Source organism: Bradyrhizobium sp. USDA 4354 (assembly GCF_054060315.1).
This window is the reverse complement of the sequence record NZ_JBSSDC010000001.1, coordinates 2455001-2566842: the sequence shown is the minus strand read 5'-3', so window position 1 is coordinate 2566842 and position 111842 is coordinate 2455001. Positions and strand designations below refer to the sequence as shown.

Annotated in this window: 106 protein-coding genes, 1 tRNA gene and 3 pseudogenes (2 of these 110 running past the window's edge); 45 read left to right on the top strand and 65 right to left on the bottom strand. The window is 64.6% G+C overall.

Going from position 1 to position 111842, the window contains the following annotated elements; genetic code table 11:
* The 3 genes from ACVIIV_RS12015 to ACVIIV_RS12005 form a co-directional block, all read right to left on the bottom strand.
* Nucleotides 1–462 carry the 5' portion of a GFA family protein gene (locus tag ACVIIV_RS12015; protein ID WP_456744371.1) on the bottom strand. The gene continues 42 nt to the left of window position 1, outside the view, so 462 of the gene's 504 nt are visible here — the first part of the coding sequence; it begins with the start codon at nucleotides 460–462; its stop codon lies beyond the left edge, outside the window.
* 147 nt (nucleotides 463–609) lie between these two features.
* Nucleotides 610–1737 carry an alkene reductase gene (locus ACVIIV_RS12010; RefSeq protein ID WP_456744370.1) on the bottom strand — a complete coding sequence of 376 codons (1128 nt, stop codon included), beginning with the start codon at nucleotides 1735–1737 and terminating at the stop codon, nucleotides 610–612.
* A 120-nt stretch (nucleotides 1738–1857) separates the two neighbouring features.
* A complete protein-coding gene (locus ACVIIV_RS12005; RefSeq protein WP_456744369.1) occupies nucleotides 1858–3354 on the bottom strand; it encodes an aldehyde dehydrogenase family protein in 1497 nt (498 codons plus the stop codon).
* A gap of 182 nt (nucleotides 3355–3536) precedes the next feature.
* On the opposite strand from ACVIIV_RS12005, the gene ACVIIV_RS12000 reads away from it, so the two are divergent.
* A complete protein-coding gene (locus ACVIIV_RS12000) occupies nucleotides 3537–4382 on the top strand; it encodes an SDR family NAD(P)-dependent oxidoreductase (RefSeq protein ID WP_456744368.1) in 846 nt (281 codons plus the stop codon).
* 156 nt (nucleotides 4383–4538) lie between these two features.
* Here the strand turns inward: ACVIIV_RS12000 and ACVIIV_RS11995 are convergent, their stop codons facing one another.
* From ACVIIV_RS11995 to ACVIIV_RS11985, 3 genes are all read right to left on the bottom strand, one after another.
* Nucleotides 4539–4745 carry a hypothetical protein gene (locus ACVIIV_RS11995; protein WP_018648496.1) on the bottom strand — a complete coding sequence of 69 codons (207 nt, stop codon included), beginning with the start codon at nucleotides 4743–4745 and terminating at the stop codon, nucleotides 4539–4541.
* Nucleotides 4746–4941: 196 nt separating this feature from the next.
* On the bottom strand, nucleotides 4942–5217 hold the full coding sequence (locus tag ACVIIV_RS11990; protein WP_456744367.1) for a YiaA/YiaB family inner membrane protein: 276 nt from the start codon (nucleotides 5215–5217) through the stop codon (nucleotides 4942–4944).
* A gap of 40 nt (nucleotides 5218–5257) precedes the next feature.
* The gene (locus ACVIIV_RS11985; protein WP_456744366.1) at nucleotides 5258–5953 is read right to left on the bottom strand and encodes a PspA/IM30 family protein; all 696 of its coding nucleotides are present in this window, start codon (nucleotides 5951–5953) and stop codon (nucleotides 5258–5260) included.
* A gap of 103 nt (nucleotides 5954–6056) precedes the next feature.
* On the opposite strand from ACVIIV_RS11985, the gene ACVIIV_RS11980 reads away from it, so the two are divergent.
* Nucleotides 6057–6671, top strand: coding sequence for a TetR/AcrR family transcriptional regulator (locus tag ACVIIV_RS11980; protein WP_456744365.1), 615 nt, complete (start codon nucleotides 6057–6059; stop codon nucleotides 6669–6671).
* A 129-nt stretch (nucleotides 6672–6800) separates the two neighbouring features.
* Nucleotides 6801–8072 carry a DUF892 family protein gene (locus tag ACVIIV_RS11975; RefSeq protein ID WP_456744364.1) on the top strand — a complete coding sequence of 424 codons (1272 nt, stop codon included), beginning with the start codon at nucleotides 6801–6803 and terminating at the stop codon, nucleotides 8070–8072.
* 90 nt (nucleotides 8073–8162) lie between these two features.
* Here the strand turns inward: ACVIIV_RS11975 and ACVIIV_RS11970 are convergent, their stop codons facing one another.
* Nucleotides 8163–9506 (bottom strand): glycoside hydrolase family 3 N-terminal domain-containing protein, encoded by a 1344-nt coding sequence (locus tag ACVIIV_RS11970; protein ID WP_456748710.1) that lies wholly within the window; start codon nucleotides 9504–9506, stop codon nucleotides 8163–8165.
* 188 nt (nucleotides 9507–9694) lie between these two features.
* Between ACVIIV_RS11970 and ACVIIV_RS11965 the strand changes: the two genes are divergently transcribed.
* From ACVIIV_RS11965 to ACVIIV_RS11955, 3 genes are read left to right on the top strand one after another with little or no spacing between them, the layout of a single operon-like run.
* Nucleotides 9695–11203 (top strand): DUF4153 domain-containing protein, encoded by a 1509-nt coding sequence (locus ACVIIV_RS11965; RefSeq protein WP_456744363.1) that lies wholly within the window; start codon nucleotides 9695–9697, stop codon nucleotides 11201–11203.
* A 12-nt stretch (nucleotides 11204–11215) separates the two neighbouring features.
* On the top strand, nucleotides 11216–11920 hold the full coding sequence (locus ACVIIV_RS11960; RefSeq protein ID WP_456744362.1) for a response regulator: 705 nt from the start codon (nucleotides 11216–11218) through the stop codon (nucleotides 11918–11920).
* A complete protein-coding gene (locus ACVIIV_RS11955; protein WP_456744361.1) occupies nucleotides 11917–13503 on the top strand; it encodes an ATP-binding protein in 1587 nt (528 codons plus the stop codon). Before ACVIIV_RS11960 ends, ACVIIV_RS11955 begins: the two co-directional genes overlap by 4 nt.
* Here the strand turns inward: ACVIIV_RS11955 and ACVIIV_RS11950 are convergent.
* Nucleotides 13500–13640, bottom strand: coding sequence for a hypothetical protein (locus ACVIIV_RS11950; RefSeq protein WP_167361649.1), 141 nt, complete (start codon nucleotides 13638–13640; stop codon nucleotides 13500–13502). The genes ACVIIV_RS11955 and ACVIIV_RS11950 overlap by 4 nt on opposite strands.
* Nucleotides 13641–13719: 79 nt before the next feature.
* On the opposite strand from ACVIIV_RS11950, the gene ACVIIV_RS11945 reads away from it, so the two are divergent.
* The 3 genes from ACVIIV_RS11945 to ACVIIV_RS11935 all read left to right on the top strand — a co-directional run bounded on the left by ACVIIV_RS11945 (nucleotide 13720) and on the right by ACVIIV_RS11935 (nucleotide 16932).
* The gene (locus tag ACVIIV_RS11945) at nucleotides 13720–14289 is read left to right on the top strand and encodes an alpha-ketoglutarate-dependent dioxygenase AlkB (protein ID WP_456744360.1); all 570 of its coding nucleotides are present in this window, start codon (nucleotides 13720–13722) and stop codon (nucleotides 14287–14289) included.
* A 310-nt stretch (nucleotides 14290–14599) separates the two neighbouring features.
* Complete coding sequence (locus ACVIIV_RS11940; protein ID WP_456744359.1) at nucleotides 14600–15529, top strand: alpha/beta hydrolase; 930 nt, start codon at nucleotides 14600–14602, stop codon at nucleotides 15527–15529.
* 179 nt (nucleotides 15530–15708) lie between these two features.
* On the top strand, nucleotides 15709–16932 hold the full coding sequence (locus tag ACVIIV_RS11935; protein ID WP_456744358.1) for an ABC transporter substrate-binding protein: 1224 nt from the start codon (nucleotides 15709–15711) through the stop codon (nucleotides 16930–16932).
* A 62-nt stretch (nucleotides 16933–16994) separates the two neighbouring features.
* Here ACVIIV_RS11935 and ACVIIV_RS11930 read toward each other — a convergent pair whose 3' ends face one another.
* The gene (locus ACVIIV_RS11930; RefSeq protein WP_456744357.1) at nucleotides 16995–18557 is read right to left on the bottom strand and encodes an adenylate/guanylate cyclase domain-containing protein; all 1563 of its coding nucleotides are present in this window, start codon (nucleotides 18555–18557) and stop codon (nucleotides 16995–16997) included.
* A gap of 191 nt (nucleotides 18558–18748) precedes the next feature.
* On the opposite strand from ACVIIV_RS11930, the gene ACVIIV_RS11925 reads away from it, so the two are divergent.
* The gene (locus ACVIIV_RS11925; RefSeq protein WP_456744356.1) at nucleotides 18749–19840 is read left to right on the top strand and encodes an enolase C-terminal domain-like protein; all 1092 of its coding nucleotides are present in this window, start codon (nucleotides 18749–18751) and stop codon (nucleotides 19838–19840) included.
* A gap of 37 nt (nucleotides 19841–19877) precedes the next feature.
* On the opposite strand, the gene ACVIIV_RS11920 is transcribed toward ACVIIV_RS11925, so the two are convergent.
* The gene (locus tag ACVIIV_RS11920) at nucleotides 19878–20300 is read right to left on the bottom strand and encodes a RidA family protein (RefSeq protein ID WP_456744355.1); all 423 of its coding nucleotides are present in this window, start codon (nucleotides 20298–20300) and stop codon (nucleotides 19878–19880) included.
* 119 nt (nucleotides 20301–20419) lie between these two features.
* On the opposite strand from ACVIIV_RS11920, the gene ACVIIV_RS11915 reads away from it, so the two are divergent.
* Nucleotides 20420–20890 carry an NUDIX hydrolase gene (locus ACVIIV_RS11915; protein ID WP_456744354.1) on the top strand — a complete coding sequence of 157 codons (471 nt, stop codon included), beginning with the start codon at nucleotides 20420–20422 and terminating at the stop codon, nucleotides 20888–20890.
* A gap of 333 nt (nucleotides 20891–21223) precedes the next feature.
* Here ACVIIV_RS11915 and ACVIIV_RS11910 read toward each other — a convergent pair whose 3' ends face one another.
* The 5 genes from ACVIIV_RS11910 to cpdR all read right to left on the bottom strand — a co-directional run bounded on the left by ACVIIV_RS11910 (nucleotide 21224) and on the right by cpdR (nucleotide 23269).
* A complete protein-coding gene (locus ACVIIV_RS11910; RefSeq protein WP_456744353.1) occupies nucleotides 21224–21697 on the bottom strand; it encodes an L-2-amino-thiazoline-4-carboxylic acid hydrolase in 474 nt (157 codons plus the stop codon).
* A gap of 72 nt (nucleotides 21698–21769) precedes the next feature.
* Nucleotides 21770–22306 carry a DUF488 domain-containing protein gene (locus ACVIIV_RS11905; protein ID WP_456744352.1) on the bottom strand — a complete coding sequence of 179 codons (537 nt, stop codon included), beginning with the start codon at nucleotides 22304–22306 and terminating at the stop codon, nucleotides 21770–21772.
* A 29-nt stretch (nucleotides 22307–22335) separates the two neighbouring features.
* The gene (locus tag ACVIIV_RS11900) at nucleotides 22336–22563 is read right to left on the bottom strand and encodes a DUF2945 domain-containing protein (RefSeq protein ID WP_456744351.1); all 228 of its coding nucleotides are present in this window, start codon (nucleotides 22561–22563) and stop codon (nucleotides 22336–22338) included.
* Nucleotides 22564–22762: 199 nt separating this feature from the next.
* A tRNA-Val gene (locus ACVIIV_RS11895) sits at nucleotides 22763–22837 on the bottom strand.
* Between the two features lie 72 nt (nucleotides 22838–22909).
* Nucleotides 22910–23269 carry a cell cycle two-component system response regulator CpdR gene (gene cpdR / locus ACVIIV_RS11890; protein ID WP_007597092.1) on the bottom strand — a complete coding sequence of 120 codons (360 nt, stop codon included), beginning with the start codon at nucleotides 23267–23269 and terminating at the stop codon, nucleotides 22910–22912.
* A gap of 330 nt (nucleotides 23270–23599) precedes the next feature.
* On the opposite strand from cpdR, the gene ACVIIV_RS11885 reads away from it, so the two are divergent.
* Together ACVIIV_RS11885 and hisN are read left to right on the top strand one after the other, a co-directional pair.
* Complete coding sequence (locus ACVIIV_RS11885; protein ID WP_456744350.1) at nucleotides 23600–24490, top strand: N-formylglutamate amidohydrolase; 891 nt, start codon at nucleotides 23600–23602, stop codon at nucleotides 24488–24490.
* 521 nt (nucleotides 24491–25011) lie between these two features.
* The gene (hisN, locus tag ACVIIV_RS11880) at nucleotides 25012–25794 is read left to right on the top strand and encodes a histidinol-phosphatase (protein WP_456744349.1); all 783 of its coding nucleotides are present in this window, start codon (nucleotides 25012–25014) and stop codon (nucleotides 25792–25794) included.
* Nucleotides 25795–25868: 74 nt separating this feature from the next.
* Here the strand turns inward: hisN and ACVIIV_RS11875 are convergent, their stop codons facing one another.
* The gene (locus ACVIIV_RS11875; RefSeq protein ID WP_456744348.1) at nucleotides 25869–26759 is read right to left on the bottom strand and encodes a LysR substrate-binding domain-containing protein; all 891 of its coding nucleotides are present in this window, start codon (nucleotides 26757–26759) and stop codon (nucleotides 25869–25871) included.
* Nucleotides 26760–26850: 91 nt separating this feature from the next.
* On the opposite strand from ACVIIV_RS11875, the gene ACVIIV_RS11870 reads away from it, so the two are divergent.
* Nucleotides 26851–27603, top strand: coding sequence for a sulfite exporter TauE/SafE family protein (locus tag ACVIIV_RS11870; RefSeq protein ID WP_456744347.1), 753 nt, complete (start codon nucleotides 26851–26853; stop codon nucleotides 27601–27603).
* Nucleotides 27604–27608: 5 nt separating this feature from the next.
* Here ACVIIV_RS11870 and ACVIIV_RS11865 read toward each other — a convergent pair.
* Nucleotides 27609–28242 (bottom strand): annotated as a pseudogene (locus ACVIIV_RS11865) (LysE family translocator).
* 237 nt (nucleotides 28243–28479) lie between these two features.
* Between ACVIIV_RS11865 and ACVIIV_RS11860 the strand changes: the two are divergent.
* The gene (locus ACVIIV_RS11860; RefSeq protein ID WP_456748709.1) at nucleotides 28480–30276 is read left to right on the top strand and encodes an adenylate/guanylate cyclase domain-containing protein; all 1797 of its coding nucleotides are present in this window, start codon (nucleotides 28480–28482) and stop codon (nucleotides 30274–30276) included.
* Nucleotides 30277–30455: 179 nt separating this feature from the next.
* Nucleotides 30456–33263, top strand: coding sequence for a di-heme-cytochrome C peroxidase (locus ACVIIV_RS11855; protein ID WP_456744346.1), 2808 nt, complete (start codon nucleotides 30456–30458; stop codon nucleotides 33261–33263).
* 306 nt (nucleotides 33264–33569) lie between these two features.
* On the opposite strand, the gene ACVIIV_RS11850 is transcribed toward ACVIIV_RS11855, so the two are convergent.
* A complete protein-coding gene (locus tag ACVIIV_RS11850; RefSeq protein WP_456748708.1) occupies nucleotides 33570–34517 on the bottom strand; it encodes an alpha/beta fold hydrolase in 948 nt (315 codons plus the stop codon).
* Nucleotides 34518–34722: 205 nt separating this feature from the next.
* Between ACVIIV_RS11850 and ACVIIV_RS11845 the strand changes: the two genes are divergently transcribed.
* Together ACVIIV_RS11845 and ACVIIV_RS11840 are read left to right on the top strand one after the other, a co-directional pair.
* Nucleotides 34723–35187: an Hsp20 family protein gene (locus tag ACVIIV_RS11845; protein ID WP_035997846.1), complete on the top strand. Its 465-nt coding sequence runs from the start codon at nucleotides 34723–34725 to the stop codon at nucleotides 35185–35187.
* A 178-nt stretch (nucleotides 35188–35365) separates the two neighbouring features.
* On the top strand, nucleotides 35366–36136 hold the full coding sequence (locus tag ACVIIV_RS11840) for an alpha/beta fold hydrolase (protein WP_456744345.1): 771 nt from the start codon (nucleotides 35366–35368) through the stop codon (nucleotides 36134–36136).
* A 153-nt stretch (nucleotides 36137–36289) separates the two neighbouring features.
* Here the strand turns inward: ACVIIV_RS11840 and ACVIIV_RS11835 are convergent, their stop codons facing one another.
* Entirely contained in the window at nucleotides 36290–37051 is a 762-nt protein-coding gene (locus ACVIIV_RS11835; RefSeq protein WP_456744344.1) for a hypothetical protein, read from the bottom strand.
* A 490-nt stretch (nucleotides 37052–37541) separates the two neighbouring features.
* Here ACVIIV_RS11835 and gltB point away from each other — a divergent pair, with 490 nt between their 5' ends.
* Together gltB and ACVIIV_RS11825 are read left to right on the top strand one after the other, a co-directional pair.
* On the top strand, nucleotides 37542–42287 hold the full coding sequence (gene gltB, locus ACVIIV_RS11830) for a glutamate synthase large subunit (RefSeq protein ID WP_456744343.1): 4746 nt from the start codon (nucleotides 37542–37544) through the stop codon (nucleotides 42285–42287).
* A gap of 156 nt (nucleotides 42288–42443) precedes the next feature.
* The gene (locus ACVIIV_RS11825) at nucleotides 42444–43895 is read left to right on the top strand and encodes a glutamate synthase subunit beta (protein ID WP_456744342.1); all 1452 of its coding nucleotides are present in this window, start codon (nucleotides 42444–42446) and stop codon (nucleotides 43893–43895) included.
* A gap of 158 nt (nucleotides 43896–44053) precedes the next feature.
* Here ACVIIV_RS11825 and ACVIIV_RS11820 read toward each other — a convergent pair whose 3' ends face one another.
* Nucleotides 44054–44320, bottom strand: a complete 267-nt coding sequence (locus tag ACVIIV_RS11820) for a hypothetical protein (protein ID WP_456744341.1) — start codon at nucleotides 44318–44320, stop codon at nucleotides 44054–44056.
* Nucleotides 44321–44332: 12 nt separating this feature from the next.
* Nucleotides 44333–46076 (bottom strand): annotated as a pseudogene (locus tag ACVIIV_RS11815) (outer membrane beta-barrel protein).
* Between the two features lie 191 nt (nucleotides 46077–46267).
* Here ACVIIV_RS11815 and ACVIIV_RS11810 point away from each other — a divergent pair.
* Nucleotides 46268–47275, top strand: coding sequence for a KpsF/GutQ family sugar-phosphate isomerase (locus ACVIIV_RS11810; protein WP_456744340.1), 1008 nt, complete (start codon nucleotides 46268–46270; stop codon nucleotides 47273–47275).
* 236 nt (nucleotides 47276–47511) lie between these two features.
* Here ACVIIV_RS11810 and ACVIIV_RS11805 read toward each other — a convergent pair whose 3' ends face one another.
* On the bottom strand, nucleotides 47512–48063 hold the full coding sequence (locus tag ACVIIV_RS11805) for a carboxymuconolactone decarboxylase family protein (protein ID WP_456744339.1): 552 nt from the start codon (nucleotides 48061–48063) through the stop codon (nucleotides 47512–47514).
* A 119-nt stretch (nucleotides 48064–48182) separates the two neighbouring features.
* On the opposite strand from ACVIIV_RS11805, the gene ACVIIV_RS11800 reads away from it, so the two are divergent.
* Nucleotides 48183–48509 carry a winged helix-turn-helix transcriptional regulator gene (locus ACVIIV_RS11800; RefSeq protein ID WP_456744338.1) on the top strand — a complete coding sequence of 109 codons (327 nt, stop codon included), beginning with the start codon at nucleotides 48183–48185 and terminating at the stop codon, nucleotides 48507–48509.
* Between the two features lie 231 nt (nucleotides 48510–48740).
* Here ACVIIV_RS11800 and ACVIIV_RS11795 read toward each other — a convergent pair whose 3' ends face one another.
* The 4 genes from ACVIIV_RS11795 to hemH all read right to left on the bottom strand — a co-directional run bounded on the left by ACVIIV_RS11795 (nucleotide 48741) and on the right by hemH (nucleotide 52575).
* Complete coding sequence (locus ACVIIV_RS11795) at nucleotides 48741–49184, bottom strand: NfeD family protein (RefSeq protein WP_456744337.1); 444 nt, start codon at nucleotides 49182–49184, stop codon at nucleotides 48741–48743.
* 25 nt (nucleotides 49185–49209) lie between these two features.
* Nucleotides 49210–50208 carry an SPFH domain-containing protein gene (locus ACVIIV_RS11790; RefSeq protein ID WP_456744336.1) on the bottom strand — a complete coding sequence of 333 codons (999 nt, stop codon included), beginning with the start codon at nucleotides 50206–50208 and terminating at the stop codon, nucleotides 49210–49212.
* A 341-nt stretch (nucleotides 50209–50549) separates the two neighbouring features.
* Nucleotides 50550–51527, bottom strand: coding sequence for an ABC transporter substrate-binding protein (locus ACVIIV_RS11785; protein ID WP_456744335.1), 978 nt, complete (start codon nucleotides 51525–51527; stop codon nucleotides 50550–50552).
* Nucleotides 51528–51537: 10 nt separating this feature from the next.
* Nucleotides 51538–52575, bottom strand: a complete 1038-nt coding sequence (gene hemH / locus ACVIIV_RS11780) for a ferrochelatase (protein ID WP_456744334.1) — start codon at nucleotides 52573–52575, stop codon at nucleotides 51538–51540.
* Between the two features lie 83 nt (nucleotides 52576–52658).
* Between hemH and ACVIIV_RS11775 the strand changes: the two genes are divergently transcribed.
* A complete protein-coding gene (locus ACVIIV_RS11775) occupies nucleotides 52659–53057 on the top strand; it encodes an MAPEG family protein (protein ID WP_183242541.1) in 399 nt (132 codons plus the stop codon).
* Nucleotides 53058–53063: 6 nt separating this feature from the next.
* On the opposite strand, the gene ACVIIV_RS11770 is transcribed toward ACVIIV_RS11775, so the two are convergent.
* The 4 genes from ACVIIV_RS11770 to ACVIIV_RS11755 form a co-directional block, all read right to left on the bottom strand.
* Nucleotides 53064–53501, bottom strand: coding sequence for an acyl-CoA thioesterase (locus tag ACVIIV_RS11770; RefSeq protein ID WP_456744333.1), 438 nt, complete (start codon nucleotides 53499–53501; stop codon nucleotides 53064–53066).
* 224 nt (nucleotides 53502–53725) lie between these two features.
* A complete protein-coding gene (locus ACVIIV_RS11765) occupies nucleotides 53726–54796 on the bottom strand; it encodes a nickel/cobalt transporter (RefSeq protein ID WP_456744332.1) in 1071 nt (356 codons plus the stop codon).
* Nucleotides 54793–55431, bottom strand: coding sequence for a DUF1007 family protein (locus tag ACVIIV_RS11760; RefSeq protein WP_456744331.1), 639 nt, complete (start codon nucleotides 55429–55431; stop codon nucleotides 54793–54795). Before ACVIIV_RS11760 ends, ACVIIV_RS11765 begins: the two co-directional genes overlap by 4 nt.
* Nucleotides 55431–57512, bottom strand: a complete 2082-nt coding sequence (locus ACVIIV_RS11755) for a M3 family metallopeptidase (protein WP_456744330.1) — start codon at nucleotides 57510–57512, stop codon at nucleotides 55431–55433. Before ACVIIV_RS11755 ends, ACVIIV_RS11760 begins: the two co-directional genes overlap by 1 nt.
* Nucleotides 57513–57648: 136 nt before the next feature.
* Here ACVIIV_RS11755 and ACVIIV_RS11750 point away from each other — a divergent pair, with 136 nt between their 5' ends.
* From ACVIIV_RS11750 to ACVIIV_RS11730, 5 genes are all read left to right on the top strand, one after another.
* Nucleotides 57649–57903, top strand: a complete 255-nt coding sequence (locus tag ACVIIV_RS11750) for a hypothetical protein (protein ID WP_018648548.1) — start codon at nucleotides 57649–57651, stop codon at nucleotides 57901–57903.
* Between the two features lie 673 nt (nucleotides 57904–58576).
* On the top strand, nucleotides 58577–59719 hold the full coding sequence (locus tag ACVIIV_RS11745; protein ID WP_027573484.1) for a type III PLP-dependent enzyme: 1143 nt from the start codon (nucleotides 58577–58579) through the stop codon (nucleotides 59717–59719).
* A gap of 132 nt (nucleotides 59720–59851) precedes the next feature.
* Nucleotides 59852–60439 (top strand): GNAT family N-acetyltransferase, encoded by a 588-nt coding sequence (locus ACVIIV_RS11740; RefSeq protein ID WP_456744329.1) that lies wholly within the window; start codon nucleotides 59852–59854, stop codon nucleotides 60437–60439.
* A 143-nt stretch (nucleotides 60440–60582) separates the two neighbouring features.
* Nucleotides 60583–60972, top strand: coding sequence for a RidA family protein (locus ACVIIV_RS11735; protein WP_283083775.1), 390 nt, complete (start codon nucleotides 60583–60585; stop codon nucleotides 60970–60972).
* Nucleotides 60973–61039: 67 nt separating this feature from the next.
* Complete coding sequence (locus ACVIIV_RS11730; RefSeq protein ID WP_456744328.1) at nucleotides 61040–62482, top strand: homospermidine synthase; 1443 nt, start codon at nucleotides 61040–61042, stop codon at nucleotides 62480–62482.
* A gap of 194 nt (nucleotides 62483–62676) precedes the next feature.
* Here the strand turns inward: ACVIIV_RS11730 and ACVIIV_RS11725 are convergent, their stop codons facing one another.
* The 11 genes from ACVIIV_RS11725 to ACVIIV_RS11675 form a co-directional block, all read right to left on the bottom strand.
* A complete protein-coding gene (locus tag ACVIIV_RS11725) occupies nucleotides 62677–63015 on the bottom strand; it encodes a hypothetical protein (protein WP_456744327.1) in 339 nt (112 codons plus the stop codon).
* A 102-nt stretch (nucleotides 63016–63117) separates the two neighbouring features.
* A complete protein-coding gene (locus ACVIIV_RS11720; RefSeq protein WP_456744326.1) occupies nucleotides 63118–63834 on the bottom strand; it encodes an MgtC/SapB family protein in 717 nt (238 codons plus the stop codon).
* 30 nt (nucleotides 63835–63864) lie between these two features.
* Nucleotides 63865–64884: a WD40 repeat domain-containing protein gene (locus ACVIIV_RS11715; RefSeq protein ID WP_456744325.1), complete on the bottom strand. Its 1020-nt coding sequence runs from the start codon at nucleotides 64882–64884 to the stop codon at nucleotides 63865–63867.
* Complete coding sequence (locus ACVIIV_RS11710; protein WP_456744324.1) at nucleotides 64884–65927, bottom strand: CobW family GTP-binding protein; 1044 nt, start codon at nucleotides 65925–65927, stop codon at nucleotides 64884–64886. Before ACVIIV_RS11710 ends, ACVIIV_RS11715 begins: the two co-directional genes overlap by 1 nt.
* A gap of 56 nt (nucleotides 65928–65983) precedes the next feature.
* Nucleotides 65984–66847, bottom strand: a complete 864-nt coding sequence (locus tag ACVIIV_RS11705) for a metal ABC transporter solute-binding protein, Zn/Mn family (RefSeq protein ID WP_456744323.1) — start codon at nucleotides 66845–66847, stop codon at nucleotides 65984–65986.
* A gap of 3 nt (nucleotides 66848–66850) precedes the next feature.
* A complete protein-coding gene (locus ACVIIV_RS11700) occupies nucleotides 66851–67720 on the bottom strand; it encodes a metal ABC transporter permease (protein ID WP_456744322.1) in 870 nt (289 codons plus the stop codon).
* Nucleotides 67721–67726: 6 nt separating this feature from the next.
* The gene (locus tag ACVIIV_RS11695; protein WP_456744321.1) at nucleotides 67727–68482 is read right to left on the bottom strand and encodes a metal ABC transporter ATP-binding protein; all 756 of its coding nucleotides are present in this window, start codon (nucleotides 68480–68482) and stop codon (nucleotides 67727–67729) included.
* A 2-nt stretch (nucleotides 68483–68484) separates the two neighbouring features.
* Nucleotides 68485–68721, bottom strand: a complete 237-nt coding sequence (locus tag ACVIIV_RS11690) for a hypothetical protein (protein ID WP_456744320.1) — start codon at nucleotides 68719–68721, stop codon at nucleotides 68485–68487.
* Between the two features lie 93 nt (nucleotides 68722–68814).
* Nucleotides 68815–69315, bottom strand: a complete 501-nt coding sequence (locus ACVIIV_RS11685; protein ID WP_456744319.1) for a hypothetical protein — start codon at nucleotides 69313–69315, stop codon at nucleotides 68815–68817.
* Nucleotides 69312–69923, bottom strand: coding sequence for a permease (locus tag ACVIIV_RS11680; protein WP_456744318.1), 612 nt, complete (start codon nucleotides 69921–69923; stop codon nucleotides 69312–69314). Before ACVIIV_RS11680 ends, ACVIIV_RS11685 begins: the two co-directional genes overlap by 4 nt.
* Nucleotides 69924–70182: 259 nt before the next feature.
* Nucleotides 70183–70779, bottom strand: coding sequence for a superoxide dismutase (locus ACVIIV_RS11675; protein WP_027573470.1), 597 nt, complete (start codon nucleotides 70777–70779; stop codon nucleotides 70183–70185).
* Between the two features lie 244 nt (nucleotides 70780–71023).
* Between ACVIIV_RS11675 and ACVIIV_RS11670 the strand changes: the two genes are divergently transcribed.
* From ACVIIV_RS11670 to ACVIIV_RS11660, 3 genes are all read left to right on the top strand, one after another.
* A complete protein-coding gene (locus ACVIIV_RS11670; RefSeq protein ID WP_456744317.1) occupies nucleotides 71024–71551 on the top strand; it encodes a GNAT family N-acetyltransferase in 528 nt (175 codons plus the stop codon).
* Between the two features lie 82 nt (nucleotides 71552–71633).
* Complete coding sequence (locus ACVIIV_RS11665) at nucleotides 71634–73019, top strand: MATE family efflux transporter (RefSeq protein ID WP_456744316.1); 1386 nt, start codon at nucleotides 71634–71636, stop codon at nucleotides 73017–73019.
* Nucleotides 73020–73127: 108 nt separating this feature from the next.
* The gene (locus tag ACVIIV_RS11660; protein WP_456744315.1) at nucleotides 73128–73562 is read left to right on the top strand and encodes a DUF2147 domain-containing protein; all 435 of its coding nucleotides are present in this window, start codon (nucleotides 73128–73130) and stop codon (nucleotides 73560–73562) included.
* A 140-nt stretch (nucleotides 73563–73702) separates the two neighbouring features.
* Here ACVIIV_RS11660 and ACVIIV_RS11655 read toward each other — a convergent pair whose 3' ends face one another.
* Nucleotides 73703–74848: a DUF3095 domain-containing protein gene (locus ACVIIV_RS11655; RefSeq protein WP_456744314.1), complete on the bottom strand. Its 1146-nt coding sequence runs from the start codon at nucleotides 74846–74848 to the stop codon at nucleotides 73703–73705.
* Nucleotides 74849–75059: 211 nt separating this feature from the next.
* On the opposite strand from ACVIIV_RS11655, the gene ACVIIV_RS11650 reads away from it, so the two are divergent.
* On the top strand, nucleotides 75060–75458 hold the full coding sequence (locus tag ACVIIV_RS11650) for a hypothetical protein (RefSeq protein ID WP_456744313.1): 399 nt from the start codon (nucleotides 75060–75062) through the stop codon (nucleotides 75456–75458).
* A gap of 8 nt (nucleotides 75459–75466) precedes the next feature.
* Here ACVIIV_RS11650 and ACVIIV_RS11645 read toward each other — a convergent pair whose 3' ends face one another.
* From ACVIIV_RS11645 to ACVIIV_RS11595, 11 genes are all read right to left on the bottom strand, one after another.
* Nucleotides 75467–75676 (bottom strand): hypothetical protein, encoded by a 210-nt coding sequence (locus tag ACVIIV_RS11645; protein WP_456744312.1) that lies wholly within the window; start codon nucleotides 75674–75676, stop codon nucleotides 75467–75469.
* 126 nt (nucleotides 75677–75802) lie between these two features.
* Nucleotides 75803–76525 carry an SDR family NAD(P)-dependent oxidoreductase gene (locus ACVIIV_RS11640; RefSeq protein WP_456744311.1) on the bottom strand — a complete coding sequence of 241 codons (723 nt, stop codon included), beginning with the start codon at nucleotides 76523–76525 and terminating at the stop codon, nucleotides 75803–75805.
* Nucleotides 76518–77900, bottom strand: coding sequence for a class I adenylate-forming enzyme family protein (locus ACVIIV_RS11635; RefSeq protein WP_456744310.1), 1383 nt, complete (start codon nucleotides 77898–77900; stop codon nucleotides 76518–76520). The genes ACVIIV_RS11640 and ACVIIV_RS11635 overlap by 8 nt, the downstream gene beginning before the upstream one ends.
* The gene (locus tag ACVIIV_RS11630) at nucleotides 77887–78132 is read right to left on the bottom strand and encodes an acyl carrier protein (protein WP_456744309.1); all 246 of its coding nucleotides are present in this window, start codon (nucleotides 78130–78132) and stop codon (nucleotides 77887–77889) included. Before ACVIIV_RS11630 ends, ACVIIV_RS11635 begins: the two co-directional genes overlap by 14 nt.
* A 142-nt stretch (nucleotides 78133–78274) precedes the next feature.
* Nucleotides 78275–80089, bottom strand: coding sequence for a long-chain-acyl-CoA synthetase (locus tag ACVIIV_RS11625; RefSeq protein WP_456744308.1), 1815 nt, complete (start codon nucleotides 80087–80089; stop codon nucleotides 78275–78277).
* Between the two features lie 211 nt (nucleotides 80090–80300).
* Nucleotides 80301–80546, bottom strand: coding sequence for a DUF3551 domain-containing protein (locus tag ACVIIV_RS11620; protein ID WP_456744307.1), 246 nt, complete (start codon nucleotides 80544–80546; stop codon nucleotides 80301–80303).
* 57 nt (nucleotides 80547–80603) lie between these two features.
* The gene (locus tag ACVIIV_RS11615; RefSeq protein ID WP_456744306.1) at nucleotides 80604–80885 is read right to left on the bottom strand and encodes a DUF3551 domain-containing protein; all 282 of its coding nucleotides are present in this window, start codon (nucleotides 80883–80885) and stop codon (nucleotides 80604–80606) included.
* A gap of 117 nt (nucleotides 80886–81002) precedes the next feature.
* On the bottom strand, nucleotides 81003–82880 hold the full coding sequence (gene htpG, locus ACVIIV_RS11610; RefSeq protein WP_456744305.1) for a molecular chaperone HtpG: 1878 nt from the start codon (nucleotides 82878–82880) through the stop codon (nucleotides 81003–81005).
* Nucleotides 82881–82993: 113 nt separating this feature from the next.
* On the bottom strand, nucleotides 82994–83401 hold the full coding sequence (locus ACVIIV_RS11605; protein WP_456744304.1) for a hypothetical protein: 408 nt from the start codon (nucleotides 83399–83401) through the stop codon (nucleotides 82994–82996).
* 292 nt (nucleotides 83402–83693) lie between these two features.
* Complete coding sequence (locus tag ACVIIV_RS11600) at nucleotides 83694–85772, bottom strand: tetratricopeptide repeat-containing protein (protein ID WP_456744303.1); 2079 nt, start codon at nucleotides 85770–85772, stop codon at nucleotides 83694–83696.
* A gap of 58 nt (nucleotides 85773–85830) precedes the next feature.
* Nucleotides 85831–86970 carry a patatin-like phospholipase family protein gene (locus ACVIIV_RS11595; protein WP_456744302.1) on the bottom strand — a complete coding sequence of 380 codons (1140 nt, stop codon included), beginning with the start codon at nucleotides 86968–86970 and terminating at the stop codon, nucleotides 85831–85833.
* 410 nt (nucleotides 86971–87380) lie between these two features.
* On the opposite strand from ACVIIV_RS11595, the pseudogene ACVIIV_RS11590 reads away from it, so the two are divergent.
* Both ACVIIV_RS11590 and ACVIIV_RS11585 read left to right on the top strand, forming a co-directional pair.
* Nucleotides 87381–87722 (top strand): annotated as a pseudogene (locus ACVIIV_RS11590) (toll/interleukin-1 receptor domain-containing protein); the annotation flags it as partial.
* Nucleotides 87723–87846: 124 nt separating this feature from the next.
* Nucleotides 87847–88539: a DNA/RNA non-specific endonuclease gene (locus ACVIIV_RS11585; RefSeq protein WP_456744301.1), complete on the top strand. Its 693-nt coding sequence runs from the start codon at nucleotides 87847–87849 to the stop codon at nucleotides 88537–88539.
* A 63-nt stretch (nucleotides 88540–88602) separates the two neighbouring features.
* Here the strand turns inward: ACVIIV_RS11585 and ACVIIV_RS11580 are convergent, their stop codons facing one another.
* Nucleotides 88603–89217, bottom strand: a complete 615-nt coding sequence (locus ACVIIV_RS11580; protein WP_456744300.1) for a nuclear transport factor 2 family protein — start codon at nucleotides 89215–89217, stop codon at nucleotides 88603–88605.
* A 140-nt stretch (nucleotides 89218–89357) separates the two neighbouring features.
* Nucleotides 89358–90164, bottom strand: a complete 807-nt coding sequence (locus ACVIIV_RS11575) for a response regulator (protein ID WP_024337326.1) — start codon at nucleotides 90162–90164, stop codon at nucleotides 89358–89360.
* 218 nt (nucleotides 90165–90382) lie between these two features.
* Here ACVIIV_RS11575 and ACVIIV_RS11570 point away from each other — a divergent pair, with 218 nt between their 5' ends.
* Together ACVIIV_RS11570 and ACVIIV_RS11565 are read left to right on the top strand one after the other, a co-directional pair.
* Nucleotides 90383–90616, top strand: coding sequence for a NepR family anti-sigma factor (locus tag ACVIIV_RS11570; RefSeq protein WP_024337325.1), 234 nt, complete (start codon nucleotides 90383–90385; stop codon nucleotides 90614–90616).
* Nucleotides 90616–91164: a sigma-70 family RNA polymerase sigma factor gene (locus tag ACVIIV_RS11565; protein WP_018316216.1), complete on the top strand. Its 549-nt coding sequence runs from the start codon at nucleotides 90616–90618 to the stop codon at nucleotides 91162–91164. Before ACVIIV_RS11570 ends, ACVIIV_RS11565 begins: the two co-directional genes overlap by 1 nt.
* Before the next feature lie 101 nt (nucleotides 91165–91265).
* On the opposite strand, the gene ACVIIV_RS11560 is transcribed toward ACVIIV_RS11565, so the two are convergent.
* The 8 genes from ACVIIV_RS11560 to ACVIIV_RS11525 form a co-directional block, all read right to left on the bottom strand.
* The gene (locus ACVIIV_RS11560; protein WP_456744299.1) at nucleotides 91266–91964 is read right to left on the bottom strand and encodes a nitroreductase; all 699 of its coding nucleotides are present in this window, start codon (nucleotides 91962–91964) and stop codon (nucleotides 91266–91268) included.
* 164 nt (nucleotides 91965–92128) lie between these two features.
* On the bottom strand, nucleotides 92129–93373 hold the full coding sequence (locus tag ACVIIV_RS11555) for an acyl-CoA dehydrogenase (protein WP_456744298.1): 1245 nt from the start codon (nucleotides 93371–93373) through the stop codon (nucleotides 92129–92131).
* A 133-nt stretch (nucleotides 93374–93506) separates the two neighbouring features.
* The gene (locus tag ACVIIV_RS11550) at nucleotides 93507–94754 is read right to left on the bottom strand and encodes an acyl-CoA dehydrogenase (protein ID WP_456744297.1); all 1248 of its coding nucleotides are present in this window, start codon (nucleotides 94752–94754) and stop codon (nucleotides 93507–93509) included.
* A gap of 164 nt (nucleotides 94755–94918) precedes the next feature.
* A complete protein-coding gene (locus ACVIIV_RS11545) occupies nucleotides 94919–96046 on the bottom strand; it encodes an acyl-CoA dehydrogenase family protein (protein ID WP_456744296.1) in 1128 nt (375 codons plus the stop codon).
* 174 nt (nucleotides 96047–96220) lie between these two features.
* Nucleotides 96221–98089: an AMP-binding protein gene (locus ACVIIV_RS11540; protein ID WP_456744295.1), complete on the bottom strand. Its 1869-nt coding sequence runs from the start codon at nucleotides 98087–98089 to the stop codon at nucleotides 96221–96223.
* A gap of 43 nt (nucleotides 98090–98132) precedes the next feature.
* A complete protein-coding gene (locus tag ACVIIV_RS11535) occupies nucleotides 98133–98939 on the bottom strand; it encodes an enoyl-CoA hydratase/isomerase family protein (protein WP_456744294.1) in 807 nt (268 codons plus the stop codon).
* A 213-nt stretch (nucleotides 98940–99152) separates the two neighbouring features.
* On the bottom strand, nucleotides 99153–99911 hold the full coding sequence (locus tag ACVIIV_RS11530) for an SDR family NAD(P)-dependent oxidoreductase (RefSeq protein ID WP_456744293.1): 759 nt from the start codon (nucleotides 99909–99911) through the stop codon (nucleotides 99153–99155).
* 73 nt (nucleotides 99912–99984) lie between these two features.
* Entirely contained in the window at nucleotides 99985–100551 is a 567-nt protein-coding gene (locus ACVIIV_RS11525) for a TetR family transcriptional regulator (protein ID WP_456744292.1), read from the bottom strand.
* Between the two features lie 232 nt (nucleotides 100552–100783).
* Here ACVIIV_RS11525 and ACVIIV_RS11520 point away from each other — a divergent pair, with 232 nt between their 5' ends.
* Complete coding sequence (locus ACVIIV_RS11520) at nucleotides 100784–101956, top strand: acetyl-CoA C-acetyltransferase (protein WP_456744291.1); 1173 nt, start codon at nucleotides 100784–100786, stop codon at nucleotides 101954–101956.
* A gap of 114 nt (nucleotides 101957–102070) precedes the next feature.
* Complete coding sequence (locus tag ACVIIV_RS11515) at nucleotides 102071–103615, top strand: acyl-CoA synthetase (protein WP_456744290.1); 1545 nt, start codon at nucleotides 102071–102073, stop codon at nucleotides 103613–103615.
* Between the two features lie 142 nt (nucleotides 103616–103757).
* Here ACVIIV_RS11515 and ACVIIV_RS11510 read toward each other — a convergent pair whose 3' ends face one another.
* Entirely contained in the window at nucleotides 103758–104300 is a 543-nt protein-coding gene (locus ACVIIV_RS11510; RefSeq protein ID WP_456744289.1) for a methylated-DNA--[protein]-cysteine S-methyltransferase, read from the bottom strand.
* Nucleotides 104301–104434: 134 nt separating this feature from the next.
* On the opposite strand from ACVIIV_RS11510, the gene ACVIIV_RS11505 reads away from it, so the two are divergent.
* Nucleotides 104435–105253, top strand: a complete 819-nt coding sequence (locus ACVIIV_RS11505) for an alpha/beta fold hydrolase (protein ID WP_456744288.1) — start codon at nucleotides 104435–104437, stop codon at nucleotides 105251–105253.
* 2 nt (nucleotides 105254–105255) lie between these two features.
* Nucleotides 105256–106068 carry an alpha/beta fold hydrolase gene (locus ACVIIV_RS11500; protein ID WP_456744287.1) on the top strand — a complete coding sequence of 271 codons (813 nt, stop codon included), beginning with the start codon at nucleotides 105256–105258 and terminating at the stop codon, nucleotides 106066–106068.
* Nucleotides 106069–106132: 64 nt separating this feature from the next.
* Here the strand turns inward: ACVIIV_RS11500 and ACVIIV_RS11495 are convergent, their stop codons facing one another.
* Complete coding sequence (locus tag ACVIIV_RS11495) at nucleotides 106133–106591, bottom strand: carboxymuconolactone decarboxylase family protein (RefSeq protein ID WP_456748707.1); 459 nt, start codon at nucleotides 106589–106591, stop codon at nucleotides 106133–106135.
* 99 nt (nucleotides 106592–106690) lie between these two features.
* Between ACVIIV_RS11495 and ACVIIV_RS11490 the strand changes: the two genes are divergently transcribed.
* The 5 genes from ACVIIV_RS11490 to ACVIIV_RS11470 form a co-directional block, all read left to right on the top strand.
* A complete protein-coding gene (locus ACVIIV_RS11490; protein ID WP_456744286.1) occupies nucleotides 106691–107548 on the top strand; it encodes a sigma-70 family RNA polymerase sigma factor in 858 nt (285 codons plus the stop codon).
* A gap of 183 nt (nucleotides 107549–107731) precedes the next feature.
* Nucleotides 107732–108409 carry a GntR family transcriptional regulator gene (locus ACVIIV_RS11485; RefSeq protein ID WP_456744285.1) on the top strand — a complete coding sequence of 226 codons (678 nt, stop codon included), beginning with the start codon at nucleotides 107732–107734 and terminating at the stop codon, nucleotides 108407–108409.
* Nucleotides 108410–108539: 130 nt separating this feature from the next.
* Complete coding sequence (locus tag ACVIIV_RS11480) at nucleotides 108540–109340, top strand: phytanoyl-CoA dioxygenase family protein (RefSeq protein WP_456744284.1); 801 nt, start codon at nucleotides 108540–108542, stop codon at nucleotides 109338–109340.
* Nucleotides 109341–109501: 161 nt separating this feature from the next.
* Entirely contained in the window at nucleotides 109502–110815 is a 1314-nt protein-coding gene (locus ACVIIV_RS11475) for an NAD(P)H-dependent oxidoreductase (protein ID WP_456744283.1), read from the top strand.
* Between the two features lie 181 nt (nucleotides 110816–110996).
* Nucleotides 110997–111842 carry the 5' portion of a TRAP transporter substrate-binding protein gene (locus ACVIIV_RS11470; protein WP_456744282.1) on the top strand. 243 nt of this gene lie beyond the right edge of the window, so only the first 846 of its 1089 coding nucleotides appear in the window; it begins with the start codon at nucleotides 110997–110999; the stop codon falls past the right edge of the window.

The window sequence follows — 111842 nt, the reverse complement described above, 5'->3', positions numbered from 1 at the left end:
GGCGCGCTTCTTCTTTTTCGATCGCTGCCACACCACGCCGGGAAAGCCTTTCAGCGGCACCAAAGGTTCGCCGGTATAAGCCCATTCCTGCAGCTCTTCGATCGCGATGTGATAGAGAGGCTGACGGCCGGTGCGCTCGCTAAACAGCGCGCGGGGGATGTTGACCATGTGCGGCCCGCGCGGACGTTCGTACATGACCGGCGTGCCGCAATGCGAGCAGAAGCTGCGGGCGGTCTTCGTGGCCTTGTCCTCGTAGCGGGTCAGCGCGGTCTTGCCTGAGGTGATGCGAAAGCGCTTCTTCCAGCTGCCGATATAGGTCGCGTAGGCCGCACCATGGGCGCGGCGGCTGGCGGCAGAGTGATCGTGCCAGGCCCAGCGCGCAGGCACGTCGATCTCGAAGGTGACCTTGCCGCAGAGGCATTGGCCGGTGGCTATCCCTGCGGCGGCTGCGGCTTTGGCCATGGAAGTCTCTCCGTCGTCATTGCGGACAATACGATCGTTCCGGGGCGCGACAAAGTCGCGAGCCCAGAATCCATCAGGCGGCTTGTTCAGGCGGAGAGATGGATTCCGGGTTCGATGCTACGCATCGCCCCGGAATGACAGCCGAGGTCACGCCGGCGTCAGCTCGTCATAAACCGGATAATCCGTGTACCCCTTCTCCTCGCCGCCATAGAACGTCGCGCGGTTGTACGGCGTGATCGGATAGCCGTGCTCCAGGCGCCGCGGCAGATCCGGATTGGAGATGAAGATGCGGCCGAAGGCGATGATGTCGGCGTGGCGCTCGGCGATCGCTGCGTTCGCGGTCTCGCCGGTAAAGCCGCCGGCGGTCATCAGCACGCCGCTGTAAAGCGGGCGAAACAGCACCATTGCGGACGGCACGTTCTCCCAGTGGACATCCGCGCGGCCCGCGCCGCTGGAGCGCGGCTCGATGAAATGCAGATAGGCGAGACCGAGCTTGTCGAGTGCCTTCACGACGTAGGTGTAGAGCGGCATCGGATCGGGCTCGCCGGAATCATTGGCGATGCCGTGGGGCGACAGCCGGACGGCGACGCGGTTCGCGCCCCAGACATCGATCGCGGCCTGCGTGACCTCCAGCAGCAGTCGTGCGCGGTTCTCGATGGAGCCGCCATATCGATCGGTGCGGTGATTGCTGCGCGATTGCAGGAACTGCTCGAGCAGATAGCCGTTGGCGCCGTGAATCTCGACGCCGTCGAAGCCCGCGGCGAGCGCGTTCTTGGCACCTTGCCGGAACGCCTCGACGATGTCCTTGACCTCCTCGATCTCCAGCGCGCGTGGGGTCTCGTAATCGGCGATCTTGCCGTCAGCCGTCATCGCCTTCATGCCTTCGGCCTTGATCGGGATCGCCGAAGCCGAAACCGGCAGCGCACCGTCGTGGAAAGAAGAGTGAGAGACGCGGCCGACATGCCAGAGCTGGAGGAAGATGATGCCGCCCTTGGCATGGACGGCATCAACCACCTTGCGCCAGCCGGCGATCTGCGCCTCCGAATAGATGCCTGGTGTCGCCGGGTTGCCGCGGCCATGCGAGAGCACCGGCGAGGCTTCGGCAATGATCAGGCCGCCTTTCGTCGCGCGCTGGCCGTAATATTCAGCATTGAGCGGACGCGGCGAAAAGCTCTCACGTTCGGCCCGCATCCGCGTGAGCGGCGCCATCGCGACGCGATGTGCAAGCTTGTACGGACCGACTTGCAACGGCTTGAACAACGCTTCGAATTTCATGTGGGCCCCGAACGACTATGAAAGGACGCGGATCATATAGCGAGGGGCGGCCACCGGAAAAGGTGCCGCCCCCCCGCTGGGGAATATTCCCTTCTGCGGAACACGGAAGGGATATGGATGTTAGGCGGTCTTGATCCAGACGGCCTTCACGTTGAGATATTCCTCGACATGCTGCTTGCCGGACTCGCGGCCGTAGCCGCTCATCTTGTAACCGCCGAACGGCACCGCCGGGTCCATCGCCTGGTAGCAATTGACCCACACCGAGCCGGCACGCAGGCTCTTCGCCACCGCGTGCGCCTTGCTGACATCGCGCGTCCACAGGCCGGAGCCCAGGCCGAACGTGGTGGCGTTGGCGCGCTTGACCAGCTCGTCCATGTCCTTGAATGCGATCGCGGAGATGACGGGACCAAAGATCTCCTCCTGCGCGATGCGCATGTTGTCCTCGACACCCGCAAACACCGTCGGTGAGACGAAGAAGCCCTTCGAGAGCGCGCCTTCGGTAACGCGGCCACCGCCGGCGAGCGCCTTCGCGCCTTCCTTCTGGCCGATGTCGAGATAGCCGGTGACGCGCTCGAGCTGCTGCTCGGAGACGAGCGGGCCGATCTGCACGTTGGGATCGAGGCCGTTGCCGACCTGCAGCTTCTTGCCGAACTCGGCGACGCGCCCGACGAACTCCTCATAGATCGACTGTTCGACGAACAGGCGGGTGCCGGCGCTGCAGATCTGCCCCGAATTGGCGAACACCGCCATCGCCGCGCCCGGCACGGCCGCGTCGAGATCGGCATCCGCGAACACGATGTCCGGCGACTTGCCGCCGAGCTCGAGCGAGACGCGCTTGAGGTTGCCGGCGGAGGCACGGATGATCGATTGGCCCGTGACATGCGAGCCGGTGAAGGCGACCTTGTCGACGTCAGGATGTGAGGCGAGCGCGGCGCCCGCGGTTTCGCCATAACCGGGCACGACGTTGACGACGCCCGGCGGAATGCCCGCCTCCATCGCCAGCTCGGCGATGCGCAGCGAGGTCAGCGGCGCTTCTTCCGCGGGCTTGAGCACCACGGTGCAGCCGGTCGCGATCGCCGGACCGATCTTCCAGATCGTCGCGGTGAGCGGGCCGTTCCAGGGAATGATGGCACCGACGACGCCGATCGGCTCCTTCAGCGTGTAGGAGAAAATCTCGCCGGGCAGCGAGTTCTCGATTGTCTCGCCGTGGATCGCCGTGGTCTGGCCGGCGTAATAGCGCAGCATGCCAATGGCGCGAAGGCGATAGGCGCGGGTGCGGCTGAGAGGCGCGCCCATGTCGAGCGTGTCGAGCTGCGACAATTCGTCGAAATTCTTCTCGACGAGGTCGGCGAGCTTCAAGAGCAGGTTCTGCCGCTCGAACGGCTTGACCTTGCTCCACGGACTTTCGAACGCGCGGCGGGCGGCCGCGACTGCGCGGTCGATGTCCTCCTTGTCGCCTTCGGCGACAGTTGCAAGCAGTTCGCCGGTTGCGGGATTGCGGGTCTCGAAGCGTTTGCCTGAGGCTGCATCAACCCACTTCCCGTCGATCAGCATCTGCTTGTAGGACCCGTTTGCGAACGGATGGCGCGTTATCGGAATAGCCTGCGACACAGCCATGGCTGCACTCCCTGTCAGGTGATTGATTGGTTCGATCTGGGCGGGATCGTTCGATCGAGGATACAGCCGTGCCGGATAGGCGTAAAGGCAGCGCAGAACGAAGACCTCCTATGCCGACTTGTGCAGGGTCGGACTGCTGCCATGTTATAGCTCGACCGAGAGCCCACCAATGGAGACGATCCATGCCGCATCCCGCCATCGTCAAAGACAATGTTGCCGTGATCACAGGTGGCGCATCCGGCATCGGATTGGCCGCTGCCATCGCCTTTGCGCGCGCTGGAATGAAGGTGTGTATCGCGGATGTCGACGAGACACGGTTGGCACAAGCTGCAACAAAACTGTCATCCGTCACGGCCGCCGCAAACGTGATGACCCACGCCGTCGATGTCAGCAAGATCGAGAGCGTGACGGAACTGGAGCGCGCGGTGCGCGCACGGTTCGGCGGCACCGACGTCCTCATGAACAATGCCGGCATCCAGCCCGGCAGCACGCTGTTCGGCGCGCCCGACAATTGGCAGCGCATCATCGCCGTCAACATGTGGGGCGTCATCAACGGCTCGCGTATCTTCGCGCCGGCCATGATCGCCCGCGGCAAACCCGGTCTCATCATCAATACCGGTTCGAAGCAGGGCATCACGACGCCGCCCGGAGATCCCGCCTACAACGTCTCCAAGGCTGGCGTGAAGGCATTCACCGAAGCGCTCCAGCATGAGCTGCGCAACACGAAAGACTGTCGCATTGCGGCACACCTGCTGATCCCCGGCTTCGTCTTCACCGGCCTCACCGCGAAAGGACGCACGGAAAAGCCGGCCGGGGCCTGGACGCCGGAGCAAACGGTCGATTTCATGCTGGCCCGGTTGGAAGCCGGCGATTTCTATATCCTGTGTCCGGACAACGACGTGCCGCGCGCGCTCGACGAGAAGCGCATGCTGTGGGCGGCCGGCGACATCATCGAGAACCGCCCGCCATTGTCGCGCTGGCACCCGGATTATGCGGATGCGTTCAAGAAGTTCGTGGAGGCGGAGTAGCAATCAGACCCCTCATGGTGAGGAGCGCACCCTTGCGCGCGTCTCGAACCATGCAGGCCCGGCTGGGACCTCCATCCTTCGCGACGCCCGCTTTCAGCGGGCTCGTCAGGATGAGGGGTTGGAGTGTTCGCCCCGCGGCAAGTTCGCGCAAACGCCCTACAGCGTCTCCTGCTTGTGCCCGCAATTCTTGCACGCAAACTTGACCCGGGTCTGGCCCTTCTCCGCCTGCACCCGGTTCGGGGCGCCGCACTTGCCGCAGACGGCCTCGATGCGGGTCGAGCCCTGCTTGACGACGATGGTCTTCTTTTCCATCGATTCGCGGATCAGGCGCTCGGCCTCCTCGCGCAGGGATTGTTTCGACAAAGCTCGTCTCCGCCTCTGGAAAGCGCGAGAGCCATATCGCACCTGCAGTCGAAGCACAATGCGTGATGGGGATCGCGGGCCCATCAAGGCGTCATTCCGGATGATCACAACGCGAGAGCGGCGGAGCGTGTTGCTCCGCGGCTCTCTTGCTCGTGTTTGGACCGATGCAAGCCGCCTTTCTTCAAGCCGCCTTTTTTCAAGCGGCCTTGGAAACCTCCATCAGCAGCCGTTCGGCCTTGGCATCCTCGATGCGGTTCACCAGCCGGCTGCTCTCGTGATTGTCGCGCACTGTTTTGGTCAGTGTGATGCAAGTCTGAATCAGCATAACGACTCCCATGGTGAGATAGCCCTTCATCCAGAGATCGATTGGCAGGAAGAAGATGCCGACCGCGAGGAGGAAGGCCGAAGCTGCGAAGGACACGTAAGTGAAAGTCACCCAGGCGCTGCTGTGGGGCTGACCGTTTTGGTTCATGGTGGTCTCCTGTTGGTTCGAATGATGATCGGATGTGAGATCAGACCGTCGGCGTATGCTTGGACTTCAACCGTGCCAGCACGTCGTCCGCAGTCGTCTTGAGCCGGGGGCCAAAACCCTGCTCGGCGAGTCTCTCGGCGGTGGCGAGCGGACCGGTGGCCGCATCGAGCTCGACCAGCGCGTCATCGGCGGCCTGGGCCTCCATCTGCCGCTCACGCAGCCGCCGCAAGGTGCTCTCCGCCTCCGGCAGCGTGGATTCGTGGGGACGTGCTGCCTCGATGCCGCTGCGACGAAGCGAACGCACCGCCTCCGAGGCTCGGGCGACGCGACGGCCGCGATCGAGCTCGGTGATGCGGGCCTGCGCGTTGGTCACGTGCCGCTTCAGCCGGGCGATCTCGGTTGCGAACAGCGCGCGTGCCGTCATCGCCGCATCACGATCGGCCTCGAGGGCCGCAATGGCTTCGGCGGCCTCCTTGGCAAGGTCCTCGCGGCCGCCATCGAGCGCGGCAACGGCGCGCGTCTCGAGATCGGCGATGCGCGCGATGGTCGCCTCGAGCTTACGGCCTTCCTGCTGGTCCTGCGCAATCGCCAGCGCCAGCGTTCGCTTGCTGCGCTCGAGGGCGGCGGCTGCATCGCGCATCTGTTGGTCGAGGATCAGTAGGGCCGTACGGTCCTCCAGCTCCTCTCCCGCGGCGGCCACGCTGCCGCGGAAAAGTGTCACGACGGTCTTGAACATTGTCTGCTCCCTGTTTATGAGCGTTGCTCACACATGCTTTGTAGCAGAGATCGTGAACATCGTTCAATAAATATTTGAGCGACGCTCAAGAATTTGGTTAGGAATGGCTAAAGCCCTGGAACGTCGAGAGAAGTTGCGGGTCAACCTGATCCAGGCGGCCGAGCAGATGATCGCCGAGCGGGGTTTGGCGGGTCTGAAAACCCGCGATTTGGCCCGCGAGATCGGCTGCGCCAATGGCGCGGTCTATAATCTCGTGACCGACGTCGACGAACTCGTCCTGCGCGTCGGCTCGCGCACGCTGCTTCGCCTCGATGAGGCGCTCAGCGCGGCGGAAAGCGCGGGCGACCCGTCGCCACAGGAGACGCTGATCCGCATCGCGATCGCCTATTGTGATTTCGCGGCCGACAACCTCCAGCTCTGGCGCGCGCTGTTCGAACACCGCATGGCGGCTGACAAGCTCGTCCCCGATTGGTCCGTTCACGACCAGATGCAACTGTTCCGCCACATCTACCAGCCGCTGGCCGCGCTGTTTCCAGAACGCAGCCCGGAGGAACTCGGCATCACGGCGCGCAGCCTGTTCTCGGCCGTGCATGGCATGGTGGCGCTGGGACTGGAGCAGAAGCTGGTCGCCGTGCCGCTGCCGGCGCTGCGCAAGGAAATCGCGACCCTCGTGCGCGCGATGATCGACGGACTGATCGCGCAGGCAATAGCCCGCTGACGACAGACGCGGTCCCGAACATCACGTCGGGTCGCGCGGCATCGTAACCTGAATCTCGAGGATGACGAGGAACGAACATTCCAAGGGCTCGTTGTCGCGCGTAGTTTTCCTCACAGCGCGAGCCGTCCCATGTATCACCACGTCAAGAAGCTGATGTTCACCGTGCGCGTCGACGAACCCGATCCGCGCTTCGGCAGTATGCTCCTCGAACAGTTCGGCGGCGCCAACGGCGAACTTGCGGCTGCAATGCAATATTCGATTCAGGGGCTGAATTGCGAGGATCCCGACCGCAAGGACCTGTTGATGGATATCGGCACCGAGGAGCTCAGCCATCTCGAAGTCGTCGGTTGCCTTGCCCGGATGCATCTCGCACCTTCGCGGAACGACCGCCAGGCGGCCGAAGCCGATCCGCTGATTGCGATTGCCGGCGGAGGCGGCGTCAATCTGTTCAACTCGCAAGGCAATCCCTGGACGGCCGACTACCTCAAGATCACCGGCGAGCTCGACGTCGATCTCCGCAGCAACATCGCGGCCGAGGCGCGTGCGAAGATCGTCTACGAACGCCTGATCAATTTCTGCGACGACGCCGGCAGCAAGGACGCGCTGCAGTTCCTGATGACGCGCGAGATCACGCATATGAAGGCGTTCGCGCGAGCGCTCGAAAGCCTGTCGAAGCCGGCCTTCAGTGTCGGCAGGATTGCTCCGACACCCGGCCTGGTGAACCAGTACTTCAACGACTCCACCGGCAGCGGCGACCACGGCGAAATCGACACCCGCGGTCCCTGGAACGAGGGAGAGGACTGGGTGTTCACGGAGTCGCCTGCGCTGCAGTCCGCAGATCCCGGCGCTGCCACCCCGATCGTCACGGAGAGCTCGCCGCCTGTCGACGAGGCCGGCCTGACCGATCTCCTGCTTCATGAGCTGCGCGACATTCTCCATGCCGAGAAGCAGCTGACGAAGGCGCTTCCCAAGATGGCGCAGTCCGCCCGCTTCGACCAGCTGCGGGAACTGTTCGAGCAGCATCTGGCCGAGACCGAGAATCAGATCGAACGCATCAACGAATGCTTCGAGCTGCTCGGCGAGAACGCTCGCGCCAAGCCGTGCAAGGGCATGATGGGCCTGATCGAGGAAGGGCAGGAAGTCATGAAGGAAAGCCAGGAGAAGGAGGATGCAGCCGCCGACCTCGCGCTGATCGGAGCGGCTCAACGCGTCGAACATTACGAGATGGCCGGCTACACCACCGCACGCAATCTCGCGCAGCAGCTCCGCCACAGCGCCCTCGTCGCCCTGCTCTCCAAATCGCTCGCGGAGGAAGAGAACGCCGATCTCCTGCTCAATCAGGTCGCGCGGTCGCTAATGTCTGTGGCGAAGATGCCCGCCGCGCTGGAGCAGGCCGAATAAGGAGCGCCCGAGGCGACGCACGGACGAGCCGAATCGAACCGCCTCGCGCCGTCGCGTGGGGCGGTTCTGCACGATCAAATCAGTATGTGACTAGTTCTGACGGGCGACGCTGATCGCGCGCGAAACAGTCTGCGCCTGCGCGGTCGGAAAGCCCCGCTCCAGCCGCGCCGCGCTCGCGCGCAGCATCGCCGCGTCGAGCTCGCCCTGCCGCAATCCGTCGATAGCGCAGGCGAAGACGCGGTAGAACTGCGCGCCGTCATAGGCGACCAGCAACAGATCGACACCGGCGTTGATCGCTTCCACCACGGCCTTGCAGACGTCGTTCTGGTAGATCGCGCCCATCACGAGGTCGTCGGTCATCACCACGCCCTGATAACCCCACTTCTCGCGAATGATTCCTTCGACGACGCGCTTCGAATGCGAGGCGGCGCGGTCGGGATCGACGGCGGTGAGCGTGACATGGCCGACCATGAGCGCGCTGCGCGAATGCGACAGCACCTCACGGAACGGAAGCCAGTCGGTTGCTTCCAGCTCCTTCACCGGCGTATCGAGATTGGCGCTGAAATGATGCGTGTCGGTGCGCACGCGGCCGATGCCCGGAAAATGCTTGAGCGTGGCGCCGACGCCTGACTCTTCCAGCCCGCGCACATAGGCGCTCGCGATGGTGCTGACCACGGCGGGATCGCTCGCGATCGCGCGTTGGCCGATCAGCGTGTGGAAATCGAGACGGTTGCGCCGCGCCGGCGGCTTGAGATCTAGCACCGGCGCGAGGTTGAGGTTGACGCCGAGCCCGGCGAGCTCGCGGCCGTGGATGCGGCCGAACTCTTCGGCCTTGGCCTGCTGATCGTCGGGGGCAAGCTCCGTGAGCGTTGCCAGCGCAGGCACTTTCGTCAGCGGCGGCGCAAGATGCCCGACGATGCCGCCTTCCTGATCGGCGGCGATGATCAGCGGCGGCAGGCCGGCTGCGCGCCGCTTCTCCTGCAGCGCCGCGATCTCGGCCCGCAGCGCCTCGATGGTGCGGCCGCGGATATTGTGCCGGGTGACATAGACGCCACCGATCAGGCCCTTCTCGGCGAGACGCGCGACCTCGGGAAAGGAGGAATAGCCGACCATGAAGTGAGGCCCGAGCTGGCGCGCCTCGGCGGCGCTCGCGCTGAGAACGCCATGCTTGCGCAGCTCGTACTTGAGATGCGCGGCGGACATCAGGACAGGCGGCAGGCACCAGAGCATGACGAGCGCCTTGCCGGCGATGGTGCGCCAGCGCCCCGTCCGCAGCAGGACGATGACGACGACAATGCTCGCGACGACAAGCGCGGCGTTTCCGGCGCCGCGCAACATGAGCAGATAGGGATCGTTCTTGTTTGCGGCAACGAATGCGACGACAGGCGCAGCCAGCCAGAGCAGGAAGAGACCGATACGGCAAAGGAATTGCATGATGCGCCACATGGGATGGGTGATGACTGCTTTGCACCTAACAAAGCGAGTCATGCTGCGCGAGAGCCAAACGCGCACCTGCACGAAATCTGCAAAAGACTCCTGAAACCGTGCAGACGATGATCCCGCCTTCTGCACAAGTGCCGTTCAGAGTTCGTGATGCCACCATTCACGGAGACTCTCTGGACATGACGAGCCTGGCTTCGACGTCGACGACGGACACCCAACCGATCAGGCCTTCTGCGCTGTCGGCCAAGCTCGCAATGGCGCTGCTGCTGGCCGCGCTCGCCGACTGGCTGCTCTACGGCCAGCGGATCGGGCTGTCGCTGACGCTCTTTGCGATCGCGACCGCCTGCGTGTCGGTGCTGTTCAATCACGCAGCCCTGGACTTCCGGCGTGCGGCGATCGGCGGCGCGATCCTGACGCTCGGCGTTGTCCCGGCCATCGAGGAGCTCAACACGCTGTCGTTCCTGATCCTCGTCGCGTCACTCGCCATTGCGCTGCTGGTCGCGACCAATATGGAGACGACGGAGCTCACCGAGCGCGCCCGCGCGCTGCGCAACTTCGTCCTGTTTGGACCGTTCAGGTTCTTCCCCGAGGCGCTTCAGATCTTCAACATCTCCGCGTTCACCCGCGGCATCGCACTCTGGCTGTTGCCGGCGGCGCTTGGCACGGTGTTCGTCGCATTGTTTGCGGCGGCGAATCCGGTGATCGAGCAATGGGTGTCCCTGCTCAATCCCAAGGTCATCTTCGAATATGTCAATATGTGGCGCGTTCTGTTCTGGACCTCGATGCTGGCGCTGGTCTGGCCCTTCATTCATGTGCGCTGGCGGCGCAGGAAGATTGTCACCATGGCCGTCGCCGATGGTCCCACGCCGCCTCCGCTTCCGCCTCTTGTCTCGCCTGAATTCTTGGGCCCCTCCACCATCCTGCGCTCGCTGATCCTGTTCAACCTGCTGTTCGCGGCGCAGTCCATTCTCGACGGCATCTATCTCTGGGGGCATGTGGCGCTGCCGGACAATCTGACCTATGCGGGCTATGCGCATCGCGGTGCCTACCCGCTGATCGTGACCGCCCTGCTCGCCGCGGCCTTTGTGCTGGTGGCGATGCGCCCGGGCGGGCCGGCCGAGAACTCGAAGGTGATCCGGCCGCTGGTCTATCTCTGGGTTGGGCAGAACGTGCTTCTCGTCGCCTCCTCCATCCTTCGCCTCGACCTCTACGTCGACATCTACATGCTGACTTACTGGCGGATCGCAGCCTTCATCTGGATGGGGCTGGTGGCGCTGGGGCTGATCCTGATCGTTGCCCGCATCGCCCTCAACCGGTCCAACCAATGGCTCGTGGGCGTCAATCTGATCGCGCTCGCGATCGTGCTCTATGGCTGCTCGCTCGTGAACTTCGATGCCTTCATCGCCGACTCCAATGTCGCCCACAGCCGGGAGGCATCGGGCAAGGGCGCGCAGATCGACATCAACTATCTCCTGACGCTCGGACCGCAGGCGCTACCCGCCATCGACAAAGCCATCTTGCTGCGGTGGGGCAACCCCGAGGGCTGCCTTGTGTCGCGACGTGACCGCCTTGTAGAACAGCAGCGTCAGGAACTGGCCTGGCGGAGCTGGGGCTTTCGGAGCTGGCGGCTCCAGCGCAGGCTGGACGCGCTGGCGAAAGATCAGTCCGGCAGCCGGCCGGCAGAGTGAGCGGAGAGTTTCTTGGCGCATCGCATTCTCATCGTCGACGACGAAGGCCACATCCGCGAGGTCATCCGCGTCGCCCTGAAGAAGGCCGGCATGGACGTGATCGAGGCCCGCGACGGCAAGGAGGCGCTCAGCCGATTTGCGGCCGACAGGCCCGATCTCATCGTGCTCGACATCGGCATGCCCGAGTTCGACGGCCTCGACGTCTGCCGCGAGATCCGCAAGACGTCCGACGTGCCGATCCTGTTCCTGTCGGCCCGCGACGAGGAGATCGACCGCATCCTCGGCCTCGAGATCGGCGGCGACGACTACGTGACCAAGCCGTTCAGCCCGCGCGAGCTGGTGGCGCGGGTCAACGTCATCCTGCGCCGCCTCAGTCCGCGCAATGGCGAGATCATGGCCGGACCCACCGCGCTGGCGCAAGGCGGCCTGCTGATCGATCCCGAGCAGCACCTGGCGTCCTTCGCCGGCACGCCGCTGAAGCTGACCGCGATCGAGTTCGGCATTCTGCGCGCGTTCCTGACCCGGCCGACATCGGTGTTCAACCGCGAGCAGCTGATGCGCGCGGCCTACCAGCTCAACATCCAGGTCTCCGACCGCACCATCGACAGCCACATCCGCAACATCCGCGCCAAGCTGGCCGCGCTGAATTGCGAGAGCGTCATCGAGACCATTCACGGCGTCGGCTTCAAGCTCGGCCGCTGCGAGAAAGAGGCATGAGCGCGGCGCCAGACAAATGGCGGCCGTCGCTTGGGCTCGTCATCTTCACGGTGCTGGCCACTGTCGCCATCCTGCCGCTGGTTGGCCTGTTCTTCTTTCGTCTCTACGACAACCAGCTCATCCGCCAGACCCAGGCTGAGCTGATCGCACAGAGCCGCGTGCTGGCGACGATCTATGCACAGGAAGTCGCGGCAAGGCTCGACAGCGGCCTCATGCTCGGCGCCGAGGTGCCGCCGGGCGTGCTGCCCGATCCCGGCGACCAGGTCACCCCGATCCGTCCCGCGCTTGATCTGACCGCAAACGACCTCTTGCGGCGGCGGCCGGATGCGCTGCCCGCGCCCCAGCCGGCGCAAGCAGCCTATGTCGAGATCGGCGCGAAGCTGACGCCGATCATCCGCGAGACCCAGAAGGTGACGCTGGCAGGCTTCCGCATCCTCGATCCGCAAGGGGTGGTGATCGCCGGGCGGCAGGAGGTCGGACAGTCGCTCGCTCATATCGAGGAGGTCGCGGACGCCCTGCACGGGCAATACCGCGCCACCTTGCGCAACCGCGTGCCTGACAAGCCGCCGCCGCCGATCTACTCCTTCAGCCGCGGCCTCGGCGTGCATGTGTTCTCGGCGATGCCGGTCATCGTCAACAACCGCGTCGCCGGGGTGATCTACACCACGCGGACGCCAAGCAACATCTTCGATCATCTTTACCAGGAGCGGGCCAAGTTCGTGCTGGCGGGGCTCGCCGTGATCCTCGGCACGATCGCGATCGGCCTCGTGTTCTCGCGTACCATCACGCTGCCTATGCGCGAGTTGGTCGAGCGCGCAGCGAGAATCGGCCGCGGCGACCGCGAGGCATTCCAGCCGCTAAAGCACTACGGCACGCGCGAGTTCGCCCAGCTCTCGCACAGTTTCCTCGGCATGGCCGAGCAGCTGGCGCGGCGTTCCGACTATATCGCGACGTTCTCGGCCCATCTCACCCACGAGCTGAAATCGCCACTGACCTCGATCAAGGGCGCAGCCGAGCTGTTGCAGGATTCACTTCAGGGCAAGGCCGAGGGCCTGACGCCGGCCGAGCAGAAGACCTTCATCGCCAACATCCTGTCGGATACCCAGCGGCTCGAGGCGATGGCGCAGCGGCTGCGGGAGCTGGCTCGCGCAGAGAGCCTGCCGCAGAACGAGCGCACCGAGCTTGCGCCCGTGATCGCCGATCTCAGGAACCGGTTTCCGGCAAGCTCGATCGAAGCCAGCGGCAGCCTCGACCGGACAATCGGCATGTCCTCGGAGAAGGCGCTGATCGTGCTGTCGCATCTCGCCGACAACGCGATGCGGCACAAGGCGCGGACGATCAGGCTGGAGGCGGTGGACGAGCGTACGACCCTGCGGCTGACCGCAAGCAACGACGGCGAACCGATCTCGGCCCCGAACCGCGACAGAATCTTTGACGCATTCTTCACCACCCGCCGCGACCAGGGCGGCACCGGGATGGGACTGGCGATTGCGCGTGCGGTGATGGCGAGCCATGGCGGCTCGATCAGGCTGAAGCCGACCGACGAGGGCGCGGCCTTCGAGCTCCAATTCCCTCTAGCCTAGATCGCGAACACCCAGACGGCGACGATGGTGCCGATGGTTGCGAGACCGGCGATGGTCCAGCCGGCGGCGTATTCCAGCTCAGGATGACCGGTCGCCCGCATGATCTCTACCGGATCGGCGGTATGCTTCTCTGCCATGACAGCCTCGCACGTTTCTTCCCGCGTTATATGTAAGTCGCAGCAGCCGCCAATAGGTTCCATCACGGACGTGCGAGGAATGACACAGCTTGGCTTGTTCGCAGAACCGCAGGCGGAGCCCGCTGGGCTCCGCTACACGGACAATTTTATCGAGTCCGCCACCGAGCAGGACTTGATCGGCCGCATCGCAGCATTGCCGCTCCAGCGCTTTCAGTTCGGCGCGTTCGAGGGTAACCGCCGCGTGGCATCGTTCGGCTATCGCTACGACTATGCGCTGCAGCGGCTCGCCGAGGCCGAGCCGATCCCGGACTGGGTGCGGCCGGTCGCGCGCCAGGCCGAGGCCTGGGCGGGGTTGCCAGAGGGCAGCGTCCGGCAGGTGCTCTGCACCGAGTACGAGGTCGGCGTCGGCATCGGCTGGCACCGCGACAAGCCGCATTTCGACAAGGTCTTCGGCCTGTCACTGGGCTCGCCCTGCAACTTCCGCTTCCGCCGCCGCAGGGGCGAGACGTGGGAGCGCCATACGCTCGAAGCCCTGCCGCGCTCGCTCTACATGATGGACGGCGAGGCGCGATCGCAATGGGCGCACAGCATCCCGCCGGTCGCGGCGCGGCGCTACTCCATCACCTTGCGGACAATGAAGCGGGCCTGACGGGTCGTCCAAAACAAAAACTGCGAAAACAACCCCATGCACAGTAGAAAGCCGTTTCCGGCTCAAGGCCGGGCGGCGCCGGCCAACAGCCTGACGGATCGAGACAAAACCGTCGCTCCGCACAATCCTTCCGGGCCCTGCGAACGTGTGTACCAAATTCGGCCGCATGCGAGGGGGCGCCTGTTCCGCGCCGGCCGCGTGCTGGCCAGGATGCCGCGAATTCGCCTCAAGGCCGGCTGACTAATGAGGCGAATTGAAAAGACAGGCCAGATCAGCGCGCCAATATGGGCCCCGCAAGGCCGCCATCACCATGAAGAATTATCTGACATTTTTCCTGCTTCTGACCATGACCACGGCCTCCGCGCACGGACCTTTGCCGGGCCGGCTCTCGCCGCCGTCCGATCTCGTGCAAGTGGGCCTCACCGATTCCGACACCACCGCCGGCGGCACCGCGCGGCTGTGCGAGCAGGTCACCTTCTCGCGCGGCCTGCGCTATGGCGAGAGCGAGGCCAACGTGCTCGATGTCGCGACCAGCGCGACCAAGGCGGACACACCGCGGCCGGTGCTGCTGTTCGTGGCGGGCGACACCTTCACCGGCGACCGCGCCGCGCCTGAGCTGTCGCGGCAGATCCAGGACCAAGCCATGTGCTTTGCCGCGCGCAACGGCATGATCGGGGTTCGCGTCAACTATCGCTTGGCGCCCGCGGCGACCTGGCCGGCCGGCGCCTCCGACGTGGCGGCCGCGCTATCGTGGGTCCACGGCAATATCGACCTGTTCAACGGCGATGCCCGCGAAATCGTCGCGGTCGGCTACGGTGCCGGCGCCTTCCATGTCGCGACCCTGCTGGCGCATCCCGAGCTGCAGACCGACGGCGCCGACGTCGCCGGCGTCGTGCTGGTGTCCGGGATCTACCGCGCCGGCAAGGACGCCAGCGACAGCGAGAAGGCCTATCTCGGCCTGGATGCCACCCAGTACGACAAGCGCTCGGTCTTCCCCGGCATCCTCAATGTCGATGTGCCGATCGTGCTGGCCTGGGCCGCGGACGATTCCGCCGGCCTCGTGGCGCAGGGCGAAACACTGAAGAAGACGCTCTGCGGCGCCGGCCATTGCCCGCGCAGCGCATTGCTGCGCAGCCGCGACGGCATCGCCGCCGCGTTTGGCTTGGACGGCTCGGGCGACAGCCTCGCCGAGCCGACGCTGCTGCTGGTGCGCCAGCTCGAGGCGCGGGGGTTGCCGTAGCGGGCGGTTGTAGGCAGGTCGGCGGGTCAGCAGGCCTGCCGCTTTCGTCCGCGCTGCCGGCTGACGCTGCTTTGAAGCAAACCGCTCAGCCACACGATTGACAAAGGCTTGACCTACACTAACCCGCCTTGCTGCGGATTGAGCCGACCTCGTTGGGGGCCAACGACAGGGTGTCGAGCATGCGTGTCACCGGCAGACTGCTGTTCGTTCCAATCGTTGCCTTGGCATCGCTTGGGGCGATGTCGCTGCAACACGCCGAGCAACCGGCGAGCGACAAGGAAATCCGCATTGGCAATGTCATGCCGTATTCAGGGCCGCTCTCGGAGTTCGGCGCGATCGGGCAGGCGGAGGCGGCCTATTTCGACATGGTCAACGCGCGCGGCGGCATCAACGGCCGCAAGATCCGCTTCATCACGCGCGACGACAATTCCGATCCGGCGACGGCGCTGGATCTGACACGCAATCTCGTCGAGAAGGACGACGTGCATCTGATGTTCGGCTCGTTCGGCACGCCCGGCAATCTCGCCACGCGCCGGTACCTGAATGAGAAGAATATCCCGCAGCTGTTCGTCGCCACCGGCGATGAGGAGCTGAGCCAGCCAAACGCGTTTCCCTGGACCATGGGCTGGCAGCCGCCGTTCAGATCCGAGGGGCGCATCTATGCCAACTACATCCAGGCCTATTATCCCAGAAAGAAGATCGTGGTGCTCTGGCAGAACGACCAGTTCGGCCGCATGCTCTACAAGGGCATCCAGGAAGGCCTTGGCGATCTCAACCGTCACGTCCTCGTCGACATCGCCTTCGACATTGCCGATGAGCATCTCGACGGACACGTCTCGATCCTCAAGCGCGCGGGCGCCGACATCTTCGTCTTTCTCGGCGTGCCGTCGACGGCGTCCAAGGTGATCAAGCTGGCGGCGTCAATGAATTGGCATCCGGTCTTCATCGTCAACGACGCCTCCGCCTCGATCGCCAATGCGATGGCGCCCGCGGGCCTGGAGAACTCGGCGGGCGTGATCTCGGCGGCCTTTCTGAAGGATCCGAGCGATCCCGCTTGGAAAGACGACTCCGCCATGAAGGAATGGTTCGCCTTCATGGACAAATACCATCAAGTCGAAAGCACCAACAACAGCGCCGCTCTCTATGGCTACGCCGCAGCCGAGGCGCTGACGCAGGTGCTGAAGCAATGCGGCAACGACTTCTCGCGCGAGAACATCATGCGTCAGGCGGCGTCACTCAGGGATCATCAGCCCTCCGTTGCGCTGCCCAACATCAGGATGAATACCTCTCCGAACAATTATCTGCCGATCAGACAGATGCGGCTGGTCCAGTTCGACGGCCGCTCGTGGCAGCCTTTTGGTGAGGTGATCGAGACGGCGTTCACGGAAGGCGCGGCGCGGTGAGCCTATTCGGTGCGCCGCGCGGTGAGGTGCCTCTTACCCTCCCCTGGAGGGTAAGAAGCCCCTCACGCCGGCTTCAGCGAGGCCAGCGCGTTCTCTAAGAGCGAGCGGACGCGCGCGACGTCGCCGGATTTCACCACGGCGGGATCGAGATAGAGCTCGAGGCCCGGGGCGCGCTCGGTGATGATACCGCTATTCGCCGTCGCGACATCGCTTAATGCATCCACCGAATAGGGAATCACTTCGCGGCTGATGCCTTTCATCGTGATCGCCGGCAGGGCGTGGGCGCGGACGATGTCGCTGACCAGCGCAAAGGTCTCGTAGCTCAGCACGATGCCGCCGGGCTCGGCGATCGATTGCAGGCGCGCGGCGAGGTTCGCCTCGGCGCCGATGATGGTGTAGTCCATGCGGTCGCTGCTGCCGAAATTGCCGACATTGCAATAGCCCGAGTTGATGCCCATGCGCGAGCGGAACGGCTGCTCGATGCCGGAGGCGCGCCATTTCGCATTGAGCTCGGCCAGGCGCTGCTGCATGCGCCAGGCCATCTGGAGACAGGCTTGCGCATCCGCCCGATCGCCCCTGGTCTCGGGATCGCCGAAGAAGATCAGCATGGCGTCGCCGATGAACTTGTCGATGGTGCCGCCATATTCGTGAGCGATCGCCGACATCTCCGTGAAATATTCGTTGAGAAGCTGCGTCAGCTGCTCCGGCTGGAGCCGTTCGGCCGTGGCGGTGAAGTTCTGGATATCGGAGAAGAAGATGGTGAGCTTCTTGCGCTCGGTGTGGATAGTGACGTCCTTCTGGCCCGAGAAGATGCTCTTGTAGACCTGCGGCGGGATGTAGCGCGAGATCTTCATCGACAGCGACGCCAGGAAGTCGTTGGCGGATTCGAGCTCCTTGTTCATGGTCTTGATGCGGCTCGCCTGGCGGCGCTGGAGCGACAGGAACGCCAGGCCGCTGCCCGCGGCGATCACGAAATAGGCCAGCAGGAACTTGAACGAAAAGATGTTGGCGGCAATCGGCTGCGCGATGATGACCTCCTGGATGCCCCTGATGTCACCGACCTTCCAGTCCTTCTTCGGGCTCTCGGGGTGGCTGTTGTGGCAGCTGACGCAGGCCGGCCCCATCGTAACAGGTGCAACGAGGCGGACCTTGTCATTGAACAGCGAGGTCTCGGTCTCCACGATCTTCTGCTCGGGGTCTTTCCTGAGCGCCTCCAGCGCGTCCCTCTCGAACTTGTCGAGCTGGTGCGGGGCGCGGTTCTGGAACGGGAAGTCCGAGACGAAACGATAGGTAATGTTCTCCTGTTGCGCGCCGATCACCCGTCCGAGCTCCAGCGACAGCGTCGCCGGGATCGGGATTGCGCCGGGAACGGACTCGTAATTGTGCACGACCCTGGTCGTGCCGTTGGGATTGGCGAGCACGCGCCCGACCACGTTGGAGGCGTAATAGCTGCGCACGCTCGTGATCACCGAGTTGAGATCGGTGGCCTGCCGGCGCAGCGCCATCTTGCTGAGCTCGGTCAGGTCCAGCCACACCGCGAGCGGCAGGGCAAGCAGAAGGAAGACGATCGCGGCGCCGGTCAGGACGCCGCTCTTGCGCTGTTGCTCGGAGATCTCTTGTTTCACTCTGTGGCTCCGCTGTGTGCGATTTTGTCGCGAATCTCGGGATTTTCGGCAAAGAATGCGGGCCGCACAGAGCCAATAATCGCAAGCCCGCGCAACCCCATTTTATGGGTGGTCGCAACAGGCGCCTTTTCGTTTCATCACGGATGTTTAAGATCGCCATCAACCTGCGTTGATCATCCGGAACCAGTGCCATGACCGATACCATCCGCATCAAGCGCTTTGTCGCGCGCCCCGTGATCGTGCCGATGAACCTGCCGCTCCAGACCTCGACCGGGGCGGTCGCCAGAGCGCCGCTGGTGCTGATCGACTGCGAGACAGATCAGGGCGCGGTGGGCCATGCCTATCTGTTCTCGATCACGCCGTCGGCCTTGAAGCCGCTGACAGCGATGGTCACGGAAATATCAGACTTGCTCTCCGGCGACGAGCTGCTGCCGTTCGAGATCGAGCGCAAGTTGGCCCAACGCTTCACGCTGCTGGGCCTCGCCGGCCTGCAACGGCTGGCGCAGTCCGGCATCGACATGGCGGCCTGGGACGCACTGGCGCGCACACGCGGCCTGCCGCTCGCCCGCCTGCTTGGCGGCGCGCCGAAACCGGTCAGGGCTTATAATTCGAAGGGGCTCGGCATCATGCCGGCCGGCGCCGCCGTAGACGAGGCGCACAAGCTGCTGGCCGAAGGCTTCCAGGCCGCCAAAATCCGCGTCGGCCGGCCCGATGCGCGGGAGGATCTCGCGGTCGTGCGCGCGGTGCGCAAGGCCCTCGGCGACCAGGTCACGCTGATGTGCGACTACAACCAGGCACTCACGGTGACCGAGGCCATCCGCCGCGGCGAGATGCTCGACGATGAGGGCCTCACCTGGATCGAGGAGCCGATCCGCCATGACGATTATGCCGGCTGCGCCCGCATTGCCGACGCGCTGCATACGCCGGTGCAGATCGGCGAGAATTTCGACGGTGCCTTCTCGATGCAGGCGGCGCTCTCGGCGGAAGCCTGCGACTACGTGATGCCTGATGTGCAGCGCATCGGCGGCGTCACCGGCTGGCTCCGCGCCGCCGCGCTTGCGCATGCCGCCGGCATCGAGATGTCGACGCACCTGTTCTCGGAGGTGAGCGCGCATCTGCTCTGCGTGACGCCGACCGCGCATTGGCTGGAATATGTCGACTGGGCCGACGCGGTGCTGTCGACGCGATTGCAGATCAAGGACGGCTTTGCGCTGCCGGGCGAGGAGCCAGGGAATGGGATCGCGTGGGACGAGGCGGCGGTCGCCAAATATTTCGTGACATGAGGCCGCCCGTCGCCACGTCGATCAGGGATCGACAAGCCTACGGCCGAACGGCGGCAATCATGCTCAGCTCGACCGGCGCTCCCCGCGGCAACTCGGCGACGCCGACGGACGTCCGGGTGTGACGGCCGCGATCGCCGAGGCGTTCGATCAGCCGGTCGGAGGCACCGTTCATGACCTGCGACTGTTGGGTAAATCCAGGTGCCGAGGCGACATATCCGACGACTTGCAGGACCTGGACGATCTTGTCCTCTCCGCCCGTTGCGTGGTTGATGGCCGCAATGCAGAGATCGGCGCAGAGGGCGGCAGCTTCCTGCGCGGCCGCGATATCGACGCCAGCGCCGACCTTGCCCGCATACAGCAGATCTTCGCCGCGACGGGGCAGCTGGCCGCTGACATAGGCAATTCCACCATGGATGATGACCGGCAGGTAGTTGCCGCCGGGCTTGTTCACGCCGCTCATCTTGAAAGCCTGCCTATTTTTACATCCGGTGGATGACGGACAATGGCAGGCGGGGAGTCGCGGATCAAGGCTGCGACGCTTTTGCATGCCGAAGACGACGCGTACTATAACGGTCCCGCATGACCACTTGGCGCCCACATCCCCATATCCGCGTCGTCGCGATCGGCCTGCACTGGCGCGACGGGCAGCTACTGGCGGCCGAGGTGCGCGACGATGCGGGGCGGATCAAGGGCGTGCGCCCACTCGGCGGCGAGATCGAGTTCGGCGAGAGCTGGCGCGCGGCGCTGGTGCGGGAATTCAGCGAAGAGCTCGGCATCGACGTCACCATCGTTGGCGAACCACTGGTGATGGAGAACATTTTCGTGCACGAGGGATCGACCGGGCACGAGATGATGTTCATCGCTAAGGTCGCGTTTCCGGATGGCGCGTTCGCCGGCCAGGACCGCATCGACTTCCGCGAGGATAATGGAGAGCAAATGGTCGCGCGCTGGTTCGACCTTGCCGATCTCGACGCGAATGGCGGGCCGAGGCTCTATCCAACCGGGCTGAAGGACTTGCTGCGCGGGAGCAAACTCGAACCGTCATCCTGAGGTGCGAGTGGCGCGATGCGACAGCATCGCACCGGGAGCCTCGAAGGATGAAGGCTCGGATGCAGCCAGGCCATCGCCCTTCGAGGGCCGCTGAAGAAGCGGCCACCTCAGGGTGACGGTCCGTATATATGTGCCGGCTGCATCAACATCGTCATTGCGAGCGCAGCGAAGCAATCCAGAATCTTTCCGCGGGTAACAGTCTGGATTGCTTCGCTGCGCTCGCAATGACGGAATGTGGGGCACAGCATGCCTGCATGCGCTACCACACCTCCGCGCGCGGCGCCATCAGCGTCAGCATTGCCATGGCAAGACAGATCGTCCGCATCGTTCTCCTCACTGTGATCCGCCTCCATCGCGCTTGTAGCGGAAGTCGCAATGGGAGGCGCCTTGCATGATCGTCTGCGTGCGCGTGAGCTTGATGTCGGGACCAAAACCTTCCGCGGTGGCAAAGTCCGCGGTGCAGATCAGGAGGAAACCGAGCTCCGGCTCGCCCAGGGCCTTGTAGAACTCGGCATAGGCACAGCGCGTCACGTCGAAAGCGAACGCGTCATGGGTCTGCTCGACGACGTCATAAGCGAGCGCATCGTCCCGGGCATAGGTGCGGAAGGCCGACGACACGGCCTTGCCGAGATCGCTCTCGTTCTTGGCCTTCCAGAATTCCTCGCCGAAGCGGCGATAGAGATCGCCGAGCGCCTTGCGCACCAGCGCGTTGGCGCGCGCCTCGCCCAGTTCGGCCTGCAACGCCTTGACCAGCGGCACCAGCACCTGCGCCTGGATCTTTGCCTGTTCGATGACGGACACGGTCATGGGCGACCTCGCGGGGAAGGCTGCATGGTAGCCAGGATGCGGCGTAAGCATAACCTCGACGGCGACGGTTAGCTAACTCTCGGCGGGGTAGGCCAGGAGGCCGCCAGCCACGACCCGCGCCGCCGGATTCATTTCAGCCTGTTTGACCTGCCCGGGCCCGAGAATGTGAAACACCGTCTCGCCGGCGGCGAGCAGATAATCCGTGATGATCCGCCGGTGGCACCGCCACCACAATGTCTCTGCGCACATGATGGCGCAGCGCTGCGTCTGCCCCAGTTCGCGCAAATGCGCGAGGCCACCGTGAAAGGCCGGGCTCATGGCGTGGTCGGCGTAATTGTGAAAGCTGCCGTTCTGCCAGAACGCATTGGCTTCGCGCGGCACCTCGCGTTTGCGGCTGCGCAGGCCACCGAGCGAGGCCATGTGCTCGTAGCCGATCGAAACGGCCGCGAGCGATTGCGGCAGGGTCTCGCGATTGTACTGCGGGTTAGTGCGCGAGCGCGGCACGGTGCGGACGTCGGCGACGAAGGTGACCGAGCTGCCTTGCAACAATTCGACGAATTCCTCGATCGAACGTGTGGCATGGCCGATGGTGAAGAAGGGATGAGCCATGGTGAGCTCGTCGACTCCCCTTGTGCCGATCAGCTTCGCAGCAACCGTAACGCCCGGCCCTTGTGCAGGGCGACGTGGTCGGTCTTGTCGCTCTTGATCTCGTATTGCGGATCGTCCGGGCTGGCGTGGTGAGTGTAGCCCTTGTAGTCGACGTCCTCCGTGTGAACGCGCAGGATATGGCCGCGCACGCGGCCGGCCTCGGAATTCCAGCTGACGTGGTCGCCGCGCTTGAAGGATTTCGTCGAGGGCTTCGGCATGGCGGAACAATGCGGGGGGCGTCCCGACGTTCCCGGACCGAGCTAGACGCTCCAGTCCGTCTTCGCTCTGCGAGCTACGCCGGACACGCCTGGTGTGGAGACGGATCGGTGGCTTGCCTAGCCGAAACTCGCGGCGGCAGCCCGCCTTCGCCCGTTGGGCTTCGGCGTGGCATCCTTCTCTCGCTTCGCGAGCGAAGGATGGTGGGCACGACAGGGATCGAACCTGTGACCCCTACCATGTCAAGGTAGTGCTCTCCCGCTGAGCTACGTGCCCTAGAGGTCATTTCATCGGTGGGGTCCCTATAACGGCTCAGGGGAGCGTGCGCAAGGACGGAACGGGGCCGATTTAGGCCGCCAGCATCTTGTTCACTTCGCTGACCAATTCGCGCAGATGCACGGGCTTGGACAGCACCTTGGCGTTCTTGGGAGCGTCCGAATCCGAGTTCAGGGCGACCGCGGCAAAGCCGGTGATGAACATGATCTTGATGTCGGGGTCGAGTTCCGAGGCACGGCGGGCGAGCTCGATGCCGTCCATCTCCGGCATCACGATATCGGTCAGCAGCATCTCGAACGGCTCTTCCCGCAGCCGCTGATAGGCGGCCATGCCGTTGTCGTGGGACGAGACCTGAAAACCGGCGTTTTCCAGCGCCTTGACCAGGAAACGGCGCATGTCGTTGTCGTCTTCGGCGAGCAGGATCTTTGGCATGGCAGGAAACGTCGAATCCCCAGAGGATATCAGCAGAGGTCACTAAGCCCGACAGAGGGTAAATTTGTGGTGAAAATCTTTACCTTGGGCCAGCTGCGCTGCCGGCCCTTTGTGAACCGGAATGGGCTCCGAATCAATCGAGCCGGACCGGCTGATCCCCGCCGCGACGCCTGCACGGTTAAGACATGTTCCAGCGTCCTTCACATCTTTTCGCTTGGCAGAATGGTTGCGATTCCGGACAATGACGACACATAAGAGCCGCTCGATCGGCCGAATCAATGCGATCTGGTCCCTGCCAGATCCCGGCACGAAGGGACGAAGCCTGAGAAGATGACCCGGTTTGACGGCGACATGTCGCCAGCCTTCGAGATCTTCGAGCCCGCCGAATGGCGCGCGCCTGTCATCTTCAACTCGCCCCATTCCGGCTCGAGCTATCCGGACGAATTCCTGGCGGCGTCGCGGATCGACCTGTCGGCGCTGCGGCGGTCGGAAGACTCGTTCATGGACGAGCTGATCGGCCATTTGAGCGAGCGCGGCTTTCCGACGGTGCGGGTCAATTTTCCCCGCTCCTATGTCGACGTCAACCGCGAGCCCTATGAGCTCGACCCACGCATGTTCACCGGCCGGCTGCCGAGCTTCGCCAACACCCGCTCGATGCGGGTCGCCGGCGGACTCGGCACCATTCCGCGCGTGGTCGGCGACGGCCAGGAGATCTATCGCGAGCGCATCCTGGTCGACGACGCGCTGGGGCGGATCGAGACGCTCTACAAGCCCTACCATCGCGCGCTGCGCCGGCTGATCAACAAAGTGCATCAGATGTTCGGCACCGTGGTGCTGGTCGACTGCCACTCGATGCCCTCGGTCGGCGTCAGCAGAGACGAGCCGCGCCGGCCCGATGTCGTGATCGGCGACCGCTACGGCACGAGCTGCACGCCGCTGCTTCCCGATCGCGTCGAGGAGACCTTGTCAGGCCTCGGCTATTCGATCGGCCGCAACAAGCCCTATGCCGGCGGCTTCATCACCGAACATTACGGCAATCCCGCGAGCGGCCTGCACGCGGTGCAGCTCGAGCTCAATCGCGCGATCTACATGGACGAGCGGCGGCGCGAGCGGAGTGCACGCTTTGCGCAAGTGGCCTCCGACTTCGGCATTCTGGCCGACGTGCTGGCAACCACGATTCCGTTCGCCGATCTCGGCCCGTTCCAGGCCGCGGCGGAATAGGCGCGGGCTTTTCTTACGATCATATCGTTTGCAATTGGCGCGAAGTCGCTGTCGCTTCGCCGCGCACTCCAAAACGAAAACAAGGCGCAAAGAAAAAAGGGCCGCTTCTGATGAAGAAGCGGCCCAAGTCTAGGGAGGAAACGCCCAAGGAGGGCAGCGGTAACGCCAAGCGCTACCGCACCGCAACAATATGCGACCGCGCCGCACAAAGTGCAAGGGCTTTTCAGCGGTTTCCCATGCAATTCGCACATGGCTCAGTTGCTTCCATGGAAACCCAGATTCAGTTCCTTTGATAAGGAAATTCAATGGGTTGATAGTCATTTGCATACGAACAAGGCAACTTCGGAACTAAGTTTTCAACTCTGTGATCGATATTTGGCCAGCAGATGACTGGGATGAGGCAGCGCGGCTCGGCATCCAAAATACCAGGGAGCAAAATCAAGACAACGCTGCACGCGGGAGGCGAATTGAGCTAGGCAGAAGGCGAGCTTCATCCAACCTTCGCTTCGAGGATTCGGCCTGTGACGGTGATCGACTTCTCCGCCTTCATCGGACGGCTCGCCACCGCCTCCGGCGAAACCATCCTGCCGTTCTTCCGCACCTCGCTGTCGATCGACGACAAGAGCAAGACCAAGGATTTCGACCCCGTGACCGAGGCCGACCGCGCCGCGGAGGCGGTGATGCGGCGGCTGATCAAGGCCAACTTTCCCCAGCACGGCATCGTCGGCGAGGAATTCGGCAACGAGCGCGAGGACGCCGACTATGTCTGGGTGCTCGACCCCATCGACGGCACCAAATCCTTCATCGGCGGCTTTCCGATCTGGGGCACGCTGATCGCGCTGCTGCACAAGGGCACGCCGGTGTTCGGCATGATGCACCAGCCCTTCATCGGCGAGCGCTTTTCCGGCGACAACGGTTCGGCCAACTATAAGGGGCCCTCCGGCGAGCGCCGGCTCCAGGTCCGCCGCTGCGCTTCGCTGTCGGAAGCCACGACCTACACCACGAGCCCCCTGCTGATGAACGAGGGCGACCGCGCCATCTTCGGCCGCATCGAGCAGGGCGCTCGGCTGTCGCGCTACGGAGGCGACTGCTACTCCTATTGCATGCTCGCCGCAGGTCACGTCGACCTCGTGGTCGAGACCGAGCTGAAGCCTTATGACATCGCCGCGCTGATCCCGATCGTGACCGGCGCCGGCGGCGTCGTCACCACCTGGGAAGGCAAGCCGGCCCAGGGCGGCGGCCGCATCATCGCAGCCGGCGACGCGCGGGTTCACGAAGAAGCCTTGAGGCTTTTGAACCAATAACGACTCTCACGTTGGCTGCTCCTCGGACGAAGCCGACCAAGCGCGAGAGGACGCACCGCCAGCGTGTAACCAACTCACACCGCCTCTGCCCTCAGATGCTCCACCAGCATCTTGGCCGGCTTTGGCAGAGCCTTGAAGCTTCGTGCGCAGATCACGAGGCGGCGGTTGGCCCAATTGTCGCGCAGGCGGACCATGGCGAGCGGCATCGTCTTGGCGCAGCGGCGGGCGGCGGCTTCGGGCACGAGGGCTACGCCGACATCGGCCGCGACCATCTGGCAGATCGCGTCGAAGTCGCGCAGGCGCGCGCGGAAATGCGGGCGCATGCCGAGCCGCGCGGCGTGCTTCGAGATGTGCATCTGGAGCGCGGTGGCGCTGGTGAGCCCGACGAACTCGCAGGCGCCCGCCTCCTGGAAATCGATCTGGCGGCGGCCGGCGAGCGGGCCGCGGCGCGAGGTCACCAGCGTCAGGCGATCCTCGCTGAAGGGGAAGCGTTCGATATGGTCCGGCAGCGCGTGCTCGGCGGCGAAACCGAGATCGGCGGCGCCTGCGGTGATGGCAGCGGCGATATCGGTGCTCTCGCGCTCCTCGATGTCGACGGCGACGTCGCGATGCTCACGCAGGAAACCGGCGAGCGCCTTGGGCAGATGCTCCGACAGGCCCGACGTGTTGGCGAGGAAATGCACGCTGGCGCGCACGCCGCTGGCAAAGCCGGCGAGATCGCCGCGCATGGCGTCGATCTGATGGATGACCAGCCGCGCGTGATCGAGCAGGCTCTCACCGGCCGCGGTCAACTCGACGCCGCGGCGCCCGCGCTTGAGCAGCGCGACGCCGAGCGCATCCTCGAGGCCCTTGATGCGTGCACTGGCCGAGGCCAGCGCCAGGTGCGAGCGCTCCGCGCCGCGGGTGATGCTGCGCTGGTCGGCGACGGCAATGAAGAGCTGGAGGTCGACGAGGTCGAAGCGCATGGCGGGTCTCTCCTCAGCCTTCGCTTGCAGCGAAGGCTCTCTCCGTAACCTCCAGATTGTGCCTGATCGCGGTATCGGTCAATGTGCAGATATGATCGACCCGATGCTCATCCTCATCGCCGCCGTCTTCCTGCTTGCCGGATTCGTCAAGGGCGTGGTCGGGCTCGGCCTGCCGACGGTCTCCATGGGCCTGCTCGCCGTGAGCATGGCCCCGAGCCGAGCCATCGCCATCGTGATCGTGCCGGCCATCATCACCAACATCTGGCAGACCTTCGTCGGCCCCTATTTGCGCGACATCCTGCGGCGGCTGTGGCCGCTGATGATCGGCACCGTGATCGGCTGCTGGCTCAATGCCGGCGCGCTGACCGGACCCCATGCGCGCTACGGCACGATCGTGCTCGGCGCCCTGCTCGTCATCTACGCCGTGATCGGCCTGAACAAATTCCAGTTCCGCGTCGCGCCCGGGAACGAGAGGTGGGTCGGCGGCGTGGTCGGCGTCGTCACCGGCGTGATCTCGGCCTCGACAGGCGTGCAGGTGATCCCCTCGATGCCGTTCATGCAGGCGATCGGCATGGAAAAGGACGAACTGGTGCAGGCGCTCGGCGTGTTTTTCACCACCGCAACGCTGGCGCTCGCCTTCAACCTGACCGCGGTCGGATTGCTGACGCCGGCCAATGCCGTGCCGGGCGCCGTGGGCCTTGCCATGGCCTTTGCCGGCATGTTCATCGGCCAGTCGGTGCGGGCGCGGATGCCGGCCGAAGCGTTTCGCCGCTGGTTCCTGATCGCGATGATCCTGCTCGGCCTCTATCTCGCGGGCGGCGCCCTGGCGAAGGAGTTCGCCTGAACGAGTTACCGGCTCTCCAGCATGGCGACACGGATGCCGAGATAGATGAAGAGGCCGCCGAGCGCGCGATTGACCCAGGCGATCGCCCCTTCGGACCGACGCAGCCGGTGCGCGGCCTTGGCCGCGAACGCGGCGAGCACCAGGCACCACAGCGTCCCCGTAAAGATGAAGATCAGACCGAGAGTCAGGAAGGCGAGCGGCTTGTGCGGCGCATCGGCTGCGACGAATTGCGGCATGGAAGGCCAGGAAGAACAGCGCGACCTTGGGATTGAGCGCATTGGTGAACACGCCCTGGAGGAAGACCCGCCGCAATGAGCTCCGCACCGGCTCGTCGATGCTTGAGGCCAGCACCGGGCGCGACCACAGCATCTGAAGCCCGGTCACGACGAGATAGGCCGCGCCGATCAGCTTCAGGATCGAGAACGCGGTCGAGGAGGCCATCAGCAGGGCCGAAAGACCGATCGCCGCGCCCGCGACATGGACAAAGCAGCCGCAACTGATGCCCAAGGCGGCAGCGGCGCCACCCCGCCAGCCCATCTGCATGCTGCGGCCAATCACATAGACCGAATCCGGCCCCGGCGTGATGTTGAGTAGCACGCCCGACAGGATGAAAAGCCCGATTTCGTGAATGCCCAGCATGCAAGCGGCCTCCCGCCGCCCGTCCGGGCGGTCCTGGTTCCGCTTAGTCGGTTCGCCCGTCCCCGTCCACCGCCGGGATTGCGTAGGATTTAGCTCGAATTTGCAATGCGGATCATGCTTCCGCTCGGCCTCATCTGCTTTATAAAGGTAGGGTTCTTGAAATGCGGGATTCGAGGCGACTACCACGCCGTGGCCGATCCCAGATTCCTGACCAAGACCCTTTGGAGCTTCGCGGATATGGAAAGACGTCTGGCCGCCATTGTCTGCGCCGATGTCGCCGGCTACTCGCGCATGATGGGCAGCGACGAGGCCGGCACCCATGCCGCCTTCAAGGCCCATCGCAGCGCGATCCATCCCATCATCCTTAATCACGGCGGTCGGGTGGTGAAGAACACCGGCGACGGCTTCCTGCTGGAGTTCGCCTCCATCGTCGGCGCCACCGAGGCCGCGATCGCGATGCAGACGCTGATGGCGGAGCGCAATCACCATTTGCCCGCCGACCGTGCCATGCAGTTCCGGCTCGGTATCCACATGGGCGACGTCATCGCCGACGAGGACGAGGTTTTCGGTGACGACGTCAATATTGCCGTCCGCCTCGAATCCGTGGCGAGCCCCGGCGGCTTCGCCATCTCGGCCAAGGCCTATCGGGAGGCGAGCAAGCATCTCGCCGTGCCGCTGACGGATGCCGGCAATCACCGCTTCAAGAACATCAAGGATGCCGTCGGAGTCTTTACCTGGACGCCCGAGGGCGCGCCGGCGCTTGCCCCCGAGCTCCGGGAAGCCTCAGCCCTGTCGCAGCAGTACCGCACCGCGATCGTCGGCGTGCTGCCCTTCGCCAATCTCAGCGACGCCCAGGACGAATATTTCTCCGATGGCCTCACCGAGGATCTGATCCACGCGCTGTCGCTGCAATCCTTCTATCGCGTGCTGAGCCGCAACTCGACCTTCGCCTTCAAGGGCAAGAACACGAGCACGCGGCTGATCGCGCGCGAGATCGACGCCACCTACCTGATCCAGGGCTCGGTGCGGCGCGCCGGCGCCAAGATCCGCGTCACCGCCGAGCTGATCGCGCCGGAGACCGGCGAGCAGCTCTGGACCGGCCGCTACGACCGCGACATCGGCGATTTGTTCGCGATGCAGGACGAGATCACGACCAACCTGTCCGCTGCCATCGCCACCGAGATCGTCCGTGCGGAAGCCTCGGCGCCGGCCCGGCTTTCCACTGACGTCTCCGCCTGGGATCGCTTCCTCAAGGGGCTATCGCATTACTACCGGCAGACCAAAGAGGATTTGGTCGCCGCCGTCGACCTGTTCCGTGAGGCCATCCGGCTCGATCCCAAGCTGTCGATCGCACACGCCTATCTCGCCACGATCCAGATCCAGAGCATTCAGTTCGGCTGGGTCAAGGGCACGCGCGAGATGTGGGCCGAGGCGATGAGCCTTGCCGAAACCAGCGTCCGGCTCGATCCGCGCTCCTCCTTCGCGTTCTCGATCCTGACCTGGGCGCACGCGTTGGAGGGTCATCACGAGGCGGCAATGGATGCCGCCAAGCGCGCGGTCGCGCTCAATCCTTACGACAATGGCGCGCGCGGCGTGCTCGGCATCTGCCATTTCATGATCGGCGAGCACCGCGAGGCGATCGAGCTGTTCTCGATGGCCGCGCAACGCGACAGCAGCGACCCGCGCTACCAATGGGCGGCGCTGAACGCGTTCAGTCATTATCTTCTGCGCCAATATGACGCGACGCTGTCATGGGCCCGCGAGCAGCTCTACATCAACCCGAATCACATGCAGGCGCTGGCGATCCGCGCCGCAGCGTTGGCGCAACTGGGGCGAAGCGACGAGGCGAGCGAAGCCGCCTGCGTGCTCATGGGCAACTACCCGACCCTGAACGTCGATCGTCACCTGCGCAACTTCCACTGGAAGCGGCCCGAGGACATCGCCCATTATCGCGAGGGGCTGCTGAAGGCCGGCGTGCCGCTCGGCAAGCTGACGCTGGTTCAGAGCGACGTCAAACGGGCCGCCGAGTCCTGAACGGCAGGCTGCGGTCCCTTCGCGGCAAGCTGCTCGCGCCCGCTGTTGTTGACAGGACAGTGAAATCAGCCACACTTCATCACACGCTGAAGTAGTATAATCTGCTGTCGGTTTGTTAGGACTTTCCGCGCTTGATCGGCGCGTCTTTTTTGCGATTCGCCGTTTTCAGGATTTGGGCCATGCATGACCGCGCTTCGAAGCCGCCCTTCGACCCCTCGATCCAGGTCTCGCCGAACAATCCCTGCCCCTTCCTGCGCGGCCTCGTCGGCGAAGGTTTTGTCGATGGCGGCACCGTCCCACTCCGGACGCTGTCGCAGACCATCGCAAATGCAAGCGGCGAGACCGGGCTGAAGAAGACCTCGGCCCGCATCCAGGTCCGCGGCGTCGCGCTGATCGCCAACGGCGCCTGTCACATCCTGCAGAGCATCTTCTGGGGCACGCAGCTCAATATGTTGCGCGGCGGTCCGCTCGACAAGCTTGGTGCCGGCTCGCGCATCCTCGGCGTCGACGGCCGGGTCAACGAGGACGAGATCGCCCGGCTTGCCAGTTTCGGCGGCACCTATACCGATCCCGATGGCGGCTCCGAGAGCGGGCTCAACGCCTCGCAAATCCAGACCTTCATGAAGGACAACCTCAAGCGCGCCGGCAAGCAAGCGCGCTGGTACTACCCGATCCTGATGAAGTTCGAATGGCCGATCCTGCTCAAGATCATGGGCAAGGGTCAGGGTGATGACCGCTATCTCAGCGTGGCCGAGGTGAGGACATTGTTCAACGAGCGCAAATTCCCGGTCAGGATCACGCAGCGAGTCGTGAGCCAGCCGGTCACTCCGCCCTCGCTCGTATTGCGCGCTGCCGGCGGGCTCATCGCCGCGCTCCTCGTCCTTGGCGTCGTGGCGCTGCGCTTTCCCGATCAATTCCAGCCGATGCTGCCCGGTATCCTCGGGGACCTGGTGGCGCCGCCATTGCCGGCGCACGTCGAACCCCGGGCCGCGTACTGGCTCGAGCAGAACTGGGCACTCGAGGACCGGCACTGGTTTCATCACGCCAGCCAGGGCACCGCGACCTTCCCGGTGCCCTATCGCTGGTTCATGGCGCTCGAGCAGCCGCGGCTTCATTTCTTCGCAAAGCCAGGGATGCTGCATGACAGCGAGCATCTGCAGCGCTTCGGCTTCATCCCGAGCCCGCAGACGATCAACACCGATGACGCCACGCTGCGCCAGTTCGGCTATGCGAACGTCTACGACAAGAGGAAGCCGGTGCCGGCGCGACTTTGGGATCCGCCGGTGAACTGGGGCACCCAGGCCGAAAACGTCGACGGCCTGCCGGTGGGCTTCGCGCGCATGACCGGCGTACCCGATCCTGCGACCGGCCAGGTCGGCGAGGATCGGATCGGCCTGACCTGCGCCGCCTGCCACACCGGCCAGATCCACTACAAGGGCATCGACATCCGTTTTGACGGCGGCCCGGCGATGACCGACCTGAGAAAGCTCGAGATCACGACTGGCCTGTCGATTGCCTACACGCTGCTCGTGCCAGGCCGCTTTACGCGCTTCGCCGATCGTGTACTCGGCGCCTCCGCCAGCGATGCAGATCGCGATGCGCTGAAGCAGAAGCTGAGTGCGATCAGCACATTCCTGATCGACTGGGAGAAGACCTACAAGAAAACCATCGACGGCAAGACAAGGTTCAACGAGAAAACGAAGCGGGAAGAGCAGCAGCAAGATACGGAGGAAGGATACGGCCGTCTCGACGCGCTCAACCGCATCGGCAATCAGGTGTTCGCCCAGGACATGGCGCTCAGCGGCCTCAGCGGCTTCGAGAAAAATCTGCACGCCAAGGACGCGCCGGTCAGCTTCCCACCGATCTGGACCGTGCCCTGGCTCAAATACGCGCAATATGACGCGTCCATCGAACAGCCGCTGATCCGCAACGCCGGCGAAGCGCTGGGCGTGACCGCGCTGCTCAATCTGTCCGACAATACTCCCAAGGACAGGCTGTTCCGCTCGTCGATGGATATCAAGAATCTGAACTGGATCGAGGATCTGCTGAAGGGGTCGGCGCCCTATCCTAAAAAGCAGCTCTCCGGACTGACATCACCGAAATGGCCGTCGGACATCTTCGGCGATGATGCCTGGAAGATCGATGGTGAGCGCGTCAAGAGCGGCCGCAAGCTTTACGCGCAACTCTGCGCCGAATGCCACCTCGGGCCGGTCAACGACCCCATGTTCGACGCCGAGTTTCCGGATCAGAGCATCTGGTCCTCGTCGCGCTGGGAGACCATCGGCGCCGACAAATTCCTGAACGAGGTCCAGAAGAGCGTCAAAGGCATGGGGACCGATCCCGCTCAGGCCAGCGTGCTGGAGACGCGGACGGTTCAGGTACCGGGCTTTCTCAAGCTCGATCCCTCGCAGAACCTCAATGCCTGGTGGAACTGCAATCTGCCGGATATTTCTTCGACCGACATGCCGTACTCGCTTGGGCTGATGGTGCTCGTCGACATCGTCGCCCGCAAGGCGATGGACGATGCCAAGATCGACCCGAAGGTTCAGCAGGCCTGGTGGGGTGAGCGCAAGAACTGCCCGAATCCCGGTCCGCAGCCGCCCGACAAGAAGGAGCCGCGGCCCTGGTATCGCGCGCGCCCGCTCAACGGCGTCTGGGCCACAGCGCCTTACCTGCACAACGGATCGGTGCCCTCGCTCTACTGGATGCTGAGCCCCGCGACCGAGCGTCCCAAATCGTTCTGCATGGGTGGTGGCCGCGACTACGATCCGAAGCAGGTCGGCTTCGCGGTCACCGACGGCGAGAGCTGCAAGACCGGGCACTCGCGCTTCTCGACGCGGGCGTCTGATGGCACCGAGCTGTTCGGCAACAGCAATGCCGGCCACTCGTTCGACGGCACACCAGGCCCCGGCAAGGACGGCACCATCGGCCGCGTGCTCAAGGAGCAAGAGCGCTACGATCTGATCGAGTATCTGAAGACGCTGTGAATGACCTTCACCTCTCCCCGCTGGGGTCCGCCGAAGCTTGAGCGAAGGCGGGTGCGGGGACAGGCCGGAATGCGTCCACACCGTCATTGCGAGCGCAGCGAAGCAATCCAGACTGTCTCCGCGGACGCAGTCTGGATTGCTTCGTCGCAAGGGCTCCTCGCAATGACGGAGAATGAGGACTCTCCGCGAGTCCAACTCTCACCGTCCTTGCGGAAACAGCCCCTCACCCCAACCCTCTCAGCGCGAGCGAAGCTCGTCGCGGCCCCGTAAGAACGGGGCGAGGGAGTACACCATCGCTGCCGCGTCTCACTTGAACAGCGGCGTGCCCGGCACGAAGGCGTCGAAGGCGGCCCAGAACTGGGAGCGGTAGCGGTCCTGCTCCTGGAGGATCTCGTGCTTGGAGCCGGCGATCACGAGATGAGAGCCGGCGCGCAAGTGATAGGCGAACTCCTCGATTGCCGCGGTCGAGACCACGGTGTCGTTGGACGCCGCCAGCATCAGGATCGGCTGGCGGATCTGGGAGGGGTAGTTCACGCGCTTGAAGGTGTGCATCGCGCGGAAAGCGGTATCGGCCCAGGCGACCGTCGGTGACGCCAGTCCGAGCGTCGGGTCTTCCTCCAGGATCGCGGCATTGCGCGCATAGCGCACCGGATCGCTGGTCAAGGGATTGTTGATGAAGGGATCGAGCCCGGTGAGGCGGTCGCTGCCGCCGGGAACGTAACGGCCGCCCTGCCCGAGCAGCCGCATCGTCTTGAGCAGCGCACGCACCGGGAACGAGGTGGTGCGCCCGGGCAGGTCGATCATCGGCGCCGACAGCACCATGCGGTCGAACCAGCGCTTGCCGGCATGCGCCACCCGCAGCAACACCGTGCCGCCCATGGAATGGGCGAGCGCGAAGAAGGGCGGCGGGCAATCCGGCAGCACCACCTGCTGCACGAAGGTCTCGACGTCGATCTCGAAATCGGCGAAGTCGCGCACATAGCCCTTGCGCGGATCGCGCAGCCGGCGCGACGAGTGCCCCTGGCCGCGCCAGTCGATCATCGCCACCGCGAAGCCGCGCTCGCGCAGGTCGCGCACGGTCTCGAAATATTTCTCAATCTGCTCGCTGCGCCCGGTGAAGACGCAGACGGTGCCCTTGCGGTTCGCCGGCGGCGCCCACCGCGCAAAGCGCAGTTCGGCGCCATCGGGTGTCTTGATGGTGCCACTAACGACGTTTTCGGGGACGGGATTGGACGGGATCGAGACCAGCGTCATAGGCGGCAAGTACTGCAAATCAAGGGGCTAAAGCGCCGAAAAGGCGCAAATGCCGCCCTCTTGAACGCCGTCTCGTTCCACCCATATCATTTTCGTGCAGGCCGCTACCAGTGTTTCGGAACCGGAACATCAGGCTGCACACAGAGATGAGCCCGGCCCGATTGGCGGGCGGGTTACCAACAGTCGCTCAATGGAGGACTTGACCATGCGTAGCTACGATCTCACCCCGTTCTATCGTTCCACCGTCGGCTTCGACCGTCTCTTCAACCTGCTCGATCAGGCCAGCTCGGACGGCAGCCCCGGCTATCCCCCCTACAACATCGAGCGCACCGGCGAGAACGCCTACCGCATCACCGTTGCGGTATCGGGCTTCGCCAAGGATGAGCTCTCCATCGTCGCGAAGGAAAACACGCTGACGATCAAGGGCGAGAAAGTCGCGAACGAGAACTCGAAATCCGAAGTGCTCTACCGCGGCATCGCCGCGCGTGCCTTCGAGCGCGCCTTCCAGCTTGCCGACTTCGTGCAGGTGAAGGACGCCTCGCTCGAGAACGGGCTGCTTCACGTCGACCTCGTCCGCGAGATTCCCGAGGCCAAGAAGCCGCGCCAGATCGCGATCAACGCCGGCGCGAAGGCGCAGGTGATCGAGAACTCGGCCGCGCAAGCTGCCTGAGCCAAGCGACTTCCAGGTTGCGAAAACGCCCCGGTGCCCCGGGGCGTTTTTTTGTTTTGCACTGCATCACAGAGCGGTGAAGACGAGTAACGCTGCCATCTCTCCCTCCGTCCTTTGGGCACCGAACCCAAGAAATCGAACCCAAGAACCGAACCCAAGACAAGACGGAGAAAAGATCATGTCACTCTGGCGCAGCCTTTTCGTCGCCGCGAGCCTTTTGGCGGCTCCCCTCAGCCTTGCCCATGCGCAGACACCGCAGACGGTGAAGGCGAAGAACGTCGTGCTGGTGCACGGCGCCTGGGCCGACGGCTCGAGCTGGTCGGAGGTGATCCCGATCCTGCAGGCGGCAGGCCTGCATGTCACCGCCGTGCAGAATCCGCTGTCCTCGCTTGCGGATTCCGTCGAGGCGACCAAGCGCGCGCTGGCCGAGCAGGACGGGCCGACCGTGCTGGTCGCGCATTCCTGGGGTGGCACCGTGATCAGCCAGGTCGGCACCGACCCGAAGGTCACCGGCCTCGTCTACGTCGCCGCCCGCGCGCCCGATGCGAACGAGGATTTCGTGGCGCTGTCGAAGCAGTTTCCGACCGGACCTGCCCGCGCCGGCATCATCGAGCGCGACGGCTACACCAAGCTCTCGGAAGAGGCCTTCCTGAAGTACTTCGCCAATGGCGTGAAGCCGGAGCAGGCCAGGGAGCTCTATGCCGTGCAATGGCCGACGGCGGCTTCGATCTTCGCCGGCCGCACCACGGAGGCGGCGTGGCGCTCCAAGCCGAGCTGGTACGCCGTGTCGAAGAACGACTACACCATCAACCCTGATTTCGAGCGCTTCCTCGCCAAGCGCATGAGCGCCACCACGATCGAGCTCGATGCGGGCCATCTCTCGCTGGTGTCGCATCCGAAGGAAGTGGCGAATCTGGTCCTGGAAGCTGCGGGGTATCCGCGGAGCTGAAGCGATCGCCGAAATGCAGAAGGCGCCTGAATTGCTCAGGCGCCTCTTGTTTTTGCTCAGCTCTCTCCCCGATGTCGTCCCCGCGAAGGCGCCGCGAACGCGGGGACGACAGCGAGGGTGTGATGGGCACTGTCGCGTCACCCTCGCGTCGCCCTAATCCAGCCCCTGCGCGGCCGGCATCTCCTGCGTCGGCAGGATCGTCGGCGCAGGCTTGGCCTGAGCGACAGTCGGCGCCGCGGCTTGTGACACGGGCTCGGCCGGCTTGGCCGGCACGGCGGCTGCCTGCTGCGGGGCTTGTGCCTGCACTGCCTGAGCCTGCTGCGCCACCGGCGCGGCCGGCTTCGCCGCCGCGATCGGTGTCTCGGCGCGTCGCGGGGCGGCCCTGGGCAGCGGCACGGCGCGGCTTGCCACATGCGGGATCGACGCCGGCGGGCGCGGCGGGCCGCTGCGGATCACGGTCGGCGGCGGCAGCGCGCTTTGCGGCCCGTAGGGCGCGCGTTCGTCGTAGGCCGGCGCCATGCCATAGGCGTCGGCGGCTGGCATGAAGCGGATGATCCGCCCGTCGCGGGCGTCGATCACCAGTCGGCCATCGTCGCCGCGATGATCGATCACCGCGATGGTGTAGACGTTGCCGCGCAGGCGTGGGATGCCGAGCGGCGAGAAGCCGTTTTCGCGCAGCACCGCGTAAACCTCCGTTGAGGGCAACAAGACCTGCGCCGGACCGCGTTCCTCGTAGCCGTAGCCATACCCGTAACGCGGCGGCGGGGCGGCCTCCGGCGGCGCGTACGGCCCGTCGAAATCCGACACGGCGATAATGGCCCCTCTCCCGATACCGCTCGCGGGAACCTGGGCGTACCCCGCACTTGCAGCCAGCACCAGCGCGGCGGCCGCCACACAACCTGTGAAAAACTTCATGATCGAGACGCTCCTGTCAGGCCCTCCGATGGCCGCCCTCTTTCGCTTCTTGCGGCGGGGCGCGCCTTCCGAAGGGTTGATCCGAAGCTTCATTGGGGATTTCGGCGGCCGCGGGGCCGGATCGGGGCGCGTTTGCTTCAAAACCGGGGCTGCGCAACTTTTGGAAAGCGATTGATTGACATATCGGGAATCGGGACTTTCGCGCGCTTGTGTGCTAGACAAAAATTTGGCAAGGTGATGGTTAGGACAGGAAGACTGTCTCAATTTTGCTTGCGGTTCCGGCATAGGGATTGCAACGAAAGTCGGTGCTCTCGAGCACCGTAAGGCAACGGGCAAAGCCGTTCTCGGGGACGAAGAACGCCTAGGCCTGAATTTAAGAAAATGCGGCTCGCAGCGGACGAGCGGTGACCCAGAGGCGGGTGCCGCGGAACGCCCAAGGTGCGCCGAAGATGGCGGTGAGGCAGCTTGCCGCACGGAGAGGACAGGAACAATGAACGGGTCGCAATTCGAGCGCGCAAACATCGTGGCAGAAGAGCTGTCGGCGACGGTCGCCTCGAAAACGACCGATCCGATCACCTCACCGATTCAGGAGCACAATTCGCGTCCCAAAGCCGAGGGCCTCTACGATCCCGCCCTCGAGAAGGATTCCTGCGGCGTCGGCTTCATCGCCAACATCAAGGGCAAGAAGTCGCACGAGATCGTCTCGGACGCGCTGAGCATCCTCTGCAATCTCGAGCACCGCGGCGCCGTCGGCGCCGACCCGCGCGCCGGTGACGGCGCCGGCATCCTGGTGCAGATTCCGCACGCCTTCTTCAGCCGCAAGGCCAAGGAGCTCGGCTTCGCGCTGCCGGCGCCGGGCGAATACGCCATCGGCGCGCTGTTCATGCCGCGCGACACGGCCTGGCGTAACGTCATCAAGAGCATCATCGCCGACCAGATCAAGGAAGAGGGCCTGACCCTGCTCGGCTGGCGCGACGTGCCGACCGACAATTCCTCGCTCGGCGTCACCGTAAAGCCGACCGAGCCTGCCTGCATGCAGGTGTTCATCGGCCGCAACGGCACCGCCAAGACCGAGGACGAGTTCGAGCGCCGGCTCTATATCCTGCGCAAGTCGATCTCGCAGGCGATCTACCAGCGCCGCGACCGCGGCCTCGCCGGCTATTACCCGTGCTCGATGTCCTGCCGCACCGTGATCTACAAGGGCATGTTCCTCGCCGACCAGCTCGGCAAGTACTATCCCGACCTGCACGAGAAGGATTTCGAGAGCGCGCTGGCCCTCGTGCATCAGCGCTTCTCGACCAACACCTTCCCGGCCTGGTCGCTGGCGCATCCCTACCGCATGATCGCGCATAACGGCGAGATCAACACGCTGCGTGGCAACGTCAACTGGATGGCGGCCCGCCAGGCCTCGGTGAGCTCCGAGCTGTACGGCAAGGACATCAACCGGCTCTGGCCGATCTCCTATGAAGGCCAGTCGGACACCGCCTGCTTCGACAATGCGCTCGAATTCCTGGTGCAGGGCGGCTACTCGCTGCCGCACGCCGTCATGATGATGATTCCGGAGGCGTGGGCCGGCAATCCCTTGATGGATGAGAAGCGCCGCGCCTTCTACGAGTATCATGCCGCGCTGATGGAGCCGTGGGACGGCCCCGCCGCGATCGCCTTTACCGACGGCCGCCAGATCGGCGCCACGCTCGACCGCAACGGATTGCGGCCGGCGCGCTATCTCGTGACCAAGGACGACCGCATCGTGATGGCGTCCGAGATGGGCGTGCTGACGATCCCCGAGGACCAGATCATCACCAAGTGGCGCCTGCAGCCCGGCAAGATGCTGCTGGTCGACCTCGAGCAGGGCCGCCTGATCCCCGACGACGAGATCAAGGCCGAGCTCGCCAAGAGCCATCCCTACAAGGAGTGGCTGGAGCGGACCCAGATCGTGCTGGAAGAGCTGCCGAAGGTGCCGACCACCGGCGTGCGCTCGAACCTGTCGCTGCTCGATCGCCAGCAGGCGTTCGGCTACAGCCAGGAAGACATCACCATCCTGATGACGCCGATGGCGGCCACCGGCGAGGAAGCCGCGGGCTCGATGGGCAACGACACGCCGATCTCGGCGCTGTCGGACAAGGCCAAGCCGCTGTTCACCTACTTCAAGCAGAACTTCGCGCAGGTCACCAACCCGCCGATCGACCCGATCCGCGAGGAGCTGGTGATGAGCCTCGTCTCCATCATCGGACCGCGGCCGAACCTGTTCGACCTGCAGGGCATGGCCACGACCAAGCGCCTCGAAGTGCGCCAGCCGATCCTGACCGACGCGGATCTCGAGAAGATCCGCTCGATCTCGGAGGTGGCCGATTCGCACTTCAAGTCGCGGACGCTGGACACCACCTTCCACGCCGGTCTCGGCGCGGCCGGCATGGACCAGGTGCTGGATGAGCTCTGCGCGCGCGCGGAAAGCGCGGTGCGCGAGGGCGTCAACATCATCATCCTGTCTGACCGCATGGTCGGCACCGACCGGGTGCCGATCCCGGCACTGCTGGCCTGCGCCGCCGTGCATCATCATCTGATCCGCGTTGGACTGCGCACCTCGGTCGGCCTCGTCGTCGAATCCGGCGAGCCGCGCGAAGTGCATCACTTCGCCTGCCTGGCCGGCTACGGAGCCGAAGCGATCAATCCGTACCTCGCGTTCGAAACTATCATCGCGATGAAGGACCGCCTGCCCGGCTCGCTCGACGACTACGAGATCGTCAAGCGCTACATCAAGTCGATCGGCAAGGGCCTGCTCAAGGTGATGTCCAAGATGGGCATCTCGACCTACCAGTCCTATTGCGGCGCGCAGATCTTCGACGCGGTCGGCCTCAAGGCGGACTTCGTCGCGAAATTCTTCGCAGGCACCCATACTCGCGTCGAGGGCGTCGGTCTCGCCGAGATCGCCGAAGAGGCCGTGCGGCGTCATGCCGACGCGTTCGGCGAGGCGCTGGTCTACAAGGGCGCGCTCGATGTCGGCGGCGAATACGCCTATCGCAGCCGCGGCGAGGACCATGCCTGGACCGCCGAATCGGTGTCGCTGCTCCAGCACGCCGCGCGCGGCAATTCGCAGGAGCGCTACCGCGCCTTCGCCAAGATCCTCAACGAGCAGTCGGAGCGTCTTTTGACGCTGCGCGGCCTGTTCCGGATCAAGAACGCGGAGGAAGAGAAGCGCAAGCCTGTAGCCCTCGACCAGGTCGAGCCGGCCAAGGACATCGTCAAGCGTTTCGCCACGGGTGCGATGAGCTTCGGCTCGATCTCGCGCGAGGCGCACACCACGCTCGCGATCGCCATGAACCGGATCGGCGGCAAGTCGAACACCGGCGAAGGCGGCGAGGAAGCCGACCGCTTCAAGCCGATGCCGAACGGCGATTCCATGCGCTCGGCGATCAAGCAGGTCGCCTCGGGCCGCTTCGGCGTCACCACGGAGTATCTCGTCAACTCCGACATGATGCAGATCAAGATGGCGCAGGGTGCCAAGCCCGGCGAAGGCGGCCAGCTGCCCGGCCACAAGGTCGACGCGACCATCGCAAGAGTCCGGCACTCGACGCCGGGCGTGGGCCTGATCTCGCCGCCGCCGCACCACGACATCTATTCGATCGAGGACCTGGCGCAGCTCATCTACGACCTCAAGAACGTCAACCCGACGGGCGACGTCTCGGTCAAGCTCGTCTCCGAGATCGGCGTCGGCACGGTGGCTGCGGGCGTTGCCAAGGCACGCGCCGACCATGTCACCATCGCGGGCTTCGAGGGCGGCACCGGCGCTTCGCCGCTGACCTCGATCAAGCACGCCGGCTCGCCGTGGGAGATCGGCCTCGCCGAAACCCACCAGACCTTGGTGCGCGAGCGGCTGCGCAGCCGCATCGTGGTCCAGGTCGACGGCGGCTTCCGCACCGGCCGTGACGTCGTGATCGGCGCGCTCTTGGGCGCCGACGAGTTCGGCTTCGCCACCGCGCCGCTGATCGCGGCCGGCTGCATCATGATGCGCAAGTGTCACCTCAACACCTGCCCGGTCGGCGTCGCGACCCAGGATCCGGTGCTGCGCAAGCGCTTCACCGGCCAGCCCGAGCACGTGATCAACTACTTCTTCTTCGTCGCCGAAGAAGTCCGCGAGATCATGGCCTCGCTCGGCTTCCGCACCTTCAACGAGATGGTCGGCCAGGTGCAGCTGCTCGACCAGACCAAGCTGGTCGCGCACTGGAAGGCCAAGGGGCTCGATTTCTCGAAGCTGTTCGTCAAGCAGAAGGAAGAGAAGGGCCAGAAGATCTATCACTCCGAGCGCCAGAACCATCATCTGGAGGCGGTGCTCGACCGCACGCTGATCGAGCAGGCAACGCCTGCACTCGACCGCGGCGCACCGGTGAAGATCGAGGCCACGATCAACAGCACCAACCGCTCGGCGGGTGCGATGCTGTCGGGCGCGGTTGCCAAGATCTACGGCCATGCGGGCCTGCCGCACGACACCATCCATGTCGGCCTCAAGGGCACCGCCGGCCAGGCCTTCGGCGCCTGGCTCGCCCACGGCGTCACCTTCGAGCTCGAAGGCGAAGGCAACGATTATGTCGGCAAGGGCCTCTCCGGCGGCAAGATCATCGTCAAGCCGCCGAGGAACTCCGCCATCGTGCCGGAAGAGAGCATCATCGTCGGCAACACCGTGATGTACGGCGCGATCGAGGGCGAATGCTACTTCCGCGGCATCGCCGGCGAACGCTTCGCCGTGCGCAATTCGGGCGCGGTCGCCGTGGTCGAGGGCGCGGGCGACCATTGCTGCGAATACATGACCGGTGGCATCGTGGTCGTGCTCGGCAAGACCGGACGCAACTTCGCGGCCGGCATGTCCGGCGGCATCGCCTACGTGCTGGACGAGGCCGGCGACTTCGACAAGCTGTGCAACCTCAGCATGGTCGAACTCGAGCCGGTGCTGTCGGAAGAGCTGATCAACGCCGGCACCTATCACCACTCCGGTGACCTCGAGGCACACGGCCGGGTCGACGTGTTCAAGAACCTGCTCGCCTCCGACGTCGAGCGGCTGCACGTGCTGATCACGCGCCATGCAAAGGCAACCGGCTCCAAGCGCGCCGCCGACATCCTTGCCAACTGGAAGGACTGGCTGCCCAAATTCCGCAAGGTGATGCCGGTCGAGTACCGGCGCGCACTGCGCGAAATGGCCGCCAACGCGGACGCCGAGCCGAAAATCGCGATCGGGGCGTAAGAAAAAGCCCTCATGGTGAGGAGCGCGAAGCGCCGTCTCGAACCATGAGGTCACCATCCGGGCCTCTATCCTTCGAGACGCGGCGCGAAAAGCGCGCCGCTCCTCAGGATGAGGAGTGAGAGAACAAACGACTAAGCGGCAGGGACTTCGGGTTTAATGGGCAAGATCACGGGTTTTCTGGAAATCGAACGGCACGACCGCAAGTACACCCCGGTCGCCGAGCGCGTGAAGCATTACAAGGAATTCGTCGTTCCGCTCTCCGAGAAGGAGGTGCGCGACCAGGCCGCGCGCTGCATGAACTGCGGCATTCCCTATTGCCACGGCACCGGCTCGGTCGCGCCGGGCACGCCCGGCTGCCCGGTCAACAACCAGATCCCCGACTGGAACGACCTCGTCTATCAGGGCAATTGGGAAGAAGCCTCGCGCAATCTGCACTCGACCAACAATTTCCCGGAGTTCACGGGGCGCATTTGCCCGGCGCCGTGCGAAGCGTCCTGCACGCTCAACATCGACGACAACCCCGTTACCATCAAGACCATCGAATGCGCGATCGTCGACCGCGCCTGGGACAATGGCTGGCTGAAGCCGGAAGTGGCCGCAGAGAAGACCGGCAAGAAAGTCGCGGTGATCGGCTCCGGTCCGGCCGGCATGGCCTGCGCGCAGCAGCTGGCGCGCGCCGGCCACGACGTGCATGTCTACGAGAAGTACGCCAAGGCTGGCGGCCTGCTGCGCTACGGCATCCCCGACTTCAAGATGGAGAAGTCCGTCATCGACCGCCGCGTGGCGCAGATGGAAGCCGAAGGCGTCACCTTCCACTACGACAGCCATGTCGGCGCTGAAGGCAATGTCGATCCGCGCGAGATGCTCAACGAATATGACGCCGTGGCGCTGACCGGCGGAGCCGAAGCCCCGCGCGACCTGCCGATCCCCGGCCGCGAGCTGTCAGGCATTCACTACGCCATGGATTTCCTGCCGCAGCAGAACCGCCGCGTCTCCGAGGAGCCCCTCGGCGGCGTCCAGGAGATCCTGGCCGGCGGCAAGCATGTCGTCGTCATCGGCGGCGGCGACACCGGCTCGGACTGCATCGGCACCTCGCTGCGCCAGGGCGCGCTGTCCGTGACCCAGCTCGAGATCATGCCCGCTCCGCCCGAGCGCGAGAACAAGGGCCTGACCTGGCCGAACTGGCCGCTGAAGATGCGGACGTCCTCCAGCCAGGCCGAAGGCGCGATCCGCGAATATGCCGTGCTGACGCAAAAGTTCACCGGCGAGAACGGCCAGGTCAAGAAGCTGCACTGCGTGCGCGTCGACGACAAGTTCAAGCCGATTGCCGGCACCGAGTTCGAGCTCGATGCCGAGCTCGTCCTGCTCGCGATGGGCTTCGTGCATCCCGTGCACGAGGGTCTCCTGAAGATGCTCGCAGTCGAGCTCGACCCGCGCGGCAACGTCAAGGCCAACACGCTCGACTACCAGACCTCGCGCCCGAACGTGTTCACCGCCGGCGACATGCGCCGCGGCCAGTCGCTGGTGGTGTGGGCGATCCGCGAGGGCCGGCTGTGCGCAAGGTCGATCGATACGTTCCTGATGGGGAAGACGGATCTGCCGCGCTGAGAGTTGCTCCGCGGCCAAACTAACAAACAGTGTCATCGCCCGCGAAAGCGGGCGATCCAGTATTCCAGAGACAGTTGTTATTGACCGATGGGCCGCGGCGTACTGGATGCCCCGCCCTCGCGGGGCATGACAGTGAAGTGAGTGGATGGAAAGCGGCCTCAGTCCAAAACGTGCGGAAAGTGCTCTGCATCCCACTCATCAAGCCGGAACAGTACCTTGCCGTATTCGAGAAGCTTGTCGTTCGGCCGATAGGGACGCGTTGAAACTTGAACGTCCGACGCAACTTCACTCGGCATCAGGTGAAAGTGCTCGTTGGTCTCGCTTAAGGCCAGCAACTCTTTGACCAGAAGGTCCCGACCTTCAGGATTAAGCCACAGCTCGAATTCGCCGGCCGAGTTGATGTCCAAAGTAATTCGAGCCGCCATCTTGCCTACTCCTCAATTCTGCAGCCTCACCCCCAGCATCACCACCGTCCCCTGCGAGCTCGATCCCGCCTGGTTCGAATCCAGGATGTCATGCCGCAGAGTGCCCTTGATCCAGATGTTGCGGTTGAGCTTGTAGATCAAATTGCCTTCGAGCGAGTAGGTTTTGTCGTTGCGGTTCTGGCCCTGGTAATCGTACGTGCCGTAGGTGAACTTGCCGACGGCGGTGAGCCAGCGGCTGAAGTCGTGGTCGACTTCAGCGGCGTAGGTGCGCACCAGCACGCCTGAGGAGCCCGGAATGGTGGTCTCGGCGATCTGCGTGTCGGTGAAGAACTTCACCGTGGTGAGGCCGCTGGCGTTCCAGATCAGCGAGCCCGTGGTGAGGAAGCCGGAGAGCTGGCTGAGACGCGGGTCGGTGTAGCTGCGCGCGGAATAGCCGACCGAGATCTCGCCGGTGAGGATGCGCGAGAACTCGAAGGACGAGCCGACCTTGGCATAGCCGCCGTTCGAATCGCGGAAGTAAGCCGTTGCGGTCGGCGGCCTGGTCGTGGACGCGGGTGTCGCCCTGGATCTCGACAAAGGGCTTCAGGCCCGGCTTGAGATCGTAGGAGAACCGCCCCACGCCGCCATATTGATTGAAGTCGCGGTCGGTGTTGGCAAAGGTCGAGCCGTCGGTGAGCTTCGAATCCGTATAGGCGGTGCGATCGACCGTGGCGCCGGCGGCGACCTGGAAGCGGTTGAAGGTCTGGTCGAAGCCGATCGTCGTGCCGTAGGCGGCGTAAACAGGATATTTCTGCAGGCCTGCCTGCACGTTCGGGCTGCCGGGATTGTCGGTGGCGAGCCGCAGGCGCAGCTGCGAGGTCAGCTTGAAATCGCGGGTGACGTCGAGCCGACCATCGACATGGCCGGTGAAATCGGGGCGATTGGCCTCGACCGGCGACGGCGAGGCGAAGCCGTTGATCGTCGCCGGCATGTCGTTGGTGTAGCCCGAGAACGAGCCGCGCAGATCGGCCACCAGCGCATGGCGCTCCCAATCGGACACCACGAGCAGATCGGGCGCGACCACATAGGCCGGCGAACCGACCGGCTTGTTGAGGCGCGTCGGATTGCTGTCGTAGCCGGCGGATAGCTCGAGCCCGCCCTTGATCAGGAAGCTGCCGGCATAATCGCCGACCGCGCCGAAGGGATCATCATCGGCCCGGAGGCGGCGGCGCAGCGGCTGGCCGGGCACGTTGCCCGCCATTGCCGCCGGCACCGGCACCTTGTGCGCGGTCTCCGACGGCGGCGGCGCGATGCGCGGCGGGCCCAACGTGCGCGCCGGCGTTACGGACGGCACTGGCGAGCCGGGACCAGCCGGACGCTTCGGCTTCGGTTGTCCAGGATAGAGCTTGGGCTGCTGCCGCTTGCGATTGAGCGAGTCGTAGCCGGAGCTGCTCGCGCCGGTGGCGGCGGGCAGGCCGTAGGTCGGGACCTGACCGACACGCGAGGTCGCCGGCCTCTCGCGGGCCTTGCGCGGATCCGCATTGGGATCGGGCAGCGCCGGCAACGCATCCGACGGTGCCTGCGGCACGCCCGCCGTGCGGCGCGTCGGCAGCGTATCGGGCGAGGCAAAGCCGCCGCGATTGGGATTGAACAGGTCGGGCGTCAGGCTCTGGGCGGCCACGGGGCCGCTGCCGAGGGCCGTCAGCGCCAGACACGGCAAAGCGGCGCGCAGGAAATGCGCGTAGCTGCTCCGGCCCCTGCCTGGAGACGACCCCACGATGGAATTACCCCAACGAAATCAAACACTTTCACGATCGCTCCCCGCCGGCTGGCGGGAACCATCGTTAATGGAGTTAAAACAATTATGGTTAATGACCCGTTGAGGGTGTTGGCGCTCTCGTCGCCTCGCTGGCCGGGGCGTGCTAAGCAGGCGCCAATGGGCGAACGCCCCCCTCCGTGGACCAGACCATGCCGAGCTCGAAACCGCTGATGACCGCATCATCCGGCTCCATTCCTACAAGCGTCGAATCCGCGCTCCGCACGCTGGAGACCGAGAGCGGCGGCATCAACGCGCTCGCCGCCGCCCTGCGTGGCCCGCTCGGCGCGACCTTCGCCAAGGCGGTCGAGCTGATCCGGCAGGCCAAGGGCCGCGTCATCGTCACCGGGCTCGGCAAGTCCGGCCATATGGGGCGCAAGATCGCGGCGACGCTGGCCTCGACCGGCACGCCCGCCTTCTTCGTGCACGCCGCCGAAGCCGGCCATGGCGACCTCGGCATGATCACCACCGACGACGTCATCATGGCGCTGTCCTGGTCCGGCGAGCAGCCGGAGATGAAGAACCTCGTGAACTATTCGGCGCGGTTCGCGATTCCCATGATCGCGGTAACGTCGAACGCAGCGTCCTCGCTCGGCCAGGCCGCCGACCTCGTGATCGAACTGCCGAAGGCGCGCGAGGCCTGCCCGCACAATCTGGCGCCGACCACCTCGACCCTGATGCAGGCCGCGATCGGCGATGCGCTCGCGATCGCGCTGCTCGAAGGCCGCGGCTTCACGGCGCTTGAGTTCGCGCATTTCCACCCCGGCGGCAAACTGGGCGCGATGCTGAAATTCGTCCGTGACTACATGCGCACCGGCGCGGAGATTCCGGTCAAGCCTGAAGGCACTGAGATGTCGGAAGCCGTGGTCGAGATGTCGGCCAAGGGATTGGGCTGCGTCTGCATCGTCAACGATGCGGGCGAGGCCGTCGGCATCATCACCGACGGCGATCTGCGCCGCCACATGCGGCCCGATCTTTTGACGGTGACGGTCGATGAGATCATGACGAAGCAGCCGAAGTCCGTGCCGCCCTCGATGCTGGCGACCGAAATGATCGAGGTGCTGAACACCCGCAAGATCACGACGCTGCTGGTGACCGAGGCGAACAAGGTGGTGGGCATCGTGCACCTGCACGATCTGCTGCGCGCGGGCGTGGCGTAGGGCACACACTCTCCACGGAGTCATTCCGGGGCGATGCGAAGCATCGAACTATGGTGCGCACTCGCGCACCTGAGAATCTCGAGATTCCGGGTTCACGCTTCGCGTGCCCCGGAATGACAATGAGAGTGTGGCACGTAGCTCTCACCTCGTCATTGCGAGCGCAGCGAAGCAATCCAGACTGCCCCGCGGAAAGATTCTGGATTGCTTCGCTGCGCTCGCAATGACGGCGGTTAGAGCTACGCCGGAAAGCGCGCCGCCGTCTCCTCCAGCGGCAGTCGCAGGCCGTTCGCCAGATACGACACCGTGCGATAGAAGCCGCACAGGAGCATGATCTCCAGAATCTGCGCCTCGTCGTAATGCGCCGAGAGTGCCGCGAACTCCTCGTCCGTGAGTGTCGCGCGGTGATGCAGCGCGTCGACGGCTGCGATCAGCACCTGCTCGGCCGGCGACCAGCATGTTGATGCTGCGTCGCCCTGCACCGTCGCACGCACTTCTTCCGCGGTGAGCTTCGCCGGCCCAGCGAAAATCGCGATATGCACGCCCCATTCGTATTCGCATCTGTTCAGCGCGCAGGTGCGGTCGATGACGATCTCGCGCGTACGCAAGGACAGCGGGCCAGCATCGAGCAGGCCGCCGGCGCGAAACTTGTCCCAGGTCCGAATGTGGCCCGCCATCACCCGGAACAGCACCAGCGGCGGCGCGCCGCGCATGATGCGGTCGAACTGTGCCTGGATCTCCGGGGGATAAGGCGGCGTGAGCGGGGCAATGCGCGGTGTGGCTTCGGACATGGCAGAAGACATGGCAGAAGACATGGCAGAAGACATGGCAGAAGACATGGGCCGTCTCCTTTGCTACATTTATCGTAGCGATAAGCTACATTATTTGTAGCACGACGCAAGAGGCGACGATGGCGAAGCAGGCTGGCTCGACGACACGCAGCGTCCGCGGTTCGCGCACCGGGCGGCCGATCATGGCATTGCTCGACCTGCTCGGCCGGCGCTGGAGCCTACGGATATTATGGGAGTTGCGCGGAGAGCCCCTCACCTCGCGCGGCTTACGCGCCGCCTGCGATGAGGCCTCGCCCACGGTGCTGCAAGCGCGGCTGACAGAGCTGCGCGAGGCGGGCTTCGTGGAGCTGGGTGACGGCGGCGGTTACGGGCTGACGCCGCTGGGGCGGGAATTGTGCGAGACGTTCATGCCGCTGCACAGGTTTGCGGAGCGGTGGAAGAGGTAGAATCTGAAAGCCTGCCGCATGCCCTTCTTCCTTCTCCCCTTGTGGGAGAAGGTGGCATAGGCGGCCTTCGGCCGCCGTTCTTGAGAACGCCGAAGCGAAGCTTCGGCTATGGCGCCGGATGAGGGGTATCTCTCCCCGACTCAGCATCGCGTTTGAGGAGAGATACCCCTCACCGTCTCGCCGCTACGCGGCGAGCCACCCTCTCCCACAAGGGGAGAGGGGAAGAAAGAATTACGCCGCCGCGACCGTCAGATTCGCGCCGTCCACTTGCACCACCTTCACGCGCGTCCCCGCCGGCGTATCCGGGCCAGCGACGCGCCAGACCGTGTCGCCGATGCGGACGGTGCCCGCGCCGTCGATGATCGGCTTCTCCAACGTGAACTCACGGCCGAGCAACGCCTCGGCGCGCTTGTTGAGGAATGGGCTCGTGCTCGCGTCCGGCTTCGGCTTGGCGAGGCGGCGCCACACCGGCACGGCTGCTGCTGCGAAGATCGCAAACATCACGAGCTGGATCTGCCAGGAGATGGCAACAGCGAACGAGATCAGGCCGACGAGCAGCGCAGCAAGGCCGAGCCAGAACAGGAAGATGCCCGGCGCCAGCACCTCCAGGGCCATCAGGATGAAGCCGAAGATCAGCCAATTCCAGTTGCCCAGCGATACGAACATGTCGGTCATGACACGACCTCTGTAAAATACCCCGTTACTGCGGCGGCACCGCGGGCGGCGTCGGCCCCGACGACGGGACCGATCCGCCGCGGCGCGCGGCAGCGGCTGCGGATGCAGCGCTCTCGCCGAACGTGGCCTTGGCGATCTCGCCGATGCCGGCGAGCGAGCCGAGCATGCTCACGGCTTCCACCGGCAACATGATGATCTTCTGGTTCGGCGCATCCGCGAACTGGCCGAACGCCTTGATATATTTGTCGGCGATGAAATAGTTCAACGCGGCGACGTCGCCCTTGGAGATGGCTTCTGACACCGCCAGCGTCGCCTTGGCTTCGGCCTCGGCCAGACGCTCGCGCGCCTCGGCGTCGCGGAAGGCGGCCTCGCGGCGGCCTTCGGCCTGGAGGATCTGGCCCTGCTTGGCGCCCTCGGCGCGCAAGATCTCCGACTGGCGCTGGCCTTCGGCAGCCAAAATGTCGGCGCGCTTGACGCGCTCGGCCTTCATCTGCCGGCCCATGGCTTCGACGAGGTCGGCGGGCGGCACGATGTCCTTGATCTCGATGCGGTTGACCTTGACGCCCCAGGGCGAGACTGCGGCGTCGACGACGCGCAACAGGCGCTCGTTGATCTCGTCGCGGTGTGACAGCACCTGGTCGAGGTCCATCGAGCCCATCACCGAGCGGATGTTGGTCATGGTCAGGACCGTGATCGCTTGATTGAGATTGGCGACCTCGTAGCTCGCTTTCGCAGCGTCGAACACCTGATAGAACGCTACACCGTCGACCGTCACCGTGGCGTTGTCCTTGGTGATCACCTCCTGCTCGGGGATGTCGATCACCTGCTCCATCATGTTGATCTTGCGACCGACGCGATCGAAATAGGGCACGATCAGGTTGAGCCCGGGGCTCAGCGTCTGGGTGTATTTGCCGAACCGCTCGATGGTCCAATCATAGCCCTGCGGCACCGTCTTCACGCCGGCCACCAGCGTGATGATGACGAGCAATACCAGAACAATCGCGAAAATGTCGAAACCGCTCATATCTCCTCCAAGCCGGGAAAGGAAGTCGGGAAAAAGCCCTTTCCGGCGCTGTCATTGGTCGGGATCACAATCCTACTGGTTCAGCGGCCGCAATTCACTCGGCATCGGCGCAATTCTGCACAAGACGTCGAGGGAGAGAACGATCTCGATATGTATTTGCGAGCGGCTCTTGAAACCGCGGGGCGCAGACCTAAAGCGCGATGAGATCAGGATGAATCGCCATCGCGCTTTAGGTTATTGTTTGAGCATGATCTTTTCGGAAAACCGCTGCACACTTTTCCGGATCATGCTCTAGCAACGGAAATTAACGAATGCGGGCCAGGCGTCTGCCACGAGCGGCTTCATTCGATGACGTCATTCGCAATTGCGAGCAGGCCCGGGGAAAGCGTGACGCCGAGCGCCCTGGCCGCCTTGAGGTTGATCACCAGCTCGAACTTGGTGGGATTCTGGACCGGGAGGTCGGCTGCGTGCGCGCCCTTGAGGATACGGTCGATGTAGCCCGCGGCACGCCGGAGCTGCTCGGCGCTGTCGGTGCTGTAGGACATCAGCCCACCCTCGGCGACGAAGGTCCGGCTCCAGAACACCGCGGGCACGCGCGCCTGTGCGATCGCCGAGAGCAGTTGCGCGCGGTTGGCCATGGTGAAGAAGTCCGGCAGGACCAGGATGGCGCCGTCTTGCCGCGAAGCCAATGCCCCGATCGAGACGGCGTCATGGACGGGCGCGGGCTCGACCGTCAGGTGCAGCGTCCGTGCGGCGTCCTCGATCGTGCTCAGCATCAGGGGCGCAAACGGCGCGGTGGCGGGATTGTAGACGACGAGCACGCGACGGACGGGCGGCGCGACCTGAGTCAGCATCTCCAGCCATTTGCCGGCGAGCGGACCGTCATAATCGGCGAAACCGGTGATGTTACCACCGGGATGCGCGAGGTTTTCGACAAAACCCTGGTTGACGGGATCGGTGACGACGGCAAACACGATCGGGATCGTCGTGGTGCGCCGGCGCAGCTCCTCCACCGAGGGCGTGCCGACCGCGAGCAGAATGTCGGGTTTGAGCGCGATCAGCTCGTCCGCAAGCTGCGCGATGCGCGCGCGGTCACCGCCGCCGCTGCGCCAATCGATCTTGAGGTTGTCGCGCTCCTTCCAGCCCTGGCCGGCGAGCGTCTCGACCAGGATTGTGCTGCGTGCCTGCCCGATCGCGTCATCGGCGGCCGTGACCGAGAGCACGCCGAGCCGCCGCGCGGCGCTCGGCGGCTGCCCCAGTACCGGAGCCGGCAACGCCACGACCATCCCAAGAAGCGCGAGGCACTCGCGGCGATTCATGGGGCGCCCATCAGATCCAGCCCTGAAGCTCGCGCAGCACCAGGGTGCGGATCACGTCCATGCCCGATTCGCTGTCGTTGAGGCACGGGATCGCGGAAAACTGCTCGCCGCCATTGTGCTTGAAGATCTCGGCGTTCTCCTGCGCGATCTCCTCCAGCGTCTCCAGGCAGTCGGCGGAAAAGCCCGGCGTCACCACCGCGATCCGCCGCACGCCTTCCCTGGCGAGCCGCTCCATCGTCTTGTCGGTATAGGGCTGGAGCCACTCGTCATTGCCGAAGCGGGACTGGAAGGTCAGCAGCAGCTTTGTCTCGTCCGTGCCGAGCCGGCGGCGCAGCGCCTCTGTCGTGGCGATGCAGTGCCGCTGATAGGGATCGCCCTTGTCGACATAGGATTTCGGCATGCCGTGGAAGGACGCCACGATCAGCTCCGGCTCGAAGGACAGCGCCGCCAGATGCGCCTCGATCGAGGTCGCGAGCGCTTCGATATAGGCGGCGTCGTCATAGTAGGGCGGCGTCACCCGCAGCGTCGGCTGGTTGCGCAGCTGCGCCAGCACGCGAAACACCTCGTCGCAGACGGTCGCCGAGGTCGAGGCGGAATATTGCGGATAGAGCGGGACGGCCAGGATGCGCTCGCAGCCTTTCGCGATCAGCGCGTCGATGCCGGATTTGATCGAGGGATTGCCGTAGCGCATCGCCCAATCGACAACGACGTGGTCGCGGTCCGACAAGGCGGCGGCGAGCTTGTCGCCTTGCGAGCGCGTGATGGTTTTCAGCGGCGACTCGTTCCGCTCATTGTTCCAGATCTTGCGGTAGTCGAGCGCCTTGGTGCGGGGACGGCTGCGCAGGATGATCCCGTTCAGCACCAGCTTCCAGATCAGGCCCTGGTCCTCGATCACGCGGGCATCACTGAGGAACTCCCTTAGGTAGACCCGCACGCCCGGCGCATCGGCCGTATCAGGCGTTCCGAGATTGATCAGGAGCACGCCGACGCGCGGCAAGGCGCTTCGGGTGGCCGGTTTCGCAGTCTCGATGGGGACGACGCTGGTCATGGCTCTGTGGGTCGCGCGTTGGTCCGAACTTGTCAAGATGAGGGCGGTTTCGCTAGGGTCGCACCCAAGCGGGGGGAGGGACGATGACGCTCGCGGAATGGTGCGTATTCGGGGCGCTGCTGCTTTATCTGTCCACGATCGCCTCGATCAAATGGATCAGGTTTCGCAGCTTCGACAACTCCCGGCCGCGCGATCCTGCCTTCTATGAGGACGCCATCGCGCAACGCGCGCTGGGCGCCCACCAGAACGGCATCGAGACCTTCCCGTTCTTCGCCTTCGCGGTGCTGCTCGCCGAATTCAGGGACTCGCCGCAGCGGCTGATCGATGAGCTCGCCGCACTGTTCCTGATCGTGCGGATCGCCTATGTGCTGACCTATCTCGGCAACCGCCCGACGTTGCGCTCGATCCTCTGGAGCATCGGCTTTGCGATCAATCTCGGGATCTTCTTCATGCCGATGCTGAAGCGGTTTCTGCCGGTGTGAGGCGTCTCACGCCGCCAGATGACGTTCCCGCGTCGCGATCAGCGCCCGCATCGATGCCGGGATCGTGACCGGACGATGGGTCTTCTGGTCAGTGTAGACCCAGACGATCTCGCCGGTCACCAGCGCGTCCGTACCGCCTTTCAGGAAGATGGCCAGCTCGAAGACGAGGCTCGAATTGCCGATCCGCGCCACGCGTGCGCCGACGTCGAGCTCCCAGTCGAACCTGACAGGGGCCTTGTATTCGATGACAGATTTGACGACGTGGAAATCGATGCCGCTCGCCTGCGCGTCGGCATATTGGTCAAAGCCAAGCGCGCGGAAATACTCGGTGATGGTGGTGTCGAAATACGTCAGGTAGTGCGCGTTGAAGACGACGCCCTGGCCATCGATCTCGGAATAACGCACCCGGAACGGGTGAAAGAACCAGAAGTTTTCGCGTGACATCAGGCCTCCCGTCGGGACGTTCTTTTGGTTTGATCGTCTCAATAGCCGACCGGAGGGAGTTCTCAAAGCCACCGCACTCGTGTCCCGGACGCGGTGCAGCGCCCTTGCGCTGCTCCGCAGAGCCGGGATCCAGGAAGCTGCACGCTACCACATCGGGGGATGGGCCCCGGCTCTGCAGCGCATCGTCGAAGGGACGCTGCGCTGCGTCCGGGGCACGACTGTGCCTAGAAACATGTCGTCCGTTCGGCTGCGATGTAGCCGAACAAGAGGCCGACGCCGAACAGCAGGACCAGGCCGGCGGCGCCGAACTCGACGCCGCGCATGAACAGCGCGCCGCCGCCGTCGCGGCCTGCGCTGAGGCGCGCAGCGACGTCCTTGGCGGAGACGGCGACGACGGCGATGGCCGCGACTGTGATCGCGGTGCCTAATCCCATCAGGAAGGTGGCGGCGATGCCGGCCCAGAACAGGCCCTGGGCGAGCGCGAACACCAGCACCAGGATCGCGCCCGAGCAGGGGCGGATGCCGACGGTGAGGATCGCTGCAAAGCCGCGGCGCCAGCCGCCGGGGCCGGCGAGCTCGCTCGGGGTGGGGCCGTGGGAATGGCCGCAATGCTCGTCGTGAACGTGAGCGTGCCCGTGGTGGTGATGAGCATGGCTGTGGCCATGGTGATGATCATGGCCGTGATCGTGCGGCACGCCCACAATGGCCGGCACCGGCTGGTTCGCCTGAAGTGCGCGGATGAAGGCGCCGCCCTTGACCCAGACCAGGCGCAGGCCGAACAGCGCAATCAGGGTGTAGCTCGCGATCTCGATCACCCCCTCCGCCTTGCACATGGTCTTCGCCGTCGCATTCAGCACCCAGGCCGAGATGCCGACGATGAGGATCGCGGCCAGCGACTGCATCAGGGCGGAGGCAAAGGACAGCGCGATGCCGCGGCCCGCGGTCTCGCGGTTGGCGACCAGATAGGAGGCGATCACCGCCTTGCCATGGCCGGGCCCTGCGGCGTGGAAGATGCCGTAGGCGAAGGAGATGAACAGCAGCGTCCACACCGCCGAGCCGTCGGATTTCGCGGCACGGATGGTCGCCGACATCTGGCGATAGAATTCCGACTGCTTGGCCAGGAGCCAGCCAATAAGACCGCTGGCCTCGGGCTCGGCCGCCTGCGCCGGGCGCGGCGCGCCGAACGGGTTTTGCGCGAGGACATCGTGGAGCGCGGCGTCGGCCGCGATCACGACCAGCAGAACGGCCACGCCAGCGAGCAGCCCGCGCGCGAGCAGGGAAAGTTGCGGCTTCAAGGGCAATCCACCGTGATCTTGTTGGCGAACATCATGCCGAAATTCGAGTTCTCGCCGTTCAGGAAAGTCTGCTCGTTGAGCTTCTGAGCGCTCGCGGTGCCGTCGTTCGGCCGTTCCAGCTTCATCTGGCAGCCCGCGGGCGCACCGACCAGCTTGACGGGACTGTCCTTGGCCATCTGGAAGTCGATGAAGAAGGAGCGGTCGAACACTTCGAGCACCAATTGTCTCGGCTTGACCGGGTTCTTCAGCGGCAGCGTGAAGTGCAGGGTCAGCACCGTGTCCTTGTAGTCGAGGAAGTAGTCGACCGGCTCCTGGAATCGCTCCTTCTTGCCGTCGGCTCGCGCAAAAGTGAAGTAGGCGTATTCCTTGAGCGACTCGACGTTGGTCTGTGCCAACGGCTTGAGCTCCTCGCTTGTGTAGGCGCCCTTGGTCTTGCTCTCGAGCCCTTGCACCGCATAGGCCGAGAACATGTCGTCGAAGGTCCAGGCGTGGCGTACGCCGGTGATGCTGCCGTCCGCTGCGTAGAGCAGCTCGCTGGTCGCGGTGATCCAGACATGTGGATGCGCCTGCGCCGCGCCCGAGGCGAGCGTGAGGCTAGCGGCGAGCAGCCATCCGAGCAGAGCGCGCATGCCCATCAGGCGGCCTTCGCGGTTTCGAGCAGGCCGCGGCGGCGCAGCAGCGCATCGGGCTCCGGCGGCCGGCCGCGGAAGGCCTCGTAGGCGGCTTCAGGATCGACCGATCCGCCCGGCGAGTAGATATCGTCGTGCAGACGCTTGGCGACCGCGGGATCGAAGATATCCCCGGCCTCCTCGAACGCGCCGAAGGCGTCGGCGTCCATCACCTCGGACCACATGTAGCTGTAATAGCCGGCGGCGTAGTGGTCGCCGGTGAAGATGTGGCCGAACTGCGTGGGGCGGTGACGCAGCGCGATCTCCTCGGGCATGCCGATCTTCTCCAGCTCGCGTCTCTCGAAGGCGCGCACGTCCTCTGCGGCCGATGCCGGCTGGGTGTGGAATTCGAGATCGATCAGCGCCGAGGACACGAACTCGACCGTGGCAAAGCCCTGGTTGAATTTGCGCGCGGCAAGGAACCGTTGCAGCAGCTCATCCGGCAGCGGCTCGCCGGTCTGGTAGTGGCGGGCGAACTTCTGCAGCACCTCGGGCCGCTCCTGCCAGTGCTCGTAGAGCTGCGACGGCAGCTCGACGAAATCGGTGAACACGGAGGTGCCCGACAGCGAGGGATAGGTCACATTGGAGAGCATGCCGTGCAGGCCGTGGCCGAACTCGTGGAACAGGGTGCGGGCATCATCGGGCGACAGCAGCGAAGGCTCGCCGCCGGCGCCCTTGGCAAAATTGCAGATGTTGAGAACGAGCGGCGCGACGTCGCCGTCGAGCTTCTGCTGGTCGCGCAGCGAGGTCATCCAGGCGCCGGAGCGCTTGGACGGGCGAGCGAAGTAGTCGCCATAGAACAGCGCCTTGTGCTTGCCATCCGGCCCCTTCACCTCCCAGACCCGGACGTCCGGGTGCCAGACCGGGACGTCCTTGCGCTCCTCGAAGGTGATGCCGAACAGGCGCGTGGCGCAGTCGAAGGCGGCGGCAATCATGTGATCGAGCGAAAGATAGGGCTTGATCGCGGAATCGTCGAAATTGGCGCGCTGAAGGCGCAGCTTCTCGGCGTAGAAGCGCCAGTCCCAGGGCGCGAGCCTGAAATTGCCGCCCTCCGCCGTAATCAGCGCCTGCATCTCGTCGCGGTCGGCGAGCGCACGCGCCCTCGCCGGCTTCCAGACCCGCTCCAACAGGCCCCGCACCGCGTCCGGCGTCTTGGCCATGGAGTCTTCGAGCCGGTAGGCGGCGAAAGTCGGGTAGCCCAACAGCTTGGCGCTCTCCTCGCGCAGCTTCAGGATCTCGACAATGGTTCCGTTGTTGTCGTTGGAATTGCCGTTGTCGCCACGCGCGATGAAGGCTTTGTAGACCTTCTCGCGGAGGTCACGCCGGACCGAGCTCTTCAGGAACTGTTCGACCGAGGAGCGCGACAGCGTGACGATAGCCTTGCCTTCCATGCCGCGCTCTTCTGCCGCGGCCTTGGCGCCGGCGACAAAGCTCTCCGGCAGGCCCTCGCGGTCGGCCTCTCCGAGCTCCAGGAACCAGTCCTGCTCGTCGCCGAGCAGATGGTGGCTGAAGCCTGTGCCGAGCTGGGCGAGCCGCTCGTTGATCTCGGCCATCCGCGCCTTGGCTTCGTCGGAGAGACCGGCGCCGGAGCGGTGGAAGCGGGTGTAGGTGCGCTCCAGCAGGCGAAGCTGCTCGGGCGTGAGCCCAAGATTGGCGCGGTTCTCGTGCAGCTGGGCGATACGGCCGAACAGCACCGCGTTCATCATGATCGGATTCCAGTGCCGCGCCATCCGCAACGAGACCTCCTTGTCGATCTCCAGGATGGCCGGGTTGGAATGCGCCGAGACGAGGTCGTAGAAGACCGCCGCGACCTTGCTCAAGAGCTTGCCCGAGCGCTCCAGCGCCGTGATGGTGTTGGCGAAGTCGGGCGCCGCCGGATCGTTGGTGATCGCCGCGATCTCGGCGGCGTGGTCGGCGAAGGCCTGCTCGAACGCCGGGAGGAAGTGCTCCGGCTTGACCTCGTCGAAGGGCGGCGTCGCGAACGGCGTCACCCAGGCCTTCAGCAGCGGGTTGGTCTCGGCGTCCATAATTTGGCGGGATTCTGACATCACAAGTCCGGTTTTCGTGGCTCGATTGTTGCAGCCAGCTATAGCACGCGATGGGGCTTTTTTGGGCCGTTTGCCCTTGCTCCCGGCCGCCTTTTCGGGGAGATTGCGGCCCTCGAAGTCAGGACCCCTGAGCCCCATGAACGCGCCTTCTTCCTCTTCCCGCCAGATCGTCTGGCCCAGCGTCATCACCGTCATCAGCGCCGCCATCCTGATCGGCGCCGAGGTGTTCGGCGCCGCCTTCGCCGGCGGCTGGGCGCTCGCGATCCTGTTCGGTCTCGGCGATCAGGGCGCGCACATCCTGCAGGCCGTGCTGTTCGCACTCGGCGTGCTCGTGATGACCGCCTTCATCCGCGGTGCTCAACGCGTCGAGCCCTTCACGAAGCGCGGCTGACGCTTCTCGCGCGTCAGCAACACGCGAAGCGCGGCGAAAACTTAACGTGCGTTCATCTTCCGCGTCGCTCGCGCAACAGCGCGCAAGCAGACGTTAGGCAATTCTGTTCTCAGCCTAAAAAAATTCTTGCGAAGCAGAGTCAAAACGCTTATGTGCGGACTTGCCCAATTTCGCACGTGCCTGTGGTCGTGTGTCAGTCGGTAGGTATCCGGACAAGAGGCCGGACAGCCGCCAAGGGGTGAAGAAGCCGAGGGGCTCTTCGGAAGTGCGGAAGTCGAGACTGAAGAGTCGAGCGACCCAAGCAAACCCGAAGCGCCCAGCATCTCTCTCAAAGGGATGCCATGTCGAAGGTGACTTCGCTCTTTGCAACCGTGACTGGCAGCCGGAGGCGAACCGGCGCACCCCGCTCTCAACGGGGGACGCGACTTAAAGCAACGACGGATCGGGCTTTTTTGGTCTCTACCGGCAGTCCAACGCCGGCGCGGGCTACTGAAAAGGCTTGTCCTTCATTGCCAGGTGTGCGGGCGGGAATACTCCCAACCAATCCACGGCAGCACAGTCTGGTTTGAGTCTTGTGGTCTCGTCGCGCCTCCATCGCGCGATCCGGCCAGAGCACTCTTATCCGACGTCATGTTTTGAACGGGCCCGTCGCTGGGCCGTTTGGGAGAGTGCCATGACCGAACGTATCCAGGAATTCCTGCGCAATCGCCGCAAGGATGGCCTCGACACCGAGCCGTGCCTCGTCGTCGACCTCGAGGTCGTGCGCGACAACTACCAGAGCTTCGCCAAGGCGCTGCCCGACAGCCGCGTGTTCTATGCCGTCAAGGCGAACCCGGCGCCGGAAGTGCTGGCGCTGCTCGCCTCCATGGGTTCGTGCTTCGACACCGCAACGGTCGCCGAGATCGAGATGGCGCTGGCGGCTGGTGCGACGCCCGACCGCATCTCCTTCGGCAACACGATCAAGAAGGAGCGCGACATCGCGCGCGCCTTCGCGCTCGGCATTCGGCTGTTCGCGGTGGACTGCGCCGCCGAGGTCGAGAAGGTCGCCCGTGCCGCGCCGGCTGCGAAGGTGTTCTGCCGCATCCTCTATGACTGCGCCGGCGCCGAGTGGCCGCTGTCGCGCAAGTTCGGCTGCGACCCGGAAATGGCGGTCGAGGTGCTCGACCTCGCCAAGCGCCTGGGGCTGGAGCCGTGCGGCATTTCCTTCCATGTCGGCTCGCAGCAGCGCAAGGTGAAGGCGTGGGACCGTGCGCTGGCGATGGCCTCGCAGGTGTTCCGCGACTGCGCCGAGCGCGGCATCAACCTGTCCATGGTCAACATGGGCGGCGGCTTCCCGACCAAGTACCTGAAGGACGTGCCGCCGGTGGTGACCTACGGCCGCTCGATCTTCCGCGCGCTGCGCAAGCACTTCGGCAACCAGATCCCGGAGACCATCATCGAGCCGGGCCGCGGCATGGTGGGCAACGCCGGCATCATCGAATCCGAGGTCGTGCTCATCTCGAAGAAGAGCGACGAGGACGAGGTGCGCTGGGTCTATCTGGACATCGGCAAGTTCGGCGGTCTCGCCGAGACCATGGACGAGTCGATCCGTTACGCCATCCGCACCCGTCACGACGGCGCGGACATGACCCCGTGCGTGCTCGCAGGTCCCACCTGCGACAGCGCCGACGTGCTGTACGAGAAGAGCCCGTATCCGCTTCCCGTCACGCTCGAGATCGGCGACAAGGTGCTGATCGAAGGCACCGGGGCCTATACGTCGACCTACTCGTCGGTGGCCTTCAACGGCATTCCGCCGCTGAAGACGTATCACATCTGATCCGCCTCTCTTTTCTAGAGGCCTGACGAACCCGGGAGCCGGTCCGCCGGCTCCTCCCTGACATTCGATTTCTGACGACGTCTTGGGCAGGCGTGCTTCTCGCACGCCGGTTCAAGCGGGGACTGACGTGCCATGACTGCTCCTCGGAAGCCACAGATCGCCCTCACCTCGAAAGCCGCTCCGTTCGCGATCCGCAGCGAGCGTGCTGGAGACGTCGCGATGCGTGAAGCGCTGCTCGATGCCTGCTTTGGCGAGACCCGCCACGGACGCACCTGTCAGCGCCTGCGCGACGGACGCGCGCCCGCTGCAGGCCTTGCCCTGTCGGCGATGCGCGAGGGCAAGCTCGTGGGAACCGTGCGGCTGTGGCATGTCAGCGCCGGAGGCAGGCCCGCTCTGGTCCTCGGACCGCTGGCGGTCGACCCTGCCTGCCGCGAGCTCGGGATCGGCGCCGCGCTGATGCATCAAGCGCTGGCCGCCGCCCGGGCGCGCGGGCATGCCGCGGTGATCCTGCTCGGCGACGCGCCCTACTACGCCCGTTTCGGCTTCTCGGCCGAGAAGACCGGCGCGCTGTCGCTGCCCGGCCCGTTCGAGCGCGATCGTCTGCTGGCGATCGAATTCGCCGACGGCGCGCTCGATGACGCCGAAGGGATGATCGTCCCGACCGGCGCGGCCCTGCCCAAACGGAGGTCGGTTCGCGCCCTCCACGCGCATGCGGCCTAAGAGATCGCCTTCATAACGAAGAGCGAAGCCGTACTAAGCGGCAGCTTCCGGTCGCGCCTGCGCGGGCTTCCTTTGGGGTTGCGCAGGCGCGAGAAACGCCCTTTAACCCCGCGAAACACCTCCTTCAGTCGAGGCCCATGACCATGTCCCGTCGTCTGATTTCCACCGGCTCCCCGCTCGAGAAGACCGTCGGCTACAGCCGCGCCGTGATCGACGGCGATTTCGCCTTCGTCGCGGGGACCACCGGCTATGACTACACCACGATGACGATGCCGGCCGATGTCACGAGCCAGTCACGCAACTGCTTCAAGACCATCGAAGCCGCCCTGAAGGAGGGCGGATTCGAGATGGCCGATATCGTCCGTGCGACCTACTACGTCACCGACGCCAGCTACATCGACGCCCACTTCGCCGTCTGCGGCGAGGTTCTCGGTGACATCAGGCCGGCTGCGACGTTGCTGGTCGTCACCGCTCTCGCCAAGCCCGAGATGAAGGTCGAGATCGAAGTCACCGCCAAGCGCCGCAGCATCTGACAAGCGCCGCAGCGCCTGATCCACCCCTCACCCTTTGTCTGCCAGCACGTTCCGGAGAAACCATCCCATGAGCCCCGCCTCGCAGATCTACGCGAAGATCACCGGCCCCATCGTCATGGTCGGCTTTGGCTCCATCGGCAAAGGCACGCTGCCGCTGATCGAGCGGCATCTCGACTACGACAAGTCGCGCATCACCGTGCTCGATCCCAAGGACGAGGGCCGCAAGGCGCTTTGCGAGAAGCACAATGTCCGCTTCATCCAGAAGGGCCTGACCAAGGACAATTATCGCGAGGTGCTGACCCCGCTGCTCACCGAGGGCGGCGGCCAGGGCTTTTGCGTCAATCTCTCGGTCGATACCGGCTCGACCGACATCATGGAGCTCTGCAACGAGCTCGGCGCGCTCTACATTGATACCGTCAACGAGCCCTGGCTCGGCTTCTATTTCGACGCTTCGAAGGGGCCGGAGGCGCGCTCGAACTACGCCCTTCGCGAAGTGACGCTAGCCGCCAAGAAGGCGCGGCCTAAGGGCTCGACGACGGCCGTCTCCTGCTGTGGCGCCAATCCCGGCATGGTCTCCTTTTTCGTCAAGCAGGCGCTGCTCAACGTTGCCGCCGACCTGAAGCTCAACGCCCCCAGGCCGAAGACCAAGGCCGAATGGGCGGATTTGATGCGGCAGGCCGGCATCAAGGGCATCCACATTGCCGAACGCGACACTCAGCGCTCCAAGAAGCCGAAGGAGCCTGATGTCTTCGTCAACACCTGGTCGGTGGAAGGTTTCCTGTCGGAGGGCGTGCAGCCGTCCGAGCTCGGCTGGGGCACCCATGAGAAATGGATGCCCGAGAATGCGCGCACCCACGAAGCCGGTTGCGGCGCCGCCATCTATCTGATGCAGCCCGGGGCCAATACGCGCGTGCGCACCTGGTGCCCGACCCGCGGTGCGCAATATGGCTTCCTCGTCACCCATAACGAGTCGATCTCGATCGCCGATTATTTCACCGTGCGCGACGCGTCCGGCAAAGCGATCTATCGGCCGACCTGCCACTATGCCTACCACCCGGCTGACGATGCCGTGCTGTCGCTGCATGAAATGTTCGGCCGCGCCGGAAAGATGCAGGAGAAGCACCACATCCTCGACGAGAACGAGATCGTCGACGGCATCGACGAGCTCGGCGTGCTGCTGTTCGGCCACGACAACAACGCCTATTGGTACGGTTCGCAGCTCTCCATCGAGGAGACCCGCGAACTCGCGCCCTACCAGAACGCCACCGGCCTGCAGGTAACTTCCGCCGTGCTCGGCGGCATGGTGTGGGCGCTGGAGAACCCCAACGAAGGCATCGTCGAAGCCGACGAGATGGACTTCGATCGCCTCTTGGAAATCCAGCTGCCGTATCTCGGCCCGGTGAAGGGTTTCTACACCGACTGGACGCCCCTGACCGATCGTCCGGGATTGTTCCCGGAGGATATCGATACCAGCGATCCCTGGCAGTTCCGGAATATTCTGGTGCGGTGAGGGGGCCGCTACCTGCTATCGGGTGACGGCTTGGCCATCCCACCCTCCGCTGTCATGCCCCGCCTAGTGCGCAATTGCGCACGGGGGGCGGGGCATCCAGTACGCCGCGACTTCTCGGTTCAATTACTGCGGTCTCCGGAATACTGGATTGCCCGCCTTCGCGGGCAATGACATCGACTTTGTGGAGACAGCTATTACTTCTTCTCAATCGGCGGCGCGACCTTCTCCGCCGGAGCCGGCGGCAGCGCCGGCTTGGCGGCCCCCGCAGCACCCTGCGTCTGCGGATCGGGGCGCGCGGGCTCGGGGGCCGGGGTGGTCGGCCGGTCGCCGCCGGGCTTGGACTCCGCAGGTGTCTTACCTTGATCGTCGGACGGGGTGCCCTGGAGCGGTGGAGTCGCCTGTGCCAGCTCCATCCGGCTTTCGGCGCGGATTTGCGCGAGCGATATCACCGACACCACGACGCCTGCTGCGAACAGCGCAGCGGCAATTGTCAGATCGAGCTTCAGTCTGCGCTTGTCATCGTGGCCGGGCATATCGATCACCGCCTTTGTCTGCGGGATCAACGAAACCGGGGCGCGCCGGTTCCGGGACCGAAGCCGCGGGAACCCGACCCCTTGCGCGCCAAAACGTCGCCCTCACTCCGTCGTGCTGACTTCCCAGGTGGCGTGGCGCACGCCCGGCAAATGCTGGAGATCGGTCGCCACCGCGTTCAGCTCGTTCGGGTCTACCGCGGTCGCGACCAGCTTTGCGGCGATCTCCAGAATGTCGTCGCCGATTTCGACCGCATCGATATCGGCCACCGAATATTTCGCAGCCTCGAGCTTCTCCACGAGCCGGTCGCGCATATCCGGAAGAGCGTCGGCCGCAACGGCGAGCTTGAAATAGTAGGTTGCCTCCAGCGCCTTCTCGTTGAGCGGAATGCGGTTGATGGCATTGACCAGCGGGCGCAGCATGGTGTTGCCGGCGATGACGAACACGGTCAGCGCGGCGGCCTGCGCGATCATGTCGGCGCCCGCACACGAGCCGACCGCGGCCGAGGCCCACAGTGTTGCCGCGGTGTTGAGGCCGCGCACGTCCATGCCCTGCTTCATGATGACGCCGGCTCCCAGGAAGCCGATGCCGGAGACGACATAGGCGATCACGCGCACCGCACCGTCTGCACCTGCCAAATTCATGGCGAGATCGACGAAGGCGGCGGCGCCGACCGCGACCAGCACGTTGGTGCGCAGCCCCGCCGTGCGCTGGCGGTATTGCCGCTCGGCGCCGATCAGCGTGCCCAGCACGAAGGCCGTGGTCAGGCTGACGAGCGTGTCGGCGAAGTCGGCAAACTGGAACGTCGTGAGAAACCGCATGGTTCCCTATAGGGCCGGAACCATGACAGATTAAAGCTCCAGCAGGCCGCCATCCCCATTTTCGTCGGCAAAGGCCAGCAGCGTGCCCTTGGCGTTCCAGGCGAGCGCGGCCACGGGCGGCGTGCCGTTACGGCGCACCAGGATCTCCGCGCCGTCCTCGAGCCGCACCATCAGCACGGTGCCGTCGCTATAGCCGGCGGCGAGGATGTCGTTCTTCGGATGGCAGGCGACCACGGACACGCGCGCCTGCAGCGGGGCGAGCATCGCGGGCTCCTTGCCCATCGGGCCGTCCTTGCTGCCGAACGGCCAGATGATGACGGTGTCGGCACCCGAGGTCGCCAGGCCCTTGCCCCCTACGCTCCAGGACATCGAGCGGACGCGGCCGGGATAGCCGGTCATGCGCATGTGCCGGTTATCGGCAAGCCGCCAGCCATGCAGCGCCGGCTCGTGCATCGCGGTGACGAGGAACTTGTTGTCGGGACTGAAGGTGACGCCATGATGCGAACCGGCCCAAGGCAGAAATTCGGCCGATCCCGCCATGTTGGGAAACCATAGTGTCACGCCGTTGTAATGCGCGATCGCAAGCCGCAGGCCTTTCGGCGCGAAGGCAAGGCCGCCGACGGTCGAGGGCACCTCGATCGACTTCTCCTCGGCCTTGCCGCTCTTGACGGTGGCCGTCTTGCCGGCCGACCAGGCGAAGGCGCCGTCGGCGTGCAGCGCCACCGCGTCGATCCAGCGCCGCTTGGGATCGGTGGCGAGCAGCGTCACCTCGCCCTTGGCATCGAGCGACACGACTTTGCCGTCGTCGCCGCCCATGACGATGCGCTTGCCGTCAGAAGCGGTCGAGAGAATGCCGCCGCTGTGCACCGCGACCTTGGTGATCTCGCCGTTGGCATCGACGAACGCGACGTTCTCCTCGCCACCGACGAAGGCTGCGCGAGGACCAAGGAACTGCACCGAGGTCACCGCCATGCCGAGCGTAACGGGCTTGACGCGGTCGGTGACGGAGACGATCGAAGCGGAATCGGGCGGCGATGTGAACTCTTTCATCACGAGACGATGCAGCTCTCGAAACCCTTGCGGATGGCCTCTTCCGGCAATTCGCGGCCGATGAAGACGAGGCGGCTCTCGCGCGGCTCGCCCTCCTTCCACTTCCGCTGGTGGTCGCCCTCCAGCATCATGTGGACGCCCTGGAAGACGTAGCGGTCGTCGTCGTCGTGGAAGGCGAGGATGCCCTTGGAGCGCAGGATCTTGCCGCCCTCGACCTGCACCAGGTTCTGCAGCCAGGGCATGAACACGTTGGGATCGAGCGGCTTGTCGGTCTTCAGCGAGAGCGACTGCATCTCCTCGTCATGATAGTGCTTCAGGCCGTGGCCGTGATGGTGATGGTCGTGGCCGTGATGGTGGTGATGATCATGGTCGTGGTCATGATCGTCGGCCTCAAGGAAATCCGGCTCGATATCGAGGATGCGGTCGAGGTCGAACGCACCGCGATCGAGCACGTCGGCCAGTGCCACCGAGCAGCGCTCGGTGCGGTGGAGTTTCGCATAGGGATTGATGCCGCGGATGCGGGCCTCGACCTCGGCGAGCTCGCCCTTGTTGACGAGATCGGTTTTGTTCAGGACGATGACGTCGGCAAAGGCGATCTGGTTTTTGGCCTCGGGTGCATCCTTCAAACGGTCGGACAGCCACTTTGCATCGGCGACCGTGACGACCGCATCTAACCGCGCGTTCTTCTGCACGTCCTCATCGACAAAGAAGGTCTGAGCGACCGGCGCCGGATCGGCCAGCCCCGTGGTCTCGACGATGATGGCGTCGAACTTGCCCTTGCGCTTCATCAGGCCGTCCATGATGCGGACGAGGTCGCCGCGCACGGTGCAGCAGATGCAGCCGTTGTTCATCTCGAACACTTCCTCATCGGCGCCGATGATGAGGTCGTTGTCGATGCCGATCTCGCCGAATTCGTTGACGATGACGGCGTATTTCTTGCCGTGGTTCTCGGACAGGATGCGGTTCAAGAGCGTGGTCTTGCCGGCACCGAGATAGCCGGTCAGGACGGTCACGGGAATCTTTTGGGAGGTCGCTTCAGACATAACAACTCCGGACTTTAAGGCTTATTCGCGCGACGCGAGGCGGGGTGGCCCCTGCCCTAATGGTCAAGCGCGCTGGTCAGGGCCTTTATATTGTGCCTGACCATGTCAATGTAAGTGGGTGCAGGCCCCTTTTCGCCGGTCAAACCGTCCGAAATCAGGGTCCCGCCGACCTTTGCCCCGGTCTCGGCGGCGATCCGCCGGATCAGGCGATCGTCGCTGATATTTTCCAGGAACACGGCCGGGATTTTTTGGGCCTTGATCTGGCCGATGATGGCCGCGATGTCGCGCGCGCTGGGCTCGGTCTCCGTGGAGACCCCCAGGGGAGCGATGAACTGGATACCGTATTCGCTGGAGAAATAGCCGAAGGCATCGTGGGTGGAGATCACCTTGCGCCGCTCGGGCGGGATTTTGGCCACGGCCTCGCGAACCTCGCGATCGAGCGTTTCGAGCTTTTCCAGATAGGCCTTGGCCCGGACGCGGAAGAGCTCCGCGTCATCCGGAGCGGCCGCGGCGAGCGCATTGGCGATGTCGGTGACGTAGATCCTGGCGTTGGGGATGGATTGCCAGGCGTGGGGATCTGCGGCCGAACCGAGTTTGAGCGGCGTGATGCCGGCGCTCGCTGTCACGACCTTCGCCTTGCTGCCTGCGGACTGCACGAGGCGCGGCAGCCACCCTTCGAGGCCAAGCCCGTTGACGACGACAAGCTTTGCATTCGCGATCCGCTTCGCATCGGCGGGCGCCGGCGTATAGACGTGGACGTCGCTGTCGGCGCCGACCAGCGTCGTCAGGTCGATGCGGTCACCGCCGACGTTGCGGACGAAGTCGCCGAGGATCGAGAAGCTCGCAACCACGCTGAGCCGCTCCGCGGCCTGGAGCGGCGAGGCGATCAGCAGCAGCGCACAAAACAGGATGAGCCGCATCGTTCAGGCTTCCAGATGCCGGCCGGGAAACAGCTGCCGGACGATACCGCCGACGCGGCCGAACAGGACGGAGACCACGTAGAGCACGGTCGCCACCAGAATGATCGCGGGGCCTGACGGCACACGGGTCTGGAACGACAGCACGAGACCCGCATAGCCCGAGACCGCGGCAGCAACGACGGCGATGCAAATCATGACGGTGAGATCGCGCGACCAGAACCGCGCGATGCCGGCCGGCAGGATCATGAGGCCGACTGCAAGCAGCGTGCCGAGCGCCTGAAAGCCATTGACGAGGTTGATGACGACGAGCGCGAGGAAGGCGAGATGCGCAGGTCCTCCTGCGCGGCTGACGGTGCGCAGGAACAGGGGATCGACGCTCTCGATCACCAGCGGGCGGTAGATCACGGCGAGCACCAGCAGCGTCACGGTCGCGTTGAAAGCGACCACCAGCAGCGTCTGGTCGTCCATGGCGAGGATGTTGCCGAACAGCACGTGGAGTAGATCGATATTGGTGCCCTTGATCGAGACGATGGTGACGCCGAGCGCGAGCGAGGCCAGATAGAAGGTCGCCAGCGAAGCGTCCTCCTTCAGCCCGGTCGAGCGCGCGACAACGCCGGCGAGGATCGCGACGGCGAAGCCGGCGATCAGGCCGCCGGCCGTCATTGCGAACAGGTTGAGGCCCGAGAGCAGGAAGCCGATTGCGGCGCCGGGCAGGATCGCATGCGCCATGGCATCGCCAACGAGGCTCATCCGCCGCAGCATCAGGAATACGCCGATCGGAGCACCGGCCAGCGCCAGTGCGATCACGGCGGCGAGTGCCCGCCGCATGAATTCGAACTCGGTGAACGGGCCGATCAGCGCGTCATAGATCATCGAATATCAGGCCGCCCGCGTGCTGATGTCATCGGCCGCGCAGGCCGCGGCGGTGTCGTCGAACGCCTCGCACATCCGCATCGCGACCATCAGATTTTCCGGCGTCAGCACCTCCGCCGTCGGGCCCCACGCGACTGGGCCCCGCGCCAGCACCAGCGTCTCGGTGAAATGGTTTTGCACCATCTCCAGGTCGTGCAGCGCGGCGAGCACGGTCCTGCCCTCACCATGCCAGCGCTTCACCAGCGCGAGCAGATCGGCCGTCGTCTTGGTGTCGATGGCATTGAAGGGCTCGTCGAGCACGATCAGGCTAGCATCCTGGAGCAGCACACGCGCGAACAGCACGCGCTGCATCTGCCCGCCCGAGAGCGTGCCGATCGGGCGGTTCTCGAAACCGTTGAGGCCGACGGAGGCGATCGCGCGGAGAATCTTGTCGCGCGCAGCCTTGCCGATCCCGCCGAACAGGCCGGCCCCGCGCCACAGCCCGGTGCCGACGAAGTCGAACACCGAGATCGGGAAGCTGCGGTCAATCTCCGCGCTCTGCGGCAGATAAGCGATGTCTCTGCTGTCGAGCCCGCCGAGATGGATGCTGCCGTCGAGCGGCTTGAGGATGCCGACGATGCCGCGCAGCAGGGTCGACTTGCCAGCGCCGTTCGGACCGATCACGGCGACGAGCGCGCCGCGCGCGATCTCGCCGCTGAGATGATGCACGGCCGGATGCCGGTCATAGCCGAGCGTGACGTTGTGAAAGTGCAGCGCTGCCATGGTCACCTCATCGCCAGCAAGACCACGCCCCAGAGCACGGCGCAGACGGCGATCGCCGCCGCGAGGCGGCCCGCCATGGTCATGCGCAGGATCGACCAGGGTGCCGCCTGGGCCGGATGCGGCGAGGCCGCATCATGGACATGGGCATGAGTGTGGTCGTGCCCATGCGAATGCGCGTGGTCATGGGAATGGCCGTGAGAGTGGCCATGATGATGAGCGTGGGACGCGGCGGGAACCATCCCAGAACGTTATATTATAACATTACGCCTGTCCACGGCTGGGCTGTCATTCCGGGGCGGCTCGAAGAGCCGAATCCGGAACGACGTCCCGGCTCAGGGCTTGCCGATCACCATGGCGATGGCGGCCGCCACGAACGGGAACGGCACCGACACCGCGCAGCGGAACCAGACGAAACGGGCCGGCATGAACGGTATTTCCCACAAGATCACCCGCTGGAAGGCAAACAGCGCCCAGGCGACGACATAGGCCACCACCTGTGGCACCCCACCGCCCGACTTCAGCGCCACGGTGCCGATGGAGAAGCCGACCACGGGGCCGCCGGGCGTGGCCGCGCCGGCGATCACGGCGGTGGCAACCCCGAGCCAGCCGCTGTCCGGGCCGAGCCAGCCGGTGATCGCCTCCTGCGGGATGATCGCGGCGATGTAGCCGGAGCCGATCACCCCCAGCGCAATCCGCGGCACGATGTTGATGAAGTCCATCGAGCCCTCGCGCAGGGACGCCTTGAACACCGGGGGGCCACGGCGGAAGGCGATCAGCCCGACGCCAAGCACCGAGCCCCACAGCAGGATGTCGATCAGGAGCGCTGCGCTCAACTCTCGTCATCCTTCGCGACCGGCTTCGGATAGAGCCTGACATAGACGAAGCGGCCGAGGGCGCCGGCGAGCACCGGCAGCGGCAGCGAGATCACGATCCGCCACAGCGTGAAATCGGTGCCCATGATCGGGATTTCCCAGGCGACCGCCCGGCCGTAGCCGATCAAGGTCCAGCTCACGACCATGGCGATGGTGGCGCCGAAATCGGCGCCAACCGCGAGCAGCGCGCTCGCCACCGGATAGGCGGTGAAGGGCCCGCCGGGCAGGATCGCGCCGAAGGCGGTGCCGATCAGAAGGCCTGTCAGGCCGGATTTCGGCCCGAGCGAGCGCGAGACTTTTTCGTGCGGCAGTATCTCGGAGATGAAGGCTCCGAGCAGGCAACCGGCGAGCACGCGCGGCAGGATGCCGCCGAACAGCGACAGGTCATGGGTGAGAATGTCGAGAACGCCGGCGCTGCCGTCACGCCGCCAGACCAGCGCCGCGCTCACCGCCACCAGAACCGCGATGATGATGGTCGACCAGCCGATCGGCTTGCGCACGCGTCCCGGCCGCGGCTCGGACTCCGCGTCCTCGGCAGGCGCCGGGTCTTTCGGGGAAGGTTCTGACAACGGGCTCGGGTCGGCTCGAGGGTGATGCCCGTCCTGATTAAGGGCGGTGATCCTCTGATGCAAACGGTGTGACGACAGACCCATGCGCGCGCCGCGCAGGGCAATTCCGCACAGCAAAAAGGCGGCCGCGCCTGCGACCGCCTTGTCTGTCATTCCGGGGCGCACGAATTGCGAACTCTGGTGCGCAATTGCGCACCTGAGAATCTCGAGATTCCGGGTCTGGTGCTGGCGCACCATCCCGGAATGACGAGGTGAGAACTCACGCCTTCTCGAACAGGGACTCCACGTATTCCCAGTTCACGAGGTTTTCCACGAACGCCTTGAGATAGTCCGGGCGGCGGTTGCGGTAGTCGATGTAGTAGGAGTGCTCCCAGACGTCGCAGCCGAGGATCGGGGTGGCGCCGTGCACCAGCGGATTCTCGCCGTTCGGGGTCTTGGAGATCTCGAGCTTACCGTTCTTGACCTGGAGCCAGCACCAGCCGGAGCCGAACTGGCCGACGCCGGCCGCCTGGAAGTCGGTCTTGAACTTCTCGAAGCCACCGAGGTCCTCGTTGATCTTCTTCTCGAGCTTGCCGGGCAGCTTGGTGCCGCCGCCATTGGGCTTCATCCAGCTCCAGAAGTGGATGTGATTGTAGTGCTGGCCGGCATTGTTGAACACCGCGGGGTTCTTGCCGAACGAGCCCTTGACGATCTCTTCAAGGGACTTGCCTTCCCATTCGGTCCCCTTGAGCGCGTTGTTGCCGTTGGTGACGTAGGCTTGATGATGCTTGTCGTGGTGATATTCCAGCGTCTCCTTCGACATGTACTGGCCGAGGGCGTCATAAGCGTAAGGGAGGGGGGGCAGCGTAAAGGTCATGGCTTCTTGTCCGCAACTGGTGGGGAACGAGTTCTAACGGTCACCCCTTATAGAAGGTTCCGCTGCCATTAAATACCTCAGAATTTGCGAAAAGGCGTGACCGGGTGGGCTTGCCCGAATGCACAAATTCGTCGCAACGGGCAGCCGTCGATCGAACCTGCGGTTCGCCATAAAATATCTTTGCCTTTGAAGCGCTTAAGACAGAACAAACGCGCCACGAAGCGGAGCCGTGAAGGACGACGTCATGAGCATCGAGATCGACATTTTGAACGGCGACGCCTCGTGGCCGATTGCCGAGCCGCTGCATCAGGCGGTCTGGGGACCGCATAGGATCGCAGACAAGCCCTGGGCTCACGTCAAATGGGCCAACGCGGACCTGCGCGTGCTGCTCGAGACGCCCGAGGACGGTCTCGTCTGCCATGTCGGCGTCTACTTCCGCACCGTCACCTGGAACGGACAGAAGGTTCACGTCGGCGGCATTGGCGGCGTTTGCACGCGTGAGGACCGGCGCGGTCGCGGCTACGCGACGATCGCGATCGACGCGGCGGTGCATACCATGCGCGCCAACGAGGCGGTCCGCTTCGGGCTGCTGTTCTGCGAACCGCACAATTTCGCGTTCTACGAGGCCCGCAAATGGCAGCCGTTCAATGGCGACGTCTATTGCGAGCAGCCGGAGGGGCGGATCCGCTTCGACTACATGGCGCCCTACGTGTTCGACATCGTCCGCGCCCCGACGCGGGGCACAATCGACCTATGCGGTCTGCCGTGGTGACCCTTGCGTGACGTTAGGCTGGCGCGGGGGCCGACCCACCCTATAGTATGTCGGTCATCATCCAATATTCCGTCCGGTGAACATGACGATCGACGCCCCTGCAGATGCCGTCCCGCCGGTTGCGCCGGTCGCCTCCCCCCTTGCCAGCCTCCTGACCGCGCCGATCCTGCCGACCCTGCTGCGGCTCACGATCCCCAACATGATCGCGATGGTCGGCAGCACGCTGGTTGCGGTGGCCGAGACTTCCTATATCGGCCGCCTCGGCACCATCCCGCTCGCCGCGATCGCGCTGGTGTTTCCGTTTGCGATGCTGACGCAGATGATGAGTGCGGGCGCAATGGGCGGCGGCGTCTCCTCCGCCATCAGCCGGGCGCTGGGCGCCGGGAATAGCGACCGCGCCGCGACACTGGCGCTGCATGCCGCCATCATCGGCCTCTGCGGCGGGCTGTTCTTCACGGTGATGATGCTCGTTTTCGGCCGCTCCTTCTTCGCGCTGCTCGGCGGCCGCGAGCGCGTGCTCGAGGAAGCCAGCGGCTATTCGCAGGTGCTGTTCTCTGGCGCGGTCGCGATCTGGCTCGTCAATACGCTGGCCTCGGTGATCCGCGGCACCGGCGACATGCGCCTGCCTTCGATGACGCTGATCGGGGCGAGCGTGCTCCAGATCGCGCTCGGCGGCACGCTGGGGCTCGGCCTGTTCGGCGTGCCGCAATTCGGCATGCCGGGCGTCGCAAGCGGCCAGCTGATCGCGTTCAGCTGCGCCGCGATCTTCTTCCTCTGGTATCTCTTGTCCGGCCGCAGCCGGCTGCAGCTCGATTTTCGCGCCTTCCATTTCGAGCGCGCGCTGTTCCTGGACATTCTCAAAGTCGGCGCGGTGGCCTGCCTGTCGCCGCTCCAGACCGTGCTCACCATTCTGATCTTCACAAAGATCCTCGCGACCTTCGGCACCGAGATGCTGGCAGGCTACGGCATCGGATCGCGGCTGGAATTCCTGCTGATCCCGATCACCTTCGCCTTCGGCATCGCCTCGGTGCCGATGGTCGGCATGGCGATCGGCGCCGGACATATGACGCGCGCGCGGCATGTGGCATGGACTGCGGCTGCCGCCTCCGGACTCACGGTCGGCCTGATCGGCCTCGCCGTCGCACTTGCTCCGTCGCTGTGGGTCGCGCTGTTCACGCGGGATCCCGGCGTCACTGCCGCCGCGCACAGCTATTTCCACTGGGCAGGTCCGGCCTTCGTGTTCTTCGGCATGGGCGTGTCGCTGTACTTCTCCTCGCAAGGCGCCGCACGCGTCGGCGGCCCCGTGCTCGCTTCCACCGCACGGCTCCTGATCGTCGCGATCGGCGGCACCGGCCTGATGATGGCGCAGGCGCCGGCCTGGACTCTGTTCGCGCTGGTCGGCGGCGCCATGGTCGTGTTCGGGCTGTCGACCGCGGCCTCGGTCGCCTTCGTGCGATGGGGCAAATGATCGCAGGCAAATATTCAGGCAATTGAACGCAGGAATGTGATTCCAGCCAGCGTTGCACTATCCTGCCGGGCTGCTATGGAGGCGCCGTCATTTTCGGGGGCTCTCTCCATGTTCGGCAGATTCGCGATTCCTTTCGTCCTCCTGGCTGCACTGCTTGGCACAACGCGCGCCCATGCGCAGAGCGCCGACGGGACCTGGCTGACCCAGGCCGGCGATGCGCGCGTCAAGATCGGCAAATGCGGCGGCGGCATCTGCGGCCATATCGTCTGGCTGCGCGAGCCCTATGACACCTCAACCGGCCAACCCGCCACCGACAGCAAGAATCCCAATCCCGCCCTCGCCAGGCGGTCGATGATCGGCTTGCCATTGTTCAGCGGCATGGAGCCGGCGGGGCCGAACAAATGGTCGGGCCAGATCTACAATGCCGACGATGGCAGCACCTATGCGAGCAGCATCAGCCTGACTGGCGCGGACTCGCTACGGGTCGAAGGCTGCGTCGGCGCGCTCTGCGGCGGTGAAATCTGGACGCGCGCGGGGCGCTGAAGTCCACGAACGCTCGTGCCCCGGACGCGGCGCAGCGCTCTTGCGGTGCGCTGCCGAGCCGGGGCCCAGAGGCCGCAGACTGGGTCCCGGCTCGACGCCGCGTCACTTCGCAACGCAGCGTGTCCGGGACACAAGAGCCCTCACGCCATCATCGCCTTCAACGCCGTCGCCGCCGAGGCATAGCCGCCCCGCGCGCCGTCGATGAAGTGGACGTGGTCGCTGCGCAGCGCCGACGGCGTGAAGCAGGTCATCATCGCGGCATCCTGCTGATAGAGGCCGTAGCGCACGATGCCGTCACGCGCGGCGGCCGCGAGACGATCGCTCAACGCGCGCTCGAGCTGCGGAGTGCAGTCGAGAATCATGCGCAGACCGTCGTCATATTTCCTGAAGTCGGAGTTCTCGACCACCTGACGCTTGTAGATATTGGGCACGAAGCCGCCGACCTTGAGGTCGAAACGCATGATGAGATAGACGAACAAAGTATAGGCCAGCACGCTGGCTCTGCGCGCCAGCAGCGGACCGCCGCGCCTGGTGCGGGCTTCGAATTCCAGCCCCTGCGGCGGCCATCTCAGCGGCGGACCCTGCGGCGGCACCGGGCGGCCGCCCTCCGGACTGCGCTCGACGAGATGGATGATGTCCTCGATCACCTGGCGGAAGGCGTGCGGATCGACGCCGCGCGCCGGCATTACCAGCACAGACAGGATCAGGCCGCGCGCAGCCGGCATCACTTCGAAGCGGCACGACAGGCCCGAGAGGTCCGGTTGCGTGCCGGCGGGCGCTTCCTTGACCGCAAACTCGCCGCGCTTCATCGCGGCGTCGGCCCAGGCAAGCCCACCGCCCGAGAACATCGCGTAGGACAGGTTTGCCGACGGCCCGAAGCGGGCGACGCGCACGTCAAGGCCTTGAGCGCGAATGACGCTGACCGGCACCAGCGCGACGCGCATAGTCAGATCGAGATCTTCCCGCACCCAGGTCGCGGTCGCAGCCAGTGCCTCGCGGGCAAGTTCGACATCGTCCGGCGCGACCGCGAAGCTCGCGCCGTCGCCGCCGAACACGAAGGGGAATTCCCTCCCCTCCAGCGCATTGGTCACCGCCGCGATCACGGCCGCACCGGCCATGTTGACCGCCTTGTAGCGCTGCGCCGCGATCGCCTTGGTGGAATCGACGATGTCGGCGACGCCGATGCTCCAATCATCCGGCAACGGCACATAGAGCGTGGGATCCATCAGGCTGGTGAAGCCGCGGAAGACCGCAATGCCGCCGTAGAAGGATTCGCCTGATGTCATCGGTTGATGCCGGGTGGTTGGAATACGAAACAAATACGGGGCAGGATCGATCCGGGTTCGCTGGCCGGCGCCCCCATTCAATCATTGGCCGAAACGGTCCCGGACAACAAGATACTGCCACGTTGCAATGCCGCGGCGGGGTCATTGATCGGCATCAAACGACCGCCGGGGGAGACCGGCTATCGTTGGTCAGCTCCAAGGGTTGCATGGGATGATCGAGGTGTCCGACTTCGGCAGCAAGGACTCCAACTCTCCGGTCCGCCGGCGCACGGGCATCGACCCAATCAGCGCGGTGAAGATGTCCGAAACACTGACGGCGGCCGTCGATGCCTGGGCTGAAGCTCACCACCTGACCCGCTCGGATGCGATCTGCAAGCTGATCGAGCTGGGTCTGAAGATCGCGCCCCCGGTCCTCATGTCGGCGCATCCGATCGCATCGGATGCCACCAGGATCGAAGAGATCGCAGTGCACGAGATCGAGCCGCTGCTCGATCCCGCGTTGCCGGCGGACGAACGTGAGCGCCGCATCCGCCGCCTCACCGAAGGGCCGCCGGAATTTTCGCACGAACGCATTGACCTGCCGAAGGACTTGCCGAAGCAGCGGACGTGATAGCTAAGTTAGTGCAGCTTCTCGTCTTGACGCTTGCGCAAGGTATCGAGAGACGCATCATGGCAGCCGATCAGGCGAACGAATTGCTGCGGGTACATTTCATGCCCGTGACTGCCGGAATTCTGCTGCGTCATTGGCGGGCAGTGGACATCGTCCGGCTTCGCACGGGATGGCTCCGTGTGGCCTTGATTTGAAGCGGTCATGTTTGGCGTGGTCATGGACTGCTCCCTCTCGATTAGGGCAGATCGATTGACGTAACCCAATCGATTGCGGGGCATCTTACGACCAAATCCGGCTGAATGTCATTGTGCCGGATCAACGCGATCATGACGGCAGAGTTCCGCTTATGCCGTATTCCCCGCGTCGACGGTGAACACCGTCCCGGTGACATTGCGGCCACCTTCCCCCAGCAGATATTCCACCATGCGTGCGACATCGTCCGTCTCCGGGAGGCGGCGCAGCGCACTGCGGCCGGCGATGCGCTTGCGTCCCTCGTCGGAGAGATTGTGGGTGAGCTCGGTGTCGATGAAGCCCGGAGCGATCGCATTCACGGTGATTCCGAGCTTGCCGACCTCGCGCGCGAGCGAGCGGGTGAAGCCGGTGGCGGCCGCCTTGGTCGCGCCGTAGACCGACAGGCCGTTGTAGCCTGTGGTCGCGATGATCGAGGAGATGTTGATGATGCGGCCGGCGCCATCGGCCATCATCTGCCGCGCGACATATTTGGTGAGGATGATCGGCGACAGCACGTTGAGCTGCACCAGCGCCGCAATCTCTGAATTGTGCATGGTGGCGAGCAGGCCTTCGGTGCCCAGGCCGGCATTGTTGACGAGGCCGTAGATCGGGCCGAATTCGTCGCGCACGAGCTTTGCGAAGGCCGGGATCGCGTCGATCACGGCGAGATCGCAGGCGCGGAAATGCAAGCGCGCCTCGGAGGCAGCGGTGGCCGCCTTGAGCTCGTCGCTCTCGCGCCGCGCGGCCGCGATCACGTTGAAGCCTGCACCAACGAGGCGCCGCGCAATCGCAAGGCCGATGCCGCGGCTGCCGCCGGTGACGAGAACGTTATGCATCGGTGCGCGCCAATTTACCGGCCGGAGTGACGTCGAGCGTCTCGACCAAGCGGATCACCGCAGGCACCTTGTGGGATGCGAGCTGTGCGCGGCACTGATCCAGGATCTGGTCGCGGATCTCCTTCGCCCGTGCCGGATCGGTGCCCTCAGTGAGGATCACGTCGGCAACGACGATGCCGCCGGTGATCGGGCTCTTGCGCGATTTCGCCCGTGACATCCGCACATCCCGATGGCGGTTGATCACCGCCTCGATCTCCTCGGGATGGACCTTCAGCCCGCCGATATTGATGATGCCGCCGCGACGGCCGACGAAATAATAGCGGTCGCCGCGCAGCTCGACGATGTCGCCGCTGTCGACGAAGCCGTCGGCATCGGTGAGCGCTGCCGCATCGCGGCCGACATAGGCATGCGCAGTGCGCGCCGAACGGATCCGCAGCGAGCCGTCGACGACCTTCATCTCGACGCCGTTGCGGTTGCCGAGATATTCGGCCGGAAAGCCCTCCAGTCCGTCATTCACGGCGAAGCCGACGCCGGCTTCGGTCGAGGCATAGGCATGGCCGACGGAGGCATTGGGGAATGCCGCCTTCAAACCGTCGAGCACGGCCTGGTCTGCGATCTCGCCGGAGAGACGGACGTAAGCCGGGGCGAACTGCGCGGCCGAGCCGCTCATCAGGAGCTTGCGCCAGTGCGAGGGCGTGCCGGAGATGTGCGAGACGCCGCGCGCGTTCAGCCGCGCGACGTGATCGGCCAATGCCTCATGCGGGTCCGATAGCACCATCGAGCCGCCGGAGAGGATTGCGCGGAGGAAGATCTGCAGGCCGCCATAGCGGCGAATGTCGTAGAAAGTCGCCCAGACTGGCGCAGGTCCGCGTCCGGAGGCCTCGGCAACGATCGCGCCGGTCAACGCGTCCAGCGTATGGCCGGCGATTTTCGGCACGCCTGAGGTGCCCGAGGTGAGCATCAGCCATTCGGTGGCGCGCTCGGACTTGGCCGGCGCGGCGGCTTGAAGCGGCAATTGCGCGGCGACCACCAGCGACACGCCGGTCTCCGCCCAGCGATCGGGCTCATCAGTGACGACGGCATCGATCCCGGCATCCGCGATCAAGGTGTCGAGATGCGCCGGGTTGAGATCGGGGGGACACAGCAGCATGCGACCGGCGATGCCGTCGAGCTCGATCATGGCAAGGCCCGACCGGAGCTGGTCGGACAGCTTGAGCAGCACGGCGCGGCCCGACAGCTCGCGCAGGCGGCCACCCAGGATCGTGTGCGCAAGGATGTCGGTCAGCGACACGACATTGTGCGCATCGGAGATCGTGCGGCCTTTCAGCTCCGCGCCGAGATGGTCGCGAAGCGCAAAGACCTCACGCGGGGACATTTTCGTAGGCCCGCACGAAATCGCCCACCGTGGCGGGGAACGCGGCGTCCTCGGACATGGTGAAAGGGTCGACGCCGGTCTCGTCCTCGAGGCGCGCCACAAGAATCGCGAAAGCGAGCGAATCGAAGCCCGTCTCGTGCAGGGACAGATCGTCCGAGAGCGCGGGAAGCGTGACGTGCTGCTCTTTGGCGATCTGCTGAATCGCTTCAATGACCTTTGACCTTACCGACATGGCTGGCTCGCTCTTCGTTATCGTTCGTGTTGCGGCGGCTCTTGATGACCGCCTCCCCATGGCCGTCTGTTTACCCGACAGAAGTAAATGGCTTCTTGGACAATTCAGATAAAATTGGACCTATCTCTCGATTTTGGTTCCGCTACAGCCTGATCGTGCCATCCGAGATTGCCGCGTACGCCTCCCCGTCCAGCGCAACATAGGCGCCGGATTTCGGCTCGAGCATGAACAGCGGATCGGAGATCGCGCCCGGATCAAATCCCTCACGCGCGAGATCTCCCTTCTTCTGCTTGAACGTCTCGGTGGCATCGAGCTCGCGCGAGATACGGATGAAGACCGGGCGGGCGTAAGCCGGCAGTCGCTGCGCGAGATGAGCAGGCAGCGCGGTGATGTCAAAACCCTCGTTCACGACGATCGCGCTCATGCCGGCCCGGCCGTCGGTGCCGGGAATGCTGACGCCGTAGGTGGTGGCATCGATCACGCCGGTGAAATCGCGCACGGCGTCGTTGACCTCCGAGGTCGCGACGTTCTCGCCCTTCCAGCGGAAAGTGTCGCCGATGCGGTCGACGAAATGAAAAAAGCCCTTGTCGTCGATCCGCATCAGATCGCCGGTGCGGAACCAGGCATCGCCCTTGGCAAAGACGTCGCGCAGAATCTTCTTCTCGGTCTCACCGGCATCGGTGTAGCCCTCGAAGCGGCCGCCGCCCTTGTCCGCTGTGCCGATGCGGCCGATGGCTTCGCCGGCCTCTCCGCGTGCGCAGGCGATGCAGAGGCCCTCGTCGTTGCGTAGAGGCACGCCGTTGTTGCGGTCAAGCTTGACGAGACTGGCGGGAAAGCGGTGCGCGAGCAGCGGCGGGACGCGCCCGATCGCACCCGGCTCCTCTTCGACGTTGAACAGCGAGAAATTGCCTTCCGTCGCCGCGTAGAATTCGAGGATCCGCGGAATGGAAAAGCGGGCCTGGAAATCCCCCCAGATGTCGCCGCGCAGGCCGTTGCCGCAGACGAGCCGCAAGCGATGCCGATTCTCGTATTCCGACGGCGCCGCCTTGAGCAGATAGCGGCAGAGCTCGCCAATATACTGGAACAGCGTGCAGTCATGGCGGACGATGTCCGGCCAAAAATTCGAGGCCGAGAATTTTTCCGCGATCACTACCGAGCCGCCGGCGGCCAGCATGCTGCACGGCGCGACGATGCCGCCGACCGAATGGAACAAAGGCAGACAATCGTAGAGCCGATCCTGGGGCGTCGCACTGGTGAGGCCAGCGAACCAGAAGCCCCAATTGAGAATGCGGCGGTGGCTGATGCTGGCGGCCTTGGGCAGGCCGGTGGTGCCGGATGTGTAGATCAGCAGCGCACGGTCGTCGATGGCGACGCCGCCACGCTCCTCCGCCAGGAGCGGACCGTCGTCGAGCGCGGCAAGGGCGGCGTCGATGGCGCGCTCGCTGCGGGCATCGCCATGGATCCAGATCTTTGCCTCTGTCTTCAGATGCTGCTTCGCGCTCTCCAGCGTCGCCGCCAGATCGTGCGCAACGATGATGTGCAGGGGCTTTGCGACATCAAGGCAATGTGCGAGCGATTGGCCGACGAGCTTGGTGTTGATCAGCGCAACGACGCCACCGACACGGCTGATACCGAGCCAAGCCGCGACATAGTCGATGCCGTTCGGCATGAGCAAGGCAACGGTGTCGCCCCTGGTAACGCCAGCCCACCGCGCCCAGCGCGCATAGCGGTTGATCCGCTTCGATAGGCCTTCGTAGTCGAGAGTTGAGGTGTCCGTGACCAGCGCGGCGCGATCGGGCTGGCGCCGCACCCAATCGTCGACGACGTCGGCGAATAGTCGCCCCGGCAGCATCTCGATCCGAGCTGTCAGCTCGATCGCCTTCAGCCAGATCTTCGAAGCCGAGGACGTACGCGCCGCTTTCGGCTGCTCGATGACGCCGGTGGTCATGCTGTTCACTCTTGCGGGCCGTCTGCTGGTTTCCGGCAACTTAGCCCGCGCGCCCTGCCCAGGCGTTAAGAGACAAGGTAAAACCCGATTAGTGCGCGATTAACTCTATTCATCCCTTACCAAGCCAGGCGGGATCGGCGCGAAACCGCTTGCGAATGGTGGCAGACGTGTCGGGGGATCAAGCAGGCCTGGCGAAGCGGGCGCGCGGATCGGTCCTGTGCTAGCCGGCTCGCCTGTGACGCAAACGTTGCGGCGGTGCGTTGACCGGATAATACGGATTGAGATCACAGACCGCGGCGCGCCCCGAAGCTGTGGCGCGGCATTGCGGCAGCGAGGTGAAGGAGCAGTCGTACCAGTCCCCGCCACCGCCAATCGAGCCGGAATAGACGTGCATGCAGACGGGATAGCGGGGATCGAAGGTTTGCGCTTGCGAGGGCGCGGCCAACAGCAAGGCGCTGGCAGCCATGATCGGGCCGAGCGAACCACACGACGTGAAAATCCGAGGAAACCGCATGGCAGACCGCTAGTGCTGTTGTTTGTGCCGCTTGCGCGGCCGCGCCGGGGGCTGGTCGAACGCGTAATAGGGATTGAGATCGCAGCTCGCCGCGCGGCCCGAGGCCGAGGCGCGGCATTGCGGCAGCGACGTGAAGGAGCAGTCGTAATAGTCACCGCCGCCACCAGTGAAGCCGCCGGGCGTATAGACGTGCATGCACACGGGGTAGCGCGGATCGTAGGTCTGGGCGCTGGCATCTGCCGCCACAAACAGCGCGGCTACCGCGGTGAGGGTCAAAATCGGCAAACGCATGGAGGAATCCCTGAGTTGTCACGGCGGCGACGCGGACGCCAGCCGCCTCATATGGCATAACACCACGCAAGAGGCGACTGTTCCTAGGGACAGATGACGGCAAGGTGAGTGGACGAGCTAGCCGCCGAGCCCCTGCAACACGAGCCGGTTCAGCCTTGCCGCGAACGCCGCCGGGTCTTCCGGCAATTCGCCGTCCAGGATCTGCGCCTGTTCGAGCAGGAGCAGGCTGAGATCGTCGACGATCTTCGAGCCAGCCTGCGCCTTCGCAACCGCGGTGACCAGCGGATGGCGCAAATTGATCTCGAGGATCGGCTTGGTCTTCATGCCGCGGTTCTGCTGCGACAAGATGCGCTCGAGCTCGCGGCTGGGCCCTTGGCTGTCGGCGACGAGGCAGGAGGCCGAGCTGGTGAGCCGCGTCGAGGCCTTGACGTCGCTGACGCGCTCGCCGAGCGCGGCCTTGATCACGGCGATAGTGGCCGCTTCATCCGCGGCCGGCTCATCCTTCTTCGCCTCGTCCGCCTCGTCGATACGCGGGATCAGGTCGAGATTGAGATCGCCCTGGCTCAACGACTTCAGCGGCTTGCCTTCGAACTCAGACGGCATCGAGGTCCAGAAAGCATCGACAGGATCGGACAGCAGCAGCACCTCGATGCCGCGCGCGGTCGCAGCTTCCAGCCGCGGATTGGACTTCAACCGCTCGATGCTGTCGCCGACGAGATAATAGATCTCGGTCTGGTTCGGCTTGAAATCGGCGATCACCTGCTTCAGCGACCGCTTCTCGCCCGAGGTGGTGGTGAAGCGCGACAGCGCGAGCAGCTTTTCGCGCCGCTCGAAATCCTCGTAGATGCCTTCCTTCAACACCGCGCCGAAGGCGTCCCAGATCTTGGCAAAATTCTCCGGATCCTTCTCGGCCAGGCTTTCGAGCTCGGACACGACGCGGGTCGCCACGGCTTTGCGGATCTGCGCGAGCTGCGGATTGTTCTGAAGCATCTCGCGCGAAATGTTGAGCGGGAGATCCTCGCTGTCGACGACGCCGCGGATGAAGCGCAAGTACCCCGGCAACAGATCGGCATCGTCGGTGATGAAGACGCGCCGGACGTAGAGCTTCACCCGCCCCTTGCGGTTCGGCTCGAACAGGTCGAACGGCTTGGTCGAGGGCGCGAACAGCAGCACGGCGTAGGAGTAACGTCCCTCGGCGCGGTAGTGCAGCGTCATGGCGGGATCGTCGAAGGCAGACGCAATCTGCTGATAGGCCTTCTTGTAGTCGTCTGCCGTCAACTCGGATTTGGAGCGCTGCCACAACGCGCTCGCCGAATTGATCTGGCGCGGCTCGCCCTCTTCCGGCACGAGCTCGATCGGAAACAGGATGTTGTCGGAATAGGCCGTGACGATGCGCTCGATCTCGTAGGTCTCGAGATACTTTTTCGCATCGTCCTTCAGATGCAGGACGATCTCGGTGCCGCGCGTCACGCGCGCCGCCTCCTCGTCGCTGGCACGGGCGATTTCGAAGCCGGAGCCGCCGGAGGACGTCCAGGTCCAGACATCGCTCTCGCCGGCGCGGCGGCTGATCACGACGATCTTCTCGGCGACCATGAAGGCGGAATAGAAGCCGACGCCGAACTGGCCGATCAGGCCGAGCCCATCCTTGGCCTCTTTCAGCTTGGACACGAACGCCTTGGTGCCGGAGCGGGCGATGGTGCCGAGGTGGTCAATCAGCTCCTGCCGCTCCATGCCGATGCCGTTGTCGGCAATCGTGAGAGTTTTGGCCGTCTTGTTCGGGATGATGCGGATCTTCAGCGCGTCGCCCTCGCCCAGCAGAGCGGGACTTGCGATGGCCTCGTAGCGCAGCTTGTCGCAGGCATCGGAGGCATTGGAGATGAGCTCGCGGAGGAAGATGTCGGTTTCCGAATAAACGGAGTGCACCATCAGGTGCAGCAGTTCGGAAACTTCGGCCTGGAAAGGCTGCGTATGCACAGCCGTATCTGACGTCGTCATGCGCTTACCCGGTCAAAACAAAAGGGAGGAACCCGGATATAGCGCGAGGCAACGGCGGATCAAGAGGATGTGAAGCAGCCGCCCGGCGGGGACACCGCCAAAAGAGGCGCGGATCAGGTCACGCAGCGGCCGGGCTGGAGCAGCCTTGCAACCTCGGTCAGGGAGCTGACCATCGGCTCACAGGCGATCGTCGGCTTGGTGCGAGGCTTCTTCTGGTTCTGGAGCAGCACTGGCGGCTTGGCGTTGCCGGCCTCGATCACCGCGGGGACCCGCAGCAGCACCGACGTATCGGTGAGGTCGTTCAGCCGCATTGACACCGTGCGGGTAGGAACGGCTGCCGGCTTGATCTCCGCGAGCCGGTCCGCCTTCGCGGCGCGATTGACCTCGTGGCTCGGCTTGTCGGCCTTGTCGGCGACCGCTTGCCAGCGGTCAGCCAGATCGTGGCCGGAGGCTAATTGCACGGCGCCGAGCGTCGCGGCGATCGCGACGGCGCCCAAAAATACCTTTTGAATCTGTGACATGGCTGTCGATCCCTCGCCCCATGGCGATCGCGGGAACAACGCCGCCGGAGGATCGGGGGTTCTCGACCGCTACGATCACTTAACCGTGTGCGAAAAATGCCGCAGGGTCGGCAAAATATTTCACAAGCCATGGAACGACTTTGCCAGTCGGGAGTCGTCTCAGCAGCCGGCTATTCCCCCCTGCCCCATAAGCCGGCGACGTAGGGCGCGACTGTGGTGATGCCAGTCGCGCCTTACTTTTTTGCTTTCTCTGTTTGCTTTTTTGCGCCCATCGCCGCCGCCTGGCTTCGGCTCACGACCCGCCGGCCTTCAGCAATTGCCGCGCGTCGAGCTCGACCGTCTTGAATCCCCAGTCTGCCGCGACAGTCACGAGGTGCGCCGTGCCCCCGGGGCCGTCGGCGTCCTTCTCACGATTGTAAAGCGCGACCAGCGTCAGGTAACGCGCTTGCGTGGCGAGGGCGTTGAACATCATCCAGAGATTATTCCGCTGCCAGATATCATAACCCTTCTTGCCGGAGAGCCAGCGCGGCAAGTCCTTGGATTCGGCAAGCACGCGAGGCGCCACCCGTTGGCAGAGTTGCTGGTATCGCATCACCCAATCGACCCCTCCGTGATTGACCGATTCGGCCTGGAACTGGGCCTCCGGCAAGGCCAGCAAGAGCTGTGTTGGGATGCCGAGCTCGTTGCAGACCTCGTGGAACAGGATATCGCTGCCGCAGGCCCCGCCTGCGATGCCGAACGCAACGCCGCCATTCTCGTTCATCTCGTCCTTGACCGCTTTTTCGATCATCTTGCGCGCCGCGGCCACGGCCTCGGGTGTGTTGGGAAAACGCGGGTCGTTCTTGTCCCGACGGGGCGTGTCCAACATATGGCCCGTGAACAGGATGACCCGCACGGGCAGGGCCGCCGGTTTATCCGGCGCAGCCTGGCTCATCTCCTTCAGCGCGGCCTCGACATTTGCCGACAGCACCCCGAGCTCGCGAAACAGCAGGAGATTGCGCCGCGCCGCGTCGATTTCGAACGGGCCCGCATTTGCCAGGCCCCTTCGATAGGCGGTCCCGGCTTGTGCCGGTCTCTCGGCCGTGAGGAACGTCAGGTCGGCACGGCTGATTTCCTTCCAGACGTCGAATTTCTCGCCCTTCCGCACCACCTTGTCATCGTTGCCGACAGCCAGGTGTAACGCCGCAGCGAGACGACCGGCGCGGCGTTCGCTGGTCTTGAGAGCGATCGCCGCATCCCCGTCATCGACAGTTTCAGCCCAGACGTCGGGGAGCGCCCTGGCGAGACTGATCTGGATCGTCAGCATCGCAAGCGCGTTGATGCCCGCATAGAAGCTGTCCAGATCTTCGGCGAAGCCATCGAGATAATGCTGGATGGCCGAGGCAAGATGTGCCGAGCGGAGGGCCGCCTCGCGTTGCGCGTCGGCGGATGCTGCTGCCTGCCAATCGTCAATCCATCGCGTCTTGGCGTTGCTTCCCAGCAGTGAATGTCCTTCGGCGCGGTGAAACCGCCGCTCCGCCGATTCCTTGGGCGTCTCATCGCGATCATTCGGCGGCATCGTGCGGGCGAGTACCCGATTGATCGCCAGTTCCGAACGTGTGATGCAGTCGAGCTTTGAATCGGAACCAAGGGCCCTGGCCGCCAGCTTCTGATAGATAGTCCCCAGGCGGTAATTGGCCTGAAAATCATTGCTGTCCAGGCCCCGAAGCAGCTCGAACGTCTCCTTGGCTCCGGCGAAGGCCTTGATCCGAAATTGCGCGTCGCCGACAATCCGCAATCCCGCACTCCCCCATTCGAAGCCGCGGACCTCCTGAGCGAGCAGCCGCAGGTCGCCGGCGCGACCCGCCTTTCGCGCGATCTCGACCTCTTCCTGGAAATCGAACGGCACGACCATGAGCGCCGCCCGGTCGTGCGGCGTCAGACGCGGGAGCAACTTGAAGACCGGGCTGTCCTTGTTGGTGTCCGCAAGCGTCGCCTTGAGCGACTCGAGAAAGCCGGGGAGCGCGGCGGCAGGATCCGCCGGGTCGTATTGACCATATCGATCGGTCTGAAGATCGAAGGGATACTTGTCCTTCGTATCCTTGGCGCGCATCAGCAGGGTGTGCCGATCGCGCAAACCGTGCCGGATACCGAGCTCGTAGAATACGTTGGCGTTGTGGATGGAGACGTCGGCAATCACCAGATCGGAGAGCACCAGCAGCCGGAACATATCCTCCCGAATATTGCCCTGCCGCGTGATCTCGAGTGTGGTGCGGCCGTCAATCCCGGCCAGCGTGAGCGCAGGTCCGATAAGATCTCTTTCCACCCGATCGAAATCGATGCCGTCCTGCGTGCCGAAGGGACGAACGATGAACGCGCGCGTTACTTCCATGACTGAGATCCTCAGGTCTGGATCAGAAGCCTGCGTCTGAGCACCGGCCGCCGCCGGATCAGCTCACATCGAAGCAGGGCGGGAAGTGTTCCGGCTTGACCTGCTCCTTCGCGGCAAGCCGTCCGATGTCGGCAAGCTCCGCGATATTGTTGGGATCATCCATCGCCGCGATCTTCGCGACAGCTTCCGGCGCCAGGTCGAGCTTGACCGTGGTCTTCAGCCAGCCGGGCTCCAGCAGCACGTTATAGCGTGCATAGGTGGCGAGTTGGGGGCCGCTCTGGCTGTCCAGCTTCATATCCCCCACAGCGCTGTCGATCGCCCATGGCGTCAGGCAGCTCGTCAGCCATTGCAGCATTGCCTGATTGACGCGCCCGCAGTCATCCATGAGGGATTGCAGCGATCGCAGGCCCTGCTCGGCCGCAGCCATGCCCGTGATCTTTTCCGTCGTGTAAGTCTTCTTGAACGTGCCCGTGCCGACCGAGATCAGCAACAACTTGTCTCTGCCGGTTGGCCAGCGAAAACCATGGCCATCGAGCGCGGCCAGCATCAGCAGTTGCAACGACGGGTCGTTGAAGGGGCTCACACCGCCGTCGACGAACGCGCCGGCGACGACGTCTCCCTGACGCGAGGAGATGTCGATCTTTTGAGGCTCGAAATACGTCGGTGCTGCCGTGCTCGCCCGGACCACCTTGGTCAAATGCAACTTGCCGTCCTGCGCGGCATATCGAGCCGCGGGATGGTTGTGCAGCGGCCAGGGACTGCCCGTGTCGAGGCGCTTCGTCATGATCATCAAGCCGGTGCGGATGCGCTCGCTGTCGAGCGTCGTATCCGCCCCGAGTTGCTTATCGAGCGCATCTTGAAGTGGTTCAGACTTGAACTTTGGCGCCAACAGCCCAAGCCGCCAGAACTCGGCCTGGAAAACATCCGTCCCGATCCCGGTGTACAGCTTCTTGAGTTGCTCCACCGTCAACCCACAGGCCAGACCGGCCGCAATGATCGACCCGGTCGATGTCCCCCCGATGAGATCGAAATAGTCGCAGAGCAGGAATTTCGGATCGTCGAATCGTCTCCTGAACTCGCGCTCCATCACTTCAAGATATTCGAGGGTGAGAATGCCGCGTATCCCACCACCATCGAGCGCGAGTATCCGCTTTGGTCCGTTCGTCCTATCCAGATGTTGTTGCTTGGTCTTGGGCATCCGACCCTCCCAGGCGGCAAAAGCTGCCGGCGATGCCGGCTGCAGAAATTAGATGACTCACAATAATTCTCATATGCGACGGCTACGGAATGCGCCGCGGCATTAAATTCGATGCGACCTTCAAAATCGGTCGCTTCAAGACAACCATCTTGCACGAAACACAGCCTAAAGTATAGTGGTCAAGATTGCCGGTCGAGAAGGTCAGACCGGCCTCGCGTGCGTGGCACCGCACTGGGAATGCAGAAAAATCGCCAGATGGTGTGCGGCAGACGCTGGAGCCTTGGCTGAGGCGAAGCTAAGGAATTCATGAAGCAGCCTCGTGTCGCCAATCAAAACAGAGACGAGCAGTTGCGTCCGGGGATTGCCGGCTGAATCGAAAGGGGTGCTCACGCTCGACAGGATCAGGCGGCATGGCTGACATTTTCCTGAGCTACACCCACGTCGATCGGCCGCGCGCCCGGCCGATCGTGGATCTTCTTGAAGAGCAAGGCTGGACCGTTTGGTGGGACCGCGGCATTGAACCTGGCATGCCATGGCGGCCCGAGCTCGACGTCGAATTGGCGAACTGCCGAGCCGTCGTCGTGCTGTGGTCGCAGACGTCAGCGGCCAGCGAATGGGTTTGTCATGAGGCACGCGCCGGCCTGAAGAAAGGCGCGCTGGTGCCCATCCTCATCGACGAAGGCAAATTCCCGATCGAGTTCGCCGCCGTGCAAGCGACCGATCTTTCGCACTGGGAAGGCGGGACGGACCGCACGGAAGTAGAAGCGCTGCTGCGCCGGCTGGCGCGTCTCGTCCCGCCTTCGCGTATCGATACGGTTCGTCCGGGCTTCGATCCGGATTTCCTCGGCAAGACGCGCCCGATCTCTCTGCGCGGGCGTGAATGGCGCGGTCGCGGTGTTGCGCTATCTGCACTTCACGGTCGTGATGAATCCGGCGCGTCGGCTCGCGCATTACGTGGCTTACAATTGCGACGGGAGCCAATTCGTCGACGAGCCGCGCGGCGCGGAGAAATGGTCGCCCGATCCGCTGCTTCCCCCGTCCTTGCAGATGAATCTACCGTTGCTGCGACAGAGCCCTTACGACCGCGGCCATCTCATGGCCCGCTCGACGGGCTGCTGGGGCGAGCCGCGCGCGGCCTCGATCTCGGCGCGACAGGCGTTCTACTGGCCCAACGTCGTGCCGCAGCACCAGCGGCTCAATCAGGGTTGGTGGCACGCGTTGGAGCAGTGGGAGCGCGCAATGGCGCAATCGCGGGGACGGCTGACAGGCTTCAGCGGGCCGGTCTTCTCCGACGACGATGAAGCCTTCCGCGGCGACGTCGAGTTCGAGCACGGCCTGATCGCGCGCGACACTTTTCGCGTACCGCGGGCCTATTGGAAAGTTGCAGTCATCGCCGCTCCACGCGACGGCCTTGCCGTCGCAGCCTATCTGATGGACCAGGTGGCGATGGTGGCGCAAAACGTTGGCCGCAGGATCGAGATCGGAGACTACCGCGTTACGCTCGCAGATCTGGAAAGGATCGCGCAACTCCGTTTCGCGGCATCCCTGCACCAGGCGGCTGCGTTGTGAGTTTGCCGGCGAAAGGGCGCCCGCGGCCTTAAACGCAACGGCGCCCTGCTATCGCTCGAGGCGTCAAGAAACCGTCGCAGCCAGCCATGTCCGTCCCTCGCCGTACAGCTTCTCCACTTCGGCGCCGATCAGCCCGGGCATGTCGCGCTTGACCTTGTAGCCGATCAGCTCCTGCATGTAGGCGAGGTGACGGTAGCCTTCGGGCAGCGCAGCGAGCGCCTTCTGGTCGAGGCGCAGTGTCGCGGCGGGATCGACCGGATCGATCCGGTCCTTCTCATAGATCGGCTGGCGGCGGACGATGCCCCATTTGCCGATGCCTGATTGGTCTTGCCTCTTCTCCAGGAAATCGTAGAAGCGTCCGGTACAGACGACGTCGCAGAGCACATCGTGCACGAGGGCGCGCTGCGAGATCGTCATCTTGGTCTGGGCGATGGCCCGCGCCCCCTCGATATCGACGCTGGTGCCGCCGAGGAAATGCAGGATACGCACGCCCCTGGCGAAGCCCTCCTGGCTGACGCGCATGAAATCTCGCGCCGGTCCCTGAAACCAGGTCGCGGACATCCAGCCCTCGTCATGCCACAGCGTGGCAAAGCGCTCCCAGTCGCCGGCGTCGCGCCACACCGCCCAGTTCTCGACGAGGTCGCGAATGGCGAGGCGATCGAGGAGTTGCTGGTCCATGAGGCACATCTCCGACTGGAATAGATGCATGAGGTATGAGCGGCGAAGTGGATGCGCGTCAAGCGCGGAAGGCGGCCACGAAAAATCCGGCGTGCCTTGCAGCACGCCGGATCAAACCGTTTCCCGAAATGGCGCTTTCCTTAAGCCGCCGGCGCTTTGGGCGTGCGGTTGCGCGAATTGCGCTGGAAGAACAGCGCCTGGCTCGCGACCGCCGACACCATCGCGGGCTGGAACGGTTTTGAGATCAGGAACGCCGGCTCGGGGCGCTCGCCGGTGAGGAAGCGCTCGGGATAGGCGGTGATGAACACCACCGGCACCTCGAAGGTGCGCAGCAGCTCGTTGACCGCGTCCAGGCCCGACGAGCCGTCGGCGAGCTGAATGTCGGCGAGGATCAGGCCGGGCCGCTTGTTCTTGGCCAGCGCCACCGCATCGGCATGGGTGCGCGCGACGCCGACGACGTTATGGCCGAGATTCTTCACCAGGCTCTCGAGGTCCATGGCGATGAAGGTCTCGTCCTCGATGATCAGCACGTCGGTCGCGATCTCGGCCGCCATCTCGCGTCCAGCCGCGTCCGCAAGCCGCCGCGTCTCCGCGACATCGGTGCCGAGAATGAAGGCGACTTCCTCTTCCGAAAAGCCCTCGAGCGAAAGCAGCAGGAAGGCCTGACGCGGCAGCGGCGTGATGTTCGACAACCGCCGCTCCGGCGGCATCGGCAGGGTCGTCACCTCGGCATCGTCGTTGACGGAGACCGAATTCCAGATCTGAGTGAACAGCCGAAACAGCCCGGCTCGAGGCCCATGGCTCTCGTCGAGCACCGACGGATCTCCCAGCATGGCTTCCAACATGGCTGCGACATACGCGTCACCGGAGGCCTGGCTGCCGGTCAGGGCGCGCGCGTACCGTCGCAACAACGGCAAGTGTTCAGCAACAAGCTGTGAACGGGACATCCCCACTCCATTCGTCTCCGGGCCAACCTTGAGGTCACGCGTCACGCGGGGGGCCCGGGTTCCCCTGCTGGGCTGATTACGCATCAGGCCAAGAAAAGTTCCGCCGGGCTGGGAACTTTTTCGCGAACCTGGAATTGTGCCTATCCAGGGAACGGCTCCCGGTTGAGAAAACCTCTCGATTTTACAGTCACTTAACTCGGGGAAACGTGGAACAGGTCATGAAAGATCTCAAGTCTCAAGCCAGCAGAAGCACGACCCCCGGCAAGGGAGGCCTCACTCCGGAGATTCAATCCCGGATCGGGCATCAGTTGCGCGCCATGTACGACGATGTCGTGCGACAGGGGGTTCCAGATCGGTTCGCAGAACTGATCAAGAAGCTTGATGCGCCGGGAGCGACACCCCACGTGGAAAATGAGGGCGGATCCAACGACAACAACAATGGGAGGGATTAATGCCTCTCACGGACTCCCTGCGTAACGACATTTTGGCGGCCGTGCCCAGTCTGCGCGCCTTCGCCATCTCGCTGAGCGGCAATGCGGACCGCGCCGACGATCTGGTCCAGGAGACGCTGCTGCGAGCGCTCGCCAACATCGACTCGTTCCAGCCCGGCTCCAACCTGCCGGCCTGGCTGTTCACGATTCTGCGCAACCTGTTTCGCTCCGACTATCGCAAACGACGGCGCGAGGTCGAGGATGCCGAAGGCAACTACGCCAAGACGCTGAAGACACAGCCTTCGCAGAACGCGCATCTCGAATTCGAGGAGTTTCGCACGGCGCTGGACAAGCTTCCGCAGGACCAGCGTGAGGCGTTGATCCTGGTCGGCGCGTCGGGCTTCTCCTATGAAGACGCGGCCTCGATCTGCGGCTGCGCAGTCGGCACGATCAAGAGCCGCGTGAACCGCGCGCGCTCCAAGCTCGCCGCGCTGCTCTATGTCGACGGCGCCGAGGATTTCGGACCCGACGAGACCGTGCGGGCCGTGATCGGCGGCAGCGGCGGCTGACAGCCGGCGTCAATCGGACCGGGACGAGACGAAGACGGCCGTTTCCGCGGCCGTCTTCGTGCGTGCCTGACGCCGATGAACGTCGAGCTCATGGCATTCGATCACGTATCCACGAAGGTTACGGTCTCGGCCACGCTCGCACGCGAGGTGCGGTAGCTGTTGACCTTGTGCGCATGGTCCGCATAGCCGAACGAAATGCCGCAGACGACGCGGCGGTCGTCGGGCAGATTGAAGTGGCGACGGATCAGGCTCGAATGCCGCGCGAGCGCTGCCTGCGGAATCGTCCCTAGCCCGAGCGCCTGCGCCGCCAGCATGAAGTTGGAGACATAAGCGCCGCAGTCGATCGCACCGTAGATGCCGAGCGGCTCGTTGGTGTGGATGATGGCGACGTGCGGCGCGCCGAAGAAATTATAGTTCTCCAGCGCCTGCCTGGCGTAGGCGGCCTTGTCGCCGCGGGCGATGCCAAGCGTGTTGTAGAGCTGGAAGCCGCTCTCGCGGCGGCGTTCGAGATAGACCCCGGCATATTCACGCGGCGGAGTGAAATCGTAATCGTCGCCGAGACCGCCCGAGGCCTCGGCGTAGATCGCCTTGCGAAAACGTTCCTTGGCCTCGCCGCTGGCGATGACGACCTGCCAGGGCTGGCTGTTGCACCAGGACGCGGTGCGCTGCGCGGTGGTCAGCACGTGCTGGATGGTCGCGCGATCGACTTCCTTGGGAAGAAACGCGCGGACGGAGTAGCGCTCGTTGAGGAGCTCTTCGAGCACGCCGATGCGATCGTTTTGTTTCACTTGTGCGTCCATGAAATCAGCTCGCGCTCTTGTCGTAGGGTGGGTTAGCTCGCGGCTGTGCGAAGCACAGTCCGCTAGCGTAACGCACCTCTTCGGTTTCCGCATTGACAGGTGGGTTACGTCCAGCGGATCGCGCTTCGCGCATCCGCTGCGCTAACCCACCCTACAATGCCACATCACCGCCCCTTGGTCGGGATCTTGTTGTACGGCACGTCCTTGTCAACGCGAATGTCGCCCGGCAGGCCCAGCACGCGCTCGGCGATGATATTGCGCAGGATCTCGTCAGTGCCGCCGGCGATGCGCATCGAGGGCGAGGACAGCAGCATCTGCTGGAACTGGCCCTGCGCCGTCTCCTCGTCGCTGCCCGTGAGAACGCCGGCCGCGCCCTGCAGGTCCATGGCGTAGGTCGCGATGTCCTGGAGCATCACGCCCGAGACCAGCTTGCCGATCGAATTCTCCGGGCCCGGCCGCTCGCCCTTCGACAGCGCCGAGATCGTGCGGTAGCTGGTGTATTTCAGCCCGCTCGACTTCGCCGCCCAGCTCGCGAGCTTCGAGCGCACGGCGGGATCGTCGATGGCGAGCCCATCCTCCAGCATCAAATTGGAGCAGAACTCGAACATTTCGGGGACGCCGGTCGCAAGCCGCGCACCGATCGACATGCGCTCGTTCATCAGGGTGGTCAGCGACACGCTCCAGCCGTCGCCGATGGCCCCTAACCGCTGGCTGTCGGGGATCACGACATCGGTGAAATAGACCTCGTTGAATTCCTGCATGCCGTTGGCCTGCTTGATCGGCCGGATCTCGACGCCGGGGCTCTTCATGTCCAGGAAGAACATGGTGAGGCCCTTGTGCTTGGGGACATCAGGATCGGTGCGCGCGATCAGGAGGCCGTAGTCGGAGTAATGCGCGCCTGAGGTCCAGATCTTCTGGCCATTGACGACCCAATTGTCGCCCTTCTTCTCGGCACGCGTGCGCAGGCCCGCGACGTCCGAGCCGGCCGACGGCTCGGAGAACAGCTGGCACCAGATCTCCTCGCCCGAAGCGAGCTTCGGCAAATAGCGGCGCTTGGCGTCCTCGCTGCCGAAAGCCATCACGGTCGGCCCGCACATGCCCTCGCCGATCTGGAACGGCTGCGTCAGCTTGCCGTAGGCGCCTTCCTCCTGCTGCCAGATCACCCGCTCGATCGGCGTCGCGCCACGGCCGCCATATTCCTTCGGCCAGTGCAGGCAGGCCCAATTGCCTTCGAACTTCTTCTTCTGCCAGGCCTTACCGACATCGACGATGTCGTGGTGAGCGAGCCGGATGCGGCCGAGCGAGGATTTCGACAGCTCGGCATGCAGCTCCCTCGGCGCATTGGCCTCGATCCATTTGCGCGCGGTCTCTCGGAACGCGGCTTCCTCCGGGGTGTCGTCGAAATTCATCTTCGAGCTCTCCTCTCTCGTGCCCCGGACGCGGCGCAGCGCAAAGCGGTGCGCTGCAGAGCCGGGGCCCATTGTGGCCTTGGTCCCGGCTCTGCGGAGCGGTATTTCGTACCGCACCGCGTCCGGGACACGATCAGCCTCTTCCCTTGGTCGGAATCTTGTTGAACGGCACGTCCTTGTCGACACGGATGTCGCCGGGCAGGCCCAGCACCCGCTCGGCGATGATGTTGCGCATGATCTCGTCGGTGCCGCCTTCGACGCGGGTGCCCGGCGCGCGCAGCAGCATGGCCTGGAATCGGCCGGCGACTTCAGCGTCTTCCGGGCCGCTAACGACGCCAGCCGCACCTTGCAAATCCAGCGCATAGGTCGCGACGTCCTGGATCATCGAGCCCGCCACCAGCTTGCCGATCGAATTCTCCGGCCCCGGCCGCTCGCCCTTGGACAGCGCCGAGATCGCGCGCATGCTGGTGTACTTCAGCCCGCTCGCCTTCACCGCCCAGTTGGCAAGCTTCGAGCGCACCGCGCGATCCTCGATCGCCGGACCACCGTCGAGCATCAGGCTGGAGCAATATTCGAACAGCTCCGGGAAACCGGTCGAGACGCCCGCGCCGATCGACATGCGCTCGTTCATCAGCGTGGTCAGCGAGACGTTCCAGCCGTCACCGACCTCGCCGAGGCGCTGGTGGTCGGGGATGCGCACATTGGTGAAATAGACCTCGTTGAAGTCGGAGGCGCCGCTTGCCTGCTTGATCGGCCTGACCTCGACGCCCGGGCTCTTCATGTCGAGGAAGAACATGGTGAGGCCCTTGTGCTTGGGCACGGCCGGATCGGTGCGCGTCAACAGGATGCCGTAGTCGGAATAATGCGCGCCCGATGTCCAGATCTTCTGGCCGTTGATCACCCACTCGTCGCCGTCCTTCTCGGCGCGCGTGCGCAAGCCCGCGACATCAGAGCCGCCAGCCGGCTCGGAGAACAGCTGGCACCAGACGTTCTCGCCGGAGGCGAGCGGCGGCAGATATTTGCGCTTATGCTCCTCGCGCGCGAACGCCATCATGGTCGGCCCGCACATGCCATGGCCGATGATGAACATGTGAGAGAGCTTTCCGAACGGCCCCTCTTCCTGCTGCCAGATCACGCGCTCGATCGGCGAGGCGCCGCGGCCGCCATACTCCTTCGGCCAGTGCAGGCAGGCCCAGCCGGCCTCGGCTTTCTTCTTCTGCCAGGCTTTTGCCACTTCGAGAATGTTGGCGCTTTTCAGCTGCGTACGGCCGAGCGAGGATTTGCGCAGCTCCTCTTCATACTGCTTCGGCGCGTTCGCGGCGATCCAGGCGCGGGCGGTAGCGCGAAATTCGGCTTCCTGCGGGGTGTCGTCGAAGTTCATGGCAGCTCTCACATTTCGTAGGGCGGGTTAGCCCCGGGCTGCGCGCAGCGCAGTCCCTTGGCGTAACCCACCTCTTTGGTTTCCGTGTCGACAGAAGTGGTGGGTTACGCCGAGCGGACTGCGCTTCGCGCATCCGCAGGGCTAACCACCCTACGCACCTGTCGTTACGCCGCGTTCTTCTTGCGCATCCGGTCGATCAACTGATCCTCCCAATAGCTGAGGCTGCCGAGCCCGAGCGCCATCGCATTGGCGCGGCGGTAGTACATGTGGCAGTCGAACTCCCAGGTGAAGCCCATACCGCCGTGAACCTGGATGTTGTTTTTGGCGCAGTGCTGGAACGCCTGCGTCGCGCTGATGCGCGCGGCGGCCGCGGCTTCCGGCAGCTCGGCCGCGTTGGTCGAGAGCGCCCAGGCGCCGTAATAGCTGTTGGAGCGCGCCAGCGTCGCCGACACATACATGTCGGCAAGCATGTGCTTGACCGCCTGGAACGAACCGATCTGCCGGCCGAAGGCGATGCGGTCGAGCGCGTAGTCGCGGCCCATCTCCAGCGCGCGATCAGAGCCGCCGACCTGTTCGAAGGCGCAGAGCACCGCGGCGCGATCGAGCACCTGAGTCAAGATGCTCCAGCCTTCGCCGGCGGCACCGAGCGGCTCGGCTTTAGCGTCCTTGAAGGTGATCTCCGCTTGCCCGCGGGTCGGATCGAGATTGGTGAGGTTTTTGACCTCGACGCCGCCAGCCTTGAGATCGACCAGGAACAGCGAGATGTCATTGTCGCGCCCGCTCGATCCCGTCCGCGCGACGACGACGGCGAAGTCGGCGATCGCACCATCGGCGACCGGCTTCTTGACGCCGTTGAGCACGCCGTTCGCAGCCGTCAGCTTGACGTTCTTCGGCGCCGGATTGCCCTTGCCCTCGAACAGCGCCAACGTGCCGATCGCCTCGCCCGACGCGATCGCCGGCAGCCATTTCTTCTTCTGCGCGTCGCTGCCCGCGATCAACAGCGCTTCGGCGGCAAGGTACACGGTCGAGGAGAACGGCACCGGCGCATTGGCCCGGCCCATCTCTTCCGCGATCACGCAGAGCTCGAGATGACCTGCGCCAGCACCACCGAACTCCTCGGGAATCGCGACGCCGAGGAAGCCCATCTCGGCAAGACCTTTCCACAGCTCCTTGTCGTAAGGTGCCTTGCCGTCGAGCACGACGCGCACCGCCTTGGGCGAGCATTTTTCAGCGAGGAATTTGCGCGCCTGGTCGCGGAGCTGTTTTTGATCGTCGGAGAAATCGAAGTTCATGGCGGGCTACCTCTTATTCGTTGTCATTGAGACCGTCATTCCGGGGCGCGACGAAGTCGCGAGCTATGATGCGCAATTGCGCATCTGAGAATCCATAACCACGAGCCGGGGTTATGGATTCCGGGCCTGGCCCTTCAGGCCATCCCGGAATGACGAGGTGGGAGAGTTGCGCATTCATCGCAGCACGATCACATCTTCATCCGGCTTGTCGGCGTAAAGTCGCTCCACCAGTGCCGCGCGGCGCTCGAGGCCCGCGCGCTGGTTGATGTAGCCCTTGTCGGTCAGCTCGTTGCCGTCGATCGAGGGCGGCTCGACCATCAACATCGCGCGCGCGATGATGCGGCTGCTGGCGCCCTCGCACTCCTTGTTGTGGGCTTCCAGGCCGCGCCTGAAGCAGGCAATCACCTCGGGATGCTTCACCGCGTCGGCAAAGCTCAAATCGGGATTGCCGACGAGCTGACGGCAGGCGTGCAAATTGGGCCAGGCCAAGAGGCCGATGAATGCGCGATCCTGTCCCGCGACCAGCGCGTCGTGCACGACAGGCGTGGCCGCCGCGATCGCATCGGTCCGGAGCGAGCCGACATGCACGAACGTGCCGGTGGTGAGCTTGAAGTCTTCCACCACGCGTCCGGCGAAGATGATGCCCTGCACCGGATCGGCATCATCGACGAAGATGCCGGCATCGCCGATGCAGTAAAAACCTTCCTCGTCGAACATCTTCTGCGTCAGCTCCGGCTGACCGAAATAGCCGGGCGTGACGTTGACGCCGCGCAGGCGCAATTCGTATTTCGAGCCGCACGGCACCATCTTCAATTCGACGCCGGGGAACGGCAGGCCGATCAGGCCGACGCGCTCGGTGTCCCAATAGGTGCCGGTCGAGGTCGGCGCGGTCTCGGTCGAGCCCCAGCCGGTGTAGAACACGATGCGCTCGCCGGTGGTCTTCACCGCTAGCGCCTGCATGCGCTCGTAGAGATCGTCGGGCAGCCGCGCGCCGCCATAGGCCATGATCGAGAGGTTCTTGAAGAAGGAGCGGCAGAGCGCGTCGTCCTTCTCCATCGCCGCCGCAAGCGCGGCGTAGCCGGCGGGCACGTTGGCATAATAGGTGGGCGAGATCTCGCGCAGATTGCGCAGCGTCTCCTCGAACTGGCCCGGCATCGGCCTTCCGTCGTCGATATAGAGCGTGCCGCCATCGACCAGGATCGGGTGGAACGCCGCATTGCCGCCCATGGTGTGATTCCAGGGCATCCAGTCCAGCATGGTCGAGATCGGACCACTGGGATCGCGCGGCCGCACCTGCATCATCATCGCCGCATTGGCGCACATCATCTCCTGGGTGTTGATGACGGCCTTGGGCATGCCGGTCGAGCCTGACGTGAACAGCAGCTTGCCGACGGTGTCGGGCGAGATCTTAGCGATCGACTCCTCGACGTCCTTCGTCACCGGCGTTGACGCAAGCTCGGCGAAGCTGACGCTCCTGATGTCCTCGCAAGGCCGCGCGACGTGAACCACGGTACCGCTGAGGTCGAGCGCGTTCAGCGCCTTCTCGAAGGTCGGACCGTCCTGCACCATCACCACGGCCGGCTTGATCAGGTCGAACAAATATTTCAACTTGACGTGATCATGGCTCATCAGCGAGTAGGCCGGCGACACCGGAGCCGCCGGGACGCGCGCCTGCATCGCAGCCTGCGTCATCAACGCATGCTCGATCGAATTGCCGGAGAGGATCGCGACCGGTCGTCCCTCGAGCTTGAGGTTCAGCAGTCCTTGCGTCAGCGCGTCCACGGTGCGCTTGGCTTCGCCATAAGAGACCTTGCGCCATTCGCGGTTGGGACCGCCGCGCTGCGCCAGCCAAATGCGCTCGGGTGCTTCCTTCGCCCATTTCGCCAGCGAGGCCGGGATGTGCTTCTCATGAGGCTGCAGCGGAATGCGCGACTTCAGCACCACCGTGCCGTCGCCGCGGCGCTCGACCTCGATGTCGCGCTTGAGCCACTGGACCTTGCGAAAGGCCGGCTTCGTCATCACCGCCGCCGCGCTCCCACTCATTTTGCGTCTCCCGGAATTACTGTCCTTTGCGGATCTTCGTGGTTCAGCGCCTGATATAGACAGGCTTTCGCTTCTCAAGGAAGGCCCTGATGCCTTCCGAAAACTCTTCCGAGCGGCTGCACAGGACCTGGTTGCGATCCTCCATCGCGATCGCAGCTTCCAGCGATCCGGCATCGACGCTCATGTTGAGACATTCCTTGGATAGCCGCAGCCCCACGGGCGAAGCCGTCATCATCGCCTCGACATAGGGCTCGGCCGCCGCATCGAGCTTATCCTCGTCCACGACCTCCGAGACGAGGCCGACCGCCAGCGCGCGCTCGGCGCCGATGAAGCGCCCGGTGAGGATCAGCTCGGATGCGACGGAGACGCCGACGAGGCGCGGCAGGAAGTAGCTGGTGCCGATGTCGCAGCCTCCGAGGCCGAGCTTGATGAAGGCGCAGTTCATCCGCGCCGACTTGGCGGCAATGCGGATGTCGGACGCCAGCGCCAGCGCAAAACCGCCACCGGCCGCCGCACCCTGCACCAGCGCGAGGATCGGCTGCGAGCAGCGCCGCATCAGCATCACGATGTCGGCGATGCGCCGCTGCGAATCCAGCGACTCCGTAACGCCGGGCGGCTCCTGCTGCCCCGCGCGGCGCGCCATCGCCGCCTTGAGGTCGAGGCCCGCGCAAAAATTCTTGCCGGCCCCCCTGAGCACGACGACGCGGGTGTCGCGGTTGCGTTGAAGGCCCTGGAAGTAGTCGTTGAGCGCGTCGATCAGCGCCGGATCGAGCGCGTTGAGCTGTTCCGGCCGATTGAGCGTCACCCGGTCGACGCCGTCGTCATGATCGATCAGCAGCGGTTGGGACATGAGAGCCTCGCACTTTCGTGTCACACGGGGACCGTCTCCCACCCTCCCCTGGAGGGGGAGGGTCGGCTCACATTGCGCGCAGCGAAATGTGAGACGGGGTGGGGTGAAGGTCCCTCCGCGACGAACACTGCCCGAGTGGAGAGATCACCCCACCCCGCTCGCGCTTTGCGCGATCGACCCTCCCCCTCCAGGGGAGGGTAAGAAGAGCACTGCTTACCGCGGCGCCATGCGAATCGCACCGTCGAGGCGGATGGTCTCGCCGTTGAGCATCGGGTTCTCGACGATGTGCACCGCCAGCATGCCGTACTCGTTGGCATCGCCGAGGCGCGAAGGATGTGGCACCTGGGCGCCCAGGCTCTTGCGGGCTTCCTCGTTCAGCCCCATCAGCAGCGGCGTGAAGAACAGGCCGGGCGCGATGGTGTTGACGCGGATCTTCTGGCTGGCGAGGTCGCGCGCGGCCGGCAGCGTGAGGCCGACGACGCCCCCCTTCGAGGCCGAATAGGCGATCTGGCCGATCTGGCCTTCGTAGGCCGCAACCGAGGCCGTGTTGATGATAACGCCGCGCTCTTCGCCGATGGGCTCGATCGTGACGAGGCGCTCGGCGAACAGACGCAGGCAATTGAAGGTGCCGATCAGATTGACGTTGATGATGCGCGCGAACTTTTCGAGCGGGTAGACGCCATCGCGGCCGACGATGCGCTGCGAGCCACCGATGCCGGCGCAGTTCATCAGCACGCGCGCGACGCCATGCGCAGCTTCCGCTTTCGCAATCGCGGCCTTGATCTGCTCCTCGCTGGTGACGTCGGCGTGAAGCGCGACGCCCTTCACTTCAGCGGCGACCTTCTCGGCGTTTTCCTTGCTCTGGTCGATCACACCGATCTTGGCGCCCTTGGCCGCCATGGCACGGGCGGTCGCGGCACCCAGGCCCGAGCCACCGCCGGTGATGAGAACGGCTACGTCTTTCAGTTGCATTTTAAAGCCTCTCCTTGGTTGTTGGTTTCTGATTGGCGAGTAGCGAATGGATCAACAGACCATTCGCCACTCGCTATTCGCCATTCGCCCCTTCTAGTATTCCGCCGCAGATCAGCGTTTCCATGTGCTTGATGTATTGCCGGCAGACGTCGTCGGTGACCGGGCCGACGCCGGTCGCGCGGGACATCGCGTGCCGGCCGAAGAACAGATGATCGCAGGCGCCGATCAGGCTTGTGTAGAACAGCACCGGATCGGTCTGGCGGAATTCGCCGCGGCTGACGCCTTCGGCCAGCAGGCGGCGGTGGAAGTCCAGCAGCGGCGCAACGAAGAATTTCGAGACTTCATCGGCGGAGCTCGCGCTAGTCTCGTGGAGCAGATAGTGGATCAGCCGATTCATATAGGGGAACCGGTGATAGGCGCGGATGATGCCGGCGATATGCAGCTTCAGCTTCGCCGTCGACGTGATCGGCTGCGCCAGCAGATATTCGAGATTGGACATCTCGGTCGCAGCATCCCGTGCGAGCAGCGCCAGCAAGAGGCCATCCTTGTTACCGAAATGATATTTGACCAGCGCGGCGTTGGCGCCGGATTTCTGCGCAATGTCGGAGAGCGAGATCTCGATCGAGGAGCGTTCGATCATCAGCTCGCTCGCGGCCACGAGCAATTTCTCTGCCGTGGAATTTTTCCCGCCGGGGAGCCTGTTCGGTACGCTGGTAGCCACGGATATCCCTGTTTGGCCGCTGGAAGCGGGGCGCAGATAAGCCCAAGCAGCGCCTCATCACAAGAGTTAATTGATCGATTGACTAAACGATATCCCACCCCTTAAATCCGCCCCGAGAACCCAATTCAGAACAATCATGGGAGAGACCGAAATGGCCGAGGCTTACATCGTCGCCGCTGCGCGTACCGCGGGCGGGCGCAAGGGGGGCCGCCTCGCCGGCTGGCATCCGGCCGATCTCGCCGCGAAGGTGCTGGACGAACTGGTCGATCGCGCCAAGGTCGATCCGGCCCAGGTCGAGGACGTGATCATGGGCTGCGTGATGCAGGTCGGCGAGCAGTCCAACAACGTCGCGCGCAACGCGGTGATGGCGTCAAAGCTGCCGGAGAGCGTGCCGGGCACCTCGATCGACCGCCAGTGCGGCTCCTCGCAGCAGGCGCTGCACTTCGCTGCGCAAGCCGTGATGTCCGGCGCGATGGACGTTGTGATCGCGGCCGGCGTGGAATCGATGACGCGGGTGCCGATGGGGCTGTCGTCGCAGCTGCCGGCCAAGAATGGCTTTGGCAATTACAAGAGCCCGGGCATCGAGAAGAAGTATCCAAACATCGTATTCAGCCAGTTCACCGGCGCGGAGATGATGGCGGAGCGGTACGGCCTCTCCAAGGATGAGCTCGACGAATTCTCGTGCAACAGCCATCAGCGCGCAATTGCGGCGACGCAAGCCGGGCACTTCAAGAAGGAGATCGTGCCGCTCGAGATCACCCGCGCCGACGGCAGCAAGGACACCCATCACATCGACGAGGGCATCCGCTTCGACGTCAGCCTCGACGGCATCAAGGGCGTCAAGCTGATCGCCGAGAACGGAAAGCTGACAGCGGCCAGCGCCAGCCAGATCTGTGACGGCGCCTCCGGCGTGATGGTCGTGAACGAGCGCGGCCTGAAGCAACTCGGCGTCAAGCCACTCGCACGCGTCCACCACATGACCATGACCGGCGGCGATCCCGTCATCATGCTGGACGCTCCGCTGCACGCCACCAAGCGCGCGCTGGAGAAGGTCGGCATGAAGATCGGCGACATCGACCTGTTCGAGGTCAACGAGGCCTTCGCCTCGGTGCCGACGGCGTGGCTGAAGACCACCGGCGCCGATCCGGAGCGTCTCAACGTCAACGGCGGCGCGATTGCGCTCGGGCATCCCCTCGGCGGCTCCGGCACCAAGCTGATGACCACGCTGGTCCACGCCCTGCACCAGCGCGGCAAGCGCTATGGCCTGCAGACCATGTGCGAAGGCGGCGGCATGGCCAATGTGACGATCGTGGAGCGACTGTAAAGAAGAAAAGCGAGTCGTGAGTGGCGAGTAGCGAATGGTGAGTAGGTGAAGAGCGGTTTGCCCTTCTTCCTATTCGCCATTCGCTACTCGCCATTCGCGTTTTGAGGAAACGTCATGACCCACCCCTCCATCCACGCCCGCACCACGCCGAACAAGATCGCCTACCAGATGGCCGGCACCGGCAAGGCGATCACCTATCGCGAGCTCGACGAGCTCTCGAACCAGGGCGCGCACCTCTTCCGTTCGCTCGGCCTGAAGGCCGGCGACCACATCGCGCTGCTGATGGAGAACCGGCTCGCCTTCATGGAGCTCTGCTGGGCCGCGCAGCGCAGCGGGCTCTATTACACCGCGATCAGCCGCTATCTGAAGCAAGACGAGATCGACTACATCATCGGCGATTGCGGCGCCAAGGTGGTCATCACCACGCCGAAATGCGCGGACCAGATCAAGGGCCTGATCAAGGGCGCGCCCGGCGAGCCGATCTTCTACATGATGGACGAGCCGCTGCCTGGCTTCCGTTCCTACGACAAGGAAGCGGGCGCACAGCCGACCACGCCGATCGCGGACGAAGTCGCCGGCTACGACATGCTCTATTCGTCCGGCACCACCGGCCGGCCCAAAGGCGTCAAGAAGGCCTTCGAGGGCAAAGCGATCGACGAACCGAACCCGCTTCTGCGCGTGCTCTGTGCCGACATGTGCGGCATGAATGCCGAGAGCACTTATCTGTCGCCGGCGCCGCTCTATCACGCCGCCCCCTTGCGCTTCAACATGATGGCGACCGTGCTCGGCGGCACCTCCATCATCATGGAGCATTTTGACGCCGAAGAGTTCCTGAAGCTGGTCGAGAAATACAAGGTGACGCAATCGCAGCTGGTGCCGACCATGTTCGTGCGCATGCTGAAGCTGCCGGACGAGTTGCGCACGAAGTACAACGTCTCCACGCTGAAGGGCGCGATCCACGCCGCGGCGCCGTGCCCGGTCGACGTCAAGGCCAAGATGATCGAATGGTGGGGACCGATCCTGATCGAATATTACGCGGGCTCGGAAGGCAACGGCGTTACCGTCTGCACATCGCAGCAATGGCTGGAGCATCGCGGCAGCGTCGGCCGCGCCGTGGTAGGCAAGGTCAAGATTCTGGACGAGGACGACGAGGAGCTGCCGGTCGGCGAAATCGGCACCGTCTACTTCGCCGACGCGCCCGCCTTCACCTATCACAATGACCCCGAGAAGACGAAGAAGGCCTACAACGCCAAGGGATGGTCGACGCTCGGCGACGTCGGCTATCTCGACAAGGACGGCTTCCTCTATCTCACCGACCGCAAGTCCTACATGATCATCTCCGGCGGGGTGAACATCTACCCGCAGGAGACCGAGGACGTGCTGATCACCCATCCTGATGTCGCCGACGTCGCCGTGTTCGGCGTGCCGAACGATGAGATGGGCGAGGAGGTGAAGGCGGTGGTGCAGCCGCATGACATGAGCCACGCCGGCAAGGCGCTCGAAGCCGATTTGATCGTCTATTGCAAGACCCGCCTCTCCGCCATCAAGTGCCCGCGCTCGATCGATTTCGAAGCCGAGCTGCCGCGCACGCCGACGGGAAAATTGGTGAAGCGGCACCTGCGCGACAAATACTGGCCGAGCACGGCGGCGAAGATTTAGGCGAGGTCTCGTGTCCCGGACGCGGTGCAGCGCGGAGCGGTGCGCCGCAGAGCCGGGGCCCATCTCGCGGCAGTGCTGGGCCCCCGGCTCTGCAGTGCGTCACTACGTGCCGCACTGCGTCCGGGGCACGAGACCGTTGCCCTCAATCAAACAAACTCGGCGTGTGGTTCACCAGCGCGCCTTCGATCTCCAGCATCTTGAGCTTCGTCACCACGCCGCCGTTGGCCGAGAAACCGCCGGGCTTGTTGCCGGCGGCGAGCACACGATGGCAGGGCACCACGATCGGGCACGGGTTGCGGCCGAGCGCCTGGCCGACGTCGCGCGACAGCTGGACGCCGCCGAGCTGCTTGGCGATGTCGCCATAGGTGATGGTCTTGCCCGGTGGGACGGCGCGGGCGATGTCGTAGACGCCGCGGTTGAATTCGGGAACGCGGTCGAGGTCGAGCGGGATGTCAGTGAGGTCGTCGTGCTCGCCCGCGAGCAGCTTGACGATGCGGTCGATCGCTTCTCGCACCTCGGCGGTCGGCTCGGCTTCGGTCGCTTCGGGGTGGCGCTGATGGATGCGGGTGCGGATCTTCTGCTCGCCGCCCATCGGCAATTGCGTGCCGTTGATGCCGCGCGGGCCCCAGGCGATAGCGCACAGGCCGATCCGGGTCTCGAACAGGGCAAAATGCTGGTTGGTCATGGCTAGGTTCCTGGCTTGCTTCCGTTGCAGGCCCCCACTTTGATTTCCCGCCAAATCTAGGCTTGGAAATAGTTGCGATCCACCCGGTTTCCGGGAATCTTGCACAGGAGTTCCATTCCCTTCGCGAGCCCGGAATGCAAAGCCTCCACGTCAACGGATACGACATGCCCTATCTCGACGTGGGCGAAGACAGAGGCAGGCCGCCGCTGGTCTGCGTGCATGGATCGCTCAACGACTTTCGCGTCTGGGGCTGCGTGCTCGGGCCGCTGACGCAGCGGCATCGGGTGATCGCTGTCAGCCTGCGGCATTTTTTCCCCGAGCGCTGGGACGGCCTCAGCGACACCTATTCGATCGGCCAGCACGTCGACGACATCATCGCCTTCATCGACAAGCTCGATCTCGGGCCGGTCGACCTGATGGGCCATTCACGCGGCGGGCATATCTGCTTCCGCGCCGCACAGCGGCGGCCGGACCTGCTCCGGCGGTTGATCCTGGCCGAGCCCGGCGGCGAGCTCGATGCGAGCCTTGATCCGGAATACGTCGGCGGCCCCTCGCCGCTGCTGGCGCGCTTCACGGCTTCCGCAGAGAAGATCGCAGCCGGCGATGTCGACGGCGGCCTTGCCGTCTTTGTCGACACGCTGGAAGGCGCCGGCACCTGGCCGCGGCTACCGGCGATGGTGAAGCAGAACCTGCGCGACAACGCCATGACGCTGATCGGCCAGGTCCGCGACAACCGCCCGCCGTTCTCGAAGACGGATGCGGAGTCCATCAAAATGCCGACGCTGTTCATTCTGGGCGCGCGGACCAAAGGCCTGCTGCCGAAGGTGCTGCATGCGCTGGCCGCGCATGTGCCCTACGCCAAGACGGCGATCATCCCGAACGCGACGCATCCGATGTTCGAGCAGGCGCCGCAGAAATATTCCGAAGTGGTTCTGGATTTTCTGGCGAGCTGACCATGCAAAGTTTCCACGTCAACGGATACGACATGGCCTATCTCGAAGTCGGCGAGGGCCCGCCGCTGGTCTGCGTGCACGGCACGCTCGGTGATTTCCGCACCTGGTATTCGGTGCTCGGTCCGCTGTCGAAATCCCATCGCGTAATCTCGGTCAGCCTGCGGCATTTCTTTCCGGAGCACTGGGACGCTGTCGGCGACGACTACAAGATGGCGCAGCACGTCGCCGATACGATCGCCTTCATCGAGCAGGTCAGGCCCGGCCCCGTCGACTTGATGGGCCATTCGCGCGGCGGACATATCGCCTTTCGCGTGGCGCAGGCGCGGCCTGATCTGTTGCGCAAGCTGGTGCTGGCCGAGCCCGGCGGCGATCTCGATGCATCCCTGCCGGTGCCGGAGGGGACGCCCGCACATCCGCCGCTGGCGGCCCGCACCGCGCGATCGGTCGAGATGATCCGCGCCGGCGACCTTGAGGGCGCGCTGCGGAATTTCTACGAAGGCATCGAAGGCGATGGCTCCTGGCGGCGCGTGCCTGCTGCGGCCAAGCAGCAACTCCGCGACAACGCACTCACCTTCCTCGGCCAGATCAACGAGCAGCGCAGGCCCTACACGCTCGGCGATGCGCAGGCGATCAGGACACCGACGCTGCTGATCGGCGGCGGCGCCACCACCGGCAGCCTGTCGGTGATGTGGCGCGTGCTGGCCGCCCACATCGCGGGAGCCCAGACGGCGGTGATTCCGAACGCCGGACACTGGATGTTCGAGCAGGCGCCGCTGGAATTCGGCGAGGTGGTGAACAGGTTCTTGGCGGAGTAACTCTTCGCCTCTCCCCGCCTGCGGCCGCAAGCGGGGCGAGGGAGTGCACGGTCGCTGCCAGCCCTCACGTCACCTTCCACACGCCGACCGGCATCTTGATGGTCGCGTTCAGCCTGTTCCATACGTTAATCGTTGCGATCGCGAGGATCAGGGTTGCGAGCTCGCGCTCGTCGAAATGCTTGTCGGCCTCGTTCCAGATCGCGTCCGGCACCGGGTCTTCGCGATCGGCAAGACGCGTGGCCGCCTCGGTCAAGGCCAGCGCGGCGCGCTCGGCGTCGGTGAAATAGGGCGCATCGCGCCAGGCGGACACGGCGAACAGACGCTCGTCGGTCTCGCCCAGCTTGCGGGCGACCTTGGGATGCATGTCGACGCAGACGCTGCAACCATTGATCTGGCTGGCGCGCAGGTGCACCAGTTCCAGGAGCTTTTCCGGCAGGCCCTGCTTGGTCAGGTTGCCGAGGGACTGAAGGACATTCATGGCCTCGGGCAGGACCATGACCGGGTGATTCATGCGGGCGTGCATCATTTTCGTCTCCATCTGTCGAATTTCGAAGGTTCCGGTCACATCGACCGTATTGGCTTCGTCATGGGCATGACGGATCGCGACAAGGGAATGTGACCGATGACCGAGCAAAATTTTCTGACCGAACAGTTCGAGGCGAGCAGGGACCATTTGCGCGCGGTCGCCTACCGGATGCTGGGGTCCCGCGCCGAGGTCGACGATGCGGTGCAGGAGGCGTGGCTGCGGGTCAGCCGCTACGATATGTCCGACGTCGCGAATTTGCGCGGCTGGCTGACCACCGTGGTCGCGCGCATCTGCCTCGACATGCTGCGCGCCCGGAAGTCGCGCAAGGAAGATCCGATGGGCCCGCACGTGCCCGAGCCGGTCGACGAGACGCGGGAGCGCGAGGCGGAGATGGCCGATTCCGTCGGCGCGGCGCTGCTGGTCGTGCTGGAGACGTTGCAGCCGGCGGAACGGCTCGCCTTCGTGCTGCACGATATGTTCGCCGTGCCGTTCGAGGAGATCGCGCCGATCGTCGGCCGCTCCGTCGATGCTTCGCGCCAACTGGCCAGCCGCGCCCGCCGGCGCGTGCAGGGCGCGCCGGTGCCCGAGACGGATCTGTCGCATCAACGCGGAATCGTCGATGCATTTCTCAAAGCGTCGCGTGAAGGCGATTTCGAGGGCCTGCTCGCGGTGCTCGATCCCGATGTCGTTTTCCGCGCCGACCAGGCCGCCATGCGGCTCGGCTCGCTGCCCGAGATCCGCGGCGCAGACGCCGTCGCGCAGAACTTCAAGGGGCGCGCCCAGGCCGCCCGGACCGCGCTGGTCGATGGCGAGATGGGTGTTGCCGTCATCCTCGGCGGACAGCTGCGCATCGCGCTGCGCGTGACATTCAAGGGCGACCGGATCGCGGGAATCGAGGCGGTGGCCGATGCGGAGCGGATCGCGGTGCTTGAGGTGGAGGTGCTGGAGGGCTGAGATGGATAACCCATTTTGACGAAAACAACCCCATGCACAGTAGGCGGGCATAGCGATATCAATGACTTAGCTTGACCCATCGAGAGCCGCTTGAGCGGGACCTCCAATTCCGCCTTGACGCCTCTCCCCTCCGACTGTACCTTCGAATACGGAATTCCGTATTCCGTTGTAGGAGCTGCCGGCGTGATCCCTCTCGACCCGCTCCCGAACCTGATCGACCAGGTCTATGCGCGGATCCTGGAGGCGATCTCCGACCGCACGCTTCGCCCCGGCCAGCGCATCCGGCAGAACGAGCTCGCCGACAAGCTCGGCGTGTCGCGCCAGCCGGTGTCGCATGCGCTGCATCTGTTGCATCGCCAGGGTCTGGTCGCCGAAAGCGGCCGCCGGGGATTTGAAGTCACCCAGCTCGATCCCGCCCGCATCCGCCAGCTCTATGAGGTGCGCGGCGCCATCGACGCGCTGGCGGCCCGGCTCGCCGCAGCGCGCGCCGGCACCGACGCGGCGGGACGTGCGCGCCTCGACGCGGCGCTCGCTGCGGGCCGCCGCAGCGACCGCAACACGACACTGGCCGAGCTGATCGTGCTCGATGTCGACTTTCACCGCGCGATCTATCAGCTCGCCGGCAATCCCGTGATCGAGGAGACCATTGCGCCGCAATGGCCGCACATGCGGCGCTCGATGGCGACCGTGCTCTCAGAGCTCGACTATCGCGACAGCGCCTGGGCGGAGCATGGCGACATTGCTGGGCGCATTCTTGCCGGTGATGCGGACGGAGCCGAACGCGCCGCGCTCGCGCATGCGCAGACGGCAGGACGGATGACTGAGGAGAGATTGAGGGTGACGGACGCGGCGGCGGCGTAGCGATACGGGTGCCGTCATTCCGGACGCGCGAAGCGCGATCCGGGGTTCTCAGGTGCGCAATTGCGCACCATAGTTCGATGCTCCGCATCGCCCCGGAACGACAAAAAACAAAACAACAGGAGGACGACCGATGAAACTGTCACAGGAGCAATTGGAGTTCTTCCACCGCGAGGGCTGGCTGTTCCTGCCCGAATTGTTCAGTCAGGAGGAGGTCGACCTGCTCGCGCGCGAGGCAGTCGGCATCTACGACGCCGACCGGCCCGAAGTCTGGCGTGAGAAGAGCGGCGCGCCGCGCACGGCCTTTGCCGCGCATCTCTACAACGAGGCGTTCCGCATTCTCGGCGGGCATCCGCGCATGATCGAGCCGGTCGAGCAGGTGTTCGGCGAGCCGGTCTACATGCACCAGTTCAAGATCAACGCGAAATCAGCCTTCACCGGCGATGTCTGGCAGTGGCACCAGGATTACGGCACCTGGAAGCGCGACGACGGCATGCCGGAGCCGCGCGCGATGAACATCGCGATCTTCCTCGACGAGGTGATGCCGATCAACGGCCCCTTGATGCTGGTGCCGCGCAGCCAGAACGCCGGCGATCTCGAAGCCTCGCACGATCTCGCCACCACGTCCTACCCGCTGTGGACGCTGGACGAGGACACCGTGACGCGCCTCGTCAAGCAGGGCGGCATCGTGGCGCCCACGGGCAAGCCCGGCGGCATGCTGATGTTCCACGGCAATCTCGTGCACGGCTCAAGCGGCAACATCACGCCCTACCCGCGCAAGATCGTGTATCTGACGCTGAACGCGGTCTCGAATTACATCCGCACACCGACGCGGCCGGACTACATCGCGCACCGCGACTTCACGCCGATCAAGACGGTGGACGACGACGCCCTGCTGCGGCTCGCCCGTGCGCCGCGGCAGGCGGCGGAGTAAGTAGGTCTCGCGCCCCGGACGCAGCGCAGCGCTTCTTCAGCGGTGCGCTGCTGAGCCGGGGCCCACGCCGCACGGATAGTTTTTCTCTGGGTCCCAGCCCTGCGGAGCGGCACTTCGCGCCGCACCGCGTCCGGGACACGATAGTTTCGCAGGATATTCCCATGAACCTCTTCCGCCTCCTCCAGGCCCGCGCGTCCGCCGGCAAGCCCGTCCGCGTCGCGCTGATCGGGGCCGGCAAATTCGGCTCGATGTTTTTGGCGCAGGTGCCGCACACGCCGGGGCTGGAGGTGCCCATCATCGTCGACATCGACCGGGATCGCGCGCGCGAAGCGTGCCGCACCGTCGGTTGGGACGCAGAGCGAATCGCAGCGACAACCTTCACCGATGACGGTGTGCGGGCCATTGCCGGCGGCACAATGGATGTGGTGGTGGAAGCGACCGGCAATCCCGCCGTCGGCATCAAGCATGCGCGCGCTGCGATCGCGGCGGGCAAGCATATCGTCATGGTGAATGTCGAGGCCGATGTGCTGGCAGGTCCCCTGCTCGCGGAGGAAGCGCGCAAAGCCGGCGTGGTCTATTCGCTCGCCTATGGCGACCAGCCGGCGCTGACTGCGGAGATGGTGGATTGGGCGCGGGCCACCGGCTTCCGCGTCGTCGCGGCCGGCAAGGGGACAAAATACCTGCCGGCCTATCACGACGTGACGCCCGACGGTGTCTGGCAGCATTACGGCCTGACCGCGGGCGAGGCGCAGTCGGCCGGCATGAATCCGCAGATGTTCAACTCCTTCCTCGACGGCACCAAATCGGCGATCGAGATGGCCGCGATCGCCAACGCCTGCGGGCTGGACGTGCCCGCCGACGGTCTGCTGTTTCCGCCCTGCGGCGTCGACGATCTGCCGCACATCATGCGGCCGCGCTCGCGCGGCGGCGTGCTGGAGCGGTCTGGCGTCGTCGAGGTCGTCTCCTCGCTCGAGCGCGACGGCCGGCCGGTGTTTCGCGATCTGCGCTGGGGCGTCTATGTCGTGCTGGAGGCGCCGAATGACTACGCCGCCGATTGCTTCAGGCAATATGGCCTGAAGACCGACGCCAGCGGACGCTTCGCCGCCATGTACAAGCCGTATCATCTGATCGGGCTCGAGCTGAACATCTCGGCGCTGTCGGCCGCGCTGCGGGGCGAGCCCACCGGGCAGGCCCTCGGTTTCCGCGGCGACGTCGCGGCGGTGGCCAAGCGTAGCTTGCGCGCCGGCGAGATGCTCGACGGCGAAGGCGGCTACACGGTGTGGGGCAAGCTGTTACCGGCGGCCGCGAGCCTCAAGGCCGGCGCCTTGCCGATCGGGCTCGCACATCGTGTGAAGCTGAAACATGACGTCGCCCACGGCGCGGTGGTGCGCTGGAACGATGTCGAATTCGACCCGGGCAACGAAACGGTGAAGGCGCGCAAGGTCATGGAAGCTGCATTCGCAGCGCAGCATTGAGGCATTCCCCGGTAGCGCAATCAAAGCGGGCTTGCTTTGCTCTCGCCGTTTCGTCATCCTGTTCCCGATCCGGAAAGTCAAAAATTTCGGACACCAAGAAACGTCAGCCACCGGCGAAGAGCAAAGCGGCGACAAGACCGCGTACCCTCGTCGAGGACACGACATCACAGGAGGGAAATGCATGGAACGTCGTAAATTCCTGACGGCAGGCGGACTGGGCCTTGCCGCAACTGCTGTTGCCGCGCCGGCTGTCGCGCAGTCGATGCCCGAGGTGAAATGGCGGCTGGCGGCGAGTTGGCCGAAATCACTGGATACGCTGTATGGCGGCTGCGAATATTTCTGCAAGCGCGTCGCCGAGATCACCGACAATAGATTCCAGATCCAGCCCTTCGCTGCCGGCGAAATCGTCCCGGGTCTGCAGGTGCTCGACGCCGTATCGAACGGCACGGTCGAGATGGGCAATACCGCGCTCTATTATTACTGGGGCAAGAATCCGGCCTTCACCTTCGGCACATCGCTGCCGTTCGGGCTCAACACGCGCCAGCATATCTCCTGGCTGATATGGGCCGGCGGTCAGGACATGCTGAACGATCTCCTGAAGGAGCACAACGCCATCGGCGTCCCCACCGGCTCGACCGGAGCCCAGATGGGCGGCTGGTTCCGCAAGGAGATCAAGACCGTCGATGATCTCAAGGGCTTGAAATTCCGCGTCGGCGGCTTCGCCGGCACCATCATCTCGAAGCTTGGCGGCGTGCCGCAGCAGATCGCGGCCGGCGACATCTACCCCGCATTGGAGAAGGGGACGATCGATGCTGCGGAGTGGGTCGGACCCTATGACGACGAGAAGCTCGGCTTCGTGAAGGTGGCAAAATATTACTACTATCCCGGCTGGTGGGAAGGCACCGGCCAGGGCCACAACATCATGAACCTCGAAAAGTGGAATGCGCTGCCGAAGAACTACCAGGCCGCCATCAGCACGGCATCGCTGGACACCTTCACCTGGGTCACGGGCAAGTACGACTCGGTC

Coding starts and splice junctions, on each gene's coding strand:
- ACVIIV_RS12010 (WP_456744370.1), bottom strand. CDS start 1,737: ATGAAATTCGAAGCGTTGTTCAAGCCGTTGCAAGTCGGTCCGTACAAG.
- ACVIIV_RS12005 (WP_456744369.1), bottom strand. CDS start 3,354: ATGGCTGTGTCGCAGGCTATTCCGATAACGCGCCATCCGTTCGCAAAC.
- ACVIIV_RS12000 (WP_456744368.1), top strand. CDS start 3,537: ATGCCGCATCCCGCCATCGTCAAAGACAATGTTGCCGTGATCACAGGT.
- ACVIIV_RS11990 (WP_456744367.1), bottom strand. CDS start 5,217: ATGAACCAAAACGGTCAGCCCCACAGCAGCGCCTGGGTGACTTTCACT.
- ACVIIV_RS11985 (WP_456744366.1), bottom strand. CDS start 5,953: ATGTTCAAGACCGTCGTGACACTTTTCCGCGGCAGCGTGGCCGCCGCG.
- ACVIIV_RS11980 (WP_456744365.1), top strand. CDS start 6,057: ATGGCTAAAGCCCTGGAACGTCGAGAGAAGTTGCGGGTCAACCTGATC.
- ACVIIV_RS11975 (WP_456744364.1), top strand. CDS start 6,801: ATGTATCACCACGTCAAGAAGCTGATGTTCACCGTGCGCGTCGACGAA.
- ACVIIV_RS11970 (WP_456748710.1), bottom strand. CDS start 9,506: ATGCAATTCCTTTGCCGTATCGGTCTCTTCCTGCTCTGGCTGGCTGCG.
- ACVIIV_RS11965 (WP_456744363.1), top strand. CDS start 9,695: ATGACGAGCCTGGCTTCGACGTCGACGACGGACACCCAACCGATCAGG.
- ACVIIV_RS11955 (WP_456744361.1), top strand. CDS start 11,917: ATGAGCGCGGCGCCAGACAAATGGCGGCCGTCGCTTGGGCTCGTCATC.
- ACVIIV_RS11950 (WP_167361649.1), bottom strand. CDS start 13,640: ATGGCAGAGAAGCATACCGCCGATCCGGTAGAGATCATGCGGGCGACC.
- ACVIIV_RS11945 (WP_456744360.1), top strand. CDS start 13,720: ATGACACAGCTTGGCTTGTTCGCAGAACCGCAGGCGGAGCCCGCTGGG.
- ACVIIV_RS11940 (WP_456744359.1), top strand. CDS start 14,600: ATGAAGAATTATCTGACATTTTTCCTGCTTCTGACCATGACCACGGCC.
- ACVIIV_RS11935 (WP_456744358.1), top strand. CDS start 15,709: ATGCGTGTCACCGGCAGACTGCTGTTCGTTCCAATCGTTGCCTTGGCA.
- ACVIIV_RS11925 (WP_456744356.1), top strand. CDS start 18,749: ATGACCGATACCATCCGCATCAAGCGCTTTGTCGCGCGCCCCGTGATC.
- ACVIIV_RS11920 (WP_456744355.1), bottom strand. CDS start 20,300: ATGAGCGGCGTGAACAAGCCCGGCGGCAACTACCTGCCGGTCATCATC.
- ACVIIV_RS11915 (WP_456744354.1), top strand. CDS start 20,420: ATGACCACTTGGCGCCCACATCCCCATATCCGCGTCGTCGCGATCGGC.
- ACVIIV_RS11910 (WP_456744353.1), bottom strand. CDS start 21,697: ATGACCGTGTCCGTCATCGAACAGGCAAAGATCCAGGCGCAGGTGCTG.
- ACVIIV_RS11905 (WP_456744352.1), bottom strand. CDS start 22,306: ATGGCTCATCCCTTCTTCACCATCGGCCATGCCACACGTTCGATCGAG.
- ACVIIV_RS11900 (WP_456744351.1), bottom strand. CDS start 22,563: ATGCCGAAGCCCTCGACGAAATCCTTCAAGCGCGGCGACCACGTCAGC.
- cpdR (WP_007597092.1), bottom strand. CDS start 23,269: ATGCCAAAGATCCTGCTCGCCGAAGACGACAACGACATGCGCCGTTTC.
- ACVIIV_RS11885 (WP_456744350.1), top strand. CDS start 23,600: ATGACCCGGTTTGACGGCGACATGTCGCCAGCCTTCGAGATCTTCGAG.
- ACVIIV_RS11875 (WP_456744348.1), bottom strand. CDS start 26,759: ATGCGCTTCGACCTCGTCGACCTCCAGCTCTTCATTGCCGTCGCCGAC.
- ACVIIV_RS11870 (WP_456744347.1), top strand. CDS start 26,851: ATGATCGACCCGATGCTCATCCTCATCGCCGCCGTCTTCCTGCTTGCC.
- ACVIIV_RS11860 (WP_456748709.1), top strand. CDS start 28,480: ATGGAAAGACGTCTGGCCGCCATTGTCTGCGCCGATGTCGCCGGCTAC.
- ACVIIV_RS11855 (WP_456744346.1), top strand. CDS start 30,456: ATGCATGACCGCGCTTCGAAGCCGCCCTTCGACCCCTCGATCCAGGTC.
- ACVIIV_RS11850 (WP_456748708.1), bottom strand. CDS start 34,517: ATGACGCTGGTCTCGATCCCGTCCAATCCCGTCCCCGAAAACGTCGTT.
- ACVIIV_RS11845 (WP_035997846.1), top strand. CDS start 34,723: ATGCGTAGCTACGATCTCACCCCGTTCTATCGTTCCACCGTCGGCTTC.
- ACVIIV_RS11840 (WP_456744345.1), top strand. CDS start 35,366: ATGTCACTCTGGCGCAGCCTTTTCGTCGCCGCGAGCCTTTTGGCGGCT.
- ACVIIV_RS11835 (WP_456744344.1), bottom strand. CDS start 37,051: ATGAAGTTTTTCACAGGTTGTGTGGCGGCCGCCGCGCTGGTGCTGGCT.
- gltB (WP_456744343.1), top strand. CDS start 37,542: ATGAACGGGTCGCAATTCGAGCGCGCAAACATCGTGGCAGAAGAGCTG.
- ACVIIV_RS11825 (WP_456744342.1), top strand. CDS start 42,444: ATGGGCAAGATCACGGGTTTTCTGGAAATCGAACGGCACGACCGCAAG.
- ACVIIV_RS11820 (WP_456744341.1), bottom strand. CDS start 44,320: ATGGCGGCTCGAATTACTTTGGACATCAACTCGGCCGGCGAATTCGAG.
- ACVIIV_RS11810 (WP_456744340.1), top strand. CDS start 46,268: ATGCCGAGCTCGAAACCGCTGATGACCGCATCATCCGGCTCCATTCCT.
- ACVIIV_RS11805 (WP_456744339.1), bottom strand. CDS start 48,063: ATGTCCGAAGCCACACCGCGCATTGCCCCGCTCACGCCGCCTTATCCC.
- ACVIIV_RS11800 (WP_456744338.1), top strand. CDS start 48,183: ATGGCGAAGCAGGCTGGCTCGACGACACGCAGCGTCCGCGGTTCGCGC.
- ACVIIV_RS11795 (WP_456744337.1), bottom strand. CDS start 49,184: ATGACCGACATGTTCGTATCGCTGGGCAACTGGAATTGGCTGATCTTC.
- ACVIIV_RS11790 (WP_456744336.1), bottom strand. CDS start 50,208: ATGAGCGGTTTCGACATTTTCGCGATTGTTCTGGTATTGCTCGTCATC.
- ACVIIV_RS11785 (WP_456744335.1), bottom strand. CDS start 51,527: ATGAATCGCCGCGAGTGCCTCGCGCTTCTTGGGATGGTCGTGGCGTTG.
- hemH (WP_456744334.1), bottom strand. CDS start 52,575: ATGACCAGCGTCGTCCCCATCGAGACTGCGAAACCGGCCACCCGAAGC.
- ACVIIV_RS11775 (WP_183242541.1), top strand. CDS start 52,659: ATGACGCTCGCGGAATGGTGCGTATTCGGGGCGCTGCTGCTTTATCTG.
- ACVIIV_RS11770 (WP_456744333.1), bottom strand. CDS start 53,501: ATGTCACGCGAAAACTTCTGGTTCTTTCACCCGTTCCGGGTGCGTTAT.
- ACVIIV_RS11760 (WP_456744331.1), bottom strand. CDS start 55,431: ATGGGCATGCGCGCTCTGCTCGGATGGCTGCTCGCCGCTAGCCTCACG.
- ACVIIV_RS11755 (WP_456744330.1), bottom strand. CDS start 57,512: ATGTCAGAATCCCGCCAAATTATGGACGCCGAGACCAACCCGCTGCTG.
- ACVIIV_RS11750 (WP_018648548.1), top strand. CDS start 57,649: ATGAACGCGCCTTCTTCCTCTTCCCGCCAGATCGTCTGGCCCAGCGTC.
- ACVIIV_RS11745 (WP_027573484.1), top strand. CDS start 58,577: ATGACCGAACGTATCCAGGAATTCCTGCGCAATCGCCGCAAGGATGGC.
- ACVIIV_RS11740 (WP_456744329.1), top strand. CDS start 59,852: ATGACTGCTCCTCGGAAGCCACAGATCGCCCTCACCTCGAAAGCCGCT.
- ACVIIV_RS11735 (WP_283083775.1), top strand. CDS start 60,583: ATGTCCCGTCGTCTGATTTCCACCGGCTCCCCGCTCGAGAAGACCGTC.
- ACVIIV_RS11730 (WP_456744328.1), top strand. CDS start 61,040: ATGAGCCCCGCCTCGCAGATCTACGCGAAGATCACCGGCCCCATCGTC.
- ACVIIV_RS11725 (WP_456744327.1), bottom strand. CDS start 63,015: ATGCCCGGCCACGATGACAAGCGCAGACTGAAGCTCGATCTGACAATT.
- ACVIIV_RS11720 (WP_456744326.1), bottom strand. CDS start 63,834: ATGCGGTTTCTCACGACGTTCCAGTTTGCCGACTTCGCCGACACGCTC.
- ACVIIV_RS11715 (WP_456744325.1), bottom strand. CDS start 64,884: ATGAAAGAGTTCACATCGCCGCCCGATTCCGCTTCGATCGTCTCCGTC.
- ACVIIV_RS11710 (WP_456744324.1), bottom strand. CDS start 65,927: ATGTCTGAAGCGACCTCCCAAAAGATTCCCGTGACCGTCCTGACCGGC.
- ACVIIV_RS11705 (WP_456744323.1), bottom strand. CDS start 66,847: ATGCGGCTCATCCTGTTTTGTGCGCTGCTGCTGATCGCCTCGCCGCTC.
- ACVIIV_RS11700 (WP_456744322.1), bottom strand. CDS start 67,720: ATGATCTATGACGCGCTGATCGGCCCGTTCACCGAGTTCGAATTCATG.
- ACVIIV_RS11695 (WP_456744321.1), bottom strand. CDS start 68,482: ATGGCAGCGCTGCACTTTCACAACGTCACGCTCGGCTATGACCGGCAT.
- ACVIIV_RS11690 (WP_456744320.1), bottom strand. CDS start 68,721: ATGGTTCCCGCCGCGTCCCACGCTCATCATCATGGCCACTCTCACGGC.
- ACVIIV_RS11675 (WP_027573470.1), bottom strand. CDS start 70,779: ATGACCTTTACGCTGCCCCCCCTCCCTTACGCTTATGACGCCCTCGGC.
- ACVIIV_RS11670 (WP_456744317.1), top strand. CDS start 71,024: ATGAGCATCGAGATCGACATTTTGAACGGCGACGCCTCGTGGCCGATT.
- ACVIIV_RS11665 (WP_456744316.1), top strand. CDS start 71,634: ATGACGATCGACGCCCCTGCAGATGCCGTCCCGCCGGTTGCGCCGGTC.
- ACVIIV_RS11660 (WP_456744315.1), top strand. CDS start 73,128: ATGTTCGGCAGATTCGCGATTCCTTTCGTCCTCCTGGCTGCACTGCTT.
- ACVIIV_RS11655 (WP_456744314.1), bottom strand. CDS start 74,848: ATGACATCAGGCGAATCCTTCTACGGCGGCATTGCGGTCTTCCGCGGC.
- ACVIIV_RS11650 (WP_456744313.1), top strand. CDS start 75,060: ATGATCGAGGTGTCCGACTTCGGCAGCAAGGACTCCAACTCTCCGGTC.
- ACVIIV_RS11645 (WP_456744312.1), bottom strand. CDS start 75,676: ATGACCACGCCAAACATGACCGCTTCAAATCAAGGCCACACGGAGCCA.
- ACVIIV_RS11640 (WP_456744311.1), bottom strand. CDS start 76,525: ATGCATAACGTTCTCGTCACCGGCGGCAGCCGCGGCATCGGCCTTGCG.
- ACVIIV_RS11635 (WP_456744310.1), bottom strand. CDS start 77,900: ATGTCCCCGCGTGAGGTCTTTGCGCTTCGCGACCATCTCGGCGCGGAG.
- ACVIIV_RS11630 (WP_456744309.1), bottom strand. CDS start 78,132: ATGTCGGTAAGGTCAAAGGTCATTGAAGCGATTCAGCAGATCGCCAAA.
- ACVIIV_RS11620 (WP_456744307.1), bottom strand. CDS start 80,546: ATGGCTGCCAGCGCCTTGCTGTTGGCCGCGCCCTCGCAAGCGCAAACC.
- ACVIIV_RS11615 (WP_456744306.1), bottom strand. CDS start 80,885: ATGCGTTTGCCGATTTTGACCCTCACCGCGGTAGCCGCGCTGTTTGTG.
- htpG (WP_456744305.1), bottom strand. CDS start 82,880: ATGACGACGTCAGATACGGCTGTGCATACGCAGCCTTTCCAGGCCGAA.
- ACVIIV_RS11605 (WP_456744304.1), bottom strand. CDS start 83,401: ATGTCACAGATTCAAAAGGTATTTTTGGGCGCCGTCGCGATCGCCGCG.
- ACVIIV_RS11600 (WP_456744303.1), bottom strand. CDS start 85,772: ATGGAAGTAACGCGCGCGTTCATCGTTCGTCCCTTCGGCACGCAGGAC.
- ACVIIV_RS11595 (WP_456744302.1), bottom strand. CDS start 86,970: ATGCCCAAGACCAAGCAACAACATCTGGATAGGACGAACGGACCAAAG.
- ACVIIV_RS11580 (WP_456744300.1), bottom strand. CDS start 89,217: ATGGACCAGCAACTCCTCGATCGCCTCGCCATTCGCGACCTCGTCGAG.
- ACVIIV_RS11575 (WP_024337326.1), bottom strand. CDS start 90,164: ATGTCCCGTTCACAGCTTGTTGCTGAACACTTGCCGTTGTTGCGACGG.
- ACVIIV_RS11570 (WP_024337325.1), top strand. CDS start 90,383: ATGAAAGATCTCAAGTCTCAAGCCAGCAGAAGCACGACCCCCGGCAAG.
- ACVIIV_RS11565 (WP_018316216.1), top strand. CDS start 90,616: ATGCCTCTCACGGACTCCCTGCGTAACGACATTTTGGCGGCCGTGCCC.
- ACVIIV_RS11560 (WP_456744299.1), bottom strand. CDS start 91,964: ATGGACGCACAAGTGAAACAAAACGATCGCATCGGCGTGCTCGAAGAG.
- ACVIIV_RS11555 (WP_456744298.1), bottom strand. CDS start 93,373: ATGAATTTCGACGACACCCCGGAGGAAGCCGCGTTCCGAGAGACCGCG.
- ACVIIV_RS11550 (WP_456744297.1), bottom strand. CDS start 94,754: ATGAACTTCGACGACACCCCGCAGGAAGCCGAATTTCGCGCTACCGCC.
- ACVIIV_RS11545 (WP_456744296.1), bottom strand. CDS start 96,046: ATGAACTTCGATTTCTCCGACGATCAAAAACAGCTCCGCGACCAGGCG.
- ACVIIV_RS11540 (WP_456744295.1), bottom strand. CDS start 98,089: ATGAGTGGGAGCGCGGCGGCGGTGATGACGAAGCCGGCCTTTCGCAAG.
- ACVIIV_RS11535 (WP_456744294.1), bottom strand. CDS start 98,939: ATGTCCCAACCGCTGCTGATCGATCATGACGACGGCGTCGACCGGGTG.
- ACVIIV_RS11530 (WP_456744293.1), bottom strand. CDS start 99,911: ATGCAACTGAAAGACGTAGCCGTTCTCATCACCGGCGGTGGCTCGGGC.
- ACVIIV_RS11525 (WP_456744292.1), bottom strand. CDS start 100,551: ATGATCGAACGCTCCTCGATCGAGATCTCGCTCTCCGACATTGCGCAG.
- ACVIIV_RS11520 (WP_456744291.1), top strand. CDS start 100,784: ATGGCCGAGGCTTACATCGTCGCCGCTGCGCGTACCGCGGGCGGGCGC.
- ACVIIV_RS11515 (WP_456744290.1), top strand. CDS start 102,071: ATGACCCACCCCTCCATCCACGCCCGCACCACGCCGAACAAGATCGCC.
- ACVIIV_RS11510 (WP_456744289.1), bottom strand. CDS start 104,300: ATGACCAACCAGCATTTTGCCCTGTTCGAGACCCGGATCGGCCTGTGC.
- ACVIIV_RS11505 (WP_456744288.1), top strand. CDS start 104,435: ATGCAAAGCCTCCACGTCAACGGATACGACATGCCCTATCTCGACGTG.
- ACVIIV_RS11500 (WP_456744287.1), top strand. CDS start 105,256: ATGCAAAGTTTCCACGTCAACGGATACGACATGGCCTATCTCGAAGTC.
- ACVIIV_RS11495 (WP_456748707.1), bottom strand. CDS start 106,591: ATGCACGCCCGCATGAATCACCCGGTCATGGTCCTGCCCGAGGCCATG.
- ACVIIV_RS11490 (WP_456744286.1), top strand. CDS start 106,691: ATGACCGAGCAAAATTTTCTGACCGAACAGTTCGAGGCGAGCAGGGAC.
- ACVIIV_RS11480 (WP_456744284.1), top strand. CDS start 108,540: ATGAAACTGTCACAGGAGCAATTGGAGTTCTTCCACCGCGAGGGCTGG.
- ACVIIV_RS11475 (WP_456744283.1), top strand. CDS start 109,502: ATGAACCTCTTCCGCCTCCTCCAGGCCCGCGCGTCCGCCGGCAAGCCC.